Below are 115,343 nucleotides of genomic sequence, written 5' to 3' on the forward strand. Positions count from 1 at the left end.
GCCCGCCCGGTACTGCTGCCGCGGCGCCGGCTCCTTCGCCCCCAGCCGGGGCTGCACCCGGATTGGAGGCGGCCGGGAGGGCTGCGGTGACCGGCGCAGTAATGGCGGGCGCTGCAGCGGACGCAGGCAGACGTGCAGCGCCCAGAGCGATGACGCCCTCGGTGGCGCGCAGCGCCTGGTTCAGCAGTTGGCGCAGCTCCGGACGCAGGATGTCCTGCCCTTCCAGACTATGCTTAAGCTGGGCCGCCAACTGCTGCAGTCCTTCGTGCGGCGGCTTGCCGAACAGCGCCTGGTGAAGGGCCGTCACATTAGTCTCCGTTAGCGGCAATCCCCGCTTAACGGCCAGCATCGCCGCCTGGCTCCACTCTTCCGCCGGCATTCCCGCAGGCATCCTCGCTATCATGGCTGACAATGACGATACATTCTCTCTCGTCAACGGCACGGATGACTGCTGCATCCATAGGAGAAGCTGACGATTGGACACGGTATCCTTCAATCCAAATTCCTTTAACATTTCCAACAGGGGAGCTTCCGGTAGAAGAGTCCCGACACCCTGAACAGGCTTCAGTCGGATCTGGCCGGCTCTGGTTTCAGCCAATACTTGAAGGAAAGTCGATTCCCCCTGTTGTAATGGAGTCTCGAGTCTGGCTCTCAGCTTGACACCGCCGATCATGAGCATCGCTTCTTGGTCGGCAAGCAGCTGAAGCACGGTTCCTCTCACAATTTGCCCGGCTTTCAGCTCCAGTGCCTTGCCTTCAGTAGCCCTGGCTTCACCAATCCACTGACGCAGCAAATGGCCGATATTCACCGTTATCCCCCCCTTACTGACCTTAATCCGGAGCAATTTCGCTTCAATGTCAATTCATAATATAGTTATCGGCATAAATCCGGTAATATTGAACGGAGCCCTGTAAAAATACCCCACAAACATACATGACCTGTCGGTCGCATTTAACGCATTAATTTTTCGTACAACGGTGATGCGTAACCTTCGAAGCATATTCCGTCCGCTCTCCAACCGGAGGCGGCGTCAAAACCTTTCTCTAAACGCGGTTGATCTTCTTGCTTTTCTTCGATAAAGGTTTAAATAGTACTTTGCGGGAAGCCCTGTTAAAAACCCCAACAAAGTCACGCCCTAACCTTCGAAACGTATTCCAGATGCTTCGCGGGGAGCCCCGGAAGATGAATTATCACGGGATTAGAGGCAGCTTTCTATGCCGATCAGGAAACTGTTCCATTTTAATACTCTATTAACTTCAATTTACTAACTAAGTAAAATAGGGATATTAAAATAAAAATTGCTCCTGAACGTTTAGAAGCCTGCCGAGAAATGATTTACGGTGCATGGGACACGGACCGTATTCCAGGATGGCTTCCCGATGCTGTTTGGTGGCATATCCTTTATGTATAGCAATTCCGTATTCGGGAAAATCGGTGTCCCAGTGAAGACACATCCTGTCGCGGGTGACCTTGGCTACAATGGAGGCGGCCGCTATGGACTGGCTTAATGCGTCCCCGTGAATAATCGACAGCTGTTTAATATCGCAATCTATTTTCTCCGCATCGATTAACAAATGATCCGGCTGAACATCAAGCTGTTCCACCGCCTTCTTCATTGCCAACCGTGCCGCTTGCTTAATATTGATTTTGTCGATCATCGCTGAATCTACCTGTCCTATGCCAACAGCCAAGGCACACTCCATAATTTCTTCATACAGCCGTTCCCTTTTGCTAGCGGTCAGCTTCTTGGAATCATTAATTTCTTCGATCATTCGACCGGGAGGCAGGATAACCGCAGCGGCCACTACATCGCCGAATAAGCAGCCTCTCCCTACCTCATCCACACCGGCAATCAGCCGGTAATGCTGATTCCAAAGCGCTTGTTCGTACTCAAGCATGAATCCCCCTCCTCTCGACCATTATACCTTGTCCCTCCTTTGATGTGCTACATCCTTGATAAAACTCCGGCTATATAATCTTCATTTATCTTTAAGGATTACGCCATTACGCCCCCCTGTCCCCACGTCTCAATCAAAGATTAAATCATCGTTTATGATCCTCCCGTTACGTACTCCGGATTTACGGTTTCCCTCTGGTTAACCTAAAATATAGTTACATCGATCATTATTTCCCCCTCTTTATCGCTCCCCCTCCGTTTAGTGCCTGTCTCCTCGTTGCTTGCTATCATCCCTGCTTGACCGTTATCCCCTTCGCTCAGTGCCTGCTTGCCGGGACAAATTCTCTTTCCCCATACCTAGGATCACTGTCCCTTTTACTCAGGTACTTTGGGCAGGATTCATATCCCTTTTCCCATGCCTCTGACCGTTATCCCCTCGGCTCAGTTGCACTTGGCTGATGAGTACTTCTAATCCCCATAGCCTTGAACTTTCTCAGGTCGCTCCAGCTTCGTCCGGGTCGGCTCGCTATCTATCCCATACCTGTACCGATCAATCGAATTCCCGATAACCGTATCGTTCGTTTCCTGACTTAAGGGGATATCTGTCAGAAGGCTCGGCAAGAAGGATCGCGAAAAAAGAACGCCTGGTTTTTATTGATGATTCATCCAGCTTAAAAGTCTGAAATAGCGGCCGAAGCGAACCCATGCCACTATACCCGATCCCCCTCCAGATACACCATGTATCGCGATATTATACCGACTTGCCGGTATATATCGGACTTGGGGCCGAAGCCCGAGGATTTGCAGCGAATTCATCAGGAAATGAAGCATTATTGGTCATGGCTGGAGGATATGGATTCTTTATGCAAAAGATTGGAAGAATCCCTATGATCGGTATTCCATACCGCCGCTGTTTTGGCATTTCCACCTGGCCGGCTGGCGCAGGGCTTGACGCTCCGCCAACTGATCGGCTTTCAATGTTCCGCATTATTATAATGAAATAAAGGTCACGGGGATGTGGTCAAACCCAATCCATTCGGAGTATTTAGTGGAAACCCGCTTATCTCTTTTATAAAACCTTTTGTTTTGTTACTATACCTTTATACAAATACTAAACATTTAGTATTAAACACTTAGTATCATAACGGAGGGGATGAATATATGACACGAGCTATGGTATTAGGGCTTCTCAAAACACATGGTCCGATGTCGGGATATGAAATTCAACAAATGATGGAATCGTCACAGACAGATATTTGGGCGTACGTCAAACCGGCTTCTATTTATCATGCATTGAAGAAGATGCAAGAAGAAGGAAAGGTAGTCTTGGAAAAAGTCGAAAATACGGGGCTAAGAACCAGGTCCATTTTTCGAATCACGGAAATTGGCGAGGACGAATTAAACCAGCTACTGATCAATTCATTCTCTTATTCTTCTGTTGTTTTCCCGGCAGCTTTTTATACAGCGCTTACCTTTATGGAAAATTTAGATAATGAAGAAATCTTAAACAGCTTAGAGAAGCAAAAGGAGGAAATTATAAATATCTTCAATAAAATGAAAGTCGGGTATGAGTTAAAACAGAAAGCATTAGGGAAAATCCCGGATCATATCCATGTTATTTTTAACAATATGTATGAGCAATGCGAGCTGCAGCTGAAGTCTATAGAAGAAATAATAAGACTTATTAGGGATGAGAAATAAAATGGTCCGAAACCTTAAATCATCTGTTCTAGTTGTAGTGATTCTGGCCATATTTGCAGATATGCTTATGTATGGCTTAGTTGTGCCGTTCTTACCCGTTCATGCTGAATCTTTAGGCGCCACACAATCAGAAATAGGTTTGTTATTCGCCAGTTATGCCCTTGCATTATTTATGGCTACCCCGCTTTTTGGTGCTTTATCAGATAGAGTGGGCAGAAAAAAGCTGCTGGTTTCAGGCCTTATCGCACTGGCTGCAACAACGTTAATATATGCTTTCGCAACAAGTTTCTGGGTGCTTGTGTTAGCACGTTTGCTGCAGGGATTGGCTGCGGCAATTCCATGGACAGCCGGATTAGCATTGCTGGCAGACGTCTTCCCCAAAGAAGAGCGGGGCAGAGCTATGGGCTTGGCGATGTCTGGTCAAGCAGCAGGGGTGCTGCTGGGCCCTCCAATTGGAGGCTGCCTTTATGAAGCTGGCGGATACCACTTTCTATAGCTACAGGGATTGCACTTATTACAGCGATCCTATGTATGCTTTTGCTCCGCAATGTCTCTGAAACAAGGTCGGAGAGCTTTACATCGCCCTTTCAAATACTGCGGAACCGCCATGTTTTAACCATTGCGGGGGTTGCCGTTGTTGGCGCATCGGTATTTGCAAGCATTGAGCCTACATTGCCGATTCACTTCAATGAAAACTTGGAAATCTCACCGGGTGTTATAGGGCTTTTGTTCGTTGTGGTAACTCTTGGTTATGGGTTGGCCGCACCACTCATTGGATCTATTTCTACTAAAATCGGGCATGTCAAGACCATAAGAATTGGGATTGTAATGGCAGCCATTGTCCTTCCACTAAACGCTTTGCCAACTCTTATTTGGTTGCAAGTTGTTACTTTAGTTCTGTTGGGAATTGCTCTTGGAATGGTTCTGACTCCTGCACTCCCTAAATTGGCAGATATTTCTCAAGAGACAGGTTCTGCTTCACAAGGCCTGACTTATGCTGTTTATAACACAGCCTATTCATTTGGTATGATGGCTGGACCGGTAGCCGCGGGTACATTAACAGATGGGCTGGGGCTTGTGACGGCATATTCGGCAATGGGGGTTCTTTTCCTGATATACTTATTTCCTCTGACTAAAATAAAATCTTAAGCAATGTCTTCACCGAGAGGTGTATAAATGAAAGATTTTATATTGGGTTTATCTGAATTTATAGTACTGGAAGACATTCAAGAAAACGAAAAGGATATGCTGATAATCGTTGAAACGAAATCTCCCCCTTTGTCTTGTCCTCATTGCGGGCGCCGAACGAAGCTTTACAAACATGGAAGCAGAATACAAATCATATTGGATTTGCCCATTCGTTTAAAGCGCGTGGGCCTTCAACTGAACAGAAAAAGGTATAAGTGCCGCGAATGTGGTTCTACCTTTTGGGAACGCCTTAGCTCGGTTGAAGAAAAGCGAAGTATGACTAAAAGACTGTTGAAATCCATTGAAGAACAGTCATTGTTCAAGCCTTTTACAGAAGTCGCAGAATCGGTTGGTGTAGATGAAAAAACCGTTAGAAACATTTTCAAGAACTGTGCGGTATTGAAAAAACGAGAATATCATTATTGAAAAGAAAGAGGCACAGCTCTTAAGCTGTGCCTCTTTCTACCGGGAAATACATCATTATTCGCCGGGATGCTCCAGACTGATCCGCCCCAGTTTGCCGTCCCGCAAATCTCTGAGAAACAGAGCCGATGCCTTCTCCAGGTTGACGGTTCCTCCGCTCTGCAGGCATCCTCTGCGGCGGCCGATCATTTCCATCACTTCGATCACCGGTTCCGGCTCCGTTAGATCCCCCGGGAGGCCTTCCAGCTGGTACCGTTCGCAAAGCGCCTGCGGGTAATGCGGAACCATATAACGAATGACGTGAAAAGCGACATCTTCCGGATGAATGACTTCATCCTTGATGGAGCCTATCGCCGCCAGCCGGACCCCGACCTGCTGGTCTTCGAACTTCGGCCACAGAATACCGGGCGTGTCCAGCAGCTCCAATTCTCCTGCAATGCGAATCCACTGCTGGCCCTTGGTTACCCCCGGGCGGTCCCCGGTAATCGCCGCCTTGCGTCCAGCGAGCCGGTTAATCAAAGTTGATTTGCCGACATTAGGGATACCGACGATCAGCGCACGGATCGGTCTCGGCTTCATTCCTTTGCGAATTTGGGCCTCCAGCCGATCCTTAAGCAGATGCTTGCAGCGGGGAATGATTTCTTTCACGTTCGTGCCCGAAATGGAATCGATCGGAAGCGCGTCCACGCCGTCCCGCTTCAGCCTTTGCACCCATTCGGCTGTTACTGCCGGATCTGCCAAGTCCGCTTTGTTCAGCAGAATCAGCCTCGGCTTGTTTCCGAGAATTTCATCAATCATCGGGTTGCGGCTCGAGATCGGGATTCGGGCATCCATCAGTTCAATGGCGAGATCGATCAATTTCAGCTTGTCCTGAATTTGCCGTCTCGCTCTGGTCATATGTCCAGGAAACCATTGAATGGTCACAGGATCACCTCATTTTTTTCGCGCGGCCATGCCTTTACTTATGACTCACTACACTGATTTTGGAGAGCGGCCAGAAGATAACATCGGCCCGGCCAACCACCTTGTCATACGGTACCGGACCTACCATAGGTGCGCGGCTGTCCTGACTGTTCGGACGGTTGTCGCCCATTACGAAGATATGACCTTCCGGAACGGTCATCTCCGCAAAATCCGAATTGTAGTAATCGCCATTCTGGAGTTCTCTGGCAACCGCTTCCTGAATATATGGTTCCTCAAGTTCTTCATTATTGACATAAATTTTGTTGTTTTCAATCTTGACGGTTTCTCCAGGCAGCGCAATCACCCGCTTAATATAATCCCTGCCCTGTGGTGCGTGAAACACAATCACTTCGCCCCGCTGCGGCTTGCGTATGCTGTAGATGATTTTGTTGACGATCAGCCTCTCTCCGGTTTCGAAATTGGGCTGCATGGAAGGGCCCTCCACAATAAACGGAGTGAATATAAACCAGCGGATCAACAACACGAGAACCGCAGCAATGATCAGCGCCTTTGCCCATTCCCAAATTTCACTCTTTACCGGAGTAGGGTGATCGGAGGTTTGTTCTTGTTCCATGATCCGACACCCGCTTTCTGTAATTCATTCCGATTTTCAGGAGAGGGTCTGGACGGCCCCCGTTACATTAATCATGTATTTCCCTAATCCTAATTACGATCCGCATGCTTCCACAGCCAAGTGGTTAAAATAACTCCACTAATTGACACATGGCCTTCGAAGCGTATTCGTTAACAAAAGCTCCTATCAAACCTTTCGAAGAGGCTTCTTCCAAATCCATCCTTATCGGAAGCTTGTCATGCCAATATGAATCTTTATGTACTTCATATTAACGCTGTAAGGAACTTAAAGATTCCTATATGGTAAACGAAAAGGGGCTTGATAGCAAGCCCCCTCTACTTTTCTTATCGAATTTCCTTAATTCTGGCGGCTTTTCCGCGAAGTTTGCGCAGGTAGTAAAGCTTAGCGCGACGTACTTTTCCTCGGCGTGCCACTTCGATTCTATCGATTTTCGGAGTATGCAGAGGGAAGGTTCTTTCCACTCCGACACCATACGAAATTTTGCGGACTGTGAACGTTTCGCTAATTCCGCCGCCGCGTCTCTTAATAACGACACCTTCAAAAAGCTGAATCCGTTCGCGGGAACCCTCGATAACTTTAACGTATACCTTCAGCGTATCCCCAGGACGGAAACTTGGAATGTCTGTGCGCAGCTGTTCTTTCGTAATTTCCTGAATAATATTCATCTAAACTCCTCCTTCCACACAGATGTTCATACCGCAACTTATTTTCTGATTAATGCCGTTACGCGGTAGAGGACCATCTTGATAAAGAAAACCACAACAGAAGATATTCTACCATATCCAACCACAGAATTCAACACAATGAAGTGTATTGCAGTCAAATAGAATTAGAATCGGTGCGGAAGCTGAAATCGAGGCGGTCCCGTTTAAAGAAAGCACTTCCTCATCTTCCCGCGCTCGCTTGGTCAGCCTTTAACCGCGCTGGAATAAGCTCCTTGAATAAAGTACCTTTGGAAGAAGACGAATACGGCCAGGATAGGAATCAAAGCAACCATCGTTCCGGCAGCAACCAGACGGGTATTGGTTACGAACGTTCCCTTCAATTTATAAAGTCCGATCGTCAGCGGATAGAGCTTATCATTTTCAAGAACCAGATATGGCCACAAGAAGTTGTTCCAGGAGCCAATGAAGCTCAATATCCCGAGAGTTGCCATCATTGGCAGCACCATCGGCATCAGGACGGACATCCAGATCCGCCATACACTGGCTCCGTCCATAATTGCGGATTCTTCAATTTCTTTCGGAATCCCAAGAAAGGCCTGCCTCATCAGGAAAATTCCGAAGGCGGATACCGCTCCCGGTATAATGACTCCCGCAAAGCTTCCAATCAGGTTCAGCTTATTCAGAATGAGGTAAACCGGAATCATCGTCACTTCTCCGGGAATCATCATCGTGGCGATAATTATCAGAAAGATGAAGTTCCTGCCTTTAAACCTCATTCTGGCTAGCGGAAACGCAGCCAAGGAACAGAAAATCAGCGGAAGCAGAACCCCGAAGAATGCCAGAACGATACTGTTCCATAAATATAGAGGGATGGGAAGGGAATTCCACACGGTCAAGTAATTTTCAAAGGTGAAGTTCTCGGGAATCAGCTTAGGCGGCATAGAAAAAATGGTTTCGTTCTGCCCTTTCAGCGAAGTCGAGAGCGTCCACAGGAAAGGAACGATCGTAATAATAGCCAGCAAAGTGAGAAAAAAATATGAAACCAGGGTATGAATAAATCTGCGTTTGGAAATTTTAGGTTTGGCCATGACGGATCAATCCTCCTTCTCTATCAAGCTTCTGTTAATGATGGACAAGATCAGGATGACAGCAAACAGGATGAAAGAGATCGCACTGGCGTAACCCATTTCCAAGTTGACAAACGCTTTCTCGAACACCATATAAACGACTGTGGTGGAGGCTTTGAGCGGGCCGCCCTCAGTCATGGTCAGCATCAGCGTAAATTCTTTAAAGGCGGACATCGTAGACATGACCGCAACGAAGAAAATAATCGGCCGCAGCAGAGGCAGAGTAATGGAAAAATGCTTGCGAAAGAATCCGGCTCCGTCCAATTCCGCCGCTTCGTACAAATCTTGGGAAACGGATTGCAGACCGGCTAAATAAAACAGCATATAGTATCCGAGCCCTTGCCAGATAGTCACAATAGCCAGACTGGGCATAACCATGTTTTTGCTGGTCAGCCATTTCACAGGTTCTAACCCGAACAGGCTCAAAATATAGTTAAAGATACCATCGCTTTGGAACATCCATTGCCACAGAAATGCGGTAACGACTACCGAGACCAGAACAGGGAAATAGAAAACCAGCCGGTATATTTTAATTCCGATCAATGCCTGATTGACCAGGATTGCGACAAAAATCGGAAAGATAATCAAAGCCGGTGTTACTAAAATCCAATAGTAAAACGTGTTCTTCATCGCGTTCCAGAAATTAGGGTCTTTGAAGGCGGCGATATAGTTATCCACCCCTACCCATTGGGTCGGCTGAAAAATATTATAAGTGGTAAAACTTAAGAAAAAGGCTACAACAGCGGGCAGTAGGCTGAAGGTGAACAACAATATTAAAGTTGGCGATAAGAAAAACCATGCATGTCTTGTTTTGTACATTAGGACACCTCCGGAAAAGATTCATCTAGCTGTGCTTGGCACAGCTAGATGAACAAAACTGCTCTTATTGGTTTAACAAACGGTTCACTTCGGCCTCTGCATCCGCCACTGCTTGAGCGGGATCTTTTCCTTCCAGCAATACTCTGTGGAACTCTTCATTGATCGTTTTGTTAATCTGGCTTACATTTTCTACAGGCGCCAGCATATCTACAGATTTTTCAAGCTGCTGCGCTGCAAGGAATCTGCCTCTTTCCGATGGTTCTTCAGAGTTCTCTCCCTCAGTGAAGAACGGATCTTTAGCCGCTTCTTTAACGGAAGGAAGAATAGCGACAATTTTGGCGAAGGCCAGCTGGTTCTCCGCATTCGTAATAAATTGGGCAAACTTGGCCGCTTCTTCCTTATGCTTGCTCTTCTCGGAAACCGCAATATTCATAATGGCAACGTGGGATTGTCCTGTGGAGCCTACCAGGTTGGTAGCCGCTGCGGATTTATTATATACTTCCGGAGACAAGTCATTGATTTGACGGAACAATTGTGGTCCGGTTTGCCAGAAAGCTAATTTTTCCTGGGCGTACCATTCCTGAACTTTAGCTTGCCCTAACAAAATTTCTTCAGGAATTAATCCCGCGTCATATCTTTCTTTAAATTTCTTGAAAATCTCTACCGTCTCCGGCTTGTTGAAGGCGGCCGATTTGAAATCGTCGCTTACGATGTTAATGCCGTATCTGGGCAGATAGAGATGAATATCTTTAATCGAGTGCCCGTAGAACCCGGTCACTTCTTTAATGGCAGAAGACATTTCCCAGGCTTCCTCTTCCGTTGCCGGCGGATGATCAAACCCGGCCTTGGCCAACAGATCCTTGTTGTAAAGAATTACGGAATTGGAGAGATACCATGGCAGAGCATACGTTACTCCTTCGAATTGTCCTGAAGTCCATACTCCTTCGAAGAAATCTTTCTTCGCATCCGGCAGAAGCTCGTCAATATTGGCTACTGCGCCGAGTGCAGACAGCTTCTTCAAGTAGTCGGTATTCAGGTTCAACACGTCTGCGAGCTGCCCGGAAGCGGCTGCAGTAAGCGTTCTTTGTTCCACATTATCGAACGGAATATCCTGCCATTCAACCTTGACTCCCGGATTTTGTTCCTCGAATGCTTTGATAACCCCATTGATGTAGTCATCGAAGGTCGGGCTTAGCGAAATCGTCCAAAACGTTATCTTTTTCTCACCGGCTGCCGCTCCCTTGTCCCCGTCTCCCGGTTTCGAAGAACCTTCTCCTCCGCCACCGCCGCCGCAAGCGCTAACAAGCATGACGAGTGCAAGCAACATTACGAGCCATTTTCCCTTTTTTAATACCAACACTGTTTCCCCCTTTTTATTTAGGCCATGTTCTAGTTGTTCTGAAACCGATTACTTATTGGTTCCAGTTGATCAGATGGAAATTTATTCCACCGAATCATAACTATTTGAAAAATACCTCCTCCTTATATAATATCCGATAATTAAAATACTGCAATGACTTTATATTAATTTTTATTGCCAACTTTATTAGAAATGCTTTTATTTAAGTATATAAGAACAAAGTCCTTAAAAGCGACCTCCTAATACCGGAAAATGCATCACCAAAAAAAGCCTAATCCATACAAAAAAACCATCTACTTGCCTCCGGCAAATCCGAGGAAGTACATGGTATGCAGCCGTCCGGGGTTCTTTTCCCCTGGGGCTTATGGGACTTTTTTAACGAAGACCCTATTTCGGATGGGACAGAAAGCTCCTTGGAAGTCAAGCCTCGCAGCTTTCCGTACGGGGCGGCTGCCTTATTCGCGGCTCGCTTCCCACTCCTTTATCCATCCTTTTTCCTCCTTGGTAAGGGGAATGTTGTCCAGCAATTCAGGACGGCGCAGAAAGGTCCGGTGCAGAGACTGCTGTCTCCGCCACTTGTCAATGTTTCCGTGATGCCCGGAGAGCAGGACTTCCGGAACCTCCCAATCTCTAAACTTGGCAGGCCTCGTGTAATGAGGATATTCCAGTAATCCCGTACTGAAAGAATCGGTTACGGCAGAGCTTTCATTCCCGAGCACCCCTGGGAGAAGCCGAGTCACACAGTCAATGACGGCCATGGCCGGAATCTCTCCGCCGGTCAGCACATAATCGCCTATGGACAGCTCATCGGTGACCAAATAGCGGCGAATTCTTTCGTCATAACCCTCATAATGGCCGCAAATAAAAATAAGATGCTCTTCGGCCGCCAGCTCCTCCGCTTTACGCTGGGTAAACGTCTCCCCTTGAGGACACATCAGAATGACACGCGGCTGGGATTGCAATCCGGCCATCCGTTCTTCCACAGCGGCAAAGATAGGCTCCGGCTTCAGCACCATTCCTCCCCCGCCGCCGTAGGGGTAGTCATCCACCGTATTATGCTTGTTGTTGGCATAATCGCGGAAATTGATCGTCCGGAAGGAGACAATCCCCTTCTCCCGGGCTTTGCCCAGTATGCTTGACCCGAATACGCCCTCGAACATTTCCGGAAACAACGTCAGAACATCTATATTCATTCTAATCCATCATACCTTCCATTACACGGATCGTGACCCGCTTGCCGGCCACATCGACATTTATCAAGACATCATCAATAACGGGCACCAGGACCGGTTTGCCTTGGGGACGGTTTACCACCCACACATCGTTGGCTCCGGGAGACAAGATTTCACCTATCGTTCCCAAAACCTCCCCTTCCTCCGTCTGAACCGTGCATCCGATGATTTGATGATAATAATATTCGCCTTCTTCGAGCTCAACCAGATCCTCTTCCGTTACTTTGAGCATCCAACCTTTATATTTCTCCACTTGATTAATATCATCCAGACCGGAAAATTTAACGAGATAGACGTTTTTCTGAGGACGCCCGGATTCGACAATGACAGGCACCCGTGTTGTCATCTCTGCATCGGTGAGCACCAATCGGCTTCCCTTGCGAAAACGAATGTCGGGAAAATCGGTTTGGGGGACGACTTTCAATTCTCCCCGAATGCCATGTGTATTAATGATTTTTCCCACGTTAAACAATTTTCCACTCATGAATGACCTCCGTAATATTGGATTAAGAAGATACGGGAAAAGGGCTAGGTGACCCTACCCCTTTAATCCGTTCGCTTCCGTCAGGAGACAATCTCCACCGAAACGCGCTTATTCTCTTTAACTGCTGCCGATGTTACTACGGTCCGCAGCGCTTTGGCAATGCGCCCCTGCTTGCCGATCACCTTGCCGACATCGGAAGGATGAACCGTAAGCTCATAAACGGTCGCATGCTCTTGTTCCACCACATTCACCTGAACTTCTTCCGGATGATCGACCAGTGCTTTAGCTATGACGGATATCAGATCCCTCATGATAACCCTCCGAACAGACGGAATTATTTTTGATGCCGAAGCTCGTGGAATTTGGTCATAATACCAGCTTTGCTGAACAAGCTGCGAACGGTATCGGAAGCTTGTGCCCCGTTCTGGAGCCATTTCAATGCTTTCTCTTCGTCAATCTTAACGTCTGCAGGTTGAGTCAGAGGGTTGTAAGTACCGATCTCTTCGATAAAACGGCCATCACGAGGAGAGCGAGAGTCGGAAACAACCAAACGGTAAAAAGGAGCTTTGTGAGCACCCATCCGCTTCAAACGAATACGAACTGCCATGGATCAATTCACCTCCTTACAAGATTTCCGGGCTGCGCCGGCGGTTATTCAACCGAAGGGGAACTTGAAGCCTTTACCCAATTTCCCTTTCAAGCCTTTGCCGCCCTTGCCTCCCATCATGCCGGAAAATTGCTTCATCATCTTGCGCATATCTTCAAATTGCTTAATTAACCGGTTAACCTCCTGAATGGAGTTTCCGCTGCCGAGAGCAATTCTTTTGCGCCGGCTGGCATTAAGCAATTCCGGTTTACGCTTCTCTTCGGTCGTCATCGATTTGACGATCGCGAGTGTGCGGGCCATTTTTTTATCATCGATCTTGAAATCCTTCATACCCTTCATTTTGTTCATTCCGGGTATCATTTCAAGAAGCTGGTCCAAAGGTCCGAGCTTCTTCATCTGCTCCATCTGCTCCAGAAAATCTTCGAAGGTAAACTCCGCATTGCGGAGCTTCTTCTCCATTTCTTTCGCTTTCTCTTCATCAATGCTGGACCGGGCCTTCTCGATCAGTGTGAGCATATCGCCCATTCCCAAAATCCTCGAGGCCATCCGGTCCGGATGGAAAGGCTCCAGAGCATCGATCTTCTCGCCCAATGCGGCGAATTTGATCGGGCATCCCGTTACCGCTTTAACGGAAATGGCCGCCCCGCCGCGGGTATCCCCGTCAAGCTTGGACAGAACAACGCCGGTCAATTCCAACTGCTTGTGGAAGCTCTCTGCTACATTCACCGCATCCTGGCCGGTCATGGCGTCAACGACCAGCAGAATCTCATGCGGCTGAACCTCCGCCACAATCTGCTTCAGCTCGTCCATTAATTGTTCGTCGATGTGCAGACGTCCGGCCGTATCGATCAGGACGTAGTCGTTGCCGTTCTCCTTGGCATGAGCGAGCGCCGATTTGGCGATCTCCACCGGGCTGACCTGGTCCCCCATCGTAAATACCGGAGCCTTGATCTGGTCTCCCAATACCTGAAGCTGTTTAATGGCGGCGGGACGGTAAATATCACAAGCTACCAACAGCGGACGGTGATTCTGCTTCTGCAGAAGCTTCGCCAGCTTCCCGGTTGTCGTCGTCTTCCCGGCCCCCTGCAGTCCGGCCATCATGATGACGGTCGGCGGCTTATTCGCCTTGGCCAGTTTGCTCTGGGTTCCGCCCATCAGCTCGGTCAGCTCTTTATTGACGATTTCAACAACGACCATTCCGGGCGTAAAGCTCTTGAGCACTTCTTGTCCCACGGCCCGTTCCTTAATTTTGGCGATAAACTCCTTAACGACCTTGAAGTTGACATCGGCCTCCAGAAGCGCCAGCCGTACCTCGCGCAGTGCCTCATTTACATCGTCTTCCGACAGCTTCCCCTTGCCTCTCAGCTTACCGAACACATTCTGAAGCCTGGTAGTTAACCCTTCAAATGCCATTTACGCCACCTCCTGACCTTATACCGCTCGAATCTATGTTTTTAACTACTCTTAATATCCAATATTACATGATCAGTCGACAAGACGCATCTTCTCCAACAAAGGTGCCGCCTTGCTCCGAAGATCGGGGCTCGCCTCGCCCAGAAGGTCTTCCAGACGGTTCAGGCAATCCGTCCGCTGCTCATGCTTCGCCAGAAGCCGCAGCTTCCGCTCGTACTCTTCCAGCATCAGCTCTGCTCGCTTGATATGCTCATATACCGCTTGCCTGCTGATAGAAAATTCGGAAGCAATCTCTCCAAGCGAATAATCGTCGTGGAAATAACAGGACAGAAATGTTCTCTGCTTCTCCGTCAGAAGCTCCGAATAAAAATCAAACAACAGGTTGATCCGGTTTGTCTTCTCCAGCATCGGATGCTCGGGCATGGCTTCCACCCCCGTCAAGGAAAAACACTTTACACACTTTGCTTATTGTAACCGACCCGTTTATTGTTGTCAAGCGAATAACCTTGACAGCCATACCATTCTGCATCCGATACCTGAATCGTCCGCAGCCGTCGATCGTGGCGGCATCCTTCAGCTCAGTTTCCGTGTGGAATTCGGTTTACCGATCCTTCCGGCTGTATTCTTTTGCCAATTTATGATTTAACGGATAAATCCCCCTGGTCATAACAAAATAATAGAATATGAAAAATATCGGAGGGAAGAAACTATGAAACGCCGCCATCTGTATCTAATTGCACTCAGCTTGCTGCTCATCGTTGTTTACGGATGCGGTATCGGCAGGGAAAAAGATAACAGCTCGCAGCCATTCGGACCGGATACGACGGATTCGCTCCTGTCCAAAGTCGAACAGAACTCTGAACGGACACAAGAGCAGGCCGTTCTTCCTAAACTGCCCGCAGCCTCTCCCGTTCCGGAGAAACAGGCAGATCCCGCTCCGCCCGCAACAGAACCGCCGAAGCCTTCAACCGGCGGCAAGGAGAACCGTTCACCGGCTGAACCGAAAGCATCGCCGTCTGTCCGGGAGCAGCCTCCCGTTCCTGCAGCGCAGGCTCCTCAACCGTCTGAGCCGGACAAGCATAAGGAGAAAGCTAAATTAAGCAAGCCCAAGCCTTTGCCCAAGCAGTCCGGTGAAGTCGCGGCCGGGAAAAAAACGACCCGACAATCCTCGGGCACGTCATCTCAACTGACCTTGTCCGAATTAAGGGCTAAATATCCCGATTCCTTTCGGCTCAAGGGCTCTTCCAAAGGAAAGAAGGTCGCTCTGACCTTCGACGACGGACCGGACCAAAGATTCACTCCGCAAGTATTGGATGTTCTAAAGAAGTACAATGTCAAAGCCACCTTCTTTCTGGTCGGCTATCGGGCGGAGGCCAATCCGGCAGTCGTGAAACGAATTGCTAAGGAAGGGCATGTCATAGGAAACCACTCCTACAATCACCCGAATTTTCCCAAGCTGCCGGTCACCGTCTTTGAACAGCAAATCAATCGGACCCAGAACATTCTCAGCCGTCTGATCGGCTATGAACCGAAATATATACGCCCTCCTTACGGAGCGATAAATGAAGAACAGCTTCAATGGGCGATTAAGAATCAATTTCTGATCGTCAATTGGGATGTAGATTCGTTGGATTGGAAAGGGCTTGACGCGAAGCAGGTTTCCGCCAATATTCTTAATCATGCGCATGCGGGAGCTATTATCCTTCAGCATTCCGCAGGAGGCGACGGCCAGAACCTATCGGGAACTATCGAGGCCCTTCCCGGAATTATCGAGAAGCTGCAGGCGGACGGTTATGAGCTTGTTACGATTCCCCAGCTGCTGAACATGTCCAAGAGCAAATAGTGCGGGTTTTCCATCGGTTAACCAATCGTTTGAATGATATGTACAGGAGCTATAGAAACAGCAGCCGGAAGAAGAGGGACTCCGGCTGCTGTTTACTTAATCCAGAATGTAGATTTGCACATTTTGTTTGCCGAATTTCATCGCCTGCTGCCGGGAATCGGGAACGAAAACATCCACCCGGTTTCCTTTGATCGCACCGCCTATATCGGTAGCTGTAGCTACCATTCCTCCTGCCGGAAGCCCGTCATAGGAATAGCCGGTAATAAAGACCTTCGACCCCAGCGGGATGACGGCAGGATCCACTGCAATACTACCGACCTTCAGAGGATTTCCGAAATAATCACGTCCTGCGTAGCCTCCGTTTTCCTCGGCCGATGCCGTATAGGCAGACGCTACCGCAGGAATTGCTTTCTTATATGTTAAGGTTTGCCCGGTCGGAGTAACGATGACGTTTGCTTTCACCGGTACAGCGCGCATCGCCGGAGCCGATTTGCTCTCCTCCTGCTTCGGTTTGTCCGCTTTGGCTTTAGGAGTGGATGCGGCCAAAGGCTGGGCATGGACAGCGGGAGCGGGCGAACTCTGCTGAACGGGCGGAGCTTCCTCCTGAGCCGGCGCTTCGGGTGCTGCAGCCGCTAAAGCATCCCCCTGCGGTTGATCCGCCTGCTGCTCCGCAGGAACAGGCTGCGGCGCTTTAACCCACTGTGCGAACTTCATCTCCCGAGGATCCGTTCCATGGGCTTCGGTTTCGTTCCATTTCAGGGAGGCGGCGGATACGGTCGTAGCCAAACTGATAGCAACGGTGATCACGGCAATGATTCGGAACGGGACTTTGGAAATCAATCGATTCATAGACAAGGTTCTCCTTTAAGTACTGCCGACGAGGTTAGCTGTCGGGTTAGGATTGAGGATACAACCCCGCGTCTGTCGACGCTTCACCCCAAGCGGAAGACGATATAAGCTTTTTCCGCAAAAAACATCCCCCGTACTTATCTTTCATAACCGATAAGTTTTGGCATTAAGGAGGCTACCATACTCGTATTGGAATGAACATCCACAGAATTTGGCAAACGGTAATGTATGCGCTACACATCACGTAATTATGCATACCGTGAAATATTTTCCACATATCTATAAATGTGAATTTTATGGATCTACTGGTATTATTAGGTCTTTTTCCTATTCTCCAATTGTTCCTTGAAAATTTGCAGTTCCTTCATTTCCTCCGGAGTCAAGGCCGCCAGCTTCTGCTCCAGCCGAAGCTTTGCATAATGATATAGCCCGCCGTCCAATTTCGTTTTTTCGCGAATCAATTGGATAAGCTCCGGCGGGATATTTTGCTGCTGCGGTCTCTTCTCCGTGACGTTCCAGTATTGGTAAGAAGACTGCTTCCAATCGAATAAACGGTTCATCAGAAACAGGCTTTCGTTAAACATTTCCGTAATTCCAACAAACGCATAGAAAGTGTCCAGATGGGTTATAGCCTTATCCAAATCGGGTATAAAGGGGTTGGCGAGCTGGGATGCTTGCGGATTCCAACTGGCGAAATAGGTCTTATTGTTCGTTAAATAATCCTCCAGGCTCATTTGAACGACTTGCGAATGCAGCGGATGCTCAGGGACCCTTCTAATATAATAGTACAGGGAAAGCACCTGCTCCACCGGTTCTCTGAGCATGGTGGCATAAATCGCCGGCTTCGGAATATAGGCATGAAGACCGAAAAAAAAATGTCCAAATATACATTTCACCTGCGAATGGGAACCCCTAATCATGTCCGGCAATTGACTTGCAGCCCGGACATAATCATCCCATTGATAATAAAAGGTTAACAGTTCCTCGGCCCTGTACTGGTTTAGCAGAATAGTATACATGGTCGTCCCGGCTGTTTTGGGAATATGCATGTATAGCAAAATTGGCTTTTCCTTCTCTTCCATCCTGTCCTCCTCCCGTTCCAAGCGGCTTGCCGCCTTTATTTCCGATTACATATCGATGCCGGAGAGAACTGTTATATAAAGGACCGTCTCCTCAAAAAATCCAGGATCAGCCGTGCCCCTTCCTCCTTGCTGCATTGTTCGGTATCCACTGTGACATCCGGATTTACCGGCTCCTCATATTCATCCGAGATGCCGGTAAATCGAGGCACCTCCCCCCTCAGCGCCTTGCGGTAAAGCCCTTTAACATCTCTGCGGATGCATTCCTTCAACGAACAGCGGACATAAACTTCAATATAGGGGTCAAGCTCTTGCCGCAAGTAATTTCGCATAGACTGATAAGGAGTGATGAAAGAAGCCAGCACAATCACTCCGTTTCGAGATAGAAGCCGGGCGACGAACGCCGCTCTCTCTATATTTTTCATCCGATCCTCTCTGGAAAAGCCTAAATCCGGAGCCAGATGCCTGCGCACGTCATCTCCATCCAGAACCTCGACCCGGGCACCCGCAGCAATCAATCCGGCTTTTACAAGCCCGCATAGCGTAGTTTTGCCCGCTCCCGATAGTCCGGTAAACCATACGGTCACCCCTGCGGACATCAGATCTCCTCCTTATGGCCTCTTCTATGCTTTACAGCGATTACCGTGCATGAATATGATAGAATATGACAAGACAAGCAAAATGGAAACGGACATCCATGGAGCCCTGTAAAAACCACTTCGAAGCTTATTCCGGGTACTTAGCGGGGAGCCCCGGAATTAAAAAAAGCTCCTAACGGAGCATATCGAGGATGAAACGCAGATCCTAATATTCCTGGCGAAAGGATAAGCGGCTATCACTGTCCTTTGGACAGGCGCGTTCACCAATGAAATACAAGAACAGGTAAAGTATAACTTATACATTTATTTAAAAATAGGACCGTTTCAACGGTCCTTCAAATCATCTTTACCATTTATCGCGCATAACCTCATCGCGCTTCTGCTTGAACTCCTCTTCGGTGATCAGCCCTTCTCTCCGCAATCTCTCCAGCTTCCTCAGCTTTTCTTCAAAATCAACGCCTGCTTCCTCCATACTGCGGTTCAGCGGCCTGTCCGGTCTGACATCCACTTCCCATTCCGCGGCTCCCTGGCTGGAAAACAAATTATAACCGTGGTACCCGGTAATGGCTATCGCAATGACCGTCCATAGCACTCCAAATATTCCCCCCGTAGGCATAACCATCGTAAATCCGATAATCACGAAAACAATTCCGACAATCATGCCAAGTAAAGATGCGGGCCTGCTTGGACGAACCCGGCCTCTGTAGAACATCTCGCCTCCCCCTTTCCGTCTCCCATTACTTGGTTACCTTATTATACGGAACATATAGAATCCGGTTGCAAAGGCGGGCCCTTCATAATCACAGGCCATTTGGCTATTCAATGTTTTCAACAACCTGAAAAACTACAGCTATACTGTAGGTGAAAGATATAGGCTAAAAAAAATCGCCGCCCCTTATTGGGAACGGCGATTTCCAAGTCCATGTTCAAGCTTGGGTTTCTTCCTCTACAGTTTCTTCCGTGATTAAGCCGGCGAATAAGGCATGCACGAACTGTTCGGAATCGAACGGCTCCAGATCGTCCATTTTTTCCCCGAGGCCGACCAGTTTAACCGGAATGTTCATTTCTTGACGAATGGCCACTACAATTCCGCCCTTCGCCGTACCGTCGAGCTTCGTCAGCACAAGGCCCGTCAGGCCGGTCTTATCCCCGAATAATTTCGCTTGGCTAAGCGCATTCTGTCCGGTCGTGGCATCCAGCACCAGCAGCACTTCGTGAGGAGCGTCAGGCACTTCCCGGTTGATGACCCGGTAAATTTTATTCAGTTCTTCCATTAAATTGACTTTGTTCTGCAAGCGGCCCGCCGTGTCGCACAGCAGAATATCGACTCCCCGCGTTTTGGCCGCCTGTACGGCATCGAACATGACTGCCGCCGGGTCCGAGCCGGCTTGCTGCTTAATCACATCGACTCCGACCCGCTGGCCCCACACCTCCAGCTGCTCAATCGCTCCCGCCCGGAACGTATCCCCGGCGGCGAGAAGCACCTTCTTGCCCTGCTGCTTAAAGCGATGTGCCAGCTTGCCGATCGTGGTCGTCTTGCCGACACCGTTCACGCCGACAAACAGGTAGACCGTTAACCCATTGTCAGACACTCTTAGCGAGTTGTTCTCGTCCCCTTTAAGAAGCTTGACCAATTTCTCCGAAAGTATAGGCTTCAGCTCGGCGGCATCTTCAATCTTCTGCTTGCGAACCTCCGCCCGCAGATCGTCAATCAGCTCCATCACCGTATTGACGCCCACATCCGCACCGATCAGAATTTCCTCCAGCTCTTCATAAAATTCTTCGTCAATTTTCTTGCGGCGAAGAATTAAATCCTCCACTTTCTCAACGAAAGCGTTCCTCGTTTTGGCCAGGCCTTCCTTAAATTTATTGGTCACCGCTTCAGTTTTGCTAGAAATGCTTTCTTTTAGTTTCTTGAAAAAACTCATTGAATTTCCTCCAGTTCGGACTTGTACTCACCTTTAGGCCGAAACGGCCTCATCTTCCTCCAGCTTAACGGAAACCAGCTTGGAAACTCCGCCCTCTTCCATCGTGACTCCATACAGAACGTCGGCTTCTTCCATCGTTCCTTTCCGGTGTGTGACGACGATAAACTGGGTTTCGTTGGAGAATTCCCGCAAATATTCCGCAAACCGGGATACATTCGCTTCGTCCAGCGCGGCCTCCACCTCATCAAGAACACAGAACGGAACCGGCTTTACGCGCAATATAGCAAATAACAGGGCAATGGCGGTCAACGCCCTCTCTCCGCCGGACAAGAGCTGGAGATTCTGCAGCTTCTTGCCCGGGGGCTGGGCAACGATTTCAATTCCGGTCGCAAGCGGGTTTCCCGGCTCCGACAGGATGAGATCCGCCCGGCCTCCGCCGAACAGCTTGGCGAACACAACGACGAAATGCGAACGGATCGCTTCGAACGTACTGCGGAAACGGCGCGACATTTCCTCGTCCATCTCCTTGATGACCTGGTAGAGCGTAGCCTTCGCTTCCATCAGGTCCCCTTTCTGCTCGCTAAGAAACTCGAAACGTTCACTGACCCGGCTGAATTCTTCGATCGCTCCCAGATTGACCTCGCCGAGCCCCGAGATGGACCGCTTCAGCTCTTTAACCGTATGCTGAACTTCTTCAATGTTATCGGGAAGAGGATAACGTTCCTTGGCCAGCTCATAACCGATTTCATAGTCCTCGGACAACTTCTTGAGCAGATTGTCAAGCTCCACATCCAGCCGATTGGCCCGAACCTCGGTTTGATGAAGCTGTTCCTCCACCCGCTTCAGTTCGTTCCTCTGCTCTCTTGTTTTGCTTTCCTCCTGCTCCAGTTGTTGAATCCAGTTGGCCCGTTCCGCCCGTTTGAACTCGATCGTCTCCAGGCACTCCTGCTTCTGAATCTTCAGCTGATTGAGCTGCTCCACCTGCTTAACGCTTTGGTCTTCAATCTCGCTCAGATCCTTGTCCATCTGCAGGAGCAGATGCTGGTTCTGTTCCTGCTCGCTCTGCGATAACTTGAAATCTCCTTCCAGCCTCCGATACTGTTCCACCAGAGACTGCTTCTCCTGGGACAGGGAAGCCGCCTGTACCTTAAGCTCGGTTAATTGGCCCAGCAGCTCTTCCTTGGCCGATTCGCTCGCTTTACGCGCAAGCTCGGCTTTCCGGATAGCCTCTTGCAGTTCCTGCTCTCTCCGGGCAAGCTCCTCGAGCAGCTCCTCCGCTTCCCTTCTGCGAGTCTCGAATTGCTCCCGCTCCTCGGTCAAAGCCTGCTTGTCCTGTGTATAGAGGGTGTAATGCTCCTCCATTTTCTTCGCTTCGTTGGTCAATGGAGCAAGCTCGGCGGCATACTGCTGCTCTTCGATCCGCTTCTGCTCGCCCTGCTCGCGAAGAACTTCCAACTGCTCGTTCTCGGAAGCCAGCTCCGCCTTCAATTGCCCGGATTTGCCGACCAGCAGCGACAGTTGGCTTTGCGATTGGGCGATTTCCTTCTCCAGCTCCTCTATCTGGCGCTGCCGCCCGAGTAAGCTTGTCGATTTCTTATGCTGGCTGCCTCCCGTCATCGAGCCTCCCGGGTTAACGATATCGCCTTCCAGCGTCACTACCCGGTAACGGTATTGACAGCGGGCCGCGATCCGGTTAGCCTGCTCCAGAGTCTGGGCGATGATGACATGGCCGAGCAGGCTGGTTACGATCGACGTATACTTCGGGTCATAACGAATCAAATCGGCGGCAATGCCGACGAAGCCATCGGTACTCTGTACGGATTTGCGGTCCGATTCCCCGATTGTTCTGCCGCGGATGACGTCCAGCGGCAGGAAGGTTGCCCTTCCCAACTGCCTTTGTTTCAGGAAAGAGATGGCCTCGCGGCCGTTAGCCTCATTCTCCACGACAATGTGTTGAAGCGCACCGCCAAGCGCCGTCTCTACAGCAAGCTCCACTTCCGCCGGAACCTGGATCAGCTCCGCAACGGCGCCATGAATCCCGCGCAAACCGCCAGGCCGCTTGGTCGCCTTCAGCACTTCCTTGACCCCATGCATAAAACCGTCATAGTCGTTCTGCATCTCTTTCATCGTATCTCTCCGGGACACGATGGAGTCAAGCTTCTGCTCCCACTTGCGGACGGTCGCCTGAGTCTGCTCCAGCAGACTGGTCTTCGTCCTCAAGCTTTCGAGCTTCGTACTGTATTGCTGGCGGATATCGGCAAGCTGCTCCCCGGCCGCGGCAAGCTTCTGTTCAAGCTCCGCTTTGCGTTCGACGAGCCGCTCCCTCTCCTCCGTCCATTTCGCCTTTTCGTTCTCGAGCCGTTCCGCCCGGCGCTGTATAGTTTCCAACTGCTGCTCGGCATAGCGGATTTCGTTACGGCTCTGGGCCATACGGTTTAACGTCTCCAACAGCTCCGCCTTCAGCTCTTCCTCGGTTTCGCTGCTGATGCCTCCTTCAACCCCCAGAAGCCTCTCTTCCTCCGAAGCCAACCGGTCACGGCAATCCTCGAGCTGCTGGGAGATTTCAACAATCTTATCCTTGGTTTGCTTAAGCTCTTCCTGCTTTTCGGCGAGCCGCTCCGCTTGGTGCCGGATCGTCTGCTCCAACTGCGCCCGATTGCCGATCGTATTCTTCCTGCGCTCTTTTAATACTTCTCCATGGCCCTCGCACTTTTCGGAGTCTTCGCTAATTTGCAGCAGCTTAGCCTGCAGCTCCTGCAGCTCCTGATCCAGTCTCCCTGTCTCCCAACGGTGCTTCTCCAGGAAGGCGTCATGCTGGTGAACCACCCCGGCCAATTCCATCTGCTGAGCCCGCAGCTCGTCCAGCTTCTGCTGTGTCTCGGACCAGCTCTGGTGGATGTTATCTATTTGATACACATAAACGGAAATTTCGCTCTGCTTCAGCTCTTCCCTTAACCGCTTATACTGCTTAGCCTTCTCGGCCTGCTCCTGCAGAGGCCCGATCTGATCCTCCAGCTCGGAGACCAGATCATGAATGCGAAGCAGGTTCTGCTCGGTTTCGTCCAGCTTCTTTTCCGCGTCCTTCTTACGGGTCTTATACTTAACAATCCCTGACGCTTCCTCAAATATCCCTCTTCGGTCCTCGGATTTCGTGCTTAATATTTCTTCAATCCGCCCCTGCCCGATAATCGAATAAGCTTCCTTACCGATTCCCGTATCCATGAAAAGCTCGGTAATATCTTTCAGGCGGCATGGTTGTTTATTGATGAGATACTCGCTCTCCCCGCTTCGGTGCACCCGACGGGTGACGGTCACCTCGCTGAAATCAAGCCCGAGAGCATTGTCGGAATTGTCCAAGGTTAAGGATACTTCCCCGTAATTAACCGCTTTACGGGAATCGCTTCCGGCGAAAATCACGTCCTCCATCTTGCCTCCGCGAAGAGATCGGGCGCTCTGTTCACCCAAGACCCAGCGGATTCCGTCGGATATGTTGCTCTTTCCGCTTCCGTTCGGACCCACGACGGCGGTAATTCCTTGTACAAATTCCAATTCGGTTTTGTCGGCAAACGATTTGAATCCCGCCAGTTCAATCCGCTTTAATAACATGGTCTCACCTCAAAGCTATTGTATCATAACCTGTCGCAATAAAAGAGGGGAACTTGCTTCAGCAAATACAGGTCATATTGATTATTTATGGCCGGATTTATCCATTTCTCATGGAAAAAGAGCGAAGCAGGCGGCGGCCATGACCGTCCCTGTTCGCTCTCCTCCGATGCATGCCGGTTTGCCGGCGGTTCATCTGACCTTGACATTCAAGCTGAGCAAGGCCTGTGCGGCGGCTTGCTGTTCCGCCTCTTTCTTGGAACGACCGCACCCTTGGCCGAGCAGCTTGTCGCCCATCTTCACTTCCGCGATAAATTCCTTCTCATGCGCCGGTCCCCGTTCCTCGACTATCCGATATTCCAGGAGCCCCATATTATGCTGCTGTGTATGTTCCTGCAGTTGGGTTTTGTAGTCGAGAATTTGCGGCTTCCCTTCTCCGGACAGCTTCGGGAACACATGCTGGCGAAGAAACACTTTGACCGCTTCCAAGCCTTGATCCAGATACAGGGCTCCGACGAAAGATTCGAAGACATCCGCAAGCAAAGCAGGCCGGGTTCTTCCCCCTGTCAGCTCTTCCCCTTTGCCGAGCAGCACGTAACTGCCGAAATCGAGCTGTTCGGCAAACAGGACCAAAGATGGTTCGCAAACGATAGAAGCTCTGAGCTTGGTCAATTCTCCCTCGGTCCGATGAGGAAACGTATCATACAAGTATTCCGAAACCGTCAACTCCAGTACCGCATCCCCCAGAAATTCCAGTCGTTCATTATCCTTGCTCCCTGCGACCCGGTTCTCATTCACATAAGAGGAATGGGTAAAGGCTTGGCGCAGCAAAGACGGATTATGAAAACAGATGCCGAGGGCGGACTGGAGCTGCTTTAAATCCCGATTCATCGAAAACACCTGCTTTGTTAGGTTATTCTTCGTATTTCCTCAAAATAATCGTTGCGTTATGACCTCCGAACCCGAACGAGTTGGACATCGTTATTTTAACGTCGGCTTTGCGTGGAGTGTTGGGTACGTAATCGAGATCGCACTCCGGATCCTGATTATCCAGATTAATCGTCGGCGGAAGCATGCCGTGCTTGATGGCCAGCCCGCAAATGACCGCCTCTACTCCCCCGGCCGCGCCCAACAGGTGCCCGGTCATCGATTTGGTCGAGCTGACCGCCAGCTTGCTTGCATGCTCTCCGAACGCTTCCTTGATGGCCTTCGTCTCCGAAATGTCACCAACCGGCGTCGAAGTGCCGTGAGTATTGATATAATCAACATCTGCAGGTGTCAATCCGGCATCTTGCAGCGCCTTCTTCATACAGCGCGCCGCTCCATTCGGATCCGGATCGGTCATATGATGAGCGTCTCCGCTCATTCCGTAGCCGATCACTTCGGCATAAATTTTCGCGCCGCGCCGCAGAGCATGCTCCAGAGATTCCAGAATGAGAATTCCCGATCCTTCGCCCATGACAAAACCATCCCGGTCCTTATCGAAGGGCCGGCTTGCCTTCTCCGGCTCGTCATTGCGCGTTGACATGGCCCGCAGAGCACAGAATCCGGCCATGCCGGTCGGCGAAATGGTCGCTTCCGCGCCGCCGCAAATCATGACATCCGCGTCACCGCGCTGAATGATCTTGAACGAATCCCCAATCGAATGGCTTCCCGTGGCACAAGCCGTCACAGCCGTCGTATTGGGACCCTTCGCCCCGGTGGCCATCGATATTTGTCCGGAAGCCATATTGGCAATCATCATCGGGATAAAGAAGGGGCTTACTCTCTTGGGACCTTTCTCCAGCAAAATCTTGTGCTGCTCCTCCCAAGTGGTTAAACCGCCGATTCCCGATCCGACAATAACCCCGACCCGTTCCGGATCGGTCTGATCTCGTATATTTAAATCCGCATCCTGCAAAGCCTTCTGGCTGGCCGCCAGTGCAAATTGCACGAAACGGTCCATGCGGCGCGCATCTCTTTTATCCATATAATCTTCCGGGCTGAAATCTTTAATAGATGCCGCAATGCGCGTGGGATACTCGCTAACATCGAAGCTCTCGATCAGAGAAACACCGGACTTACCTGCCATCAAATGATCCCAAAATGTTTCGAGCTCATGACCGAGTGAAGTCATAATCCCCAAACCTGTTACAACCACCCGCTGTGCCATGGTTTCACCTCTATACTTAACATTTATGGCTGATTTCCTGTGAAGCGGCAAGGCAGGATAAGTCCCGTTGTACTAGACCAAACGGGACTTACCGGCTTATTGCTTATTAGATTCTATGTAGGCGATAACTTCTCCCACGGTTGTAATCTTCTCCGCATCCTCGTCGGAAATCTCCATATCGAACTCGTCTTCCAGCTCCATAACCAATTCCACTACATCTAAGGAATCAGCGCCTAAATCGTCTTTAAAAGATGCTTCAGGGGTAACTTCGGATTCCTCCACCCCAAGGCGATCAACGACAATTCGCTTTACACGATCCAAAACATCGGACATCCCGGCTCACCTCCTCTTTGGTATTATACGAAAATTAGCACCAAATTACCATAGAATCGTAAACAAGCTTTTACTAGAAATGAGACTTTCGGCAGAGCGGTTCTTTTAACGACCGCAGCCGTCTCCCAGACTTTTCATTTCCTAGCAACAGAAGGAAGCAATCCGGCGGTAACCGCTAAACCGTGACTTGACTTCCGACTGATGGAGAAAGTTGCAGGCACACCGGTCCCGGCAGAGCTACATGTACATTCCGCCGTCGATATGAAGCGTCTGTCCGGTCATGTAGGCTGCATCATCGGAGGCCAGAAAACGGACCGCCTTGGCAATTTCCTCCGGCTGTCCCAGCCTCGCAAGCGGAATCTGCCTCAGCAGTTGGTCCCGGGTCTCTCCCTGCAGCTGGTCGGTCATATCCGTCACAATAAATCCGGGAGCTATTGCGTTGACTGTAATACCGCGGGAGGCCAGCTCCTTCGCCGCCGTCTTGGTCATGCCGATGACACCGGCCTTGGCCGCGGCGTAGTTAACCTGTCCCGGGTTGCCCAATGAACCGACAACGGAAGAGATGTTGATGATCCGTCCGGACCGCTGCTTCATCATCGGTCTGGTCACCGCCTTCAGGCAGTTGAACACTCCCTTGAGATTGGTGGCGATGACTTCGTCGAACTCGTCTTCTTTCATACGCATAATTAGATTATCCCTAGTTATTCCGGCATTATTCACCAGAATATCCAGGCGGCCGAATTCCTCCACTACCTGCTTGACCATTTCTTCGACCTGGGCGGAATCCTTCACGTCGGCTTTGATTTTCATCGAGCGCCGGCCGAGAGCGGTAATCTCCTTAACCACCTCTTCGGCAGCGCCCTCGCTGCCCGCATAATTAACGACCACATCCGCCCCGGATTCAGCCAGATGAAGAGCAATGGCCCGGCCGATCCCTCTGGAAGCCCCGGTGACGAGGGCGATTTTTCCTGTCAGCATCAAGTTCCCTCCTGTTTCACAGATTGTAATCCGATTAGTTACCTATTGAGGTGTTGCAGCAAAGACGGGTGTTAACTACAGCTCGACCAGAGCCTGGTCAACCGCCTCTTTGCTGTTGACGGACAGAACCCGGACTGACCGGTCGATTTTCTTGATCAAGCCGGCCAGCACGGTTCCCGACCCCAATTCGACGAACGTATCCACCTCTTCGTCGATAAGCCGGCGAATGCTATCCTCCCAGAGAACAGGAGCGCATACCTGCTCGACGAGCAAGCGGCGGATCTCCTCCGGATCGGTTACAGGCTGGGCGCTTACGTTGGCGATGACGGGAATCCCCGCCGGATTCATCGGAACATTCCGCAGCGTATCCGCAAGGCGCTCGGCCGCCGGTTTCATCAGCGAGGAATGGAACGGACCGCTGACCTCCAACGGCAGAACGCGCTTGGCCCCCGCTTCCTTCCCGTGCTCGATGACCGCCTGAACGCCTTCCTTGCTCCCCGATACAACGATCTGGCCGGGGCAGTTCACATTCGCGGGCTCCACTATCCCCGCTTCGCGGGAAAGTCGGGCACACAAGCTCTCCAACGCTGCGCGGTCGGCACCCAGTACAGCGGCCATAGCCCCTTGGCCTCCCGGCACCGCGGATTCCATATATTCTCCGCGCAGCCGGACGATCCGGACCGCATCTGCGAAGGACAGCACTCCGGCCACGACCAGAGCGCTGTATTCTCCAAGACTGTGTCCCGCCACATAATCCGGGGTGGGAGCAGCCTGGCGTAACGCTTCATAATAAGCGATGCTTGTCGTAAGCAGCGCGGGTTGGGTATGATAAGTTTTCTTAAGCTCCGCTTCGGGCCCCTCGAAGATCAGCTTCTTCTGATCAAATCCGAGCACCTCGTCCGCTTCATCAAATATTTTCCTGGAGTCCGGGTTCGATTCATATACATCCTGCCCCATCCCCACGGATTGGGCTCCTTGCCCCGGAAAGACAAAAGCTAATTTCCCCATCGTCCGTCCCCTTTCCACAGTTCATAACGTTCTCATGCAAAAGCGGTCGCCCGCCGTTTCCCGGACGGTCCCTTATGCAGCCAACTTCCTGATTCTCGGCGCCTTGCAATTACCAGATAAGCACCGAGGCCCCCCAGGTCAATCCGCCGCCGAAACCGACGAGAACGATGCAATCGCCTTCCTTGACCCGTCCTTCCTCCACCGCTTCAGCGAGGGCGATCGGTATCGATGCGGCCGATACATTCCCATACTTCTGTAAATTGATCATGCATTTATCCTCGGGCAGCTCCAAGCGATTCAGGGCCGCCTGAATGATTCGAATGTTCGCTTGATGCGGAACCAGCAGATCAATTTCCGATTTGCTGATTCCGGCCTTGTTCAATGCTTCTTCAGCGGCTGAGCCCATGATTTTGACCGCAAATTTGAATACTTCCTTACCCGCCATATAGATATAGTGCTGCTTCTGCTCCAGGCTGGCTGGGCTGGCTGGGCAGCGCGAGCCGCCTCCGGCAATTTTCAGCAGCTCTCCGCCCGAACCGTCGGCTCCAAGCTCGAACGAACGGAAGCCTCTTCCTTCAGCGACCGGACCTAGCACAGCCGCTCCCGCGCCGTCTCCGAACAGGATGCAGGTATTGCGGTCGGTATAATCCGTAATTTTGGACAAGCATTCTGCTCCGACAACGAGAGCATATTTATAAGTGCCCATGGCAATAAAATTGGAGGCGTTGGCAAGCCCGTAGATAAATCCCGAGCAGGCGGCGGACAAATCGAAAGCGGCGGCCTTCTTGGCGCCAAGGCGATCCTGGAGTATACAGGCCGTCGAAGGGAACGCCATATCCGGCGTGATCGAGGCTACAAGGATCAGGTCTAATTGTTCCGCCGTTATCCCTGCTTGCTCCAGAGCCACTTGGGCCGCTTGGAAGGCCAGATCCGACGAAGCTTCATGCTCCGACGCCAGCCTTCTTTCCTTAATTCCGGTGCGGGTGGAAATCCACTCGTCATTCGTATCGACCATCTTCTCCAAATCTTGATTGGTAAGTACTCGCTCCGGAACGTATTTGCCCGTCCCGATAATGCCAACCGGTGTCAACTTCATCTAATACACTCACTTCCCGCTGCTAATTTCGGAGGAGATGGAAGCGACCAGATCGTTCTGCAGGGCCATTCTCGCCTGGCGGACTGCGTTCTTGATCGCGTTGGCGTCGGAAGAGCCGTGGCTTTTCAGCACCAGCCCGTCAATTCCGAGCAATGGCGCGCCTCCATGCTCCGTATAATCGAGTTTCTTCTTAAATTGGGTCAAGCCCGGCTTCAATACCGCCGCAGCCAGCTTGGTTGTGAAGCTGCGGGTGAATTCCTCCTTGATCGCGGAAAAAATCGCCCCTGCGGCTCCCTCCAGGCTTTTCAATAATATGTTACCTACGAAGCCGTCACATACCAGCACGTCGCAATTTCCATTCAGAACATCGCGAGCTTCCACATTGCCGACAAAATGAATGGGCGCCTCGGCCAGCAAAGGATAGGCGGCCTTGGTCAATTCGTTGCCCTTCATTTCTTCCGTTCCGACATTCAACAGACCTACCCGCGGCTTAGCCAGTCCATGCACCTTGCTCCGGTATACACTGCCCATGATGGCGTATTGGAGCAAGTTGGTCGCGGAGGAATCCATATTGGCGCCCAGGTCGAGCGCCAGCACCCCTGTCCCATCCATGGTCGGGATCATCGGAGCAAGCGCCGGCCGCTCAATCCCGCGGATCCGGCCGACAACGAGCAAGCCGGTCGCCATCAACGCTCCCGTATTGCCTGCCGAGATCATGGCATCGGCCTGCTTCTGCTTGACCAGGGTGCCGGCGACGACCATGGAGGCGTCTTTCTTCCTGCGGACGGCCTTGACGGGCTCATCATCCGCCAGGATGACGTCTTCCGCATGGTGAACGGACAGGTTGGCGGGCTTGTCCTTCAACAGGGGCTCCAGCTTCTCCGAATGTCCGACGAGAACGAGCTCCACGTCGTTCCATTCTCTGGCAGCCGTTAAGGCCCCTTCCACTGTGGCCCGAGGAGCGTGATCCCCGCCCATGGCATCAATCGCGATCCGCATTCAGATAGCCTCCTTCGCCGCGCTCTTTCTTCGAATGATAAATTAAGAAGTTTCCTTGAAACACAAGTTCGTCATTGACATAGGTAAACACTTCTACTTTCGCCTTCCCCCTCGTCACGGTTCGGACATAGCATTTGGCTACGCATTTCTCCCCGAGCATCACCGAACGGATAAACCGGATATCCGCGGAGGCCGTCAAAGCGATAGCGTCGTTAATCACCGCTACAGCCAAAGAATTCGCCTGCGCGAATATATGATGGCCGCGGGCGATTTTGGTCCGGGAGAAGACATGCTCTTCCCTGATTTCAAAAATCGATATTCCGCTTTTATCCAACTGCAAATCGATAATTTCTCCGATCACTTCGTGAAGCGGCAACGAGCGGACCTGATCATACGATTGTTCGGCCATCAGTTTGATGCGCTCCCTTAATTCAGGGATCCCCAGCTCCAGCCGGTCCAGCCGGATCGTCTGGATGCTGACCCCAAACCGCTTGGTCAGTTCTTCGTCCGTAACGAAGGGATTATCTTCAATCGCCTTCATCAGCTGCTGCTGGCGAAGCCGTTTAGGTATGCGTTCTATGGTGCCGCACCGCCTTCTTCTCAATGATTATCCGGAGTTACCCGGCCGGTTTCTATCCGGTTATTACTTCATTTTATTACCTGGTGCTAATCTGTAGTATATATAATTCTGGGCCAAATGAAAAGAGAAGCGCGAAAACAAAAAAAATAGCACCCCACCCGAAAAGATGAAGCACTACTTCAAACGATTATTGTTTGATAATTTCTCTGCCTTTGTATGTTCCGCAAACTTTGCATACGCGATGAGCCACCTTAAGCTCTCCGCAGTTTTCGCATTTGACCATGCCAGGAACAACTAATTTAAAGTGAGTCCGGCGCTTGTCACGACGGGTTTTGGATGTTCTCCGCTGAGGTACTGCCATGGATTTCCACCTCCTTTAACGTGGGATAAACCATCGCCGCCTTGGCGCGGCAATTCAAGTTTATCTGGCTATATTAGATTCGCCCGTTAGGAATCACGGCACAATCTAACGAATCTGCTCATTGTTGCTTGAAATAACCCCGGAACTTATAAGTTCTTTACTATTTGAAAAAATCGGCCAGACCGGCAAGCCGGGGATCGATTCTCTCCACCTTGCATTGACAAGGCTCGGTATTCCGGTTACTCCCGCATACGGGACACAGCCCCCGGCATTCTTCTCCGCACAGCGGGGCATATGGAAGGGCAAGCACAACGGCCTCTTCCAAGTAAGGGATTAAATCTACTTTATCTTCGGTCACTACGTGGGCATCCTCCAGCTCGCTCTCCGGCAGTAATTCGGCCGATCCCGCGAACAATTCCCGGAAAGGTATGACCAGCGTTTCCCGAACCGGATCGAGACACCGGGAACAAGCCATCTCCAGGTCCAGAGCGAGTTCTCCGGAGACAACGACCATGCCGGATTCCCCTCTAGCTTCGAGGTCCGTCTTGAGCATTCCAAAGCTGCGCAAGTCTTCGCGATCCTGCAGCAGGCCGGACAGATCCAAGGACTCTTTGATCTGCACAGACTTCTCTTTGGCGATCAAGTCCTTCAGATGAAGCAGCATCATTATTCACCCCAAACAAACAAAGTTAATTATAGCGATAGTGCCGATCTTTTGTCAACATTTTCTGTCCATGCTATATTAAAATACAGTAATCGCGGTTCCCGGCCCGGCCGAAATGACGCTGGCGCGGCGAAATCGTTTATAGTGTTTGCCGCAGGACTCCGGGATGGCCTCGAACGGATGATCCGGACCGGGCCGCAGCCTGCCTGACGCTTAACCCGATCATAGCAGGTCCTGCCGTGATGAGCAACTGCAGAAAGGAGGAAGCTTCCTGAAAACTGTCGGTCTTATTGTTGAGTATAACCCGTTGCACAACGGACATGTATATCATTTCGAGCAGTCCAAAGCCGTTACCGGGGCCGATGCGGCGATAGCCGTCATGAGCGGTCATTGGCTGCAGCGCGGCGAGCCGGCCCTGGTGAACAAATGGGCGCGGGCGGAGATGGCTTTGCGGATGGGCGCCGATGTCGTCCTGGAGCTGCCCGTCGCCTATTCTTCCCAGGCCGCGGAATGGTTCGCTTACGGCGCCGTGCGCGTGTTGAACGATTGCGGCGTAGTGGATTCCCTATGCTTCGGCAGCGAAAGCGGCAGCATCGATTGGCTGTCCGGTCTGGCGGAACGTCTATACATAGAGCAGGATGACTTCCAACAGCGGCTCGCCCGGCGGCTGGAGGAAGGAATGAATTATCCTGCCGCCTACAGCGCCGCCATCCGGGACTGGGTCGGTGAAGAGGGCGGACGTCTGAACGAGCCCAATAACACGCTCGGGCTTCATTATTTGATCGCCTTACGAAGGCTGAACAGCCCGATCATCCCCGCCACCATTGCACGGCACAAAGCCGGCTATCATGACCGGAACGCTTCCGACGCACACATCGCCAGCGCAACGGCCATTCGCCAATGGCTGGGCAGCGGCCGGCAGAAGGCCGGACTGGAGAAAATCCGCTCCTATGTTCCTTCCTATACGCTGGAGATTCTGCTGCGGGAGCTGGAAGCCGGACGGGCGCCGATTAGCTGGGGCCGCTACATGCAGCCGCTGCTGAACCAGATCGTCACCCGCTCCGCGGACGAGCTCCGGCTGATCCATGAAGTCAGCGAAGGACTTGAGCACCGCATCAAGCGCTGCCTGGCCGGTTGGCGGCCGGACAAGTCCGAAGCTTCCACGGTCGGGGAAGCCGCCTTCGAGGCCCTCATCGAGCAGATGAAGACGAAACGGTATACGCGAACGAAGCTTCAGAGAATGCTTGTACGGATTCTGTTGAATCACCGAAAAGCGCAGCTTACCCGGGAATCGCTGGCCGGCGGGCCGGGATATATTCGGGTGCTCGGCTTTTCCGCCAAGGGCCGTTTGCTGCTCCAGAGAATGAAGAAGAAGGCGGCCTGTCCCGTCCTCGTCAAAATCCCGGGAGAACGCCCGCCTTTTCTGGAAATGGACATTCAGGCCGCAGGCGCCTACTCTCTCGGATATTCGCAGCCGTCTTCCGCCGAGCTGCTGCGGGACTACTATCAGGCTCCTTTGCGCATAGGCTCCGAATAAGCGGTTTTCCCCGATGCTTCCGCTTTGGGAGGCAATGATTTCAAATACTCCAGAGCATCATCCATCGTTTTCACAGGCACGATCTTCATGCCGGTTTTGAGCTTCTCCGCCTGCTCCTGGGCGATCGTCGCATTCAGAATCGGCTTGAAGGCTTCTCCGGGGCCGGGCAGCAGGTCCTCCGGAGCAAAGAAAATATCCGCTCCTTGCCGATGGGCCGCCACAACCTTGAACTGAATCCCCCCGATCACTCCTACGTTCCCGTCGGAATCGATTTCCCCCGTCCCGGCAATCTGATAGCCTTTCGTAATATCTTCTTCCACAAGCTGATTATAGATTTCCAGCGAGAACATCAGTCCGGCCGAAGGGCCTCCGATGTTTCCGGCCTTCACTGTAACCTGCTTCGCCTCGTCCTCGGGCTTAACCTCCTGCTGGGTACCGATCGTGACGCCAAGGCCGCTTCTCGGCTTTCCGTCCTGCGTTCCTTCATCTGCCGGAAGCTCGGCCAGCTTCAGCGTCTCCGTCCTCGTCTCCGTTCCCCGCCGGAAGGTGATACGAACTTCTTCTCCAGGGGCTTTGCTTTGCAAATAAGCGGTTAATTCGGAAGCGGCTGCAGCCTTATGCCCGTCCACGTCCTCAATGAGGTCGCCCGCCTGCAGTATTTTGTAAGCCGGCATATTCTGAAGAACCTGCAGCACGATGACTCCCGTATTTTCTATCCGGTAGGGAACCCCCGCTTTCTTGTACGCAGCCTGGATAGCATTGCTTTGGGAAGTCGTCATATTATATTCCTGGCGCTTATTATATTCCCGGTCGGTCTCTCCCTTGCGGTGAACCTCTTCCTTGGGACGAAGCTCATGAATATCGCTCCATTTGGCATAGAGGTATCCGATCAGATTGGAATCGCTGACCCCGACGGTCGTCAGCATGAAGGAGCCGCTCTCCGGCTGGCCTCCCTGCTTGATTTCGATCATCGGTCTGACGTTTTCCGCCGATCCCGGTTTATAAATGTAGTATGGCAGCGGAATGAAATAAAGCAGGCAAAAAACAATAACCCCGACCAAAACCGGGGCCAAATACCAGCGGACCGCGGAATTCCCGCGCCGCCTCAGCTTGTCATTCCGGTTCCATCCGGATGCTCCCCCTTGAGTATGATCCGCCAACTCGATCCTCTCCTTTCCATATACGAGGCAGGCTTGTTCTATTTCCCCGCCGCTTGGCGTAAACATGTAGCAGAAACGCGGGACGGAGGTGATTTTAATGCGAAAATGGATTCCGTCGGACAGCCGGTCGTTCACTATTCTACTCGGAGCGTTAGCTATTATTCTTGTAATGTTCATTGTGATCTATCCGGATCAAATATTTAAATCTTCCTTGCACGGATTGACCATATGGTGGACCTTTGTATTTCCCGGCCTGCTCCCATTTCTTATCCTGTCCGAGATCATGATTGGCCTCGGTCTCGTCCATGCCTTGGGAACGCTGCTGGAGCCGGTGATGAAGCTTGTCTTCCGGCTGCCCGGAGCAAGCGGCTGGGCTCTGGCCATGGGGCTGACTGCCGGGTTTCCGGCGGGAGCCGATGTCACCGGCCAGCTCAGACGGGAAGGTGTGCTCAATGCCTCAGAAGCCCAGCGGCTGTTAGCCGTGAGCCATTTATGCAGCCCCGTCATCATGATTGCCGTCGTGGGGGTAGGTTTTCTGCAAAGCCCGGAGGCCGGCTTCATGATCGCCGTCGTTCACTATCTGTCGGCATTGGCGATGGGCATTACGCTGCGCTGGACAGATTCATCCGGGAGAACTTCCGTCCCTTCCGGCTCAAGCACCGAAACCGCCGGCCGTAATCACGGGTGGCTCCGCCGTACGGCCGGGTCCTTGCGCTCCGCCCATCGGAAGGACGGGCGGACATTCGGCAAGCTCCTGGGAGATTCCGTCACCTCCGCCGCACAGAAGCTGCTCGGGATCGGCGGTTACATCATCCTGTTTTCCGTGCTTCATCGCATCCTTGTCCTGGCATTGGGCCCAATAGTCTCAGCAGAGCCGGTGAATACCCTGCTGTCGGCCTTCCTCGAGCCCCACCTGGGGATGTACGGAATGAGCCGGCTATCGTTTCCGCTGCTGATGACCGTAGCCGTAATTGGTGCGATTCTTGGCTGGAGCGGGTTGTCCCTGCATGCACAGGCCCGCAGCCTGGCCGGCAACAACGGCATTCGCTATTCGCGATTTATCCTTGCCCGGCTTCTGCATGGAGCTTATGCCTTTATTCTGACCGTACTTCTCTGGAAGCCGCTGACCGCCACTTTCGGGGTCGTCGGGACCTTCGCTATGACGGATACATTGGTCAGCCCGCCGAACGCTGCCGGTTCGCTTCTGTCCGACGCGGGCGCCTTCTGGACCCAGGGGCTGAAAATATGGCCGCTGCTTGCCAAGCTGTATGTTTTTGTTGCGGGTATCTTTGTGCTCCTCATATGTATATCACTGATTAATCGCGCTTATCGTAAGAAAACCGGCTAGCCAAAAGCCATTCAAAGGATGGTCCTTCTGTCCTTTTCGAAGCATTAGTGCGGCAACATCCGGCCGCGTCGATGAATGACCAGTTTACCAATACAACAACCATCTACCGAAAAGACGGGCAAAAGTGCATGTCTTTCCGCGAAACGGTAACAAATACCCGGAAAGACGAGCGAAACTGCAGTACAATAAACGGAAATAGCCGAAGATATGCAAAATAGTTAAATTTACCTGCACATTTGCATGTCTTTGGCTGATTTAATGGAAATCCTCGCAAAGACCTGCACTAATGCCGGTTCTTGCCTGCCGATAACGATCTGTCGGCTTTCCTCGGCACATCGAGACAAGGATACATAGCCTCTCAAAGAATCATCGTATTGGTATGAATGATTTCATTCGCCGCAACTTCTAGCGCGTCCCGAATTTCTGTCTCAAGGCCTGCTCCACCACTTCGGGCACGAGATCGTTTACGGGGCCGTGAAACTGGGCGATTTGCTTGACAATACTCGAGCTTAAGTACGAATACTGGCTGCTGGCCATCATGAAAAAGGTCTCGATATCGGAATTCATCTTCCGGTTAAGAGCAGCCATTTGCAGCTCATACTCAAAATCGGATACTGCCCTCAGGCCTTTGACAATGACTCTGGCGTTGCGCTCGCTCATATAATTTATAAGCAAGTCGTCAAAGCTGTCCACTTCCACATTAGGCAGATGTTCGGTCACCTGCTCCAGCAATTGTTTACGTTCCTGAATACTGAACAACGGCGTTTTGCTGGAATTTTTCAATACCGCCACAATGACTTTTTCAAAAACCTGCGATGCTCTCTGAATAACGTCCAGATGACCGTAAGTGACGGGATCGAAGCTTCCCGGACAGACGGCAATCGTATGCTCTTGGTTCAGTTTATTCATGCTGGTCAACTCCTTCATTCGTGTGCGAACCGCTCTCCGGGATTTCGCTTACATATCGATAAACATAAATGGCCGTATCTCCATAGACGGAGTGGCGAACCTGGGACAGGCCTCCGATTCGGGCCTCATAATGCCGGGAGGCATCGCATTCGATCAGCACCGTTGCTCCGGGCTTCAGGAGTGCCAGCTCTTCCAGCATCCGCGCAAGCTCGTCCAGCTTCTTCATCCGGTAAGGAGGATCCAGCAGCACAAGATCGAAACGCATCTCCCTTTTGGCCAGCGCTTTGAGCGCCCGCGTTGCCTCGTTGCGGTAAATTTCCGCACGGTTGTCCAATCCCGCCGACTGCACGTTCTCGCGAATTACGTCAACGCTCTTCTTCTCCAGGTCGACGAAGATCGCCCGGTCCATCCCCCGGCTGAGCGCCTCAATTCCAAGCCCGCCCGTCCCCGCGAACAAATCCAGTACCTGTCCTCCGTCGAAATAAGGGCCGATCATACTGAATATGGCCTCTTTAACCTTGTCCGCCGTAGGTCTCGTTCCGGTGCCGGGTACTGCCTTCAGCGGCCTTCCTTTGGCTGTTCCTGAAATGACTCTCATCCGTTGACCCCTTTTTTTGCGTATGTCATTCGTTGCTATATTATCACATATTGTTGCCGCGTTTTACAAAAAAATTTTTATCCCGGATGTATATTTTCACGGCAAAGGGTCAATCCTGACAATATCGACATTAGAGTAATGTCGTAGACAACCGCGGAGAAGGCTTACGTTTCCCCATAAGCTCTTCGTCCGGTTTCTCCTCTCCCATGAAAAGGGCGTCCCGCAAGGGACGCCCGATTTATTTTTCCAATCCGATTCCGACTTACCCTATATTCAAATAACTTCCGCCTTTACAAAATACGCATGCTCATAAGCATAATAATCATCGGAACGGTTCTGAAAATAGCTTTCTTGTATATCGGCCGGGCTTAATTGCTCCACCATCCGCAAACCGGCCGGTTCCAACTCCGAGGCCAAGGCGGTAGGATCCATTCCTGTAACCATAGGCTCGCCTGCCTGACGCAGCATGCCCAGCATTAAATTAACGCGGTGAGCTGCCGTTTCAGAATTAAAGGCTTTCTTATCCCAATAATCAAAAATAATTCGGCTGCCCGCAGGACTGATTTTCGAAATGGTCCGGAATGTCGCGAACACCTTGTCGAGCGGCAAATAATGCACAACTCCAAGCCAACTGAAGAAGGTCGGCGCCTGGGGATCGTAGACGGTATGCGCCAATTCCTTGTCCAATGGATGAATCGTAAAGTCTACCGGGACGAAATGGAGGTTGGATGGAATGTCCAGTTCCAGCTCGGCGAGCCGTTTCCTCTTAAAATCCTGCGTAGCCGGATGATCGATTTCGAAAATTTGCGTTTGCGGATAGCGTCCGGCATTTCGCAGCGCAAAGGTATCCATCCCGGCTCCCAGAATAACGTATTGAGTCACTCCTTGCCGGATAGCTTCCTCCAGATGATCTTCCGTATATCTTGAACGGCTGAGAAACAGCGAGGTCGGAAAATACAGCTGGACCATCGATGCTACGGCCATAGCCGGGTCCGGACTCTCAGCTGCCCGCCGGGGGTCTATCTTGGACAGACCGGCGACCATGCCGTGATCGAACGCGGCAAGGTCCTCCTCCGTCAGCAGACGGGGGGCCATAAAATCGTCAAAAATTTTAGGTTCGGCATGAATCGCATGGTGGGCTCGCAGGTAGGCGCTCATCAGCGCGGTTCGTTTAATACTGGAATTGTCCATTCCCGTTCCTCCTCGGCATGAGCTTATTTATCCACCATTATACAGGAAATAAATAGAATATTGGTAATTTTTTTGAAAAACGCACAGATTTCCGGGTATAGCAATTTTACGCAAGGGGCTTAAGCTTGCAGTTGGCTGCTCCGGCCAAGCGCGGCTCAAGCAGAGCAGAAGCATGCTATATTCATCCCTGCTTCAATAACATGCTCCAGCATAATCGATTCGTAACCTGCAGAGGTCTTCACTATAATCTGTTCAGGACCCAAGCGATAGATCCTTCCTGCCACTTGCCGTATTCTATCCGGATCTTGTATCAGCAATCGTATCGGCGCCTTGTGCTCCATGGAAAACCGGACAAGATCACGAATCAGGCAGCTTGCCCTATCTTCTCCCGATAGAGCCGGCTTTCCCGTACATGGCTCCGCCTCTTCCTCTTCCGGCAGCGTCAGCGTCATCGATCTGTACCATAAATGGAAGTCTGTTCGCCCGGCATTATTCACGCTGCTGCACCTGCCTTCCCTTCTTCTTCTCCGCCCATTAACAGAACGTACGTTCCTATTATAGTTTACCGGGTACCATTAAGCAAGAATAATATCGGACTACATCGCACGATCAACCTAAATGGTTTAATGATAAAGGACACCGGAGACTTTAATCGGTCGGAAGGTGCACATAATACAACTAGCCCCCCGCGACATCATCGGATGATGGAACGGAGGGCTTATTTTCCTGCATTCAATTACGGCAAGAAAAAACTGATCACAAGGGTCAGCAGCACAAAACTGGTCAACAGCACATACAAATAGTCCTTTTCCGCCAGAAAGACAAATAATGAAATCGCCACGCGCAATACCGGAGTCAGAATGAGCAGAAACAAACCCGCCATCATTAAGGCGAAAGGCTTCAAAGCCGCTACCCCCGTCACGATATCGGATAAAGCGGTCGGGTAAGCTCCCTCCGGATAGCCGCTGTCTCCCCTCAAGATAAAATAGATCAAGCCGGCCAGAATAACGGCTCCGCTAATCGCCACCCCCGCCCTCAGCCAACGGCTGACGGCCAGCTCCACCTCCGCCGCGCGATCCCTTGTCTGCGGCTTTCCAGTTATTTGCCCCTGCTTTTCAGTCATAGCTGCCCCCCACTCCCTGCACGATCATCTGTATGGCCACATAAGCGAGAATCGGAATGAACAATTTGCGGATGGTCTTGCTTTTCAGCTTCTGCATCACCTTGGTGCCGATCATCGCTTCCATTAGAACCCCCAAGGCAACAGGCTCGGAAATAACGGGATCGATATCCCCCCGGAAGAAAAATACGCCGGCGCTCGCCGCTCCCGTAACCCCCATCATGAAGTTGCTCGTCGCACTGGATACCTTCAACGGCAGCTTCATGAATACGTCCATGGCCATCACCTTGAAGCTTCCGCTGCCGATGCCCAGCAGTCCGGAGATTACACCGGCGCCGTACATAACGCCAAACCCTCCGTAGACGTTGCCTACATTGTACGGAACGGTCTGCTGCAGAGCTTTGTCGTAGTATTCTCCCTGCAGCTTCAATTTCCCCGCCATGGGATGAAGCGGGACTTCTTCCGGCAGCTCGTCTTTTGTTTTCTTGATCATGGCCAGGACGGAATACAATAGAATCAGTCCAAAAATGATATACAAAATACCGGGCGCCATTAGCCCGCCGATAAATGCTCCCGTTATCGCTCCGATCGTTGTCGCTACTTCCAAGAACATTCCGACTCTCACATTTGTTATGCGGTCCCGAATATACGCAATGGCCGATCCGCTGGAGGTCGCAATGACGGATATGATGCTCGCGCCAATCGCATGCTTGATATCCACGCCGAAAAGCAGGGTCAGCGCAGGGGTAACGATAATTCCGCCGCCCAAACCCAGCACCGACCCCACCAACCCGGCCAGCACGGATATCCCCAAAATCTGAATCGCTATTAAAGCCACATTATCCCCTCCCGAAACAAAGCAGTGGATACCCATATGTATATCATATACTTTACATTCGATCAATATATAAAAAATAAATTTTACAATGTAAATAAAAAATAGACGATTAAAACACCTTAAACTAAAGGCAAATAGCCATTCCTTCAGCACAAAATGTTATAATAAAAGCTAAATTCAACCTTAAGGAATGATGATATGCAATTTAAAAACCTGGATAAAACCGATACCCTGATCTTGAAATATTTATCGGAAAACGGGCGCTTGAGCAACGCGGAGCTGGGGCGTCTCGTGAACCTGACCCGCGCGGCCGTTCGGGAGCGGATCAACGAATTAATCAACGATGGGGTCATTGACCGTTTTACGATCATCGTTAATCCTCTTAAAGCGGGGAAAATGCTGTCCATGTTCTTTAATATTGAAGTGGAATGGCCCAAGCTGCAGCAGGTGGCCGATGAATTGATCGCTGCGGAAGAAATTACGAACGTGTATCAGATGAGCGGCAAACCTCACCTGCATGTTCATGCCCTGCTGGACAATCCTGAACACGTGGAACAATATCTCAAGAAGCTGCAGGCGATTGAAGGCATCGTGGATGTTCAGAGCGAGGTTCTGATCGCACGGTATAAAGAGCGGGGAGGCCTGCTGATTTAAATTGATCGGTCTGACAATAAAGAACGGCCGCCGTATTTCCGTCGAGATTATCTCTGTCGACGATACGGCGGCCGTTTATCCGTTATAGAATCAGCTTGCTTTCTTTGGCTTTCTCCAAAAATTTGTCGCTCGATTTGTTAAATGTTTTCTTCAGGGCGACGCCCATTAGAAATGCGATTCCTACATAAATGAATAGAATAAGCGCATGCTTCCCGGCGACGCTCCACAACAATCCGCCCACCGCCTCCCGCATTATGGTGATAGCATGCGTGAAGGGCAGGAACGGATGAATTTTCTGGAAGAATTCCGGTGCCATCTGGATCGGGAATGTTCCCCCGGAACCGGACAGTTGAAGCACCAGCAGAATGATCGACAAAGCTTTGCCCACATTGCCGAATACGGAAACAAGCGTATAGACGATCATTACGAATACTGCGCTAATCAACAGCCCGAACAATACAAACCAGACCTTGTCGACTACATAGGTTTTCAGCAGGAAGATATCCCCCAGCGTAACGATAAGCGACTGCCCCAGCCCCAATGTCAGGAAGGTGAAGAAACGGCCGAAATAAACCTCGTAGCTCTTATAGTCCTGCTTGTTCTCCACATCGGCCCTTAACAGCGAGACGAGCAGCAGAGCGCCGACCCATAATGACAAGGTAGTGAAAAACGGTGACATGGCCGAACCATAGTTAGGAATCGGGAACAGCTTGTGCTCCTCAAGCTTAATCGGATGGGAGAAGAAGTCGCTCTCCTTGTCGGCATCCAGGCTTAACAGGTCCATGATCTGATCGAGTGTCCCGTTCTTCTCAAAATCGCGGATCCGGTCGGCAATCTCCTTCAGCTTGGTTTGGGCGGCGGGAAACTTATCGCGAATTTGAGCAATTTCCTTCTGCCCCAATTCGACTCCCTCACCGGCCTTCAACAGAAGGTTCTCAATATCCGGCAGTGCCTCATTGGCTTCGTGAATAACGTTGTTGGCCTTGCGCACCGTTTGCTGTGCAGCCGCAGACGCCTCATCGAAAGCCGGAGCGAGCTTGGTCTCGTACAGCTCCAACAGCTCCCCGACCGATTGATCGATTTGCTTGGACAGCTCGTTGACACGTTGAACGAGCTCCGCTGCAGGCTCTCCGCCTTCCTCTACCGCCTCATAAGCCTTGGCCAGCACTTCCTTCAATGTATGGAGGCGCCCCTGTATGGCTTCCAGCCGTTCTGCAGCATCGCGCAGCGCCCCATCCTTCACGGCTGTCTGGGCTTGATCCAACGCACCGATCAGACGGCCTATAGCGGCCTGGCCGCGGTCGATTCGGGCCATCCCTTCCAGCAGCTTCGTTCTCACCTTGCCGGTATCTACAGACAGAATCTTGTCCGTCAGGGCGACGGTCTTCCGCGCTGCTTCCTGCAGCTTATCCATCTCCGCCCTTACTTGCTTGTCAAGCTCCGCCGCTCGGTTCAACGCCTCCTGCAATGCCGGAATGACAACGGGGTCATAGGCTTGAATTACCTCCCCAAGCAGGCGATCCGTCTCCTTGAGCAGCCCTGTGATATCCTCCAGCAGCTCCTTCGCGGGCTGCTGTCCGTTCTCGATCAATTGCAGCGCTTGATCCAGTCTTTCTTTCGTATTCTCCAGACGCTTCTGGACTTCCTTAAGCACCGTAACGGGATGCTGCAGAAGGTCTTTGCCCGTCAATGCGTCAAGCCGCTCCAGCCCGTTGATTAATCGCCCTGTTACCGTAAGGCCGGCATCGACCCATGAGGTGACCTTCTCCAAATCTTGTTTGGCACGTTCGGCATCGAACGGCATATCCAGCAGCTTCTCCACCGCCTGCTCGCCCGCCTGAACCTTCCCCTGCAGTTGAGTAAGCCCTTCTTTAAGCTTCGGCGCTCCCTGCTTTGCCTTCTCGACAGCTTCCTGCAGAGCGGGAAGAATTTGATTGTCGTGAAGCTGAATAAGCTGGCCGATCAGACGATCTGCTTCCCCGGCAAGGTCATGGATTCGTTGAATCAGCTCCCGTGCCGGTTCTTCTCCCTGATCAAGCACACGGACTGCGGCAGCCATGGCATTCTTTAATTGCCCCAGCCGGTCATGGGCCGTGATCAGCGCCTGGATAGCCTCCTGCAGCTTTCCTTCCTCCGTCACCAGAGTATCGATCGATTTCAACACATCCGTCAGCCTTTCCAACCCGGCCGAACCTTTATCGATAAGCTCCATGGCCTGCCCTAATCCGCTTAATAGGGTATCCGCGTTGATATCCGAAGCGATCAGCACATCCGTCAGCTCGCCCGTCATGTGGGCAACCTCCTGAAGCGTCTGCAGATCGGCCTGAATAGCCGGGGCATATCCCCTTATGACACTGTCCCCTTCGTAAAGCAATTGCTCGAATTGCTGGCCCAGCGTCTCGGCATGCTGCCCTATCTCCTTAACTTTGCCCAGCCCTTCATCCACCTTGCCCACGATAAGCTCGGCCTTGTCCAGATCCGTCTGCGCAAGCTGGATCATCCGCTCGATTTCCGGCAAATCGGCCTCGAGCTGGAAGACCAGCTTCTTCATCCGCTCCATGGCAGGAAGATTTTGTTCGATTTCTATACCCATCTCGTTAAAGGCTTTGAATATCGCGCCATTGGCCACCTTGACGAAGTGGCTGCTGACGTTCTCGACAATGCCGGATGCGCCGGCCGATGTCACCTTGGGCGCAATGGCATTTATTTTTTCATTAATATAATAATCCAATTCCGGCTTCTCCGGGTTGCTCGTCAAGACGGATGTAATCTTCTCCGAGAAATCTTCCGGGATGACGATTCCGGCATAGTAATCGCCTTGCTCCACCCCGCGCAGCGCCTCTTGCTCGTCTACGAATACCCAGCCCAGCTTATCATTTTCCTCCAGCGATTTAATAATTTCATCGCCAACCCGCAGTTCCTTGCCTTCCAGCGTCGTCCCGCGGTCCATATTGGAAACGGCAATGGGGACGTCCTTCGTATTGGAGTAAGGGTCCCACGAGGAAATAATGTTAAACCAGGCGTACAGTGACGGTAAAAAGACAACAGCAGCTATGACGATCAAAGCTGCCGGATTCCTTGCTATATTTCTTAAATCTGTACCGAAAATTTTAAAAATGTTTTTCATATTGTCCAATCTCCCATTTTTCTCTCTCTATTGGCCGTACAATGCTCCGTCTCTCCATCCGCGAAGTTCATACGAGCCGAGTCTCCCGTCTGTTAATATTAAAATATAGTACCTGATAGATTTCCAGAACGCAACGAGCCGAATAGGGAGAAAACCCTCTGGTAAAGGAGAATAATCGGACCGAAAGCTGTTTTTTAGACAAATTTCGCAAAAAAAAAATAGCGCGGCAAAAGCGGCGCGTGGGCGGCATTCGTTTTCGTGCCGCTTATCCTTATTGGGATGGTGGCTTCGTACCAAGCTACCGGCTGTTCATCACTTTAACGACGTCTACGTTCCTTCCGCGCAGCGTGTCCACAATCAATTCGATAAATTCCTTGGACGTGTTGGCTGCCACAGCTTGCCGGTAAATATTCACCAATTCTTTGCTGTCCAGCGTTTCCAAAGCCGATGGCCTTGGAGAACGATTATAGTGATTCCTGATGACCTCCACCCAATCATATGACTTAACGGCATGGAAATGATTCGTTATATTTTTCCAAGATGCTTGTATGGTTTTCTTGGAGGCTTCGGCAACATCGGTCATGATGTCTTCCTCCCCGACGTTCCCTGCGGTCTCTCTCTCGTTATCCGGCGTCTGAACATGCTTTCCACCAGACACTTAACCCCTCTCCCTTCGGGAAATTTCTTTCTGATATCTTTTACTTTAGTCCTAGCATAACATGAGCCCACCGTCCCGTCTTTACCGTTTCGCGCTCCAAAAAAAGCTTTACATATTGTGGAAAATATGCAATAATATTTCCTTTGCTTTCGGAAAAGGATCGAATAGCGCCAATGAGAAAAACTCCTATCGGAGTATTTCATGGATGAGCGACCGCGTTTAAAGGATGTTTTTATCGCCAAATAGAATTTGAAGTTATTCAGGACGCATAACTTATAAATTCTATTGTGGTAAAAAAAGCTCCTAACGGAGCCTCTTCGAAGACGAATAACCCGGTTTTAAAGGAGACCTGAGGGAAAACCAACATCGCATCCGGGTCGGTAAAGACATCGCAAAGACGAGCAAAAATACATTAAAATCGTGCCCTTTTCCAAAAAGAAGGCGAAAGACGCTCAAATGTGCAGGTCTTTTTCAAAAAATGGGGCCATTTCGCAAAAAATCGCTCCAAAGACCTGCATTATCGCTTTAGAATCAGGTATGTGGCGACTTTTCTCCAAAAAGACGTGCATTATCGCTTTAGAATAGGGGGAAAATTCCGGTGCTAGCGGTGCTGAAAAATCGCAAACTGGATTTTGGGGCAGCCCCTTGATTGAAAGAAGAGCTATCCGCCAAAACGTTCGGTTTTAAATAAGGAACTAAATAAGCTCTCGAAACTTATACTTTTTAATGTGGTTAAAAAAGAGCCCGACCTGTTTCAGGTCGAGCTCTTCTTGTTTTCCTCCATATATCTTTTGATCCGCTTTTCATTCGATTCGGAAACGGTTGCGAAGGTGCCGGCTCCCTCGAAGCTGACGATCTTTCGCTCGGAATCGTAACCGGACACATTCTTGAGATTAACGACGTTGGAGCGATCCAATCTCTCAAAACCGCTCGAATGATAGGCGGCATAAAGATCGGAGAGAGTGGTGGGGACGACAAATTCGCCTTCTTTAGTATGGACGTATATTGTATTTTTATGATTGGAGAAATACAATATTTCTTCCTCCTGGATTTCACAAGAAGAACCGTCATTTTTCAGAACACGCATGTACTCCCCACCTTACTATCCTTTACTGCTTTTTCATAAGCTCTTTAGGCGCTTGCGGGCTGTGAAACATCGGTTTAAGGATTGCTGCAAATACGACTGCGCAAGAAGCCAGGACGGAAGACGCGCACCGGGCTACGATTTGTCTCATAGCGTTCCCCCCTTTCTCCATGGTATAACTGTTAAGGACTGAACCAGAAAGGCCAATCCAATAACATGCGAGCCAATAATGAAGTTGGAGCTGACCAAACCTATGGAAGTCCATTTTAATAAAGGGTACATCTTGGCGGGAATAGCGACGTTAGCATCCGGACGCGGGGCAAAAGCGATCATAACGGTCAGATTCGTGAGATTAATCAGGAAGAGCAGCGTTTCCGGATAGACGGGCACATGCGGAATTCCGGCACACAGCAGCACCGAGACGATATTGCAGGCCCACACCGACTTGAAGTGGGTGCCGCCCGACGCCATTCTTAGACCGCCTAAACCGATCAGGACCAGCAGTGTAGATGCCAACTCGCCGGTAGACCATCCGATAAACAACGAAGCAGCGACAATCAATCCGGTATTAAGCAAAATAGCCAGCGAATACTGCATGACCTCAATGGAGTGAGTGCGGTCCGGATCGGCCTTCTTGATCGCCACGGCAATTCTATATGCTAAAGTGTTCATCTTCGCCTCTATCCTTTTTGTAAGAAACGTATAAGTACCCATATAGAATGACTGCATTGGCAGTTGGCACTAGAAAAAACAAACCCGATAGGTAGTTGGCAAAATACATCGTCAACAGAACGATCAGGACGGAAGGAATGTTCAGTATTAATAAAACCTTTTCCCACGTCTTAACTGCAATTTTCCCATTGGGCTTGTCCGGCACGAAATCGAAGCCCTTGCGCTTTGCCGATAGGAAATAACCTGTTCCGATGGCCGTGGCCGCAGAAAGCGCCTGCAAGACGAACGTGCTGATGCTCAAAATATAAGGAAGGTCGCCATCAAACAATCCGGCATTATCCATAATGAAATAATAGAGCGTTTGAATCAGCATATAGGCCTGATACGCCATTCCCGTCAAAATCGCGGTATAAAAAACATGAATTTTAAAGAGCAGCCATATAAAAGAAAACATGAGAAGAACTTGCACGACAACATCCACTTGCGGAAGCTCGTAGACTGTTCTCAACACGTAAGAAATGAAGGACATGATGAGACTCGCAAAAATCATTTCTTTAGGGAATAAATCAATTTTAAACAGTTTAAAAATCAGATAAAACATGGCATAATTTTCTAGCATAGAGAAACCGATGTACAGCCATAAGTCCATCAATCCGAAACACTCCCGCTGCCGACAAAGTTCGACTTTTTTCTATATCCAATATACTAGATGGAAGATGTTTCTACAATAGCCTTTCCCGTTCTTTCAGTGTAAAACCGCCTTTTTCTGCCTCTTTTCCGACATTTCGGTTAGTAGTATAATCCTATTATGCTATGGAGTGACGATTTTCCTATAAAAACCGTCTATGGAATGGATAGAAAGCGGGTAAAAAGATGACTTTGGATGAAGTTATGGATCAGCTCAAGCTTCTCGGAACCGAGCAAACCAAGAAGACATTCTCCCGGCATGGGGCGAAGGAACCTCTCTTCGGCGTTAAAATAGGAGATTTAAAGCCGTTGGTCAAGCAGGTGAAGAAAGATCAGGCTCTGGCCTTGGCCCTATACGATACCGGAAATCATGATGCTATGTATCTCGCAGGGCTTTCCGTCGATCCGAAAGCCATGACCCGGGAACAGCTGCAAAATTGGGTAGAGCGAGCATACTGGCATATGCTTGCCGAATGCACGGTGGCCAACGTGGCTGCCGAGAGCCATTATGCGCTGGATCTGGCCAGGGAATGGATGGCGTCAACGGAGGAAACCGTCGCCTCCTGCGGCTGGAGCACCTATACGTCCTACTTGTCCGTTACTCCTGACGAACAGCTTGATTTCGCTGAAATCCGCCGTCTATTAAAGCAGGTGGAGAAGACGATTCATCAGGAAAGGAACCGTGTCCGATATACGATGAACAACTTTGTCATTGCCGTCGGAAGCTTTGTGGTGGGGCTTCATGAAGAGGCTCTGGAGGTCTCCGGGAACATAGGGAAGGTTCATGTCGATGTCGGACAGACCGCGTGTAAAGTGCCTTTGGCTGCGGATTATATCGAAAAGGTGAAAGCCAAGGGAAGGATCGGAGTCAAGAAAAAAACCTGTATCTGTTAAACGGGACTTTGCTCAAAGGAAGGCCAGCCAACCTTAAACGGTCGGCCGGCCTTTATCAAATTGCTCGATCATCCGGTTGCCGGCCAGGGTGACTGTTCTGCGAGCGTGTCATCCCCAGCCGAGGCATCGGCAAGATCCTCCAAATCTTATTTTACATAAGATTGCAGCGGCCGTTACTCCACCGCCAATTTTCCTCTGTTAATCAGTTCGAGCTGCTCCTCCGAATAGCGGCCGATTTTATTTTTGGCCTGCACTCCGCTTAAGGTAATATCATAATTCTTCTTGATATATTGATGAAGCTTCTCCATGTCCTTCTCCGAAAGCTCTGCCAGTTCGCTCTTGCCGTCGATCTGGCCGAGAATAATCCCGATCACTTCCCCGGCCAGCGAAGTATTCGGCTGGATTCGGGCGCTTCCATAAGCTACTGCGGATGCCCCGACATTCTTCCCGGCCGTGAGCACGTTGGAATAGCCTTTTAACTGGAATGCCCGCAGCGGCATCCCATATTTATCGGGCTTGCCCGTGCTTGTCCCCCATGGATTCGCCTGGTTGCCCTGAAGATCAATCGGATAGCCCGCTATGCTTACGTTATCCCAAAACATGGCTCCGCCCAACAGATCCGTCGCCTGCAGAACATATTCCGTTTCGTAGCGGGTCGAATCACGAATATAGAGGTAATCGGGATAGCCATTGACCTCGGCCTTCTCCCATCCCGGCAGCTGCTGCCGCAGGTGCTTGACCACCCGGTCCGTTTCGGTCTTCCCGGCTTCCAGCGCCTCCTGAATCCGCCGATCATCGGACGGATCCACATTGAAAACAAGAAGGGCGTTAATCAGCGCTTCCCCATCCCGCTGATTAATGATGTTTAATCCGCGCAGGAACACATCCTTCTGGCTGGATGAGTAGCTTTTCCCAATATTTCCGAATCCGTAAGCAAACGTACCGGTGAGATAGGTGTTCGAACCGTAAATTTCTTCCTTCTTATCCTGGCTCAGACTATTTATTTCTCCGGCAAACTTCTCCCAATCCACCTGGCGGAATTTCATCATGATGGATGCGGCCATATAATCCGTCGCTTCCCCGCCGAACACCGTCTCGATTCCTGGAATCCGCGTCGTCTCCAATCGGCTGGACAGGGCGCCGAAATCCGTATTCTCCACCCAATACTTGGCAGACACCGTCCTCTCTTCCCCTCCTGCAGTCCGATAGGTGAGCGATTTGATTGTTTGCTTGGAATGGGCATCCGGCTCGCTATCGATTTTCACAATCTGGATTCCCGATTCGATCGGTATCCCTTCGGCAATCGATTGGAAATAGTCCACGAACTCTTCTTTCTTGCGGATTTCCCCTTGTTTATAACGGTCAAAGAGCTCCTTGACGCGCCCTTGCAGCAGCGATTGGCCGGCATCATCGAAGGGCTCGTCCAAATACAGCATCTCTCCCTGAATCAGCTGTCCGCCCGGCTGCTTCCGCGGATCGAGAACCATCACGTTAAGCCCTTCATCCGCAGCCGCCCGGGCCAGATACATCCCTTCTATTTCGGAACCGATCAGCACGATATCCGGGTCCGAGCCCCGGTCTTTGCCCCCAGGCTTCTTCTCTCCTTCACAACCGGCAACAAGCAGTACGACAAGCGACAACAGCCACACGACACGTTTCACTCCAAATCCCCTCTCCCTGTTCACTCTCTCTTGGTACAACTATGCAAAAGGATAGCAAATCCGGCGCCTGATTTCCAGCGAACGATCCGGCCTGGGCGAGTAAAGATTCCTGGAGAAAAAAATGCCGCTCTCTTCCGTTAGCAGAAGGGAGCGGAAACAACAGACGGGAAACCGATCCGATCCCCATAGACCCTTTCCCAAGGCTGAACAACAAATCGCCAACCTATATGACGCCCGGATATCCAAAGTTCATTGGTCTGCATTCATTCGACCAACTAGTTCCTTGATATACTTTGACAGGCGGATGCTAATTTCCGCACGCATAACATCCCGGACCATTCCAAAGCGATCCTCGTATCCTCTGCAAATAAAACGGTGATATATGACCATATCTGCCTGTTCATCACTAATGATTTTAATATTGCGCTTGGACAACTCACGGCGCAGACTGTACAAATCCGTACTTATTTGATTCATGAGTGCCCGGCCTGCTGTCAAATAAAGCTGCTTTAAAAGGTTGGAATGATTCTCTATATCTTCGATGCTCTTCTGCACCATGCTTAACATGTAAGGCAGCAGGATGTAGTCCCGGATCATTTTGAACTCCTCCTCTGTAGGTTGTTTACGGGAGTTCTTTTCGCGGCGATTTTCGTATTGTTCTTGATGCTCAGTGAGCAGCATTTTGGACTTCCATCGTTCATTGCCGTCCAGTTTGCTCATTTGTAATGGCCTCCAATCTGTTCCGCCCTCTCACGGGCCACTCCGGACCGTAATAATGAAGATACCCGCATAATAGCAGCACTGCCGTATCTATCCTTGATTTCATCCGTTGCTCTCTCCAGATTGTATGCCTTGATCCGGTCCTCGAAAAAAGTGAGCTGAATGACGTTATCGTCGGTCAACTCCGTCAGTGCAATATTCAGGTGGCTAACAGGCATGCCGCTCCAATGTTTATGGAAAATTCCAAGAGCTGCAGCAGCGACTTCATGCGAAAGGGAGGTCGGCTGCGGAAGGGTTACCTGTCTATTAAACGATGCCGACCTCTGGCCGTCTGTTTCCATGGCTCCCACGGATACAACTCGCCCGATGTAACCCAGTCTCCTGCTGCGGCGGCAGACTTCCACCACCAACTCGAGCAGTACTACTTCAATATCTTCAAGCTTCCGATAAAGGCTACTTCTGAGCGTCTTGCCGTGACTAACCGATTTTAATTTATTGCGAATACTCGCCACGACAGGGCTAGGGTCTATTCCACGTGCCGTTTGCCAATAATATTCCGCCTGTATATCGCTTTGCTTGCCCATCTCTTGACGCATGCGCCGTTTAAAGACACCCAGTTCCTGACGCGCAATGTCGCCAATCGTGTAGAGACCCATGCGCGTAAAATGGCGAGTCATCCGGGAGGCAACCATAAACATTTGATGTACCGGCAGCGGCCATAATACTGATTCCAAATTGTCGAAATCAAGTTTGAAGATACCTTCGGGCATCTTTTTGGCAAAATTATCAACAGCCATCTTCGCCAACACTTTTGTTGGTCCGATTCCACAACGGGTCCAGACCCCTGTCGACAGCAGAACGCGCGTTTGAATCTGGCGGGCGATCTCCTCCGGAGCCCCGAAATAACCGATAGAGCCCGTAACATCGAGAAACTGTTCATCGATCGAATAAGGTTCGACTTGATCTGTAAATGATTCGAAAATCTCGGTAATGAGCAGGGACACCGTGATATAGGTCTGCATTCGGGGCCGTATGACGACCAAATCGGAACATTTCGCAAGCGCCTCGCCCACTCTTTCGGCTGTCGTCACGCCGCGTGCTTTGGCGACCGGGCAGGCAGCCAATATGATACCCGATTTTCTGGAGGGATCGCCTACGGCTACCGGCTTATCCTTTAAGTCTGGTCGGGCTGCTTTTTCAATCGAGGCATAGAAGGACTGTCCGTCAACTAACATAATGGTTCGCTCTTGATACATGACATTTCACTCCTATAAAGTCACGATTCGGAGATCGCCTCTCACGCACCCTCCGAATAAGAACATATATTCTTATTATATACAGAATGTATGTTCGTGATGCAATGAGAATAACTGGAAAACCAAAAAAACGCTAATCCCATTTCTGGTTAGCGTTTTCCGTTAGGGTGGACCGGCTCATCTATTCATTATTCCCAAACAACAAATCCTCGAATTTGCGGTGGATTCCGATGGTGCCCTGAGCATCGTAGTTGGATAAAATCACCAATGTATAACCGCTAAGCATATACATGTTCAAAAGCGCGCTAACACCGGGAAATCCGCCGTTATGACCGACGATCCGCTCTCCGTGCTTCCGGATATCCATAAAGCCATACCCATAGTGCTTCTTCATATCCGGTCCGTAAGACTGAAATTTGTCTGTTATGGCCAGAGCGGTCCATTCCGGGCTCAGCAGCTTATTCCCGCGAAGGGCGATGTCGAACCGCAGCAAATCCTCCACAGTAGAATATCCCCCGCCGGCCGGGCCTCCCTTAACGGCATGGAGGAACCAGTTATTGCGCCGAGGCTCCCCCTCCTTCGTTCCTTCGCGAGTATAACCCGCAGCCAGATTGGGGACATCGTACTCCAGATCATAACAATCTGTATCGGGCATATTGGCCGGTCCATAAACGTTTTCTTTGACAAATGTAAAGTAATCCTTCCCTGAAACCGACTCAATGATGGCACCCAGAATGATATACCCTGAATTACTATAAAACCATTGGGTGCCCGGTTCGAACAACAGAGGATCTTCGATAAAAAGCGGAAGGTAATCCTCCACGGTTTTGAGTTTCGTGAAGCTGGCCTCATATTTATCATTCCAGTAAAGTCCGGTTCCCGACGTATGCGTCAGCAGATGGTGGATAGTAATTTTGTTAGCCGGCTCCGGCGGAAAATGAGGCAAATATTTTCCAATCAAATCATGGACATGCAGCAGGCCGTCTTCAGCCAGCCTCAGGATGGCAACGGCAGTAAACATCTTGTTCACCGAGCCGAGATTAAATTTGGTATCCGTTCGGTTGGGAATGCCGTATCCCTTGTTCGCCAGGCCGAAAGCATTTTTGTAAACCGTTTCCCCATGCTTTGCCACCAATACCGCCCCCGAGAATTGATCCTCGGCAACCAGGCTTTCAATATGAGCATTAAATTTGGCCAGGTCCATATCCGTTAATGTCATGGTCATCCATTGTTCCTCCCCTATGAGTTTGTCCGACAACGGGTCCCGGATTTACCTGCACATTCGCATGTCTTTGTGGCTCATTTTAATCAAAATCCCTGCAAAGACCTGCACAGTCGCCGGTTCTTGCCGCTCTTTAACGAGGGGTTGGCTTTCTGTGATGCTTTATCGTTGGACAGGTAAATTATTACATTTTTCATTTTATCAAAAATTGCTTCCGCTGAAAACAAATGGTTTTCCTTTTTAAATGCTTTTTTACGACGGGCTGCTCCCATAAACAGAAGGCGGAGTTTCCTCTGCATCGGAAACTCCGCACTTGTATATTTCATCCTGCTTCTATAGTCAGGAGGTCACCTTCAATTGCATGTATCGGGCAAATTCCACCGCGGGTAGCGGCTTGCCGATCAAATATCCTTGAACCTCGTCACAATGATGCCTGGTTAGAAACTTAAGCTGCTCCTCCTCCTCTACGCCTTCCGCAATCACCCGCAAATTCAAGGCATGTGCCATATAGATGATCGCCTTGATGATCGCCGCATTATTCTCTTCTCCCAGTGACTGGATGAAGGATTGATCAATTTTCAGCGTATCAATCGGGAAACGGCGCAAATACCCTAATGAGGAGTAGCCTGTCCCGAAATCATCAATGGAAATCGATATACCGAGCTGCTTGAGCTCCTTGAGCACATCCAGGGAATGCTTCGTATTCCGCAGCATAATGTTTTCCGTAATTTCCAGCTCCAAATACTTCGGCTCAAGCCCGGTTTCCTCCAGAATTTCCTTCACTTTTCGGGCAAAACCGGCTTGCTGGAAATGGATTGCGGAAATGTTCACCGCCACACGCATCGGCGGAAATCCCGCTTCCTGCCATTGCTTGTTCTGGCGACAGGCTGCCTCCAGTGTCCAATAGCCCAGAATGGAGATTAGTCCCCGCTCCTCCGCCAAAGGAATAAACTGGCTGGGAGGAATGGAGCCGAGCTCGGGATCGGTCCAGCGTACAAGAACCTCCATGCTGTAGATATTCTCCTGCAGCATGTCCATCTTCGGCTGATAATGGAGCTCCAGGCCTTCGGACTCGATAGCTTTGCGCAGCTTCGTTTCCATCAGCAGCAGGGATGCGTAGTCCTTATTCATGGCAGTCTGGTAAACGGTCACCATGCTTTCGCCATACTCCTTCGCCCGGTACATAGCAACGTCCGCATGCCGCACCAGTGAGTCCATATCATCGCCATGATCCGGATAGAAACTGACGCCGAGGCTGACCGTCACGAAAAATTCGTGGCCCTGAATAATAAAACTCCCTTCAAACAGCCTCAAAATATCGGCGCTCTTCTGTAGCGCCTCATCATTATTGTGCACCGGAAGCAAAATAGTGAACTCATCCCCGCCCCAACGAAACAGCCGCGAACGGACAAAAGACAGCGTCTCCAGCCGCTCTGCGACTTCGATTAACAGCATGTCTCCTACGGTATGCCCCAAGCTGTCGTTCAAGGTTTTGAACCGGTCTATATCCAAAAACAAGAGAGCCAATTTCTGGTCCTGTTCTTTAGCCTTATCGATCTCCTCGGTCAGACGCTCCTGAAACATTCTTCGGTTAGGCAGATTAGTAAGCGAATCATGATACGCCATATGCCGGATCGTCTCTTGAGCATGCTTCAATTCACTTATTTCGTTTCGGATAGCGATAAACTGATAGGGAATGCCTTTGTCATCAAGCAGAGGAACAATTGTTGTCTTTACCCAGTATAGGCTGCCATCCTTGGCCCGGTTGCAAATTTCTCCATGCCATACCCGACCGCTGCGGATCGTCCTCCACAGCTTAGTGAAGAACTCCTTGGGGTGATACCCCGAATTAACTATCCGATGGTCTTGTCCAAGCAGTTCCTCTTTAGAGTACTTGGAAATCAGGCAAAATTGATCGTTCACCGAAATAATTTTGCCCTTCCGGTCGGTCACCGCCAGAATAGACGATTGATCCAGAGCATATTTAATATCCTGCAGCTCTTTGACCGTTCTTTTTAATTCAAATTGATAGTCCTTCTGATTCTCTTGACTGTTCATGAGTTCCTCCCCCCTAACCTGCTTCAGGGAACGGGCATTCCCTTCATCTCCCTTTATATACGCAGCAAAGCTTTAATTGGTTTCGATGCAAAAAAATAATATACCCCCTTTTTTCTTATAGATTTTAAAGGATATTACGAAGACTTTATACTTTCTCCATGAATCTGTTGATTTGTTATATAAAAAAAGTGATAATAAACACGTAAGGCAAAATCAGAGATTACCAGTTAACCGCTGGTTCTCTTATAGCTAATACTACTTACCATTTTTTAAAAAGAGGAGGTTATTACATTGGCTTTCGTTATCACCTCTCCATGTATCGGAGAAAAAGCCGCAGACTGCGTGACATCCTGTCCGGTAGACTGCATTCATGAAGGCGAAGATCAATACTACATTGATCCGGATACCTGTATCGAATGCGGTGCTTGTGAAGCCGTTTGCCCAGTAGCCGCTATTTTCCATGAAGATGATGTACCGGATGACGAGAAGGAATTCATCGAGAAAAACCGACTATTTTTTCAAAATAATTAATAGCATCGTACACATAAACAAACTGCACAGATTCACAAGTCTGTGCAGTTTGTCATCTTACCCGTTAATGCGTTCCTCTGGATATGGCGGTCGCTCCGGTACAGGTCAGCTCGACAATGCCATATGGCCTCATTAGCTCCGTCATCGCCTGGACTTTGTCCGCATCTCCCACTATCTCGATAACCATCGTATCCGATGATACGTCGATAACGGAACCGCGGAACGTCTCGACAACCCCGAGGATCTCCGGACGGTCAGCCGGCTGCACGTTCACTTTGAGAAGAGCGAGCTCCCGCGACACCATCGGCTTCGCGCTAAGCAGCCTTACTTCCAGGACGTCAATCAGCTTCAGCAGCTGCTGCCTGATTTGCTCCAGCGTCCGTTCATCCCCTGTGGTCACCACAATCATCCGCGACAAACCGGGCTCTTCGGATGTGCCTACGGTAATGCTCTCGATGTTAAAACCTCTGCGCCCGAACAGTCCGGCCACGCGCTGCAGTACCCCTGGCAAATCATTGACTAGAATGGATACCGTATGCTTGTTCACTGTTCTCCCCCCAATATCATTTCGTTAATGGCTTTGCCCTGAGGAACCATCGGGAATACGAATTCTTCCTGGGAGACAACAAAGTCAATGAGCACCGGCCCCGGGATTTCCATCGCTTCCTGCCATGCCCTCCGCGCTTCCTCCTTGCTTGTCGCCCGCAGTCCCTTGATCCCGTAAGCTTCCGCCAGCTTGACGAAGTCCGGACTTCCTGCCAGATCGCAATGGCTTAACCGGCCTTCATATACGATTTCCTGCCATTGCCGGATCATTCCCAGCACCCCATTGTTAATAACGACAATTTTAACAGGGATCTGATGAATCGCGCAGACTGCCAGCTCCTGGGCACACATCTGCATTCCTCCATCTCCGTTGATGGAGATGACCAGTTTATCCGGATTACCGATCTGGGCCCCCATGGCCGAAGGCAGGCCAAATCCCATAGTTCCAAGGCCTCCGGATGTAATCTGTGAGCGAGCTCTCCGAAACGGGAAATATTGAGCGGCCCACATTTGGTGCTGTCCAACATCGGTTGTGACAATCGCTTCTCCTCCGGTCATTTCCCCAATCATTTGAATCACATATTGAGGCTTCAGTTCTTGCTCCGAATCTTTGTAGACGAGAGGATATTCGATCTTCATCTGCTGGATGCGGCGGAGCCACGATTCCGCTCTTGCCGCCCGCTTCGCCTTCCGGTTCGCTAGGTTCAATACGGCCTTAATGTCGCCGACCACCGGATACTGCGTCTTTACATTCTTGCCGATTTCAGCCGGATCAATATCGATATGGGCAATCGCTGCGTGTGGTGCGAACCCGTCCAATTTCATCGTTACCCGGTCGTCGAACCGGGCTCCGATCGAAATGATCAAATCGGCCTCCGTCATTGCCATATTGGCGGTGTAAGTCCCATGCATCCCGGGCATTCCCATCGACAGCTCATGCCCGCTCGGGAAGCCTCCCAAGCCCAGAAGCGTCGTCGTCACCGGAATCTCCGTCCGGCTGACGAATTCCAGCAGCTCGGCGGAGGCGTCGGCGTATACTACCCCTCCGCCCGCGAGAATGACCGGGCGCTCCGCCTGTTCAATGGCATCCAGCAATGCATCGATCTGGGCCTCGTCCGCTTCTGCAACCGGCCGATAACCGCGGATGCTGACCGTCTCGGGATAGACAAATTCGGCAAGAGCGGCGGATACGTCCTTGGGAATATCAATGAGCACCGGTCCCTTCCGTCCTGTATTGGCAATGTAGAAGGCTTCCCGGACCGTCCGGGCCAGGTCCTCAACGTTCCGGACGAAATAGCTGTGCTTCGTAATAGGCATCGTAATACCCGTTATGTCCGCCTCCTGAAACGCATCCGAACCGATCAGCGGACTCGGAACATTACCCGTTATAACTACCAGAGGAACGGAGTCCATATAGGCCGTAGCGATTCCCGTGACCAGGTTGGTCGCCCCGGGGCCCGAAGTGGCGATGCAGACGCCCACCTTGCCGGTGGAACGGGCATAACCGTCAGCCGCATGGATCGCTCCTTGCTCATGCCGCGTCAGCAGATGCTTGAAATCCGGATTGCCGTGCATGGCATCATAAATGTAGAGAACGTTGCCCCCGGGATAGCCGAATACGCACTCGACCCCTTCAAGCAATAAAGACCTTAACAAAATTTCAGAACCGGAAATACGGTCGGGCTGCAGCAGCCGGTTGCGGAGATCCGCTGTCGAGCCTGCCTCGGAATAAACGATACTCATGAAACTCATCCTCCTCATTCATACTGTTTTTTATCGATAAAATGCCCCCACAAACATACACGACCTGTCGGTTAAATGTGGGACGTTGTGCCGAGAGGCGAAAGGGTGGCTTGATACGGAAATTGCTGTATTATCCCAGACTTTTCACTGGAGCGCTCGGGATCGATTCAAGATAGATGTATAATCGCAGGAATTTGTTCCCGCTTTAATACGTCTAAATCTTCCTCTGAGCGCTGCCGCTCTTGCCGACTTTCCAAATATATAAAAAAACCTTCCGTCCCCGCGCTCTAAAGCGCTGCGGGACGAAAGGATTGCTCGCTTCCGTGGTACCACCCGGATTTACCGGCACTTTCGCAAGTTCCGGCCTCCAAGGGTTGGAATCAGCCCCTGCCGGACGTCACGACAGGAATGAAGATTCCAACCCGGCACGGTAACGGGTGCCAACCGTCTTGCCCTACTACCTTCGGGCATGAAGCTCCGAGGTGACATCGTCGTAAAGGATTATGGCGCGGTCTCAGCTTCTCCGCCGCTCTCTGTACATAAGAGCCTCTGCGACTTTATCCTCTTCACAGCTTGTTCTGCTATTCCTCTGTCCGGATCGAAATAAAGCCCCTCACAATGTGACATATGGCCATCTAAGCTTATTCCGTCCGACAACTGACAGGGCCGCCGTCTAACCTTCGGCCGCTCCTTCTGACTTTACTTCGAAAGTGGTTTAATCCCTATATTGCAGGGAGCCCCCGGAATGGAATTACAAATTCTAAATGAATAAAAAAACCCTTCCGTCCGCACGCTTATTCAAGCGCAGCGGGACGAAAGGGGCTCTCTTCCGTGGTACCACCCGAATTCACCGTCATCTTGCGATGCCGGACTCGACAGGTCGAAGCTGCTCCCGGAGGTTAACCCGGTTTAAGCTTCTACCGATGCACGATAACGGGTGCCAATCGTTCCTTCCTACTGCACTTCGTTTCGGAAGGAAAGCTCCGAGGCGACATCGTCTAAAGGATTATGGCAGTGGTTTCAGCCGTTCCACCGCTCTCTGGCAACATAAGAGCCTTTAACACTATAACCTCTTCATAGCTGTCAATATGAATGAATAAAGCTATTATAAGAAAATTCCCTTAATTCGTCAATCCTATTCATTTCGCAAAGATGGTTAACGAAACATCCCCCATAATTTGATTAAATGAAAGGTGTTGTTGGGATCTATTTTCTGCGCCAGGACAAAATTAACAATTTGACTGGATTGTTTCTCGGACAAATTTTCGCCTAACACCTTGGCAATCCGGCTCAGCAGCCCTCTGACCTTCGCACGGTCTTGAAGATCATGTTTATTAACTCCATGGAGCACGGCTTTAACGCGCTCCTTGACCAACGGATTTTTCATCTTCATCTTGACGCGTTCCACCAATTCCCGGTCAATGCCATATTGCTGGTAGCTCATCTTCTCCCCTCCACAGAAAAGTCATTCTCTATTCTATGTCGGTTTTCCGCCGAATGTGCCTGTTACCCGCTAACTTCTTCGTCATTCTTCGCCCGCACTCCCGTTTTTCGACCGGCTAAGGAAGATGGACCTTATATCATTACCATAAACAAACGTGCAACGACAACGGACACCAATAACTTTATTCTTTGGCCGGCCAAGCTCATTTCGCTTGTTTTGACCCGAATAAGTGCATTGGTGTCCGTTAAAATTGACGCATATTAGCTTCGGCCGAAAAAACAGATTCGGCCTATATTTAGAGCAGGGAGCCGTACCTTCTATCGAACCCGCCCTTCTAATCGAACGGGCGGCCGCCAAAGACCTGCTCCCGCTGCAAGTAATCGCGAAGCGGCAAGTAACGCGCAGCCGTCCAGAACTCCGACTGGGCGACAAGCTTGGCCGCATCTTCTCGCGCATACTCCAGAATTTCGTAGTCGCTCATCAGATCCGCCACCTTAAATTCAGGCAGGCCGCTTTGTTTCGTTCCGAAGAAATCGCCCGGCCCTCTAATTTCCAAATCCCGGCGCGCGATTTCGAAACCATCGTTAGTCTCCGTCATGACCTTGAGCCGTTCCCGGCTGACCTCGTTCTTCGGATCGGCAATCAGTATGCAATAAGACTGATGCTCGCCCCGCCCGACCCGGCCGCGGAGCTGGTGAAGCTGGGACAATCCGAACCTGACCGCATCGTATACCACCATAAGGGTGGCATTAGGGACGTCGACCCCAACCTCTACGACCGTCGTAGATACCAGCACCTGAATCCGGTTATCGCTGAATTCAGCCATCACCTGTTCCTTCTCCTGGTTGGACATTCTGCCGTGCAGAAGTCCAACCGACAAATCGGGAAAATGATAAGTAAGCTGTGCGTGAACATCAATCGCATTCTGCACGTCTAGCTTGTCCGATTCTTCGATTAATGGACAGATGACGTAGGCCTGACGGCCCGCGGCCGCTTCTTTCCGGATAAAGCGCAGCACGCGCTCCAGCATATCGTGGGGTACGGAGTAGGTTTTGATCGGCTTGCGGCCTTTGGGCAGCTCCTTGAGCGTAGATACATCCATATCGCCAAAGGCAGTAATCGCCAGCGTGCGCGGGATGGGAGTTGCCGTCATCGTAAGAACATCGGGGTTAAGCCCCTTGCGGCGCAGTATGCTCCGCTGGTTGACCCCGAACCGGTGTTGCTCGTCGGTAATCACCAATCCGAGACGGCGAAACACAACGTCCTCCTGAATCAGCGCATGGGTGCCGACGACAATGTCGGTCAGCCCCATCTGTATGGAGGCCAGTGCTTCCCGCCGCTGCTTCTCAGTAAGGCTTCCTGTAAGCAGCGTAACCTCTATGCCGTATGAGGCGAACATCTTCTCCAGCGACCGCTTATGCTGTTCGGCCAGGATTTCCGTCGGCACCATCAGCGCACCCTGAGCCCCCGCCTTCACCACGGCAAACAGGGCGACAGCCGCCACTACCGTTTTACCCGAGCCGACATCTCCCTGAAGAAGCCGATTCATCGCATAGGGTTGTTTAAGGTCCTGCAGGATTTCGGCAACTACCGTTTTCTGAGAATCGGTAAGCACGAAGGGTAGAGAGCGGACGAACTGCTTCACCGCCTGGGAATCTACCGGATGGGCGATCCCATCGGATTTACCCCGGTTCAAGGCACGGAAAGCTTGCATTTTCAACTGAAAAAGAAACAATTCCTCATATACGATCCGTCTCCGCGCCTTCCTGCCCTCCTCCCAATCCTTCGGCTGGTGGATAAGAGAGAAGGCCTCACGCCGGGATATGAATCGATAGCGGGCAACCAGTTCCTCCGGCAAAATCTCCTCCACCCACTGCCCATATTCCGCTAAGACTTGACGGATAGCTTTGCGCAGCCAATTCTGGGTGATTGGCCCGGCCACCGAATAAACAGGCTGCAGCGTACCTGTTCGCGAAGCTCCGCCCCGATCTGGGAATTCGTGCTCCGAAACGGTTATCTGCAGCCTGGCCTGCTCCCACTTGCCGGTGAGAACAATCCTCGTACCGGACGTCAGTTGATCCTTGATAAAATGCCTGTTAAACCAGACCGCCGTAATCACCACCTGATCGACCAACACTTTACAGGCCAGGCGGGACTTCTTGCGGCCGTACATCTGTACCAGGGGAACCCCATATACCGTTCCCTCAATCGTAATCTTCTCGCCGTCCTTGACACCGGCTAAATCCCGGATATGGTAATCTTCATAGCGATAAGGAAAATATTCCAGAAGGTCGTATGCTGACTCTATGCCAAGCGCCTTAAGGTCTTCCGCTTTGCGGGGACCTACTCCGCGTACTTGACGGACAGCCAATTCCCTGAGATCCATAACGGCTACACCGGCAGCATGAATACCGCTACCGTCCCCGGACCCGCATGCGTGCCAATGACCGGTCCAATCGACGTATAGGACAAATGCTTCACTTGGAAGTGGCTTTGAATGAGCGAGCTCAACTCCTCGGCCGCCGGCAGGGAGTTGGCATGAGCAATAATCGCCCGCACGTCCTTCCCGGCAAATCCGTTTTCCTTCAGCAGTTCGATAATCCGGGCCATCGCCTTCTTCTGTCCTCTGGCCTTCTCGATGGAAGTAACCTCTCCTTCATCATCGATCGACAGAATCGGCTTGATATTTAACAGTGATCCCAGGAATGCCGCCGCTTTCCCGATTCGGCCGCCCTTCTGCAAATATTCCAGCGTATCGACCAGGAAGAACAAGCCAGTGCCTTCCCGCGTCTTGCGGATTAACTCCAGGCAGTCCTCCTTGCTCTTGCCGGCCTGAGCCGCTTCTGCCGCCGCCACAGCAAGCAGACCGAACCCGTAGGACGCGGACTTCGAATCGATAATCGTAATATCCGCCTGCTCCTCCAGCAGAGACTTGGCCAGAACCGCAGACTGGTAGGTTCCGCTCATTGCGGAAGACAGATGAATGGAAATAATTTGCGCTTCGGGGTCTTCTGCCAATATTTTCTTGTACATGTCGAGAAAATCGACGGGCGAAGGCTGGGAAGTCGTAGGCAGGGTATTCGATTGGGCCAGCAATTCATAAAACTGCTGCGATTGGATCGTCACCGCATCCACATAGGTTTCATTCCCGAAATGCACTTTGAGAGGCACCATTTCTATTCCGAGTCTCTCCCGCTCCTCGACGGGAATATCCGCGGTGCTGTCTGTTACGATGCGAACTTTACTCAATCCGTTCACCTTCCCATTTATCGATATCAAACGTTCATTACTCTACGGAAAATAAATAGAAATAGAGCGGCTGTCCCCCGGAATGAATTTCAATCTCCACCTCCGGGTAGGCTTCCTCCAAGTAAGCTTGAATGGCGGATGTCAAATCGTCCGTTGCCTCTTCTCCGGCCAACAGCGTGACGATTTCTCCATCCTCGCTAAGCATCTCGTCCAACAGCTGCTTGCAGGTTTCCAGCAGATCGGGCTTGGAGCTGACAATTCTGCCATCGAGAATACCGAGGAAATCCCCTTCGTTAATCTCCATTCCGTCTATGGAGGAATTACGCACCGCATGGGTTACCTGGCCTGAGCGGACCCGGCTCAAGGCATCTTCCATCGCCGCCGCGTTCGAATCGGCATCGGCTCTTTCCTGGAAGGCCAGCATCGCAGCCATTCCCTGCGGAATCGTCTTCGATGGTATCACAACGACTTGCTTGTCCTCCACCAGGTCTCTGGCCTGCTGGGCAGCCATCACAATATTGGAATTGTTGGGCAGAATAAATACCGTCTCCGCCGGCACCTTCCGGATAGCTTGAACGATATCCTCCGTACTCGGATTCATCGTCTGGCCGCCGGCAATAATCTCATCCGCCCCCAAGCTTTCGAAGATGTCGGATATTCCTTGCCCAACGGATACGGCGACGAAACCGTATGGACGGAGCTCTTCCGCCTCCACTTCTTCTTCCGCGGGTCTCTCCTCTTCTTCGGCTTTAGGCGAAGCATAGGTCGTGTCGGATTCGTCAGCGTGAAGGAGATGGGAATGCTGTTCGCGCATATTCTCAATTTTAATCCGGGTCAGATCGCCGTAATTCATGGCGTAATTCATTACTTCTCCCGGATATTCGGCATGAATATGAATTTTGACCAGATCGTCATCGGCCACAACGAGCAGGGAATCCCCGAATTTCTCCAGATCCCGGCGGAATTTGCTCTCCTCAAACTGATACCCGGGAACCTTCCCCGGCACAAGATTGACCATGAATTCGGTACAGTAACCAAACTCAATGTCTTCCGTGGCCAGCTTCGACTGGGCATTAGCCGCCTCGTGCAGCGATTGGCCTGCAGGCTGAACAGCCTTGTCCCTCGCTTCGGGTTCCGCATCGTAATCGAAATCCCCGGTAAGAGCGGCAAGCATTCCCTCATAGATCAAAACGAGACCTTTGCCCCCGGCATCTACAACTCCCACCTGTTTAAGCACCGGGAGCATGTCCGGAGTCCGGTTCAGCGTCTCCTCCGCCTTGTTCAGCACTTCTCGCATCAAATCTGCCAGATCATCGGTCCTCCGTGCATAAGACAAGGCATGTTTGGCTGCTTCACGGGCTACGGTCAGGACCGTGCCTTCCACAGGCTTGACCACCGCCTGATAAGCGGTATCCACCCCTTGCTGGAGAGCTTGGGCGAACTGCTGTGCGTTAACCGTGTCCAGATCGTGAACCGACTTGCCGAATCCGCGAAAAAGCTGGGAGAGGATGACGCCGGAATTCCCGCGCGCCCCCATCAGCAAGCCTTTGGAAAGGGCCTCGGCTGATTTACCGACCTGATCGCTCTTCCTTCTCTGCAGCTCTTCGATGCCCGATGACATCGTTAAATTCATATTGGTGCCGGTATCGCCGTCCGGCACAGGAAATACATTGAGTGCGTTTACCGTGCTGACATTGCTCTGCAGCCGCGCAGCTCCGGACCTCATCATATGAATAAAATCCGCACCGTCTAGAAAATTAAAGCGCTTACTCAAACAAATTCTCCTTCCTGGGCTAGCGGGTTACACGAACTCCCTGTACAAATATATTAATATGATTAACCTGAAGCCCCACAATATCGTTCAGCACATACTTCACCCGGTTCTGGACGTTATGAGCGACTTCCGATATTTTAGTTCCATAGCTGACAATAATGTACAAGTCAATTTGCAGTTCGTCCTGATCCCGTCTCACTTCCACGCCTCGACTTAAATTCTCCTGGCCCAACAGCTCGGAGATACCATCCTTCAACTGCTTGCGGGAAGCCATGCCGACGAGACCATAGCAGTCCAGAGCAGCGGAACCCGCTATGACGGCAATTACTTGATCATCTACATTAATGCTGCCGTATTCGTTAGCTACTTTAATTGGCATGTGAACCACCCTTTTCCGAAAATATTAGGGACTAAGTCTCATTGTACTATAATAAATACAAGAAATAAATGCAAATCGGCGTTTTTCTGCCGTTGACTGACAACTTTCTGCTATGCTATCATATTGTAGTATGTTCATCTAACGAGATTGATGATTGTGGACGTTGTTTGAAGGCGTCAGAGGAGGTGGAATCATGGCTCGCAAATGCTTCATTACTGGTAAATCGCCGAAATCGGGACATCATGTATCCCATGCCAATAACAAAACCAAACGTACCTGGGGAGTTAACGTGCAGAAAGTAAGAATCCTCGTGGACGGCAAGCCGAAGCGTGTCTATGTCAGCACGCGCGCGTTGAAATCCGGCAAAGTTACCCGCGTATAATCAATAAGCTCTAATAGACAAAAAGCACCTTTTTACGAGGTGCTTTTTTTTCGCCCGAAAGAAGGTATGATTAATTTTTGCTGAAAGTATTCAGGATTGCTTTGACAAACCCTCCTAAAAACTTCGGGAGTTTGATCGTATAAAATTTCATTCCTACCCCTCCTAACCAGTTTGTCACCGAAACGGCTTCGAAACGATCCTTCTTACGGCACCGCCCGCTTCCATCCCCGTCTTCCTTGTGCCTAATCATTACTATTACTATATTCCGCCTACGACAAAAAGTGCCTGGCCGAACCTGAGTGCTCCAGTTTTTTTTGTGTCCCGCTGCGAGGATAACGGCTTCGCCGGGTATTCAATAGACGACAGCCCGTCGGTCAATCAAATTTCGGGGACCCCGGTCATACTCTTGCTTTTTACAGCCATCCGAATAGAGACTCCTCTTCGCCCGCCATCAACCTAGCTTCCGAATGGGCATAAAAAGGGGTTACAAAAGCCACCCGGCTTCTGTAACCCAGTATATTCCGCTATTCGACTCATGATTCCTGCTGTTTCACTGAACCCCTTCCAAAAATTGCGGCGGGACATACCATCCGTTGGCGTAAGCAAATAATACGTAGGTAGGAGGCAGCAGGAAGGAAAATACCAATGTCAACAAAATAAAGGCTATCTTCGGCCCCTTCGTTTCATAGGATTTAAAGACATAAATCCCGATCAGGACAGCACCGAGCGAGAAAAAATGCTTATAAAACCCGGACATAAAGACAAAAACCGACATTAAGCAACCGGCGGCCAGACTGAGCAGAAACAGCAGCAATTTTCGCATCGTTAACGCTCCCCTGCCGAACGAATGCGGCGGATCGCCGCGGCGCGGTCCGGCATCCCGAATACCGCGCTGCCGGCCACCAGCACGTCGGCTCCCGCTTCAGTCACGAGCGGCGCCGTTTCCTCGTTGATCCCCCCGTCGACTTCGAGGGCGATCTCCCGTCCGGTCCGTTCAATCCTGCGGCGTAATTCACTGATTTTGGGCAGCATGGAATGGATAAAGCGCTGTCCGCCGAAGCCGGGGTTGACCGTCATAATCAATACAAGGTCCGCTTCCTCCAGAACATGGTCCAGAACAGACAGCGGAGTGGCCGGATTCAGCGCGATTCCCGCTTTCGCCCCTTCCTCCTTGATCATGTGAAGAGTGCGGTGGAGGTGCGGACAGGTTTCGGCATGGACGGTTATGTAATCCGCCCCCGCTTTGGCGAAGGCGGAAATGTAGCGTTCCGGCTTCTCGATCATCAGATGAACGTCCAACGGCAGAGAGGTGCCCGGACGGATCGCTTCCACAATGAGGGGACCGAGCGTCAGATTAGGAACGAAGTGCCCGTCCATCACATCCACATGAATCCAGTCTGCCCCTCCCTTTTCCACTATGTCGATATCCTCTGCCAGCCGGCCGAAATCGGCGGAGAGAATGGATGGTGCAATTCGCAGCTTCCCCAACATCAATACCTCCGTTTTTTGTCCCTGATTTCCGTGAGGAAAGTCAGGTAATGATTGTATCGCGTAGAAGCGATTTCATCAGCATCGACCGCCTCGCGGACTTTGCAGCCCGGTTCATGCTGGTGCAAGCAGCCCCGGAACCGGCAGCCTTCGGAATAGCTGCGGAATTCCCGGAAGCAATCCGCCAATTGCTCCGCTTCCACATTCATGAAATCAAGCTGGCTGAAGCCGGGAGTATCCGCTACCCAGCCATCCGGCTCCAGTGCAATCAGCTCCACGTGGCGGGTAGTATGCCGGCCTCTTCCCAATCTGTGGCTGATTTCACTCGTCTCCAGACGAAGCTCCGGCACGAGCGCATTAAGCAGCGAGGACTTGCCCACACCCGACTGCCCGGCGAAGACGCTGATCCTCCCCTGCAGGCGGGTGCGGATCTCCTCCAGGCCGGACCCGGCCTGCGCGCTGGTCGTCACGATCGGATAGCCGATCGATTCGTACAGGCTTCGAATATCGCCGAAGCCCGAATCGGAATGAACCATGCCGGCCGCAAGCAAATCGTGCTTGGTGAACACAAGCACCGTCTCCAGTCCGGCACTTTCCGTATGAACCAGAAATTTATCCAATAGCGGCAAGCTGATGGCGGGCTCGGCCACAGAGAAAACCAGAATGGCCAGTTCCACATTGGCTACCGGCGGCCGGATCAATTCCGTGGAACGGGGGAGGATTTCGTCTATCGTTCCTTCCCCGTTCTCCGTCAGCCCGTACACGACCCGATCCCCGACAAGAGGGCTTATATTCCTCTTCTTGAAGATCCCCCTTGCCCGGCATTGGATCCGGTCGCCCTCGCGGGCCTGACCGTCCGGCAGCACATAATAGTAGCCGCTCAGCGCCTTGACAATCATCCCTTGCGGCATCCTCATTGCCCTCCTTGTTCCGGCGGATTGGCGGATTCGTTCGGCTGCGGTGTCGCCGCAGCGGATTGATCGCCGGCAGGATCGGGAGTAGGAGTCGGGCTGGCCTGATTGAGCTTCATCCCTTCCTTCTGCTGTAGATAGTCGTTATAGGTGACCGTCTTCGTGTCATAGTGCTGGTCGTTGCGGAACATCTTAATGACCGCATTCCGCTCCTTGGTCACGATCACCGGAACATTCAGCAGCTCCGGCTTCGTTATATCGAAGGTCCGGTATTCGTAATTCTCATATTGGGCATCGGTAATAACGATCCTGAACGACGACGCACTGCCCTCTTCTTCCGGCTTAAGCTCCGGCAGGGTGACGAGCATCTGTCCCGCATCCTCCGGAGGGCCTGCGCTGACATAATAAATAATGTTGTTCGTTCCCGATTCGACCTCCTGATCAGGCTTGTAAGGCCATTGATCGAATATTTTTCCCTTAGGCTGGAGGAAGGTATGCTGCTCGGTAATCCCTTCCTTCCCTTTCACCCTGCTCAGGTTCTTCTGGAGCAGAATGGCATCTGCCTCTTCTACTGTTTTTCCGGTTAAATCAGGCATCTTGTGCTTTTCCTTGCCCAAGCTGACTACGATCTTGACCTCTACCTTGGCCGGGTCGAACTCCTCGTCCGGCTTCGGGGACTGCTCCAGAATGGTGTCCTCCGGCTGATCGTCATACCTGGTGGTTACATCAATCTGCGAATCGTCAATACCCATCTCCTTCAGCGTCTTCTGCACGTCCTTCCACTTCTTGCCGACGTAATCGTCCAAGGTCTTCAATTCAACCCCGTGGCTTACGGTAAGCGTGACTTCACTTCCTTCGACCAGCTTCATATTTTTGTGGCTCTGGTCAATGACATGGTCCTTCTCTATCGTATCGCTGTTTTCGTAAGTAATCTTTGGAGTGAGGGAGGCCTCTACCAACATTGCCTCGGCTTTTTCTACGTGCTCGCCTACTACATCCGGTACGAGAACTTCCTTGACGGCAAACTGCGCCTTCACATAGTAAATCCCTGCCAGCAATCCCCCGACCACGACCAGGAAGACAATCGTCCATATCCAGGGGGCAGCCCTTCTGCGCTTCTTGCCCTCCGGCTCGGAATCCTCTTCGAAACGGTCGGAACGGATCGCCGGCACTACCTTGGTCTTCTCGTCATCGTCACCGTCATCCAGGTCGGGATCGTCCAGCTTCGGTTCGTTCCTCCGCTCCGGAAGCAGGCATGTCTCGAGATCGCTCAGCATCTCCACCGCCGATTGATAGCGCTGCTCCGGCTTTTTGCGCATCGCCTTCAGAATGATATTCTCCACGCTTTGCGGAATGAGAGGATTCACCTTGCGCGGCTCTTCCACGTTCTCCTGCAGATGCTTGAGCGCCACGCTGATCGGACTGTCCGCGAGAAACGGGAGCTTCCCCGTCAGCATCTGGTACAATACTATGCCAAGCGAATACAAATCGGACTTCGCCCCGGCAGCAATCCCCTTGGCATGCTCAGGAGAGAAATAATGAACTGATCCGACGACGGACCCGGTCTGGGTAATACTCGACGAAGTTCCTGCCCGGGCAATTCCGAAGTCGGTTACCTTCACCCGGCCGTTCTTTCCCATCAGAATGTTATGGGGTTTAATATCTCTATGAATAATTTCATTCGCATGAGCATGGTCCAGAGCATCGCAAATCTGGGAAGCGATGTGAACGGCTTCCTCAACCTGAAGCGGAGCTTTCTGCTTAATCAGATCATTCAGCGTCATCCCTTCCACATATTCCATAACGATGTAGTGGACGTCCTCATCCTGCCCGACATCATAAATGCTGACGATGTTAGGATGAGACAGGGCCGCTGCCGACTGCGCTTCCCGGCCGAAGCGATGGATGAACTCTTCATCGTGAATATACTGCTGGCGAAGAACTTTAACGGCTACATGGCGATTGAGCAGCAGATCATGGGCTTTGTAGACGAGCGCCATTCCACCCCCGCCCACTCTCTCTAGGATTTCATATCTCCCACCGAGTATCTGACCTGTCACTTCTCAATCACCTCGCTTCCCCCGAAGGATTGGGGTCGTTGGCCATCAGAACCACGGTAATATTATCGTCTCCGCCGGCTTCCAGCGCCTTATGAACTAAGCGGTCAGCCTTCCCGTCCAAATCGGCATCCGATTTCAGAACGAGTTCAAGCTCCTCCTTGGGCACGGCTCCGCTCAATCCGTCCGTACAGATCAGGACAATATCTCCGTCGGACCATTCCGTCTGAATAATGTCCACATCCACCTCAAGCTCGGTCCCAAGCGCCCTCATCAAAATATTTCTGCGCGGATGCCGCTCGGCTTCCTCCTCCGTAATTTGGCCCGTTCTGATCAGGACGTTGACCAGCGAATGGTCCTCGGTCAATTGCCGGAAATGACCGCCCTGCAGCAAATACGCACGGCTGTCGCCGATATGCCCCAGAATCAGGCGCTCCCGGTCGGCCAGCGTAACGATGGCTGTCGTTCCCATACCACTGTATTCCACCGTTCGCGATGCCGCTTCGAAAATCGTGCGATTGGCCTCAAGCACGGCTTTTTTGACCGTTTGCCCGCATTCCTCGGGGCCCGACCCCGGCTGCAGAGTACGGACGAGAGATTCCTGAATGGTCTCAATGGCCAACTGACTGGCGATATCGCCGGCTTTATGACCGCCCATGCCGTCAGCGACAACCGCCAGCGCATAACCGTTACAATCGGCCATCACCGCAGCGCGATCTTCATTCACCATCCGAATCCGGCCGACATCGCTTCGGTTAGCTATCCTCATTCTTCATCACCTCTTACTGGTCTCCAAATGCTTCGCGCGAAGCTGCCCGCAAGCAGCAGCAATATCGCTTCCCTGCTCCCTGCGAATAGTTGTGTTGATCTTATGCTTCTCAAGAATGCGCTGGAAAGCAAAGATGTCTTCCCGCGGCGTGCGGACAAATTTACGCTCCACGACATGGTTAACGGGAATGAGATTGACATGGCAAAGCGGGATTTCCTGCAGAACCTGTGCCAATTCCTCCGCATGCTCCGGCTGATCGTTGACCCCGCCCATCAGAGCGTATTCGAAGGTCAGCCTCCTGCCCGTTTTGTTCACATAATATTTGCAGGCCTCGATCAAATCTGCGAAAGGATACCGCCGATTGACGGGCATTAGCTTGGACCGCAGCGCATCATTCGGAGCGTGGATAGAGATTGCGAGACAGATTTGTGTCTCCTCATCGGCAAATCTGTAAATATGGGGGACAATGCCGCTGGTCGATACCGTAATATGACGCTGTCCGATGTTCAAGCCTTTATTATGGGTCATGATGCGAAGGAAGGTCATCATCGCATCATAATTTTCGAACGGTTCCCCGATTCCCATAATGACGATGCTGCTCACTCTTTCTCCGACTGCATCCAGAAGCTGCTGCGCCTTGACGATCTGCGCCACGATCTCGCCCGGGGCGAGATTCCGCTTCAGTCCGCCCAGGGTGGAAGCACAGAAGGTACATCCGATCCGGCAGCCTACCTGCGTGGTCACACATACACTGTTGCCGTAACTATGCTTCATAATAACCGTCTCGATAGCATGCTTATCCCCAAGCTCGAACAGAAACTTGACCGTGCCATCTTTGGATTTCTGCTGGGCAATCTCCTTCAAGGTGACAAACTGGAATTCCTCTTCCAGCTTCTCCCGAAGGGCTTTGGGAAGATTGGTCATGGCCTCGAAGGACTCTACTCTCTTGACATACAGCCAGTCAAAAATTTGACCCGCGCGAAAGGAAGGAAGCCCGTTCTCTTTCATCCACTGCTGCCAGCCTTCCCATGTTAAATCATATACAAATGGTTTCATTATAGGATCACAACCTGTTTTTTCAAATATTGTTGCTAATCCCGTCTATTTTATCATAAAAGTTGGGATGGAAACACTTTTGCTGTCTGATCTGTTCTTACAGCGATAAGGACCACCTTATCAAAGTCGGAACTGCGTCCGTCGGAATGCAATGGGGATGACACGGCGCAAGACATAGAGATAGAACAAGTGCACCTTTATTCAGGTACACTTGTATGAAGTGGTCAGGCCTTTTTTTGCAGTCGGGCAATAAAAAAACCGTCGCTGTTATAATCTTGGGGAAGCAATTGCAGCATGCCTTCCCGCCACCTGCTTTCCGGCAGGTGCAACGGCTCTTGGGAAGGCGTCCATGCCGCCACAGAAAATTTCGGATGACGCTCCAGGAAGGAACGGATCTGCCCTTCATTTTCATTATATTCGATCGTGCAGGTGCTGTAGACAAGAATTCCGCCCGGCTTCAAGAGCGGATGCACCGCCTCCAGCAGCTCCTTCTGAACCCGCGCTACAGCATCGGTCTCGGACTCGCTTTTGGCCCATTTCAGATCCGGCTTGCGGCGGATCACTCCCAGTCCCGAGCAGGGAGCGTCCAGCAGAATGCGGTCGAATGTGCCGGGCGGGAAACGTTCGCTCAGCTTTCTCGCATCCGTAACGACGGTATGAATGCAGGTAAGCTGCAGCCGCTCAGCCTGCTCACGAATCAGCTTTTCTTTATGCTCATGAACATCGCAGGCGATCACTTCCCCATCGTCGTTCATTCTTTCCGCCAGATGGGTCGTTTTGCCGCCGGGGGCTGCGCAGCAATCCAGCACCTTCATGCCCGGCGAAGGCGCCACCGCATCCGCCACGAGCATGGAGCTCTCGTCCTGGATGGTCAATTGGCCGCTTCTATACCATTCGGTATCGGCCATATTTCCGGCTTGCTCTACTACAATGCCGTCGCTGGCCAGCCGCGATGGCTCAGCCTTCACCCCGGCCTCCCTCAACCGCTCCACCATTTGGTCCCGGCTGCTGCGCAGGCTCTGGACGCGAACGCTGGAGCTGGGAGCGGAATTGTTGGCTTCACATATCCTCTCGGCGGTTTCTTCGCCATACTGCTTCACCCAGCGCGCCACCATCCATTCGGGATGGGAGGTCGTAAGCGCAATCCGCCGAACCGGGTCCTCCAGCTCAGGGAGAACAAGCCGGTCCGCCTGGCGCAGAACATTCCTCAATACGCCGTTAACCATCCCGGAAATGCCTCTGTGGCCTTTTTTCTTGGCTAGGTTGACCGCCTCGTTAACGACAGCATGCGATGGGACACGGTCCAGATAATACAGCTGATAGAAGCTGACTCTCAACAAATTCCGCACCCACGGCTCCAGCTTGTCCAGCCCTTTGCTGACAAATTGCCCGAGGAAGTAATCAATCGTAGACCGGTGCTGGATAGTCCCGTAGACGAGCTCTGTCGCAAAGGAAGCCTCCAGGCGGTCCGGCTTATGTTTGCGCAGCATCTGGTTGAGCAGCAGATTGCTGTAGGCCCTTTCCCGGTCTACGCGTGTAAGGATATCCAGAGCGAGCTCACGGGCGGTTGGCTTTGCATGGGCAGGATGGGTTGGTTTCACCCGCGACGCCTCCTTTTATTATCATTCGCCCAGAACGGTGCCGGGTAGCAGTTGTGTTCCCCTTAACACCTGAGCGACTTCCATCGCCTTCTTGCCTGCGGGCTGAATGACCGTCAGCCACAGGCTTCCCTGGCCGGTAGCCACCTCAATCCCTTCCGGAAGAGCCTGAAGTATAGTCCCGGGTGCGGCCGCCGATTGCTTCTTCTGCACATCAGAGACAGGCTTGCGGCTGGCCCAGATCTTGAGCACCTCTCCGTTCCAGGTTGTGAACGCTCCGGGCATCGGATTCAGGCCGCGAATTTGATTGTACAATTCCGCAGCGGGACGGCTCCAATCGATCCGCTCATCCTCTCTGCGGATATTCGGGGCCTGAGTCGCCTGTCCATGGTCCTGGGGCACAGCCTGAATGCGCCCGGCCAACAGATCGGGAAGCGTGCGCTTCAGCAGATCGGCTCCGGCCAGACTAAGCTTATCGAATAACGTACCGGCGGTGTCCTCATCTTCTATCGGAACCTCCACCCGGCTGATCATATCCCCGGTATCCAGGCCCTCCGCCATATACATAATGGTGACTCCCGTTACCTTCTCTCCCCGCAGAATCGCATGCTGAATCGGCGCTCCCCCGCGATACTTGGGCAGCAAGGAGGCATGCACATTAATACAACCATGCCGCGGGAGCTCCAGCAGCGATTTGGGCACAATCTGTCCATAGGCCGCCGTTACAATCAGGTCCGGCTCGAGATCACGAATCTGCCCGACCGCCTCTGCCGCGCGGATTCGCTCCGGCTGCAGCACGGGAAGCCCATGGGCCAGGGCAACTTCCTTAACCGGAGGAGCGGTCAGCACCCGTTTGCGGCCCTTCGGCCGGTCCGGCTGAGTGACCACCGCCTTGACCGGATAATTATTTTCCAGCAGCATCTTTAAAGAAGGGACGGCGAAATCCGGCGTCCCCATAAATACGATATTCAAGTCAGCCTCAATCCCCCTCTTCCGATTCGCTGCGGTACGTCTTTTCAGCCAGATCGGTGAACAGGACCCCATTCAAATGGTCGACCTCATGCTGGATGCAGCGGGCCAGCAAGTCGGTTCCTTCCAGCTCGAATTCCTCTCCGTTCCGATTGAGCCCCTTCACCTTTACTCTCTGGGCGCGGCGAACATCGCCGGTCAGCCCCGGAATACTCAAGCAACCTTCCGGTCCGAACTGCTCGCCTTCTCTCTCAATAATTTCCGGATTGATCAGCTCGATCAAGCCGTTCTCATCTCCGACATCCATGACGATGACTCTCTTCAATATTCCGACCTGGGGAGCAGCCAGACCGACCCCTTGGGCGTCATACATCGTCTCGGCCATATCGTCCAGCAATTTGTGTATGTTCGGGGTTATTTTGGGAACCGGCTTAGCTTTTTCCCTCAGTACCGGATCCGGATCTTTAACTATGATGCGCAATGCCATAGGAGCACCATCCTTTATTCAAGTTCAAACATCGTATTCGCCCATCCGCCCGCTACATTAGTAAATACGGGTCGACATCCACGCTGATTTGCAGCCGTTCCTGCCTGACCAGATCGTCGAAGGAGGAGACCGCTTCGCGGACGCGTTCGGAAACAGACGTATCTTTCCGATATTTTATCAGACATTGAAACCGATATCTATCTTTGATGCGGGAAATGGGAGAGGCTACCGGCCCCAATACTTCCATATCCGACAGGACTCCGGTACGGGCCGCTTCCGCAGAGGCCATCTCCTTCACCCGGGCGGCGAACGTTTCCGCCGTTCTGACGAGCAGAGGAATCTGCTCATGCGACAATGTCACCAGGATCATCCGGCAGTACGGAGGATAATCCCTCAGCTTTCTCATCTCCAGCTCGGTGTGCACGAAGGAATGAAAGTCATGCCGACTGGCACATTGAACGCTGTAGTGCTCGGGAGTGTATGTCTGCACGAACACCTCTCCGGGCAGATGATGCCGGCCTGCCCTGCCCGCCACTTGAGTCATCAGCTGGAAGGTTCTTTCCGCCGCACGGAAATCCGGCAGATTGAGCATCGTATCCGCCGCAATCACTCCAACCAATGTCACGTTGGGGAAGTCAAGGCCTTTGGCTACCATCTGCGTGCCCAGTAGGACATCCGCCTGCTGGTTGGCAAATTGGGTCAGCCATTTCTCATGGGCTCCCTTCTCGCTGGTCGTATCAATATCCATCCGGATGACGCGGATTCCAGGGAACAGCTTGGCGAGCTCTTCCTCCACCCGCTGGGTTCCGGTCCCGAAGTAACGGATATGCTCGCTTGCGCAATTAGGGCAAACTTGGGCCTGCCTCTCGGCATAGCCGCAGTAATGGCAGCGAACCGCCTGCGAGCTTTGGTGATAGGTCAATGAAATATCGCAATGAGGGCAGCTTAGCGTATATCCGCAAGTGCGGCACATGACGAAAGTGGAATAACCTCTACGGTTAAGCAGCAGAACCGTCTGTTCCTTGCGCTGCAGCCGCTGTTCGATAGCGTTGTATAACGGCCGGCTGAACATGGAACGATTGCCGTCCTTGAGTTCGCTTCTCATATCTACAATATGCACCGGAGGCAGGGGGCGTCCTTCCACCCGGTCCTTCATGACCAGCAGACGATACTTGCGGCTGGCCGCCAGGGCTTCCTCATCCGCATCCGGATGATCCGGCTTCTCTTCCGCCGCTCTCGCATAGCTCTCGAGCGAGGGGGTGGCGGAGCCCAGCACCACCGCCGCACCGAAATAACGGGCCCTACGAATGGCCACTTCCCGTGCATGATACTTGGGGCTGTCTTCCTGCTTATAGCTCGATTCGTGCTCCTCATCGAGAATGATCAAGCCAAGTCTGGTGAAAGGGGCAAAAACCGCAGAGCGCGCACCGATGGCCACCTTCACTTGACCAAGCGTAATTTTGCGCCACTCATCATATCTTTCTCCTTGTGACAGACGGCTGTGCAGAACGGCCACCTGATCGCCAAACCTTCCCTTGAACCTCTCCACCATCTGGGGAGTCAGAGAAATCTCCGGAACGAGCACGATGGCTTCCCTGCCGAGGTCAAGGCACTGCTGAATGGACTGCAAATAGACTTCCGTCTTGCCGCTTCCGGTAACCCCATGCAGCAGAAATACCCGGTGAACAGAGTTCGTCAGGGAACGCGAGATCGAGCCGAACACCTTCTCCTGTTCCGGTGTGAGAGGCAGCGGGGCCGTCCGCCGGAAGTCCCTGTCCGCATAGGGGTCGCGGAATACTTCCACCTCCCGGATCGAGATCCAGCCTTTATCCGCCAATCCTTTGACCGTGCCGGCCCCGACCCCGAGCTTCTTGGTCAATTCCGCGAGCGGCACCGGATGCGGGTTGCTTCGCAGATAGTCGAGCACATCCTTCTGCCGGGCCGCCCTGGCCGGAAGCTCTCCCGCATACTGCTCCAGCAGCTCCGGCGGTTCGGGAGGATATACTGTAAGCAGCTTCTTCCGGCCGACCCGGTCGCGAATCGAATTCGTCTCGCTGAACCGGCCTTTGCGTATCTGCTCCTTGATCCATTCTCCCTCTCCCGGATAGCGTTGGATGAGGTCATCCAGCGGCACACTGCCCTTCGCTTCCAAATACCGGATCAACTCGAGCTGCCGTGGAACAAGAAAAGCCAGCTCCGACTCCTCATACGGTTCCAGCCGTACCAGCCGCTCGTATTTCGCTTTCAGTGCACCCGGAATCATCGCTTGCAGCGCGGTAATTTCATGGCATAGATAGGTGCGGCTGACCCAGCGCCCCAGCTCCACCAGCTCCGGAGTCAGCGGAGGGTGGGCATCCAGAACACCCGCAATATCCTTCAGTTTGCCGGCGGCCACGTCGGGCCGTTTCGTCAAGTCGACGACAAAGCCCTGAACCGTGCGATTGCCGAATGGAACACCTACCCTGCTGCCTACTTCCACCCACGGAATCAGCGCAGGGGGAACGAAATAGTCATAAGGGCGGTTCGTCTGCCGGGAGGGCACATCGACAATAACCTTAGCATACATTTAACGCTCCCCTCCCGCAGATGGGAGGCGTTCAGCCGCGAGCTTCAGCAGATGCCGGGCGACCTCGCGCTTGGACAGAATCGGCAGCCGCTCCACATTCCCGTCCTTGTCCAGCAAAGTAACGATGTTCGTATCCGTACCGAAGCCGGCTCCTTCGAGAGTGACATCGTTGGCCACCATCAAATCGCAGTTTTTGCGGCGCAGCTTGTCCAGCCCGTTCGCCTCCAGATCATTCGTTTCCGCGGCGAAGCCGATGACGTACTGCTTGGTTTTCCGCTCTCCGATTTGTTGCAGAATATCCGGATTTTTGACCAGCCGGATGGTCATTTCCTCGTCTTTCTTCTTGATCTTGACGGGAGAGGCTTCGGCCGGACGATAATCGGCCACAGCGGCCGCCTTGATAACAATATCGACGTCTTTCAGCCTTTCCATAACAGCCGATAGCATATCCAATGCGGAAACAACCGGAACGAACTCCACTCCTTCCGGTCTGGGCAGAGAGGAAGGTGCGCTGATCAGAACGACCTCCGCCCCCATCCCCCGGGCCTCTTCGGCAACGGCATAGCCCATCTTGCCGGAGGAATCGTTCGACAGGTAACGAACCGGATCCAGCCTCTCCACTGTCCCGCCGGCCGTCACCAGCACCTTCTTGCCCTGCAGGGGAAGGTCCGGCTGAAGCATAGCAACGATCGCTTCATAAATCTGCTCCGGCTCCGCCAAACGGCCTTTGCCCACATAGCCGCATGCTAACTGGCCTTCTCGAGGCTCGATAAAATGTACCCCCCGTTCTCGAAGGGTTTCCATATTGTTAAGCACCGCCGGGTGCTCGTACATATGTACATTCATCGCGGGGGCAGCAAGAATGGGGGCCGTCGTAGCCAACAGTGTCGTGCTTAACATATCGTCCCCGATGCCCAGTGCCATCTTGGCTAATATATTGGCCGTAGCGGGAGCGATAACGACCAAATCCGCATGATCGGCCAAATCGATATGGGAAACAACGGACGGGTCCTTCTCCTCGAACGTATCCGTCATGACATGATGCCTGGAAAGAGTCTGAAACGTTAACGGCGCTACAAACTTCACAGCCGATTCGGTCATGATCACTCTGACATCGGCCCCAGACTGCGCGAGCTTGCTGCACAGCGATACCGCTTTGTAGACCGCAATCCCGCCGCTTACGCCCAGCAGAATCGATTTCCCTTTCAAAATCATGCTTCTCATCCTTTCTCCACGTCCATTATAATCCGGCAAACCAGACAAGCTTCCTTCGTTATAAACATTATCTAGGCATTCCAGGCAGCAAGGATAAACGGCCGTCGCCGTCCTTAGGACAGGCGCGTTTACCGATGAAATATAAGAACAGGTATATGGCGAAACTTATACTTTTTTTAAATAAGCACCCAAAAAATGACGTGCCGCCTCCGAAGCATATTCTGTCCGCATCCTACCGGGGTTGGCGTTTAAACCATCCTCCAAGCTCCGTCACTTTATACAATTTCGACCTCACACCCATGCTTGCAGAAAAAAATAACAACCTCGAAGGGTTGTTCAAGCATTGCAGGCAGAAGATGCCGTTATTCGTTCTTATGATCTAGTTTCTCGTAATAAATATAATCGGCATATAATTCTTCCAGGGCGACTCCTACCGGCTTGTGTGATTTGGGATTCTCCAGCTCCGAGACGGCCCCCTCCCTCAGCATTCTGGCCCGCTTGGCCGCGGCCACCACCAGGGAATATTTACTGTCTACTTTGGTTAACAGCTTATCGATAGATGGATATAGCATTTACAGCACCTCTTCGATCCATTTTTTTATTTTGGGAAGATACCGCTCTTTCTTGCAGTGTTCGGCGACCATAATTGAGCGGATACGGTTGCAGGCAGCTTCGACCTTATCGTTGACAATGATGTAATCATAATGCTCGGATAAGCTGATCTCCTCCACTGCGGCCGTCATCCGCTTACGGATCGTCTCCTCCGATTCGGTGCCCCGGTTTGTAATGCGGTTCTGCAGTTCGTCTATCGAAGGAGGAAGCAGGAAGATAAAGACGCCTTCCGGGAACTTCTCTTTCACCTTAAGCGCTCCCTGTACCTCAATCTCCAGAATGATATCTTTGCCGGATGCCAAAGTCTGTTCTACAAATGCTTTAGGCGTTCCATAATAATTACCCACATATTCCGCCCACTCCAGAAGCTCCTCATTATCAATCATGGACAGAAATTGCTCCCGGGTCTTAAAAAAGTAATTGACCCCGTCGATTTCGCCTTCCCGAGGAAGCCTCGTGGTAGCGGAAACTGAATAAACGAGGTCTTTGGACATGGAGCGAAGAGCAGAGCAAACCGTCCCCTTCCCTACCCCGGAAGGTCCGGAAAGAACAATGAGAATCCCTCTTTCTTCGCCTCCCCACTGACATTCCTTATTCGTCATGATCATCTTCCTTGTTGGAGAGTCGGTGGGCCACCGTTTCCGGCTGAACTGCAGACAAGATGACGTGATCGCTATCCGTAATAATAACTGCCCGGGTACGCCTTCCATAAGTAGCGTCTATCAGCATATGACGGTCCCGCGCCTCCTGTATTATTCTTTTAATGGGTGCAGATTCCGGACTGACGATCGATATGATCCGGTTGGCGGAAACAATATTGCCGAACCCGATATTAATAAGTTTAATAGCCATTCTGTTCCTCCCAAAAGTTTTGCCCTGACATCGCCTTCTCAAACGTCTGTCTGGGTTCGTCAACAAGAAAACAAAGCATATCAACCGTTGAAAAAGCGGTTCGTGCCCCCTGCGCCGCAAGGATAAACGGCTATCGCCGTCCTTTGGACAGGCGCGTTTACCGATGAATTATAAGAACAGGTATAAGGTGAAACTTATATTTTCTTATATTTCAAGTAAACCCGGCAATGATAACCCTCTTATAAAGCTATTCCCTCTGCCGGGGGAGCCGGCTTTTCAATTATGCTAATCGCCATAAGCGCTATGCCTTCCGGATATCTATTTAAACGAGTGTGACAAGCAGCATATCTCTATTCTAAATTCTGAACCTGCTCGCGGATTTTCTCCATTTCCGCCTTCATTTCTACAACGAGTGCGGCAATTTCCGCCGAATTCGCTTTGGAGCCAATCGTATTGGCTTCCCTGTTCATTTCCTGCAGTAAGAAATCCAGCTTGCGGCCGGCAGGTTCCGACCCTTCTCCTATACGATCGAAATGATCGAAATGACTCTTCAATCTGGTGATTTCTTCCATAATATCGGCTTTATCCGCGATTAATGCCACTTCCAAAGCCAATCTTTGTTCATCTATCGAACGATCCTCTAATAAAGTGCTCAGTCGCTGCTTTAACTTGCGATGATAATCGTCAACGACTGCAGGCGCCAATTCCTCAAGAAGCGCAACCCGTCTTCTTAAGCTCAGTAATCGCTCTTTAATATCCGCATGCAAATGAGCCCCTTCTGTTTCTCTCATAGCAGCAAGCTGCTCCAGCGCTTCCTGAAGAGCATCCGTCATGGCCTCCTCGACCAGATGAATTTCGTCGGCGTCTTCCTTGAAAGCCAGCAGATCGGGAATGGACAACAGGTCCTGAATCGCGAGCTTCCCATCCAGCGAATATTTGTCCGCCAATTGCCGCGATGCGGCCAAATAGGCATCTGCAAGAGGCCAGTTGATCTCCGCCTTCTGAACGGATGCGGAATCCCGCTCCATAAGAATGGACAATTCCAGCCGGCCGCGAGTAATCTTCCCCTGAATCAGCTTCTTCAAGCGCTCTTCCATATAGCTCCACTGCCGGGGAATACGGACTACAGTTTCCAGAAAACGATGGTTGACGGACTTGAGCTCCAACTGGATTCCGTACCCGCCCGCCTGACGCAAAGCTTGTCCGAATCCGGTCATACTGCGCAGCATCTGCATCACATCCATACCATATTTTAATTGATTTTACTTGCCGGTACAAGGGGGTGAGAACGATTGGTCTTGCTCCAGACGTACCTTGTCAGCTCCGCGGTCATTTCATAGTAAAGCATCGGCGTCATGAAGTAAAATCCTTTAAAATACTTTAACGCTGTATCGATAAGCTCCTTGGCTATTTCGACCCCTTCTCTTCTTCCTTCTTCCCGTTCCAGCCCCTTCATCCGCTGCCTTACCTCGTCGGAAATCCGGATTCCCGGCACCTCGTTATGCAGAAACTCGGCATTCCTTCCGCTGACGAGCGGCATAATTCCGATAAAGATCGGAACGCGGATGTGCTTCGTCGCTTCATACAGTCTTTCTATCATCTCGGGCTCATATACCGGCTGCGTCATGAAATAGTCGGCTCCGGCCTCGATTTTCTTCTCCATCCGCGCCACGGCTCTCTCGATATATTTCACATTCGGGTCGAATGCGGCGCCGATGACGAAATTGGATTTATGCTTGAGAGCCTTGCCGGAGTAGGCTATTCCTTCATTCAATTGCTTCGCCATCCGGATCAATCCGAACGAATTGAGATCATAGACGGAGCTTGAGCCCGGCAGGTCCCCGAATTTGGCCGGATCGCCGGTCAGACAGAGAATATGATCCATCCCCATGGCATGCAGACCCATCAAATGAGATTGCATTCCGATAGAGTTGCGGTCCCGGCAAGCTATATGAACAAGCGGCCGGATGCCCAGCTTCTCCTTGACCAAATACCCGGTAGACAGGTTGCTCATCCGGGTCATGGCCAGCGAGTTATCGGCCATCGTGATCGAATCGACCCCCGCTTCCGCAAGCGCCGCCGCTCCTTCCATAAATTTGTCAATGGACAGTCCTCTGGGCGGATCCAGCTCCACAATGATCGTATGCCGCTCGCGAACAAGATCGACGATCGTCGGTTCCGTCCCTCCCGGTTCTCCTGCGCTGACGGACGGATTCAGCCGATCTGCTGCCGGCTTGGCCTCCACCTTCAACCCGACCGCTTCAGGCCGTGCCCCTGTGCCTTCGGTCTCCAACGCTCCATCCTGGTTCCGGCCCAGCCGGTAACCGTCCAGCGCTTGGGCGATCGCGGCAATATGGTCCGGAGTCGTGCCGCAGCAACCTCCGATGATGCGCGCGCCGCGGTCCGCGAAGCGGAGCGCTGTGTCGGCCAGATATTGCGGAGTGGCGGTGTATGTGAACTGCCCGTCCACAAGCCCGGGCAATCCGGCATTGGGGAACACCGAGAACGGCAGTCCTTCTATCGGCCGCAGCTTATCCAGCGCGCGGAGAATGCCCATAGGCCCGCTGTGGCAATTGAATCCGACCACATCGGCTCCGGCTTCCTTGAGTTTGACGAAGGCCTCTTGCAGAGGTACGCCGTCCTTCGTTACGCCTCCGCCTTCGGTGGCGAATTGACAAATAACCGGAATCTGGCTCGCGCGGCGAATCCACTGCAGGGCCAGCAAGATTTCTTCCAACTCGTAGAAGGTTTCGAGCAGAATGCCGTCGACATTTTCCTCCAGCAAAGCTTCCAATTGTTCAACAAGGTCCGCTTCGATTTGCTCGCGGGTCAGGCTTTTGCGCTTGCCTCCCCGTACCGGGCCGACAGCCCCTACGACATATGCGTCTGTCCCGGCGGCCTGGCGTGCCAGAGCAACCCCTGCCCGGTTGATCGCCGACACTTCTTGCTCCAAACCGTATTTAGACAAATTTTCCCTATTCGCGGAGAAAGTATTCGTCTCTATCAAACGGGCACCGGCCTCGTAATACTTGCGGTGCACATCCTTAATAACCTCCGGCTTGGTCAGGTTGAACTCCTCGTAGGAGACACCAATGGGAAACCCAAGCTGATACAGATATGTCCCCATAGCCCCATCGCCGGTTATGATCTGCTCCTGAAGAGCCTGTTTTAAATTCGGCCTCATTCCTCATCCCACCCATTATGCATCTTATCCAGCAGTTTCTCTCTATCTGCATTGAACTCATTATAGCGAAGCCGATATCGGGGAACTCGATGGAGGCGGCTCCATCGGATTATAGCAGTCTATGTGCAAAGTTCTCCCTCCGATAAGGCACTGCCAAAACAACAGAACGGACCGGCGGCTTGCAGTCCGGACAACCGGGGACTGCTATCCGCCGGACCGGCCGGCTTGACTACTTCAATATTAAGACTAAATCCCGCTGGATACCGTGTTATTCACCGAAATTTATAGTTGTGCCACTATCATATCGTAAAAGATCGGGAATGCATAGCCTTTTCTGCCTAAAAGAATGGATCTCCCGGCATTAAAGCGGTTATTGCCGCTTCTGCCCGTTTCCTGCCCGCGATCCTAACGTTGCCGCGCCTTCCCGTGAAGTAATTATCTCGTAATCGGTCTCGAGGTGTAACGCGCTCCCTTCTTATTGGAACGACCGGACATAATGCTGCCGAGTCCCATCAGGAAGGTAGGTATGGAGGCCATAATCAGCACGAGCACCCAATCGGCGAAGTTCAGGCTGACCGTTTTGAAAATTGGCTGGAGTGCTTCAATATACACGACTCCGAGCAGCAGCACGATGGAGGATAGGACCGACAGCACCAGGTACTTGTTCTGCAGCGGATTGCGATGAAAGATTGAGCGGGAGCTGCGGCAGTCGAATACATGAATGAGCTGAGCCATCACCAGCGTGGCAAATGTAACGGTCTGCGCTTTCATCAGATGACCGGGATCACCGGGATTCTGGCGAAGCGTCAGCCAGAAGGCCGCAAGCGTACACAGACCGATCAATACTCCGCGGCTGATGATTTTCCATCCCAGCCGGCGTGCAAATATATTTTCTCTGGCCGGACGGGGCTTCTGCTGCATCAAATCCTTCTCGGCCTGATCGACGCCGAGCGCCATAGCCGGGAGCCCATCCGTAACCAGATTGACCCACAAGATTTGGATCGGCACGAGCGGCAGCGGCAGCCCTGCCATCATCGCCAGGAACATCGTCAAAATTTCCCCTACATTAGATGCAAGCAAATAGCGGATAAATTTCCGGATATTCTCATAAATTCCCCGTCCCTCTTCAATGGCGGCGACGATGGTGGCGAAATTGTCGTCGCTGAGAATAAGAGCAGAGGCTTCTTTGGAGACATCCGTGCCGGTAATGCCCATGGATATGCCGATATCGGCCGCCTTGATGGCCGGGGCATCGTTGACGCCATCTCCGGTCATGGCCACGACATGACCTTTCTTCTGCAGCGCTTTGACAATCCGCAGCTTATGCTCCGGAGATACCCTTGCATAAACGTAGATCTGCTCCACACTCTTATCAAGCTGCTGGTCCGACATAGAGCTGAGCTGCGCCCCGTTGACAACGAGTCCGTTGGCCGGAAGCATTCCCAATTGCTTGGCGATCGCCTCCGCCGTCGTTTGATGATCTCCCGTAATCATTACCGTGCGTATGCCGGCTTTCTTGCATTTATGAATCGCTTCACGCACTTCTTTGCGCGGCGGATCGATCATTCCCGCCAACCCGATAAAAACAAGATTCTTCTCGGCATCCTCTTCGCTCTGGCAAGAATCCGCGGACTTAAGCTCCCGGTATGCCATTCCCAGCACCCGCAGCGCAGACTTGGCCATTCCTTCGTTGGCGGCAAGCACCTTCTGCTTCATCGTATTGGTGAACGGGATGACCTTGTTGTCCCATAACACATAATTGCATCGCTCTATCAGCATATCCGGGGCACCCTTGGTGTAGATCACCCGGCCGCCTGAATCGCTGACCACGACGGACATCCGTTTGCGTTCGGAGTCGAAGGGAAATTCCTTAATCCGCTCCGTCTCCCCGGGCTCAGACGAGTTTAGTATTCCGGCCTTGGCACTCAGGACAACCAGCGCTCCTTCGGTGGGATCCCCGTTAATATTCCAAGTGGCGGCTTCCTCGCCTTTCGCTTTTTTGCCCTTGCTTTCCTGCGGGCGAATCTCTACCAGCCTGGCATTATTACAGTAGGCAGCCACTTTAAGAAAGCGGTCGAGCATCGGTTCCCGGGCCGCATCCAGCTTCTTGCCCTCATAGACGATTTCCCCCTTGGGCTCGTAGCCCTCTCCGGTCACCTCCAGCAGCCGCCCGCCAAGCCAAATGTGCGTGACGGTCATCTTGTTTTGGGTTAGCGTCCCTGTTTTGTCCGAGCAAATCACCGAGGCGCAGCCCAACGTTTCTACAGAGGGCAGCTTGCGTACGATCGCTTTGCGCTTGATCATCCTCTGCACTCCCATAGCGAGCGCTATCGTCACTATGGCTGGCAGGCCTTCGGGAATTGCCGCCACCGCGAGCGTAACTCCCGCCAGGAACATTCCGTAGGCAGGCTGGCCATGGGTCAACCCGGCAACGACCACCATAACGGTCAAGCCAAGGGCGACGAGAATAAGGATTTTCCCCAGCTGCTCCAGACGATACTGCAGAGGGGTCTGCATCTCCTCTGTATTCTGAATCAGGTCGGCAATTTTGCCCATTTCGGTCTCCATCCCGGTCCGGATGACGACTCCCCTGGCCGTGCCTCGGGTAATAAGCGTCCCCTTAAAGCCAAGATTACGCTGATCCCCTACCGGAAGCTCCTCGCCAACGAGCCGTTCCTCCATTTTGCTGACCGGAACGGATTCTCCTGTCAAGGCCGACTCTTCCACATATAATCCATTGGCGGCCAGCCAACGGACATCGGCCGGAACCCGGTCACCGCTTTCCAGCAGAACAATGTCGCCCGGAACCAATTCAACCGCCGCCAGATGCAGCAGGTTTCCATCCCGGATGACTTTGGCCGTCGGCGCCGAAAGCTCCTTCAATGCCTGAAGGGACCGTTCCGCTCTGAACTCCTGAATGAACCCCAGCACACCATTCATCAAAATAATGGCAATGATCGTGATGGCATCCAGGTATTCCCCCAGCAATCCGGAGATTAGCGTCGCCCCCATAAGCACAAGAACCATGAAATCTTTGAACTGGTTTAAGAATAACGTCACCGGCGATATTTTCTTCCCTTCCGCCAATACGTTATCCCCGACCGCCGCACGGCGTTTTTCCGCCTCGGCTTGTGTCAGCCCTTGCCCGCTATCGGTCTCCAGCAGCTGCAGCGTTTCGTCCACGGACATCTGGTACCATTTTTTCTGACTCATCCGAATTTCCCTCCTACTGTTTTGCCCTGGCAAAGCTTCCTAGATCCTCTCGGACAGACTTCTAGAGTAAATCTATTCAGACGAGCTGCAAAATATCCCTGTTTGTCCTTTCTTAGTAAGAATTTATAAGTTCCGGGGCTCCCCGCAAAGTACCCGGAATACGCTTCGAAGGCCATGCGTCACTTTGTGGGGGATTTTACAGGGCTCCCCGCAAAGTACCCGGAATACGCTTCGAAGGCCATGCGTCACTTTGTGGGGGATTTTTACGGGGCTCCCGCAAAGTACTTTATAAACCTACCGAAGCAAAGCAAGAAGAGCGACCGCGTTTAGAGGAAGGTTTAGACGCGATTAAACGAATTCCTGCGATTATGCATCCATTTTGAGTCGATTCATACCACTCGTGAGAAAAGCCTGCGATAATACATCAATTTCGGTCTCAAATCACCCAATCACCCCTGGAACGAGAAAAGAGATGTATTTTTACAGGCATTGCGGCGGACATGGAGCTAACCAGCCAAAAGCATGCAGATTTGCAGGCTTTTCAGTGGCAGTGGCAGTGAAATGTACAAAACCCTGCAAAATTCCAGCAGAATTGCAGGCTTTTAAATTCGGGGCTCCCGCATATAATGTCTGGCAGCAATTAGAGGTAATCTTAATTTGCAAGCCCGGGGCAAAAACAATATAATGATTCCCGGCCTTTCCTTCGGGGGCATAAGTGTGGCATCATTAGAGGTGCAGTCCGACATATTAATGGAGTGATAAATTATGGCATTAGACGGAATCGTCGTCCGCGCGATCGTTCACGAGCTGCAAGCCTGCGTCGGAGGCCGGATCGGGAAAATCCATCAGCCTTCCGCACATGACATCCTGCTGCATATCCGGTCGCACGGCAATAATTATAAATTGCTGCTGTCCGCCAACCCGACCTATCCCCGGGTACATCTGACGGAGGCCCCATTTACGAATCCGATGGAGGCCCCGATGTTCTGCATGCTGATGCGCAAATACTGCGAGAACGGAACGGTCGAATCGATCACTCAGGACGATCTGGAAAGAGTGATCCGCATCCAAATCAAGCATCGGAACGAGTTAGGAGATTTGAGCTCCAAAACGATTCTGGTGGAGCTCATGGGCCGCCACAGCAACATTATTCTGCTCGATTCGGCGGCTGAAGTCATTCTGGACGGCATCCATCATGTCACGCCGGCCATAAGCAGTTACCGGGTTGTCCTGCCCGGCAGCAAATATACGGCCCCTCCCGCACAGAACAAAGCGAACCCGTTGAGGGAAAATGAAGCCTCCTTTCGCCTTAACATGGAGCGGATGGAAGCTAACGGAGAGGAGCAGACTGACAAGCCCGAGCAGTTGCTGGTCCGTTCGTATAGTGGGCTCAGCCCGCTTCTGGCGAAAGAGATAGTCTACCGCGCAGGCAGCCGTCTCGATGGCGAGTCGCTGTGGGCGGAGTTCCACTCCTTGATGAGGAGCTTTGAGAAGAATGAGTACGAGCCTTCCATCGTAACGGAGGATTCCAGCGGCAAGCTGTTTTTCTCGGCCACCCGGCTCACTCATATTCAAGGGGAACGGCAGACATTCAGCTCCATCAGCCAATGCCTGGAGAGCTTCTATGGCAGCAAGGCGGAGCGGGATAACGTCCGTCAGAGAGCTTCCGATTTATTACGGTTTCTGCAGAATGAAAAAACGAAAAACGTCAAAAAGCTGGATAAGCTCCGGGAGACGCTGGAGGAGGCTAAAGAGGCCGACCGGTACCGGATTCTCGGAGAACTGCTGACGGCCTCCATGCACCTGTTTCAAAAAGGGGACAAAAAGGTCGAGGTTGTCAACTATTACGACGAAGAGCAAGGCACGGTCACCATCGAGCTCGATCCGATGCTTACCCCTTCGGAGAATGCCCAGAAATATTTTAGAAGATACACGAAGATGAAGAACAGCCTGACGGTCGTCCAGGAACAGATTGCCGGGACCCGAGAGGAAATCCGCTATCTGGACTCTTTGCTGCAGCAGCTGGATAACGCCGGATTGTCCGATATCGATGAAATCCGCGAGGAGCTCATGGAGCAAGGCTACATTCGGGATCGCGCCCGCAAAGCCCGCAAGAAGAAAAAAAACGGCAAGCCGGTGCTGACTTCATTCCTGTCCAGCGAAGGCGTACCGATTTATGTTGGCAAAAATAATACTCAGAACGAATATTTGACCAACCGCTTGGCGCATTCATCGGATACATGGCTGCATACGAAAGATATTCCCGGTTCGCACGTCGTCATCCGGGGACAATCCTTCGGGGAGGCGACGCTGCATGAAGCCGCAATGCTGGCTGCTTATTACAGCCAGGCAAGGGAATCGAGTCAGGTACCTGTCGATTATACACTCATCCGGCATGTCCGTAAGCCGAACGGTGCCAAGCCGGGCTTTGTCATTTATGAACAGCAGAAGACCTTGTTTGTTACGCCGGATGAAGCTCTCATTAAGCAGCTTCCCAGCGGGCAGCAGCCCTAAGCCTGCACAGGGTAACCCGCCGACCTTCAAGCATGGCGTCTTGAAGGCCGGCCGGGGATGCCGGCAGTTACTCTTCTTCGGAATCCGTCTCCTCCAGATCCAAATTTAGGATAATGGTATAGTGGACAGAATCATGCTTGACAACCTGAACCACTTCCACATATTCCGACCCCAGCTCCTCCTCCGCCTGATTGACAAGCTGCTGAAGCCCATCGCTTAATGTTTCTCCTTCTCTCAGGGCCAGCTCCGTAAAGTATTGTCTGAGCATCCTTTTTCCCTCCTTGTTTTTGAATTGCTGCTTCCGTCCGTTAATGTTTGCATTTTGCTGTTAAAACATCCAGTATCCCAATGGAATGAACCCTGTCAAATGAAAAAACGCCGGCACATGGCCAGCGCTGCTATGTTGTTTTCTTCTCCAGTTGATCGTTAAGCCATTGCTCTATTCGCTTGGTCGCTTGCTCGGGCGATTCCATATTGGCCCACAGCAAATTCAAATCTTGCCAGATGGCGTCCATCTCTTGCTGACTTAAGTTCAAGGAGCTCATCGGGACCGAGTATGGAAGGACTTCCCTGAACACGTTATAATTCCGGGGATGAATCCCGTCAGTCAACCACTGGTCGTCCTCCGCCACCGATCTCAGCATCGGAATCGTACAGCCCATCTGCTTGGCGGTCGTCTGTGCCTCCTTGGATGCCAGGAAATCAACAAAACGGCGGACCAAAGTCGGGTTGGCGCTGTGCCGGTTAATCCCTACGCCGCTTCCGAGCAGCAGAGAAACCTTCCTCCCTCCAGCCGGAACCGGCAGAACATTCCACGTAAAGTCCGATTGACGAAACTCATTCATATAATAGTAGGTAGTCAGCACCATCGCGACCCGGTCCATCAGAAATAAATGCTCCGCGCTATTCCGGCTTCCGTGCAGATAGACGGGAGATACATGGTGCTTGTACATCAAATCCACACAAAATTTCAGCGCCTCCACCGTAGCAGGAGAAGAGAAGACCGAACGGCTCCGGTCCGGTTTCATGATGCTCCCGCCATTCTGCAGCATGAAAATCGGCCAACGGTTCGCGCTGGTGGAGAAGCAGAAGCCGAATCGATCGGTTTTACCGTCGTAATTCAGATCTTGCGTACAGCGCTTGGCCGTCTCCAGAAATGAATCCCAGCTTTCAACGGCCTGCCGCGGATCGAGGCCGGCCTCTTCAAACATTCTCTGGTTGTATGCGAGCACGACCGGTGAGAAAAACAGCGGAACGACCTTCTGCTCGCCGCCGTCCTTGAACATATCGAACAGAATCGGATAGCTGTCCCTCCCGGGATCAAGCGATTCCGGCAAATAAGGATCCAGCAAATCGGTTCGATTAAGTTGATGGAACTGCCGGAAATGGAAGTCGGAGACAACGAACAAATCGACGGGAAAGCCTTTGTCAATCATTTGAACAAGGGAGGAGGTATACTCCGATTGGGGCAGCAATGTCAGCTCCACTCGGATGAAAGGGTGAAGGGATTCGTATTGCCGGATCAAATGCTCGATAATCGGAATCTCGTAAGAGCCGGAAAACCAGTATAAATGAATAACGGTTCGCTCCACCTGATCCGACGGCGGCTTGACGCGGTTCCCCTTGCCCGCAATTTTTTCGATTAGCCCCTCTTCCACTAAAGCAGCCAGTACTTTTCGCACGGAAACCCTGCTTAGACCGTATTTCTGGCTTAGCGTATTTTCAGGCAGAATGAATTCGCCCGGCGGGATCGATCCGGTCAAGATCTCATTCCGCAGCTCGTTTTCAAATTTGGCGTAGCGCTCTTGAAACAGATTTCTTCTTCGTAGCAATATGAACCGCTCCTATTTCAACTTACTAATCAGCTCGCAGGTCAAACCGTACCTTCTTGGTTATGTATATATCTTTAATATCGTAAAAACAGGAGGAAGTGCGGATTTGCACGTCCCCCTGTTTATGATCACGTCAGAATTATCCGTATATTCTATTCTATACATATTTCACTTTGTTGACAAGACTAGCTGCCGCTTCCTTGATCCGCCCCTCCACGCAAGGGTGGAAGGCGGAGGGCAATCCGAAATAAACGGCGGACTCCCCACCCTCATAGCCTCCCTCTTCGACCTGGATGGCTGTTGGAATGTAACCGATCATTCCATTGCAGTAGGCCAGAGGGAGTACTGTCCCGGAGGAAAATTGCTTAATGAATAAACCATATTCAACAACGATCTCCCCGTTCATCGTCAGGAAGGAAAGTCCGTCTGCGATCCTGACAATCTGGAGCGATAGCGGGATTGTCGGCTGATTCCGTCCGGGATGCTCCCTGAGCAGCCGGCTCCAATCGCCCCAGACTCCGCCCTCCGCCGCTTTGGCCGCCAGTTCTTCGGCATCCGGCAGCCGCCTGAACGGTAGTTCTACGATATGGGCGAAGCTCGCAAGGCTATATTGCTTAAGCGGGTTCATAGGTCTTCCGAGTACCCGGAAGACTTCATCGCTAAGCTGCCGGCCGAGCCTGCCTATATCCTCCTCGGTTCCCCTGTAGAACCTGTCTTCCTCGATCAGTGCGGGACGGATGTCCCCGCAGCAGCCCTGCAGGAAGGAGGCTATGGCGCCGTCCTCCAATTCTCTCTCGATATTTTCCATAGCGGCTCCCGGAAATTCGGAAGTCACCCGGTTATCTCCTGTTGTCGTTGAATGGCAAGTATAGTGGAACATGACGCCTTTAACCTTATTGTCCTCGGTCGTATAACGGATTACGGTTACCTCCGGATCGATAGGCCCTTGCGGATTGGGAGCCATAACTATCCTGCCGTCCACTTCTTTACGCCGATTGATCCCGATTCGGCAAGCTCCGCTGCCCTTTGCCGCCGTAACGGGCTCCAGGCCGGCATAGGCCTGCCCGATTCCAGCCAGCAACTGCTCCTCCATCCATTCCACATAGTCCGAATCCATTGGACCTAACGCCGGAACAAAGAGCCGGGTCGTTTGCGGCCCTCCATGGGTATGACTTGCATGAAGAATGACCTCTTCGCGTTCGAGCCCCCAGCGTTCTTTCAGCTTGCGGTAAAGCGCGTCCATCCGTTCCGTACCCCACCAAATCAGATCGGCCTGGACCAGTAGGGATTGACGCTGCCGGCCTTCCCCGTCTGTCTGACGGAAAGCCCAAACTCTCAGGTATAAACGCCGCGCAATACCGTCAAAGTTCCCTTGACGGTGGGCAAAGCCGGATAGCGGAACCGGATGGGGCGGAGTGATGTCCGTCTTGGCTGTTCCCAGCAGAAGCTTCCCGGTCATATCCAGTCCTTGTCCCGGGTAATTTCTTTGCCCAGCCGGGAGGATTTGTAGATGGCTTCCACCAGCTCCACAGCTCTTAAGCCGTCCTTCCCGGGAACGGCCACCTCGCGGCCCGTCTCAAGCGCTTCAATGACATCGGTCAATTGTAATCGATGGTATAAGTTCGAAATGCTTTTCGGATCGGCTACCCCTCCGCCGGAGCCGGATTCCGTTATCTCCGACGGCTGATCCACCCCTTCTACGGTCCAATGCTTGATGGACGTTCCTTCGATTTGGATCGAGCCCCGATCGCCGTACAACGATAAGGCAGGCTGAAATCCAGGTTTGATGCTGGTGGATGCCATAATGGTGCCGAACGCCCCGTTCGCGAATTTGATGATGGCGAGACCCATGTCTTCCGCTTCCATTCGGTGCGTCTGGGTAGCTATCTGGCCGTAGACCGAGCTGACTTCACCCGCCATCCAAAGCATCAGGTCTATGGAATGAATTCCTTGGTTCATCAGCGCTCCGCCGTCCTCCGAGATCGTTCCCCGCCAATCCGCCGAATCGTAATATTCCTGAGTCCGGTAATAAGGGGCCGTAATTTGTACCAGGAGCAGTTTACCGAGTTTCCCTTCGGCCACTACCTGCTTCACCCATTGATGCTGAGGCTCGAACCGCCTCTGGGAAATGACTGACAATATTAACCCCTTGTCCTCCGCCAGCCGGACCAGTTCTTCGGCCTGTTGACTCGTCATCGCGATCGGCTTCTCCACGATCAGATGCTTGCCCGCCATCAGCACTTCCTTACCGATGGATGCATGGGTTCCGCTGCTTGTCGTCAAGCAGACTATGTCTACCCCCGGATGATCGAGGAGCTGTCTGTAATCGGTTGTCCAATCGCAGCCTTCCCGCTCCGCCACTTCCTTGGCCCGATGCTCCTTACGATCCGAAATAGCAATCAGTTCAGCTTGTTCGATCTCGCGTATGGCATTCATGTGAAAATCGGCGACACTTCCGCAGCCGATCAGTCCGAATCCCCAGCGTTTCAATCGATACCCGCCTCCTTCAAGAGCTTCTTAAGCGCTGCCAATGTCATCGCCGTGCCGTCCTTGGCCGTGCCTCCCTCGGGAACATAGTGTGTTTCGATAGTAAACAACCCGTCGTAGCCATCCCGCTGCAGAGCACGGAACTGCTCCAGGAAAGGAACCTTCCCCGATCCGATGGGAACACACTTCGATTGGCCTTCCGGAGTGATATAGGCATCCTTCAAATGAACATGCGCAAGCCCGTCCTTGACCGCATTATAGCCTTCCGGGAAAGATGGCCTTCCGCCGTATTCCTCATTCCCCGGATCCCATAGCACCTTCAAGCTGGGGGAATTAACCTTGGCCACGATGCTTCCAACCTCGCTGGCAAATCCTCCGTTACATGCCGGTTCGTTCTCCAGCAGCAGCATAATGCCTGCCTTGCCGGCAATTTCCGCCGCTTTGCGCAGGTGGTCTACGATTTCCAGCTCGTAACGGGCAGGCTCCTCCTCCCGCCAGAAAGAGAAGATGCGGATTTTATCGGTACCCAGCAGCCGGCAAATCTCGATCGCCCGATCCAGCTTGGCGAAATGGGCCTCCACTGTTTCCTCCTGCTGTCCGAAAGTGTCTCCGGATGCCACGGGCCGGGCCGGGTCCAAAGCACATTTGAAAAGGGGAGAGGCGATCGCAGATACGAACAGTCCGCGTTTCTCCACTTCCTCTTTAACTGTAGCCACTTGCTCGTCCGACAATTGGGAAACGTTCTTCCCGTCAACCATCCGGACCTCCACATGAACCAGCTTCTGCTCCGCTATCCAATCCAGAGCTTCGGTGAAATTAGCCGACACTTCGTCCGTCAATACTCCCAAACGGTTCAATACCATTGCTCTCACTCCTTATTCTCGGCGACCAGAAATCGTATCTGTGACCTATCGTATAGAGTCGCACGTTGTTCTAACCAAATAGTACCATGACCGTCAGCGCCTTGCCATATAAAGACTAAACAGACAGGCAGGACTGCATTACCTTCCGGACGCCATGGGCAATGTCCTGAATATCCTGTTCGTCACCGAGAAGCATATTCTGAACTATCCACAGCACTTCCTTCTCGCTGGCTTTCTCGCTGACCGGGCATGAGAACTCGCGCCGCTCTCCGGTCCACTTTTCAATTTCCGCCAGCACCGCTTTATTTTTGTTTAAAGGAACATAGCCGGCAGCTACCGGAATTCCTTCCGCATTAAGCTTGGCGATCACATCCTCTTTGGAGATGCGGTCGGTCAAGCCGGAAGCGATTTTGAACATATACAGATGATGCGCGTGGGTAGTGATCCTCGGGTCTCTCTTGAACACTTCCACACCTTCGATGTCCTGAAGCAGCTCCGTAAGCAGGGCGGCATTTTTCTCGCGGAGGGCAATTTGTTCATCCAATCGCGTCATCTGGCCCAGCAAGATCGCAGCCTGAAATTCGGTCATCCGCAAGTTCCAGCCGATATGCTCATGCTGATACCAGGCGCCATCGCGAACCCGCCCCACATTAGAGAGGGACCAGGCCATATCCGCAAGCTCCTCGCTATTGGTCAGAATAATACCGCCTTCGCCCGAATTGATATTTTTACTGGATTGGAAACTGAAGGTTCCCAAATCGCCGATCGCTCCTACCCCGACATTTTCCCATCGCGCTCCCACCGCCTGAGCAGCGTCCTCGATCAGCTTCAACCGATGCTTGTGCGCGATCTCCTTCAGCCGGGTCATGTTCGCCGGAGCTCCTGCAATATGAACCGCGATAATTGCTTTCGTCTTGTCCGTAATCGCCGCTTCCACCTTATCGGGATCCAGCAGCAAGGTCTCCGGATCGACATCGACAAACACCGGGATAGCTCCGAACATCAATGCAGAGGAAGCGGTTGCAATAAAAGTGTACGGCGGCATGATGACCTCATCTCCCGGCTGCACCCCGGCCGCCTGCAGCGCCACGGTTATCGCTACGGTTCCGTTGACTACCGTAACCGCATGCTTGGCATCATGATAAGCCGCGAATTTCTCTTCCAGCTCGGGAAGCTTGATACGGCCGGTGCCCCCCCATTTGCCCGAGTGAAGCACCTCCAGCAGCAGCTGCTGTTCCAGCTCGCCATAAATAGGCCATTCGGCAAACGGCTTGGTTCTGACCGGAGTTCCTCCATCGATCGCTAATTTTTCCATTCCAATCCCTCTCTTCAGGAATTATAATAAGATATAGGTATGATACATGTAACTACATTAAAGCACAATAACATCCATATTTCCAGTATTTTTGTCGAAACGTTTCTAACATTTCTCCAAATGATCAACTTATCCAACCTGTATGTCATCTCATGCTATAATGAAGCCAAACCCATTTCTATAATAGAAGGAAGATCAGAGCGATGAGGAGAGAAAATGAATTTCTTTATTCGCAGTTAGCCAATATTTTACGGGAGCAGATTTGGTCGGGCTTCATTAAACCCGGACAATATCTGATGTCCGAGAACGAGCTGTGCAAATATTACGGAATGAGCCGCACTTCCGTGCGCAAATCGCTGGAGCAGCTCGCCAAGGAAGGGCTGGTTATCAAACGCGTCGGCCAGGGTACGATAGTGGCGCCCGACTTGAAAATTCCTGAGAGCAAGCAGAAGGTTCTGCGAATTTTAGCCACATCCCCTTCCCATTATATTGAGCACTGCATGCCCTATGTCCTAGAAGAATTCAAGAGACGCTACCCGAATGTGGAAGTCAAGCTGTTGAACTTCCCCACCCCCGATTTCTGGGAGTCGGTTCGTGCCAGCAGCGAGCTGGGAATGAAGCCCGATCTGTTTTTTGTCACCAACCGGCAATTGGCGGAGCTGGAAAACCCGGAGCTGGTCCTTGATCTGAGCGATGTGCTGAAGGACAGCCTGCCGTCCATTTATCCGAAGCTGATTGAAGCGTTCCGCACGGGAGACAGGCTGACGGCCGCGCCCGTCACTTTCTCAACGGTTTATTTGGCCTACAACCCGCAATTGTTCGAGCGTTACGGCGTCCCCGCACCCACCGCGAACTGGACCCGGGAAGACTTCATGCGGACAGCCCGACAACTGACGCTGGATACCGATGGAGACGGAATTGTCGATCAGTACGGCTTCTCTTTGTCTTCCTCCATAAGCCGTTGGCCGGTCATTGCCATGCAAAACGGGGTATTCTTCAACGAGGAAACCACTAAGGAAGGGCTCCTGCGGACACTCCAATTTCTGCACGATATCCTGTTCCGCAACCGTTCCGCTTCACTGTACCAGTTTTCCCGGCTGTTGAATTCCGAGGCTTTCGCCATGCAGAAAGCGGCAATGATTCTGGCCACCTCGATTGAACTGGCCGGGCTGCGCAGTCTTCCGCTCCCGTTCGAGCCGTTGGTCGCACCGCTGCCGTTCGGAGAATGCAAGTCTACGCTTCTGGTGTCCAACTCCCTGCTTATTCCGGCGGATGCCGGAGACAAGGAGCTTGCCGTCGAATTTTTGAAAACCGTTTATTCAGCCGAGCTTCAAGAGCAAGTAGGCCGCAGCACCGGATTTCTATCGGTCTTCGAGCCGGTTAATCGCAAGCTGTGGGACAAGTCCTATCTGGAATCTTTGAATATGACCGGTGACCAAATCAATCACTCATACTTTTTGCACGAGCTGTTCGCGGATTATAACCTGATTGAAGAGCTCGAAGCCGAGATGGAGATGTTCTGGGCGGGAATGGAATCCGCCTCCTCTTTCGCGGCAAGGCTGTATGAAATGATCAAAACCCGGGATCACGAGCTGTAGGGCTGCAGCAGACTAGCTCTGCCGCAGCCACCGGTCCAGAAAGCGGTAAGCCAGCAGGCGGATTTCGTCCGGGAAATCATGTCCGGAATTCCCCATTAACGAGACAAACCGCTCCTTCGCCCCCAGCCAAGTATAGAGCTGATCCAGCTCGCCCATCGCCTCCAGGATCGGCTTCCAGTGAGGGAAGATTCGGTCCTGCTGGGCACTCCAATTGAAGAACGGCACCGGGGCGGCCAATGCGGCAATTTCGTGAAATTCAAATGGCACTTGGCCCCGCTCCACCTCATCGGATATGACCGGCAGGTGGGAGAACCAGTCCCTCCGTCCCCAGCGATGCGTCTCCTCGTCCCCGGTGAACGTACTGAAGCCGCAGCTGCTGACGACCGCCTTCACCCGTCTATCGACCCCGGCGAGAAAAAAGGCATTGTAGCCTCCGAGCGAATGGCCGATAGCCCCGATGCGTTCCCCATCCACGAATTCCAATGATGTCAGTAAATCCAGGCCATATTGATGGTCCAGCATCATTTTGCCCACCGCGCTCCACTCGTTATGCCGCTCATAGAATGGCGCTGTTTGATAAGCCTGGCTTCCGGCATAGATCCGTTCCCCTGCTGTAATTGTATCGGGCGCAAGAACTACGTATCCCCGCGAAACCAGCTCCAGCCCGTAGCGTCTTCCCTCCCTGCCGCTCAAGGTCGCTACATCGTCCTTGCCTTCCGGCGCAGTGGGATGCAGGGCTAACACGGCGGGATATCGTGCGCCGGGGCTGGGAGAAGACTGATGACCCGGAATTAGCAGATAGGCCGGCACCCGGTCGCCATCTGCCGTCCGATAGGTAAGATGCAGCCGGATATGATCCGGCTCCTTACTTTCGGACCGTATTTCATACTCTAAGCCCTCTCTGTTCGGCAGGCCTCCGACCACCTCCATCCAGCGGGTATAAATTTGGCTGCGCTTCTGCTGCCATTGTTCCGCCGTCTCGATCTGATCCAGCAAATGTGGAATGCCGGATGAATTCAATTCGGAAAGCTCGTATCCATGCTTCAAAATAAATCCCCCTTGTAAATAGGCTATGCGATCGTCTAGATGACAAGAAAAGGTGCCGTTCCGGACTTCTGTTTCCCGGATGAGAATTCTCTTTTATAGGAAAAGCCTCCAGGAGGACCTGAAGGCTTAACCCAAGTGTTGGGGATCACCGCTAATTGCTTTTTTGATAATGAAGGGCGACCTTGCGGATCCCCGCAATGATGTCCTCCACATCCTGATCGGTATAGAATTCATCCACGCTCAACCGGACGGCGGTATCCAGAATCTGTTCCGCTGTCGGGCACAGCCCCTTTTCATACGTTATTCCGGTTAAGTCAAACGGATAATGGCTTCCCGGATAGGCATGCCGTTCCTGGAACAAGCTCTGCAGGTACACAACCGTTTTAATATAGCCCGGTGTATTGGGAATTCCTTCGGCTTTCAGAGCCTCACAGAACTCTTCACGAGTACAGGTCAATTCCTCTTCCTTAATTCGAAGCATATAGAACCAGTAACTGGATTCTCCGCCTTCGGTTATACGATGCGGAGAAATTCCCGGGAGTCCTTGAATTCCGGCCGTAATCCGGTCGCCATACTCCTTGCGCCTGTTACAAATCCACTCCAGCTTCTTAAGCTGGGCAATTCCAACAGCACCCTGAAGCTCGGTCATCCGGTAGTTAGGGGCCAGATAAGCGAGGTCCCGGTTAAACAGATTTCCGAAACGATTATAATTTTTATCCGCAAAAGCATGAGTGACGTAATAATCCTCTTCCTCTCCCGAGTTGACCGTCACGATTCCTCCGTCCCCGGTGGAAATATGCTTGAAATCATTCGTGCTGAAGCAGCCGTAATCCCCGATGGTTCCGGCCAGCCGTCCTTTATAACGGCACATATAGCTCTGTGCGCAATCCTCAATCACCTTGATTCCATGCTTGCGGGCAACAGCCATGATCGGATCCATATCACAAGGGTTACCGGCAAGATGAACGACGACAATCGCCTTGGTGCGCTCCGTAATCCGCGCTTCGATCGACTCCGGAGTCATGTTATAGGTATGCGGGTCCAGGTCGGCAAATACCGGAATCGCGTTCTGATACAAAATGCCGATTAGCGTTCCCTGGTCGGTAATCGGGCTGGTAATCACCTCATCGCCAACCGTTACGCCAGCCGCTCCCAGAGCCACATGAATGGCTGCCGTTCCGGAGGATGCGGCTACGCTGTATTTGACCCCATACAATTCATTAAAATCATGGAGAAATTGCTTCACTTTATTGCCGAAATGGTAAAAAAGCGTATTCTGCTCCATAGCCTCAATCAGTTCCTTGACTTCCTCCAAGCCGAACCTCTTACCCGTTCCGAAGGGAGTCGTCTTTACGGGAGTTCCGCCCAATACCGCAAGTTTGTCACGTGTAGCCACTTTATCGCTCATTTTGTCATTCTCCTTTACAAGGTTCAATCAGTTTGCCCTTACCGGGATGCACAGGATCGGGACAGAACCTGCTTCATGCAGGGAACCCCAAACTTGCTCTCGATCACGGCGCCGGTCTCCGCCTCACCCGTCACGGGAATCCAGACAACCAGCCGGTCCAAGGCTTCACCGTCCGCTATAACTTCGCCCCGGTCGTTCACTCCGCGGATAGACACCTTTCTCCTTGCCCGCTCCCAATCGTTAATTTCCTTACAGGTCCAGAAGACAAATCCCCTGCTCTTGGCTTCGCGAACCACCTTGCGCACGGCATCGGTCACTTTGGGCTGCTGCATAATATGAATTTGGTGGAACAGGAAATGGGCCACTCCCTGAACCTTCTTTGTCTGCTCCAGGAACGGAACCACTACGCTGGAATCCGCCAACGTTAGATGATCAAGGTCTTGAGTCAGAAACCCGATCTCCAATACATCGTACAGCCGGTTTCGTTCGTCTGCCCACGAAATAGGGAAGTAAGGGTGGCAGGTTCCGAACAAAAAGCCGATGTTCCCCTTTTTGCTCGGTCCTCTCGTCTGTTCAGCGGCAATCCCGTTCTTCTCGCAGAAGCGGAACAGCTCACCCCAGCCCTCGAAGCGGGTGTAATGGTTTTTGTTGGATGTAATTTCGGATAGCCCCGCAGCCGATTTGAGCCAGGCCAGCTGGCGGTCAAATTCCTCTTCACCCCAATGCCCCCCTTGAATATCGAGAGCATTGTAATGGAAGGCAAGCTCATGTCCGGCCTCTTTAACCCGATCATAAATAGAGCTGCTGTAACCGGGCTCCAGCATACACCAGGTTGAACGGATGCCGCACTCCTCCAGCACTTCCAGTGTTGCTTCCGCATGTTCATCCTGATTAATGTCACTGTCATGAGAAATCATGGCGACGTGGGAGATGCCATCCGGCCAATACCCCAGAAAGGGCAGTGTCAGCCCCATCTCGACGCTCCTTCTCAATAAATGGCCAATCAGCACTTCTCTCCAAAGATCGGCATAGGGATGGGCGAAATAAGGGGCCCCGGTTTCCGTTGTGAGACGATCATACTCCCAATCCATTTCGCACTTGTCGTCAGCTTTTAAAATTCCTTCATCCACATTGCCGGTTCCGTCCTCCGCCGGAATTCCATCCTCGAATACCGGACCGGACCCTTGCTGCAGCGCTACGATTGTATAGGGAATATTGACCGACCACCGATCTATAAAGCCTGAGCCCGCTTTAAACCTGAGAAGCGCCGGAGCGGTTTCTGGCCCATCGGGCCTTTCGGCATGCAGACTTCCCCAGGCTTCCCCTTCCGCCTCGTTCGTAAGAATCCAGGGCCTGGAATAGAGATAGCGAAGCGGCCGCAGGTCTTCCCCTTCACCAGGCAGACGTGCGTATCCGGGAGACCACTCCCGGCGTTCCTTACATCCGAGCTTACCCGTCAAACGGTTAAGGCCGGCGTAAGATATGACGCCTCCTCCATCCTCCGCAAACCGAAGCAGCGTCGCCGCCTTCTTCTCCTCTTCTTCACATAAAGCGACAAGAAGAATATCCACATCGGCCCGGTCAATCGTCGCCGGATCATCCAGCCATTGATAGGGAATTCCGGCATGGGACAGCACTTCTCCCAAATAGGCTTCAAACACGTTCTGTCCGAATGCCCAACGTCTCTCTGCGGCCTGCTTATCCAGCAGGATACCTACTCTTGCCATTTTCATATGAGCAGCTCTCCTTCTTCCCCGGATTCAAATTAATTTATAACAGAACGGTTTTGCCTGTTTCGCGGCTTTCATTCGCTGCTTCAATAAACCGGATGATCTGCTCGGTTTCCTCCGGATCAATATCCGGCACTCCCGAGGCAAACATCTTCATCACTCGCTCCAGCATGCTGGCATAGTAAGGTTTCGGGTGGGCATAAACATCGACAAACTGTGTATCCTGCTCCCGATGTATCAGTGCGCCGAAACGGTTGTTGCCTTTACGATTCCCGCGAAGAGTGGCGATTCTGCCATCCTTCCACACCCCTACTACAAGATCATGATCTTCATTCTTGGTTGCCGTTACCGATAGACAGCCTTTGCCAAGCGTTCTAAACAGCATCTCGACCGTATGTATGCCATACCAGAACAATCCGGGCTGAGTCGGCTGAATGGCCATGGGACCATAGACATCCATACCGATAATCGCCCCTTTATCCTCAGCTGCCAGCACTTCGCTAAGCCCTTCGGCATATCGCAGCGCAGAACAGCTCATTAACGGAATATTATGCTGTCGGGCCAATTTGAACATTTCGGCGGCATCCTGGGAAGACAAAGTGAACGGCTTATCAATGAAAACCGGTTTTCCATAAGGCGCTATTCTGGCGAATTGTTCCCTGTGAACCCGGCCATCCACCGATTCCAGCAAAATCGCATCGCTTAATTCAGCCACCTCTTCCGGTGAATTCACAATCTGCACACCGTATTGATTACGCAAAGTTTCAGTATATCCCTCTACGCGGCTTATACTGAGCTCGAAATCTTCCGATCCGCCCGGGTAGGCTACGACTACTTTAGCTCCAGGCACATGATAGGCATGATTCGCATCATTTAACAATTCTGCAAAAGCCGGCACATGGGAAGTATCCAAGCCGATCATTCCTATTTTCATAATGTTGTTGTCCATCCCTCTCATCTCCCGTTTTAATCATTTTTCTGAAATCGGATACATTAGGACACGGGGCCGTTTTTCAGGAGTCCCTGAAGGGGCAGCCCTGAATCGTTCGAAGGATTCTCATCCTCGCAGCAAGCATCCATACATCCTGTATATAACCTGTATTCGAGTTAACCATAACCCTAACCGCGCTCTATGTCAATACAAAAAAATCGTCTATAAATCCATCGGGGGGACTGGCTGCAAAACCGGCTTCTTCGGTTCCCGGCAACGCTGCAGAATGTACCGGCGGAGCCCGGCGCCACGGATTGCTTGAAGCGGCCTGAACCTACAAAACCGTGAAAGCTATCGAAAAAAAGCGAGGAAGAGTATAACTTTCTACTCACATTCGCTCTTCTCTTTCATCATTGCCCATTGGAGCAAATGATGGGCAAGGGAAATCCACATATCGCATCCGGAAAGGTAAGGACGTCCAAAGACGAGCAAGAGTGCATTAAAATCCGACCTTTTTTCCAAAAAAGAGCGAAAGACGCTCAAATGTGCAGGTCTTTTTCACAAAATGGGGCCATTTCGCAAAATTCGCTCCAAAGACCTGCATTATCGCTTTAGAATAAGGCACCGCGCGGCTTTTTCCCAAAAAGACCTGCAGTTTTGTTTGTCTTTTACATATTCCGGCGGACGACCGGGCTGTCCCGAAAGAGTTCGCATAAAACAAGAGTCTCCGGTACTGTGCGGTGCTGAAAAATCGCAAGCCGGATATAGAGACAGCCCTCTGAGTAAAAGAGGCAGTATCAGCTAAAACGTTCGGTTTTAAATACGGAGCGGAATAAGCATGCAAAACTTATACTTTCTTATTTTCAAGGAAAAGACGGCCCCGGCTTGGGACCGTCTTACAGGCCTTCCTTCTATTTCAGACAGGATCGAAGGATAATGACCAGCAAAATATAGAGTACAAGGATAGATCCTATAGAAGTGAATGCCCCGGCTACCGGAGACGGGCAGCAATGGGAAGGACCACTCGGATAGCCGTAGAAGGGAGCTACACTCGGCTTCATGTTCGGATACACATTAGCAGCGTGAATATTGGCTAATCCGTGCATGCCATAGGCAGGCATCAGATTCGCATTGGCATTAATGTTCGGACCGATACTCGACATGGAATCAACTCCTCACTAGACTAATGAACACACTGTATACTATGTAGGTGGTGAGGAGCGGATTGGATGCCTGCCTAACGCCGCGGCAAAAAGGTGTCCGCCTATCCATGAGACCTGCTGCAATGAATAGGCCCCTTGTGGTTAGCAGGCCTCCGGGTTAGTCCCAGGAATCGGTCAGCCTTCTTAAATATTGCTTTAAATGCGGAGCCAGATCCTCCCTTTGCAGAGCGAGCTCGATGGTCGCCTCAATGTAGCCGAGTTTATCCCCAACATCATAACGTCTGCCTTGCTGCAGGAAGGCCAGCATCGGCTTCGATCGGTTCATGATCTGGAGAGCGTCGGTCAATTGGATCTCCCCGCCTCGGCCGGGCTTGCAAGTCTCCAGGATGGAGAATACTTCCGGCTCTATGACATAACGGCCGATCACCGCCAAATTGGACGGAGCCTGATCGCGGTCCGGCTTCTCGACCAGGTCGCGGATGGTGGCCACGGTAGCGCTTCTGGAGGAAGGCGAAATAATCCCGTACCGGTCAACCTCGTTCCAGGGCACCTCCTGAACGGCTATGACCGATGTCTTCGCTTCCTCATACAAATCAATCATCTGCCGGATGCATGGCGGCTGGGAATCGATCACATCGTCACCCAGAAGAAGGGCGAACGGCTCATCTCCAATAAATTTTCTGGCGCACAGCACCGCATGACCGAGTCCAAGAGGCTGTTTCTGCCGGATATAATGGACGTCCACCAAATTGGACACCTGCTGAACCACTGCAAGGAGCTCGTCATTCCCCTTCTCCTCCAGCAGCATTTCCAATTCAACCGATTTGTCGAAATGATCCTCGATTGCCCGCTTATTCCTTCCGGTGACGATGATGACATCTTCTATGCCCGATTCAATCGCTTCTTCCACTATGTATTGAATGGCCGGCTTATCAACAATCGGAAGCATTTCCTTCGGCTGGGCTTTGGTAGCGGGAAGGAATCTCGTGCCCAAGCCGGCCGCCGGTATAATCGCTTTACGTATAGTCATACTAATCCCCTCTTCGCTTTTGTAATCGTTCCAGTACAGACCTGTCGACCTTGCGGTTTCCGATCGGCCCGTGAAAAACCTCGCCGCGGCGCTCCCCGTGATAGTCGGACCCGGCGGTTACGACCAAGCCATAACGGGCAGCCAGCCGCTCGTATTTGTTCTCCTCTTCCCGCGAATGGTCGGAATGGAAGGCTTCTATTCCATCGAGCCCATATGGAATGATCTCCTCAACCAGTTCGTCATCGTGATAAATACCGGGATGGGCCAGTACGGCGGTCCCCCCGGCTTCGTGTATCCAGCCGATGGCCTCCTTCGGATGAATGCGCGGAGGATTGACGTAAGCAGCGCCCCCGCTGCCCAAATATTTATCAAACGCCTCTTCCATCGTTCCGACGTAGCCTTTACGGATTAATAATTCCGCAATGTGGGGACGCCCGACCGTTTGATCTTCACCGGACGCTTTACTCGCGAGGTCTGCCAATTCCCGCATCGAAATCTCCATTCCCAACTCCCGCAGCTTCGCAAGCATCAACTCATTCCGCTTCTCTCTGACCTGGCGCAATTGCTGCAATCGATCCAGAAATACAGGGCAATGAGTATCGATATAATAACCCAATACATGGATATCCCGGCCTTTGGCTACGGTACTGATTTCCACCCCGGGCACGACGATTACCCCCAGCCGCTTGCCCTCCTCCATAGCTTCCGCAATTCCTGCCACCGTGTCGTGATCCGTTACGGCTAATCCGGCCAAGCCCGCCTCCCGGGCCAGCCGAACGTTCTCCGCAGGGGACCGGGTGCCGTCCGAAGCGCTGGTATGCGTATGTAAATCCAAATAATGTCCGTTCATTGTATCATCCTTTCCAACATGCGGCCGAGCTACAAATACTGGCTCAAATCCCGTTCTCGAATGAAAGACAGGAAGGTGAGAGCCGAGATGGGCAGCAGGGCCGATTTCAAATAGACCGAGTAGAAGCTGCGGTGAAAAGTCATTCCTTCAATCCGTTTCACTATTAGAAGCCCCAGCGCCACTTCGTGCTTGACGGATGAAGGAGACAGGATGGACAATCCGAGATTAGCCTCTACGGCCGACTTGACCGCCCCGGTGCTCCCCAGCTCCATCCCGATGCGGATGGATTCCGACTGGACTCCTTGACGCTTGAACGCTTCCTCCATGACCTGACGGGTTCCCGATCCCTGCTCCCGCAATACAAACGGGTAGGATAAGGCATCTTTCAGCGTGATTGTCTGCTGATCGGCAAGAGGATGGCCCGCAGGCAGTATAAGCAGCAGTTCGTCATTCAGCACCTTTTCCGTGTGAACATCCGGATGCTTGACAGGCGCTTCGACCAATCCGAAATTGAGCTGATGGCTCAATATTTCTTCCACGATTTGCTGTGTATTCATGACTTTCATACGGACGGAAATGTTGGGATACTCCTGACCGAACGGCCCAAGCAATCTGGGCAAAATATATTCACCGACGGTCAGGCTGGCTCCAAGCTGCAGCCTTCCTTCCAAAGTATGAGCGAATTTGGCCATCGAGCTTTCCGTTTCCTTCATCAGCTCCATACTCCGTCTGGCAAATGGAAGCAAAGCTTTGCCCGCTTCGGTCAGCTCCATTTTTTTCGTTGTCCGATTGAACATCTTCGTTCCATAATAGTCTTCCAAGGATTGAATCTGCATAGTCACCGCGGGTTGAGTCATCCTTAGCGCCTGTGCGGCACCCGAGAAGCTCCCCTTTTCGGCGACCATATAGAAGATATGAAGCTGGTGAAAGTTAGGTGCCATGTTCTTCCACCTTTCTTATATTATATCAAACAGCCGGGAGAAAGCGATTATACCCATGAAGAGCCTCTAATTAACCATATTTAAAAAAACATCCAATGATGACTTTTCGGAGATGTTGTCGAGTAGTCCTTCCTTAAAGGTTGCTTTATGTGCGATTTAACAGAGCTTTGCCTTCGAAGCCGTTTTAATGGTCCCCAAAATCAAAAAACGCCCTCGAATCACTGTCAAAGCGATTCGGGGGCAATCGTTTACAAAATAGTTCTGCGGTTCATTTGCGCTTGCGGCTGTTCTTGATCAATGTCATTCTTCTTGAATGACGCAGCCAGGAATAATAGGACTTAAGATCTCTAAGCTCAATCGTCTCGGACATTCTTCCTAGGAAGGTAACCACAATCATTTTGTAAAGGGAATTCCCTGCAATATCCGTTTCATTCTCCAGGACGGCAAATTCAACAACCATGACCAGATCATCATCGATAAGAAAAACGTCCTGCTCATTCCGGTAATAGGGTTGGATCTGGCCTTGCTTTAATTTACTCCACAGAAATTCACATATGTCTTCAAAACCGGTTTTCCGGCTCTCGACCCGCGAGCTCCATCGGGTTCGGGCATGATGAGTAATGACAATATCGGCAATCTTCTTGTCTGACAGCACTACATAATATGGTTCATAAGTGCTCCAACGTTCCATTATCTTGTCTCTCATTTCCCGACTCCCTTCCTATCAAAAAACAGGTCTAAAAGACTATGTACAAAGATATCAACTCCCATTTTACTCTATTTTTGTCCGATTTCCAATCCATATATCCTAAAATCTGAAAAAAACTTAACCGGAGTACATGGAGATTGAGACTATTGCCTTAATAAGTATAGAAGCGGGTCTTATCAGGGACATTACGGTCATATTCGGTTTTAATTTCGCTGCGATAAGACCGTTCCACCTTTTTAACATACGGCAGCCGCTGGATATTACGCATCGTATCCTCCAGCTGCTCCTTATGAACATACATCACAACGTAGTGTAGCTTTTTGGACATATAGTACACCGTGCCGTATCTCTCCAAATTTCTGGCTGGCTTTAAATCCGATACCCAAACAATCAGACCGGCTCTTTCGGTAAACATGGTCATTCCTTCTTTCTTTATCATATATATCCACTAAGTTTTCGTTTGGTGCCCCATAGGAACAAAAGAGCTTCGATGAAATCCAATTATATGCCCAAGATCTCTGCAGCGCCCTGAATGGTGTTGTATTAGCTAGCGGGATTTCTTTAGAAATGATATTGATACAACAAAAAGGCGGACGCGATGCGTCCGCCTCTACGGTTAGCCGAAAACAGTCAACTGCTTCAGCCGCAATTTCCGCTGCACGAACCGCCTGATCCACAGCCTCCCGAACCACAGCCGCTTACCGGCAGCGGATTGTTGCTGGGAACCTTGATCGTCTCCGAAACCGAATAAGCAATCGTTTCCGATATGGAGAGCAGCAGTTGGTCAAGCTTAGCTTCCGCATCCTTGAAGGCGCGTATCGCTTCATTCTTATCCATCTGCTCCTGCGCTGCCTGAACTTCCTCCAAAGCCGCATGGTAGTCCGGGTGGAAATGACCGAAGCGTTCACATTCCTCGAACTTGCGCTTCTTCTCTTTAAACTGCCGAATTAACTGCTGCGCTTCGCTATCCTCCGCCAGGCGTTCTTTCCAATATAAATAGCCCGCCATATCTTCAGAGGCGTTAATCCAATCACCCAGTTCATAGGCTTGTATCAACAAGGCCGACATGTCCAAGGCTTCGGCTTCCAGAATGCTCATTTGACCATGTCACTCCTTTTTTTTAACGTCTTCAACTTCCATCATACCACGAACCGGGGGAAGACCGTTACAAAAAAGTTGCACTTTCCATTTTCTATGAAGAAGAGCCTTTAGAAATTTCCGGAAGAATAATTTGAATCTGCTCCCATTCTTGCGGATCTACTACGCATGCCGACGTCTGAGTTCTGCCCGCTACCCGCCACTTCCCCTCACTATCCAGAATACGTATGGGAACCAGCAGGACCTCTTCCGAAGACGAAGCCAAACGCAAAGCGGCTTTCCATTCCAATGCCCTGGAAATCATCTCCTTGCGGGTGGACAAGTGATAGGAATGACATTCCCGGAACCATTTCAGCGGAACCTCTCTCCAGCCTGGGTATAATTCATCTGCTGAAGGAATAGAACAATCTATCGGCCACCGGTCCCATGCGTAATCCGAAAGAATCAGCCCGGGCCCATTGACTGTCAGGAAGGAGAAGTAAGCCGCGCCCTCATTCCTCACACCGCCGTCGGATTCATTGACATATTCGGGGGAGACTGCAGAATGGGCCCCCGTTCCCTCCGATTCCTTATTTTCCATCTCTGTCCGAGCTTCCCGGGCCGTCCATTGCATGATCATTTGAGCAACGTTATCCGGTAATCCGTACAGGGATTCATCGCGAAGACAGCCCATGCATTGCTCCAAATCGTAACCCTCGGCCAAAGCCTTATTCATGCTTTCTTTGCTAAGGCGGTATACTGCCACCTGATCCGATTGCTGCCTTTCGCACATAGCCTCCAGCATCCAACGGGTGCGAAACGGCACCCCGGGAGGAACAACGATTTCGAAATCGGGTTGGACATAGCATTTGTCCGCTTCTGCTTTCCCGTTAGGACAAGCGGCTTCCAGATCCGGCGTGAAGGTCCAGCGAAAGCAGGTCTCCTCCGCATCTGTCCCGCATTCCGCCAAATCCACCAGCCCGAGTTCAGCAAGGGGCTTTAACCAGAGGGCCAGGACGGACTCTGCATGGAATTCCTGCTTTCTCTCCTCTTCACTTAGCGGACGGCAATCCCTTAGAACATCCAATATATCTCCTAATCTTCCCTGCCGATTCACCGGAATCCGCTCCATCAGCCAAATTACCTGATGCTGCCAAGAAGGGACATAAGGGAAACTGATGCGAACCCAGTATGCGTACAGTATGCGCCTCATACTTTCTGTGGAAAGCTTGAGCCAATCTGCCGCACGCTCCCGACACAGCTTTAGCTCCCCATCCTTCATAACGGCCAGCCCCAGACGCAATGAGGCATCCAGCACCAACACGAGACTCTCATTATATATATCACAATGGACATAAGGATAAGATAAGGGCCTCAGAGCGGCCGCATCAACCGTCAACAGCGAGTCTATCTTCTGTAGATGCCGCTTTGGAACAGTTCCCTTTTTGGTCAGGTGGATCTCGTTGGATGCCAAATACCGCAAAAAATAAAACAGGTCAAAGAGCAAACCGCGGCCGTAAGACGTCTCTGCAAGAGGAGCACCGAAAGTATCCGAAGATAAAGGGACGGCACCCGGCCGGGCGATCTTCCGATGCCATAGTCTCGCCAATTCCCAAGGCAGGGCATAGATGTATTCCCCCCAAGCTTTGCGGAAGGCGAAGACCATCTGCTTCTCCTTAAGTCCGGAGAGGCCCCTGCGAATCTCCGCCCCGGCAATACCGATTTCTTCAGCCGCTTGTTCCAGCTTGACGGGATCGAAGGGGTGAGCCCCGAACCGGTCCAGAATAACTTGTAGCGTATGCTTTTCCCATTGGGCCAAATCCTCTCCCCATACCCGCTTGTCTATACTTAACTCGCCCGGGATGGTCCGCTCCGTTAAAGACCATTCCTCCAGCCGGTCACCTTCCCGCCATCCGATTAACCGGCCCGCTTCCGGCGCCGAAAGCTTTGCAGCCAGGTCAGCTAAACCAAGCATTGTTACTCTACCTCCTGAAACTCATGCTCCGCGTTCGCAAGGGTGTACCGGTAGCCCTGTTCTATAAGAAACAACTGCCGATTCAAGGCAAATTCCTGCTCCTTGGTCCCCCCGCTGACGAGGGAATAAAAATAGGAGCGGTTACTCCCCCGCTTGGGGCGTAAAATTCTGCCCAGCCTCTGGGCTTCCTCCTGTCGCGAGCCAAAGCTGCCCGAAACCTGAATAGCTACCGAAGCATCCGGGAGATCCACAGCAAAATTGGCCACCTTGGACACGATCAGAACAGGGATGGCCCCCTCCCGAAATTGCTGATACAGAATCTCACGTTCCTCATGCGGCATCGTTCCGCTAATCAACGGAGCCTGTAAATGGGCGGCAAACTTCCGAAGCTGGTCCAAGTATTGTCCGATAACGAGCGTCGGTTCCCCCTTATGCTGCTCCAACAGCTTCATCACAACATCGATTTTCCGGGGATTTTCAGCCGCTATTCTCATCTTCGCCCGTGATGCGGCCTCGTCATATTGTTTTCTTGTCTCCTCGGGAAGCTCGACAAGCAGTTCTTTGCATTCCACCTGAGCTATCCATCCCTGCTCCTCCAGCTGTTTCCACGGCATGTCATATCGCTTGGGTCCGATCAAGGAATAGACCTCCTTCTCACAGCCGTCCTCCCGCACCAGAGTAGCCGTCAGGCCTAACCGCCGGGTGGCTTGAATATCGGCGGTTACGCGGAAGATCGGGGCAGGAAGAAGATGCACCTCATCATAAATAATGAGTCCCCAATCCCGCTCGTTAAACAGCTTCATATGCCTGAATTCATCCTCTTTGCTCCGGCGATGCGTAAGAATTTGGTAGGTTGCTATCGTTACAGGCTTTACTTCCTTGGTAGAACCGTCATACTCCCCGATCATCGATTCGGACAAGGTGGTTTTGTCCAGTATTTCCCTCTTCCACTGCTTGACGGAGCTGACATTGGGCGTAAGGATAAGGGTTGCGCACTGCAGCTTGCATATCGAAGCTATTCCGATCACCGTCTTACCCGCTCCGCACGGGAGAATCAGAACGCCGCTTCCCCCATGCGCGCTTCCTTCGCGGTAGAAGGCTTCGACGGCTTCGATCTGATAATCTCTTAATTGGAAGCTTCGGCCGTCCTCCAAGGTGTCTCTCCAGTCCAGAACAAGAGCTTCCCCCTGATGAAATCCTGCACGGTCCTCTATCGGGTACCCAAGGCGAATAAGCTCCTGCTTGAGCTTTCCCCGGGCCGCTGCGTGTACTTCAACGGATTGCGGCCCTGTACGATTACCGAAGAAGTGCGATAGCGAACGATAGCTAATCAGCTCGTTTAATAAGGCAGGACTTTTGGATACAAGCATCAAACCGCCCTCTGTGCCTTCCAGCTGAAGCAATCCGAATTTATCGGTGATTTCCAGCATGTGATTGCGAACGGAGGACGGAATGCCAAATTTGCTGTAGGTTGTCAGAAAATCAATCATTTCCCCGGGGCGCCATCCGCAAGCCAGGGCATTCCACAGAGACAGCGGAGTCATCTTGTAAGTATGGATATGGGGAGGGCTCTTGATCAGCTCGGCAAAGCGGCTCAAGCGATTTCGTACGGACTCGAACTCGGGATGCTCCGTTTCGAGCAGAATGGTAAAATCGTTCAATATAAATAAGGGCGGCTGAAGGCCATTATTCATAACGGCGGGCTCTCCTTCCATTATGTATGTACTATTAAGTATGAAGGAATGCCCCGTAATTTAAACATTCCGATAAATCGGGGCGCCCGGAAGCATAGAAAAAACCACGACAGCAACGGCTGATTAAAGGCCCCACAAGCCTTGTCAAACCGTATGCTTCGTGGCATGTTGATTACTTGACCGCGTTCGTCTTGTCGCTTTCGGATATTTCGCTCAGCGCTTCTCCCGCTTCGCTTTCAAATATGTGGCGCACGGCCATATCCCCGATCGAAACTACTCCGATTAACTCCCCGTTCTCGACAACGGGCAGACGGCGGATTTGCCCTCTGGCCATTATTTTGGCCGCTTCATCAACCGATGTTTCCGGCTCCACAGTCTTTATGTCACGGCTCATCAGCTGCTCTGCCGTAGCCGTGCCTTCCTTCTTCTCCGCCATTCCGCGAATGACCAGGTCACGGTCCGTCACAACGCCAAGCAGCTTCTTCCCCTCAACGACAGGCATGAACCCGGTGTCGTGCCGCTTCATTTTTAAAGCAATGTCATGAGCCGAATCCGTAGGCTTAACCGTTTCAATCTCGTCCGTCATGATATCTTTGATCTTTCTCACCAGACATTACCTCCAGAGCGAAGTTTTATGATGGGGGGACCCTTCATAGCTTTCTCTCGCCAAGGAGGATTCATCCTTGCAATTTGTGACAGGCTCCGGCCTATTTACGGGAGTGTTCTTCCAGGAAATCAATACTGAGACCGATCAGAAGTCGGGCGGCCTGCTTCATCGACAGCTCCTCTATGTCAAAAAGAGGATGATGGTGAGGAATCGGCGCGGCTTGTTCCGGGGCTCCTGCCCCGACAAAAACAAAGCATCCGGGAACCCTCTCCAAATAATAGGAAAAATCTTCTCCGGCCATAATCTGTGGACAAGTGCGAATCCGTTCCGGGCCGTACAGTTCCTTCCCAACACGGAAAAACCTCTCGGTTTCTGCTGCATCGTTCACTACAGCCGGATAGCCCTCCTTATACTCCCAGTGGAATTTAGCCCCATGCATGGCGCATGTTTGTTCGGTAATATCGGCTATCCGCCGCCGGATCTGCTCTCTTGTCGCGGGGTCGAAGGTTCGTACCGTGCCATGCAGAATACACTGATCGGCAATGACATTGAAGCCGCTTCCCGCCTGGAACGAACCGATGGAGACTACTGCGGGAACCGTCGGGTCAATATTCCGGCTCACCACCGTTTGCAGGTTGACGACCAGATGGGAACCTACGACGATACTGTCCACGGTTTCGTGGGGAAGTCCTCCGTGGCCGCCTCTCCCTGAAATTTCGATTGCGATTTCATCGGCGTTAGCCATCATCGGTCCGGCTTTGCAATAGGCATATCCAACGGGAAACGGCGACCACAGATGAACCCCGTAAATCACATCGACGTCCTCAAGCACCCTATCGGAAATCATAGGCAAGGCGCCACCCGGACTGATCTCCTCCGCCGGTTGGAAGATAAACCGGATGTTTCCCTTAAGGCTATCCCGGATTTCGCTTAATATCGTTGCGACCCCAAGCAGTTGGGCCGTATGAGCGTCATGACCGCAAGCGTGCATGACTCCCGGTACCTGCGAGGCATAATCAATCTTCTTCTCATCCTGGATAGGCAGAGCATCCATGTCGGCTCTCAGAGCAACGGTAGGCCCCGGACGGCCTCCCCGCAGCAAGGCGGTCACTCCATAGCCGCCGACATTTCGTCTGACCTCCAGGCCCAAGCCCTCCAGCCGGCCTGCCACAAATTCGGAAGTTTCCTTCTCCTGATATGACAATTCCGGATGCCGGTGCAAATGTCTTCTCCAGCGCACCATCTCCGGATAGATTCTCTCCAGTCTCTGCTCTACGTCCATCCTTCTCGCCTCCGTCAACAACTTCTTGCCTATATTTTATCAAACCATAATGTGCTTTCCTATCCATGGAACCGAATTAACCGTCATACCTGCCACAAAATAGCCACATTTAGCAAGATTTCGGACCGGGCTTTAGGGTTGCACAAGTTTGGGAAACATACTATCATGAAAATGATATACCTATACTGACTGGATGCCAAATAGATCGGAGGATATTACATGATAATCGAAAATACAGGCTTAAATGGAATGAAGAGCGATCTTGCTTATCTGGACAAGGTAACGTCTGAGGTTGGTTTTGTCCGTTGGCAATGGGAATATTATCGGGCAACTTACGATTACAAAATAGAAGACGCCAAATCGGGAGAGACCTACTTTCTGAGAATAAATACCCGTGTAGAAATCGGAAAGCTGGAGCGTCCGGACACCATTCTTAATATTGAACAAGTCTACATAGGCAGGGCAACCTTCCCGCACGGTCTGGAATACACTTCTCCTATTCCGCAAGCTGTTCTGGACCTGGCTAAGCGCAAGCTTACGGAACTTAAGGCCAAGCTTGAACAATAAGAAGGCGAATCTATGAATCCCCCTCGAAGAGGAACGCCCGATTTCCTGCTGTTGTTTCTGACTTTCGCCCTGGCGGGTTTCGGTCTGCTAATGGTCTACAGTTCCAGCTCCGCAATTGCTTTGTCGGATGAGATCTATGGAGGAGATTCATTCTATTTTGCCAAACGACAAGCCATCGCCATGATCCTTGGGTTGTTCGCGATGATTTTCGTAATGAATGTGCATTACAAGCTTCTTCGCAAATGGACGCCGGTCATCTTTCTAATTACCCTTGTTCTGCTTGCGCTTGTGCCGTTCATTGGGAGTGGTCCCTTAGGCGTTCGAAGTTGGTTCAGGCTGGGGCCGTTCAACCTGCAGCCGACCGAATTTGCCAAGCTGTCCATCGTTCTATATTTGGCCAGCCTGATAACGAAGAAAGGGGATAAGTTCCAAGATTTCAAGAAGGGCCTGCTGCCCGCCCTGATTATTATCGGGCTCGTCGGCTTCATGATCATGCAGCAGCCGGATATGGGCTCATGTGCCATTCTTGTGCTTGGAGCAATGACCGTCGTTATTGCCGGGGGCGCCAATCTTAAGCATCTGGGGATTATAAGCGGAATCGGTGTTGGAATTGCCGGACTGGCCCTTGGGATCATGGCATTGGCCGGACACGGATTTGACAGCTACCGGTTCAACCGGTTTCGGGTATTTATGGATCCGTGGTCCGACCCGTTGGACACGGGCTTTCAAATTATCCAATCCCTGTACGCCTTCGGACA

Annotated in this window: 107 protein-coding genes, 2 pseudogenes and 1 riboswitch (1 of these 110 running past the window's edge); of the genes and pseudogenes, 15 read left to right on the forward strand and 94 right to left on the reverse strand. The window is 51.8% G+C overall.

Annotated features, from left to right (window positions below):
- Positions 1-808, reverse strand: a pseudogene (locus ACFQ03_RS00005) (hypothetical protein); the annotation flags it as partial.
- 478 nt (positions 809-1,286) lie between these two features.
- Complete coding sequence (locus ACFQ03_RS00010) at positions 1,287-1,898, reverse strand: ribonuclease HII (RefSeq protein ID WP_379285273.1); 612 nt, start codon at positions 1,896-1,898, stop codon at positions 1,287-1,289.
- Positions 1,899-3,058: 1,160 nt separating this feature from the next.
- Between ACFQ03_RS00010 and ACFQ03_RS00015 the strand changes: the two genes are divergently transcribed.
- From ACFQ03_RS00015 to ACFQ03_RS00030, 4 genes and pseudogenes are all read left to right on the forward strand, one after another.
- Positions 3,059-3,598: a PadR family transcriptional regulator gene (locus ACFQ03_RS00015; protein ID WP_379285275.1), complete on the forward strand. Its 540-nt coding sequence runs from the start codon at positions 3,059-3,061 to the stop codon at positions 3,596-3,598.
- A gap of 1 nt (position 3,599) precedes the next feature.
- The gene (locus ACFQ03_RS00020) at positions 3,600-4,094 is read left to right on the forward strand and encodes an MFS transporter (protein WP_379285277.1); all 495 of its coding nucleotides are present in this window, start codon (positions 3,600-3,602) and stop codon (positions 4,092-4,094) included.
- 35 nt (positions 4,095-4,129) lie between these two features.
- A complete protein-coding gene (locus tag ACFQ03_RS00025) occupies positions 4,130-4,747 on the forward strand; it encodes an MFS transporter (protein WP_379285279.1) in 618 nt (205 codons plus the stop codon).
- A 27-nt stretch (positions 4,748-4,774) separates the two neighbouring features.
- Positions 4,775-5,209, forward strand: a pseudogene (locus ACFQ03_RS00030) (transposase family protein); the annotation flags it as partial.
- A gap of 57 nt (positions 5,210-5,266) precedes the next feature.
- Here ACFQ03_RS00030 and ylqF read toward each other — a convergent pair.
- The 12 genes from ylqF to ACFQ03_RS00090 all read right to left on the reverse strand — a co-directional run bounded on the left by ylqF (position 5,267) and on the right by ACFQ03_RS00090 (position 14,897).
- Positions 5,267-6,133 (reverse strand): ribosome biogenesis GTPase YlqF, encoded by an 867-nt coding sequence (ylqF, locus tag ACFQ03_RS00035; protein WP_379285283.1) that lies wholly within the window; start codon positions 6,131-6,133, stop codon positions 5,267-5,269.
- A gap of 34 nt (positions 6,134-6,167) precedes the next feature.
- Positions 6,168-6,746, reverse strand: a complete 579-nt coding sequence (gene lepB, locus ACFQ03_RS00040) for a signal peptidase I (protein WP_379285285.1) — start codon at positions 6,744-6,746, stop codon at positions 6,168-6,170.
- A gap of 344 nt (positions 6,747-7,090) precedes the next feature.
- Positions 7,091-7,432: a 50S ribosomal protein L19 gene (gene rplS / locus ACFQ03_RS00045; protein ID WP_144933215.1), complete on the reverse strand. Its 342-nt coding sequence runs from the start codon at positions 7,430-7,432 to the stop codon at positions 7,091-7,093.
- A 242-nt stretch (positions 7,433-7,674) separates the two neighbouring features.
- Positions 7,675-8,520 (reverse strand): carbohydrate ABC transporter permease, encoded by an 846-nt coding sequence (locus ACFQ03_RS00050; protein WP_379285288.1) that lies wholly within the window; start codon positions 8,518-8,520, stop codon positions 7,675-7,677.
- A 6-nt stretch (positions 8,521-8,526) separates the two neighbouring features.
- On the reverse strand, positions 8,527-9,378 hold the full coding sequence (locus ACFQ03_RS00055) for a carbohydrate ABC transporter permease (protein WP_379285290.1): 852 nt from the start codon (positions 9,376-9,378) through the stop codon (positions 8,527-8,529).
- Positions 9,379-9,442: 64 nt separating this feature from the next.
- Entirely contained in the window at positions 9,443-10,735 is a 1,293-nt protein-coding gene (locus tag ACFQ03_RS00060; RefSeq protein ID WP_379285292.1) for an ABC transporter substrate-binding protein, read from the reverse strand.
- 458 nt (positions 10,736-11,193) lie between these two features.
- Positions 11,194-11,931, reverse strand: coding sequence for a tRNA (guanosine(37)-N1)-methyltransferase TrmD (gene trmD / locus ACFQ03_RS00065; protein WP_379285294.1), 738 nt, complete (start codon positions 11,929-11,931; stop codon positions 11,194-11,196).
- Position 11,932: 1 nt separating this feature from the next.
- Entirely contained in the window at positions 11,933-12,454 is a 522-nt protein-coding gene (gene rimM, locus ACFQ03_RS00070) for a ribosome maturation factor RimM (RefSeq protein ID WP_379285296.1), read from the reverse strand.
- Positions 12,455-12,534: 80 nt separating this feature from the next.
- Positions 12,535-12,765, reverse strand: a complete 231-nt coding sequence (locus ACFQ03_RS00075) for a KH domain-containing protein (RefSeq protein ID WP_144933225.1) — start codon at positions 12,763-12,765, stop codon at positions 12,535-12,537.
- A gap of 23 nt (positions 12,766-12,788) precedes the next feature.
- Positions 12,789-13,061, reverse strand: coding sequence for a 30S ribosomal protein S16 (gene rpsP / locus ACFQ03_RS00080; RefSeq protein WP_144933227.1), 273 nt, complete (start codon positions 13,059-13,061; stop codon positions 12,789-12,791).
- Between the two features lie 48 nt (positions 13,062-13,109).
- Positions 13,110-14,474 (reverse strand): signal recognition particle protein, encoded by a 1,365-nt coding sequence (gene ffh, locus ACFQ03_RS00085; protein ID WP_144933229.1) that lies wholly within the window; start codon positions 14,472-14,474, stop codon positions 13,110-13,112.
- A gap of 72 nt (positions 14,475-14,546) precedes the next feature.
- The gene (locus tag ACFQ03_RS00090) at positions 14,547-14,897 is read right to left on the reverse strand and encodes a putative DNA-binding protein (protein WP_379285300.1); all 351 of its coding nucleotides are present in this window, start codon (positions 14,895-14,897) and stop codon (positions 14,547-14,549) included.
- A gap of 286 nt (positions 14,898-15,183) precedes the next feature.
- Here ACFQ03_RS00090 and ACFQ03_RS00095 point away from each other — a divergent pair, with 286 nt between their 5' ends.
- Complete coding sequence (locus ACFQ03_RS00095) at positions 15,184-16,317, forward strand: polysaccharide deacetylase family protein (RefSeq protein WP_379285302.1); 1,134 nt, start codon at positions 15,184-15,186, stop codon at positions 16,315-16,317.
- A 96-nt stretch (positions 16,318-16,413) separates the two neighbouring features.
- Here ACFQ03_RS00095 and ACFQ03_RS00100 read toward each other — a convergent pair whose 3' ends face one another.
- The 16 genes from ACFQ03_RS00100 to ACFQ03_RS00175 all read right to left on the reverse strand — a co-directional run bounded on the left by ACFQ03_RS00100 (position 16,414) and on the right by ACFQ03_RS00175 (position 32,549).
- Positions 16,414-17,166, reverse strand: a complete 753-nt coding sequence (locus ACFQ03_RS00100) for a 3D domain-containing protein (protein ID WP_379285304.1) — start codon at positions 17,164-17,166, stop codon at positions 16,414-16,416.
- 8 nt (positions 17,167-17,174) lie between these two features.
- Positions 17,175-17,342, reverse strand: a riboswitch (cyclic di-AMP (ydaO/yuaA leader).
- Positions 17,343-17,480: 138 nt separating this feature from the next.
- Complete coding sequence (locus ACFQ03_RS00105) at positions 17,481-18,248, reverse strand: hypothetical protein (protein WP_379285306.1); 768 nt, start codon at positions 18,246-18,248, stop codon at positions 17,481-17,483.
- Between the two features lie 71 nt (positions 18,249-18,319).
- Entirely contained in the window at positions 18,320-18,844 is a 525-nt protein-coding gene (cysC, locus tag ACFQ03_RS00110) for an adenylyl-sulfate kinase (protein ID WP_379285308.1), read from the reverse strand.
- A 346-nt stretch (positions 18,845-19,190) separates the two neighbouring features.
- Positions 19,191-19,556 (reverse strand): SHOCT domain-containing protein, encoded by a 366-nt coding sequence (locus ACFQ03_RS00115; RefSeq protein WP_379285310.1) that lies wholly within the window; start codon positions 19,554-19,556, stop codon positions 19,191-19,193.
- A 214-nt stretch (positions 19,557-19,770) separates the two neighbouring features.
- On the reverse strand, positions 19,771-20,772 hold the full coding sequence (gene ftsY, locus ACFQ03_RS00120; RefSeq protein WP_144933234.1) for a signal recognition particle-docking protein FtsY: 1,002 nt from the start codon (positions 20,770-20,772) through the stop codon (positions 19,771-19,773).
- A 33-nt stretch (positions 20,773-20,805) separates the two neighbouring features.
- Positions 20,806-24,378, reverse strand: coding sequence for a chromosome segregation protein SMC (smc, locus tag ACFQ03_RS00125; protein WP_379285313.1), 3,573 nt, complete (start codon positions 24,376-24,378; stop codon positions 20,806-20,808).
- A gap of 189 nt (positions 24,379-24,567) precedes the next feature.
- A complete protein-coding gene (gene rnc, locus ACFQ03_RS00130; RefSeq protein WP_144933236.1) occupies positions 24,568-25,266 on the reverse strand; it encodes a ribonuclease III in 699 nt (232 codons plus the stop codon).
- Between the two features lie 22 nt (positions 25,267-25,288).
- Positions 25,289-26,527, reverse strand: a complete 1,239-nt coding sequence (gene fabF / locus ACFQ03_RS00135) for a beta-ketoacyl-ACP synthase II (protein WP_379285315.1) — start codon at positions 26,525-26,527, stop codon at positions 25,289-25,291.
- Between the two features lie 96 nt (positions 26,528-26,623).
- On the reverse strand, positions 26,624-26,860 hold the full coding sequence (locus tag ACFQ03_RS00140) for an acyl carrier protein (protein WP_144933238.1): 237 nt from the start codon (positions 26,858-26,860) through the stop codon (positions 26,624-26,626).
- 237 nt (positions 26,861-27,097) lie between these two features.
- A complete protein-coding gene (gene fabG / locus ACFQ03_RS00145; RefSeq protein WP_144933239.1) occupies positions 27,098-27,838 on the reverse strand; it encodes a 3-oxoacyl-[acyl-carrier-protein] reductase in 741 nt (246 codons plus the stop codon).
- 75 nt (positions 27,839-27,913) lie between these two features.
- Positions 27,914-28,846: an ACP S-malonyltransferase gene (gene fabD / locus ACFQ03_RS00150; protein WP_379285318.1), complete on the reverse strand. Its 933-nt coding sequence runs from the start codon at positions 28,844-28,846 to the stop codon at positions 27,914-27,916.
- Positions 28,847-28,955: 109 nt separating this feature from the next.
- Complete coding sequence (locus ACFQ03_RS00155; RefSeq protein ID WP_379285320.1) at positions 28,956-29,942, reverse strand: beta-ketoacyl-ACP synthase III; 987 nt, start codon at positions 29,940-29,942, stop codon at positions 28,956-28,958.
- Positions 29,943-29,951: 9 nt separating this feature from the next.
- Positions 29,952-30,941, reverse strand: coding sequence for a phosphate acyltransferase PlsX (plsX, locus tag ACFQ03_RS00160; protein ID WP_379285322.1), 990 nt, complete (start codon positions 30,939-30,941; stop codon positions 29,952-29,954).
- Complete coding sequence (gene fapR / locus ACFQ03_RS00165) at positions 30,925-31,545, reverse strand: transcription factor FapR (RefSeq protein WP_255452996.1); 621 nt, start codon at positions 31,543-31,545, stop codon at positions 30,925-30,927. Before fapR ends, plsX begins: the two co-directional genes overlap by 17 nt.
- Before the next feature lie 163 nt (positions 31,546-31,708).
- Complete coding sequence (rpmF, locus tag ACFQ03_RS00170; RefSeq protein ID WP_144933243.1) at positions 31,709-31,882, reverse strand: 50S ribosomal protein L32; 174 nt, start codon at positions 31,880-31,882, stop codon at positions 31,709-31,711.
- Between the two features lie 160 nt (positions 31,883-32,042).
- Entirely contained in the window at positions 32,043-32,549 is a 507-nt protein-coding gene (locus tag ACFQ03_RS00175; RefSeq protein ID WP_379285325.1) for a YceD family protein, read from the reverse strand.
- Between the two features lie 268 nt (positions 32,550-32,817).
- Between ACFQ03_RS00175 and ACFQ03_RS00180 the strand changes: the two genes are divergently transcribed.
- Positions 32,818-34,083, forward strand: coding sequence for a nucleotidyltransferase (locus tag ACFQ03_RS00180; RefSeq protein WP_379285442.1), 1,266 nt, complete (start codon positions 32,818-32,820; stop codon positions 34,081-34,083).
- Here the strand turns inward: ACFQ03_RS00180 and ACFQ03_RS00185 are convergent.
- Complete coding sequence (locus ACFQ03_RS00185) at positions 34,053-35,243, reverse strand: SepM family pheromone-processing serine protease (protein ID WP_379285327.1); 1,191 nt, start codon at positions 35,241-35,243, stop codon at positions 34,053-34,055. The genes ACFQ03_RS00180 and ACFQ03_RS00185 overlap by 31 nt on opposite strands.
- 97 nt (positions 35,244-35,340) lie before the next feature.
- Here ACFQ03_RS00185 and ACFQ03_RS00190 point away from each other — a divergent pair, with 97 nt between their 5' ends.
- On the forward strand, positions 35,341-36,591 hold the full coding sequence (locus tag ACFQ03_RS00190; RefSeq protein ID WP_379285329.1) for a nucleoside recognition domain-containing protein: 1,251 nt from the start codon (positions 35,341-35,343) through the stop codon (positions 36,589-36,591).
- A 405-nt stretch (positions 36,592-36,996) separates the two neighbouring features.
- Here the strand turns inward: ACFQ03_RS00190 and coaD are convergent, their stop codons facing one another.
- The 6 genes from coaD to ACFQ03_RS00220 form a co-directional block, all read right to left on the reverse strand.
- Complete coding sequence (gene coaD, locus ACFQ03_RS00195; RefSeq protein WP_144933246.1) at positions 36,997-37,500, reverse strand: pantetheine-phosphate adenylyltransferase; 504 nt, start codon at positions 37,498-37,500, stop codon at positions 36,997-36,999.
- On the reverse strand, positions 37,493-38,098 hold the full coding sequence (gene rsmD, locus ACFQ03_RS00200) for a 16S rRNA (guanine(966)-N(2))-methyltransferase RsmD (RefSeq protein ID WP_150959625.1): 606 nt from the start codon (positions 38,096-38,098) through the stop codon (positions 37,493-37,495). The genes coaD and rsmD overlap by 8 nt, the downstream gene beginning before the upstream one ends.
- A 273-nt stretch (positions 38,099-38,371) precedes the next feature.
- Positions 38,372-39,289: a class I SAM-dependent methyltransferase gene (locus ACFQ03_RS00205; protein ID WP_379285332.1), complete on the reverse strand. Its 918-nt coding sequence runs from the start codon at positions 39,287-39,289 to the stop codon at positions 38,372-38,374.
- A 155-nt stretch (positions 39,290-39,444) separates the two neighbouring features.
- Complete coding sequence (locus tag ACFQ03_RS00210) at positions 39,445-39,786, reverse strand: hypothetical protein (RefSeq protein WP_379285334.1); 342 nt, start codon at positions 39,784-39,786, stop codon at positions 39,445-39,447.
- Positions 39,787-40,025: 239 nt separating this feature from the next.
- Entirely contained in the window at positions 40,026-40,412 is a 387-nt protein-coding gene (locus ACFQ03_RS00215; RefSeq protein ID WP_379285336.1) for a DUF1634 domain-containing protein, read from the reverse strand.
- Positions 40,405-41,283 carry a sulfite exporter TauE/SafE family protein gene (locus tag ACFQ03_RS00220; protein WP_379285338.1) on the reverse strand — a complete coding sequence of 293 codons (879 nt, stop codon included), beginning with the start codon at positions 41,281-41,283 and terminating at the stop codon, positions 40,405-40,407. Before ACFQ03_RS00220 ends, ACFQ03_RS00215 begins: the two co-directional genes overlap by 8 nt.
- 162 nt (positions 41,284-41,445) lie before the next feature.
- Here ACFQ03_RS00220 and ACFQ03_RS00225 point away from each other — a divergent pair, with 162 nt between their 5' ends.
- The gene (locus ACFQ03_RS00225) at positions 41,446-41,901 is read left to right on the forward strand and encodes an Lrp/AsnC family transcriptional regulator (protein ID WP_379285340.1); all 456 of its coding nucleotides are present in this window, start codon (positions 41,446-41,448) and stop codon (positions 41,899-41,901) included.
- 82 nt (positions 41,902-41,983) lie between these two features.
- On the opposite strand, the gene ACFQ03_RS00230 is transcribed toward ACFQ03_RS00225, so the two are convergent.
- From ACFQ03_RS00230 to ACFQ03_RS00255, 6 genes are all read right to left on the reverse strand, one after another.
- Positions 41,984-45,028, reverse strand: a complete 3,045-nt coding sequence (locus tag ACFQ03_RS00230; protein WP_379285342.1) for a YhgE/Pip family protein — start codon at positions 45,026-45,028, stop codon at positions 41,984-41,986.
- A gap of 298 nt (positions 45,029-45,326) precedes the next feature.
- Positions 45,327-45,686, reverse strand: a complete 360-nt coding sequence (locus ACFQ03_RS00235) for a hypothetical protein (protein ID WP_379285344.1) — start codon at positions 45,684-45,686, stop codon at positions 45,327-45,329.
- Positions 45,687-46,440: 754 nt separating this feature from the next.
- Positions 46,441-46,773 carry a LytTR family DNA-binding domain-containing protein gene (locus ACFQ03_RS00240; RefSeq protein WP_144933519.1) on the reverse strand — a complete coding sequence of 111 codons (333 nt, stop codon included), beginning with the start codon at positions 46,771-46,773 and terminating at the stop codon, positions 46,441-46,443.
- 22 nt (positions 46,774-46,795) lie between these two features.
- A complete protein-coding gene (locus ACFQ03_RS00245; protein ID WP_379285346.1) occupies positions 46,796-46,921 on the reverse strand; it encodes a hypothetical protein in 126 nt (41 codons plus the stop codon).
- Positions 46,918-47,442 (reverse strand): accessory gene regulator ArgB-like protein, encoded by a 525-nt coding sequence (locus ACFQ03_RS00250; protein WP_379285348.1) that lies wholly within the window; start codon positions 47,440-47,442, stop codon positions 46,918-46,920. The genes ACFQ03_RS00245 and ACFQ03_RS00250 overlap by 4 nt, the downstream gene beginning before the upstream one ends.
- On the reverse strand, positions 47,423-48,094 hold the full coding sequence (locus tag ACFQ03_RS00255) for a hypothetical protein (protein ID WP_379285350.1): 672 nt from the start codon (positions 48,092-48,094) through the stop codon (positions 47,423-47,425). The genes ACFQ03_RS00250 and ACFQ03_RS00255 overlap by 20 nt, the downstream gene beginning before the upstream one ends.
- A 221-nt stretch (positions 48,095-48,315) precedes the next feature.
- Between ACFQ03_RS00255 and ACFQ03_RS00260 the strand changes: the two genes are divergently transcribed.
- Entirely contained in the window at positions 48,316-49,023 is a 708-nt protein-coding gene (locus ACFQ03_RS00260) for a DNA alkylation repair protein (protein ID WP_379285352.1), read from the forward strand.
- A gap of 173 nt (positions 49,024-49,196) precedes the next feature.
- Here the strand turns inward: ACFQ03_RS00260 and ACFQ03_RS00265 are convergent, their stop codons facing one another.
- The 5 genes from ACFQ03_RS00265 to ACFQ03_RS00285 form a co-directional block, all read right to left on the reverse strand.
- Positions 49,197-50,684: an FAD-dependent oxidoreductase gene (locus ACFQ03_RS00265; RefSeq protein WP_144933524.1), complete on the reverse strand. Its 1,488-nt coding sequence runs from the start codon at positions 50,682-50,684 to the stop codon at positions 49,197-49,199.
- A 249-nt stretch (positions 50,685-50,933) separates the two neighbouring features.
- Complete coding sequence (locus tag ACFQ03_RS00270; protein WP_379285355.1) at positions 50,934-51,404, reverse strand: hypothetical protein; 471 nt, start codon at positions 51,402-51,404, stop codon at positions 50,934-50,936.
- Positions 51,401-52,660: a DNA polymerase IV gene (locus tag ACFQ03_RS00275; protein ID WP_379285356.1), complete on the reverse strand. Its 1,260-nt coding sequence runs from the start codon at positions 52,658-52,660 to the stop codon at positions 51,401-51,403. The genes ACFQ03_RS00270 and ACFQ03_RS00275 overlap by 4 nt, the downstream gene beginning before the upstream one ends.
- A 181-nt stretch (positions 52,661-52,841) precedes the next feature.
- Entirely contained in the window at positions 52,842-53,885 is a 1,044-nt protein-coding gene (locus ACFQ03_RS00280; RefSeq protein ID WP_379285358.1) for a serine hydrolase domain-containing protein, read from the reverse strand.
- A gap of 336 nt (positions 53,886-54,221) precedes the next feature.
- Positions 54,222-55,940 (reverse strand): putative bifunctional diguanylate cyclase/phosphodiesterase, encoded by a 1,719-nt coding sequence (locus ACFQ03_RS00285; RefSeq protein WP_379285360.1) that lies wholly within the window; start codon positions 55,938-55,940, stop codon positions 54,222-54,224.
- A 291-nt stretch (positions 55,941-56,231) separates the two neighbouring features.
- Here ACFQ03_RS00285 and ACFQ03_RS00290 point away from each other — a divergent pair, with 291 nt between their 5' ends.
- Complete coding sequence (locus ACFQ03_RS00290) at positions 56,232-56,471, forward strand: indolepyruvate ferredoxin oxidoreductase subunit alpha (RefSeq protein WP_144933531.1); 240 nt, start codon at positions 56,232-56,234, stop codon at positions 56,469-56,471.
- 64 nt (positions 56,472-56,535) lie between these two features.
- On the opposite strand, the gene ilvN is transcribed toward ACFQ03_RS00290, so the two are convergent.
- The 7 genes from ilvN to ACFQ03_RS00325 all read right to left on the reverse strand — a co-directional run bounded on the left by ilvN (position 56,536) and on the right by ACFQ03_RS00325 (position 65,606).
- Complete coding sequence (ilvN, locus tag ACFQ03_RS00295) at positions 56,536-57,018, reverse strand: acetolactate synthase small subunit (RefSeq protein WP_144933532.1); 483 nt, start codon at positions 57,016-57,018, stop codon at positions 56,536-56,538.
- The gene (gene ilvB, locus ACFQ03_RS00300; RefSeq protein WP_379285363.1) at positions 57,015-58,760 is read right to left on the reverse strand and encodes a biosynthetic-type acetolactate synthase large subunit; all 1,746 of its coding nucleotides are present in this window, start codon (positions 58,758-58,760) and stop codon (positions 57,015-57,017) included. The genes ilvN and ilvB overlap by 4 nt, the downstream gene beginning before the upstream one ends.
- Before the next feature lie 1,156 nt (positions 58,761-59,916).
- Positions 59,917-60,204, reverse strand: a complete 288-nt coding sequence (locus tag ACFQ03_RS00305) for a stage VI sporulation protein F (protein WP_144933534.1) — start codon at positions 60,202-60,204, stop codon at positions 59,917-59,919.
- Between the two features lie 334 nt (positions 60,205-60,538).
- Positions 60,539-62,590 (reverse strand): ATP-dependent DNA helicase RecG, encoded by a 2,052-nt coding sequence (gene recG, locus ACFQ03_RS00310; protein ID WP_379285366.1) that lies wholly within the window; start codon positions 62,588-62,590, stop codon positions 60,539-60,541.
- A gap of 5 nt (positions 62,591-62,595) precedes the next feature.
- Positions 62,596-63,453, reverse strand: a complete 858-nt coding sequence (locus ACFQ03_RS00315) for a DegV family protein (protein ID WP_379285368.1) — start codon at positions 63,451-63,453, stop codon at positions 62,596-62,598.
- Positions 63,454-63,490: 37 nt separating this feature from the next.
- The gene (locus ACFQ03_RS00320) at positions 63,491-65,227 is read right to left on the reverse strand and encodes a DAK2 domain-containing protein (RefSeq protein ID WP_379285370.1); all 1,737 of its coding nucleotides are present in this window, start codon (positions 65,225-65,227) and stop codon (positions 63,491-63,493) included.
- 19 nt (positions 65,228-65,246) lie between these two features.
- Positions 65,247-65,606: an Asp23/Gls24 family envelope stress response protein gene (locus tag ACFQ03_RS00325; RefSeq protein ID WP_144933538.1), complete on the reverse strand. Its 360-nt coding sequence runs from the start codon at positions 65,604-65,606 to the stop codon at positions 65,247-65,249.
- A gap of 193 nt (positions 65,607-65,799) precedes the next feature.
- Here ACFQ03_RS00325 and rpmB point away from each other — a divergent pair, with 193 nt between their 5' ends.
- Complete coding sequence (rpmB, locus tag ACFQ03_RS00330) at positions 65,800-65,988, forward strand: 50S ribosomal protein L28 (protein ID WP_144933539.1); 189 nt, start codon at positions 65,800-65,802, stop codon at positions 65,986-65,988.
- A 70-nt stretch (positions 65,989-66,058) separates the two neighbouring features.
- On the opposite strand, the gene spoVM is transcribed toward rpmB, so the two are convergent.
- The 18 genes from spoVM to ACFQ03_RS00420 form a co-directional block, all read right to left on the reverse strand.
- Complete coding sequence (gene spoVM, locus ACFQ03_RS00335; protein WP_010269764.1) at positions 66,059-66,139, reverse strand: stage V sporulation protein SpoVM; 81 nt, start codon at positions 66,137-66,139, stop codon at positions 66,059-66,061.
- A gap of 399 nt (positions 66,140-66,538) precedes the next feature.
- The gene (locus ACFQ03_RS00340; RefSeq protein WP_144933540.1) at positions 66,539-66,811 is read right to left on the reverse strand and encodes a hypothetical protein; all 273 of its coding nucleotides are present in this window, start codon (positions 66,809-66,811) and stop codon (positions 66,539-66,541) included.
- Between the two features lie 2 nt (positions 66,812-66,813).
- Positions 66,814-67,479 (reverse strand): ribulose-phosphate 3-epimerase, encoded by a 666-nt coding sequence (rpe, locus tag ACFQ03_RS00345; protein ID WP_150959705.1) that lies wholly within the window; start codon positions 67,477-67,479, stop codon positions 66,814-66,816.
- Positions 67,479-68,387: a ribosome small subunit-dependent GTPase A gene (gene rsgA / locus ACFQ03_RS00350; RefSeq protein ID WP_379285374.1), complete on the reverse strand. Its 909-nt coding sequence runs from the start codon at positions 68,385-68,387 to the stop codon at positions 67,479-67,481. Before rsgA ends, rpe begins: the two co-directional genes overlap by 1 nt.
- Before the next feature lie 2 nt (positions 68,388-68,389).
- Positions 68,390-70,447, reverse strand: a complete 2,058-nt coding sequence (gene pknB / locus ACFQ03_RS00355) for a Stk1 family PASTA domain-containing Ser/Thr kinase (protein WP_379285376.1) — start codon at positions 70,445-70,447, stop codon at positions 68,390-68,392.
- A gap of 7 nt (positions 70,448-70,454) precedes the next feature.
- Positions 70,455-71,213, reverse strand: coding sequence for a Stp1/IreP family PP2C-type Ser/Thr phosphatase (locus tag ACFQ03_RS00360; RefSeq protein WP_144933544.1), 759 nt, complete (start codon positions 71,211-71,213; stop codon positions 70,455-70,457).
- Between the two features lie 6 nt (positions 71,214-71,219).
- Positions 71,220-72,269, reverse strand: coding sequence for a 23S rRNA (adenine(2503)-C(2))-methyltransferase RlmN (gene rlmN, locus ACFQ03_RS00365; RefSeq protein WP_144933545.1), 1,050 nt, complete (start codon positions 72,267-72,269; stop codon positions 71,220-71,222).
- A 224-nt stretch (positions 72,270-72,493) separates the two neighbouring features.
- Positions 72,494-73,870: a 16S rRNA (cytosine(967)-C(5))-methyltransferase RsmB gene (gene rsmB / locus ACFQ03_RS00370; RefSeq protein ID WP_144933546.1), complete on the reverse strand. Its 1,377-nt coding sequence runs from the start codon at positions 73,868-73,870 to the stop codon at positions 72,494-72,496.
- 21 nt (positions 73,871-73,891) lie between these two features.
- The gene (gene fmt, locus ACFQ03_RS00375) at positions 73,892-74,839 is read right to left on the reverse strand and encodes a methionyl-tRNA formyltransferase (RefSeq protein ID WP_379285380.1); all 948 of its coding nucleotides are present in this window, start codon (positions 74,837-74,839) and stop codon (positions 73,892-73,894) included.
- A gap of 7 nt (positions 74,840-74,846) precedes the next feature.
- Positions 74,847-75,323, reverse strand: coding sequence for a peptide deformylase (gene def / locus ACFQ03_RS00380; RefSeq protein ID WP_144933548.1), 477 nt, complete (start codon positions 75,321-75,323; stop codon positions 74,847-74,849).
- A 52-nt stretch (positions 75,324-75,375) separates the two neighbouring features.
- Positions 75,376-77,889 carry a primosomal protein N' gene (gene priA / locus ACFQ03_RS00385; protein ID WP_150959710.1) on the reverse strand — a complete coding sequence of 838 codons (2,514 nt, stop codon included), beginning with the start codon at positions 77,887-77,889 and terminating at the stop codon, positions 75,376-75,378.
- A complete protein-coding gene (coaBC, locus tag ACFQ03_RS00390) occupies positions 77,890-79,101 on the reverse strand; it encodes a bifunctional phosphopantothenoylcysteine decarboxylase/phosphopantothenate--cysteine ligase CoaBC (RefSeq protein ID WP_379285445.1) in 1,212 nt (403 codons plus the stop codon).
- A gap of 365 nt (positions 79,102-79,466) precedes the next feature.
- Positions 79,467-79,676, reverse strand: a complete 210-nt coding sequence (gene rpoZ, locus ACFQ03_RS00395; protein WP_144933550.1) for a DNA-directed RNA polymerase subunit omega — start codon at positions 79,674-79,676, stop codon at positions 79,467-79,469.
- Complete coding sequence (gene gmk, locus ACFQ03_RS00400) at positions 79,677-80,318, reverse strand: guanylate kinase (RefSeq protein ID WP_144933551.1); 642 nt, start codon at positions 80,316-80,318, stop codon at positions 79,677-79,679.
- Complete coding sequence (gene remA / locus ACFQ03_RS00405; RefSeq protein ID WP_023483007.1) at positions 80,308-80,568, reverse strand: extracellular matrix/biofilm regulator RemA; 261 nt, start codon at positions 80,566-80,568, stop codon at positions 80,308-80,310. Before remA ends, gmk begins: the two co-directional genes overlap by 11 nt.
- Positions 80,569-80,918: 350 nt before the next feature.
- Positions 80,919-81,797 carry a YicC/YloC family endoribonuclease gene (locus ACFQ03_RS00410; RefSeq protein WP_225312625.1) on the reverse strand — a complete coding sequence of 293 codons (879 nt, stop codon included), beginning with the start codon at positions 81,795-81,797 and terminating at the stop codon, positions 80,919-80,921.
- 23 nt (positions 81,798-81,820) lie between these two features.
- Positions 81,821-83,752: a bifunctional homocysteine S-methyltransferase/methylenetetrahydrofolate reductase gene (locus tag ACFQ03_RS00415; protein ID WP_144933553.1), complete on the reverse strand. Its 1,932-nt coding sequence runs from the start codon at positions 83,750-83,752 to the stop codon at positions 81,821-81,823.
- A gap of 435 nt (positions 83,753-84,187) precedes the next feature.
- Positions 84,188-86,965, reverse strand: a complete 2,778-nt coding sequence (locus ACFQ03_RS00420; RefSeq protein WP_379285385.1) for a calcium-translocating P-type ATPase, SERCA-type — start codon at positions 86,963-86,965, stop codon at positions 84,188-84,190.
- Between the two features lie 765 nt (positions 86,966-87,730).
- Between ACFQ03_RS00420 and ACFQ03_RS00425 the strand changes: the two genes are divergently transcribed.
- Complete coding sequence (locus ACFQ03_RS00425) at positions 87,731-89,479, forward strand: Rqc2 family fibronectin-binding protein (RefSeq protein WP_379285387.1); 1,749 nt, start codon at positions 87,731-87,733, stop codon at positions 89,477-89,479.
- 67 nt (positions 89,480-89,546) lie between these two features.
- Here the strand turns inward: ACFQ03_RS00425 and ACFQ03_RS00430 are convergent, their stop codons facing one another.
- From ACFQ03_RS00430 to ACFQ03_RS00455, 6 genes are all read right to left on the reverse strand, one after another.
- Complete coding sequence (locus ACFQ03_RS00430; protein ID WP_379285389.1) at positions 89,547-89,747, reverse strand: hypothetical protein; 201 nt, start codon at positions 89,745-89,747, stop codon at positions 89,547-89,549.
- 130 nt (positions 89,748-89,877) lie between these two features.
- Positions 89,878-91,311 (reverse strand): extracellular solute-binding protein, encoded by a 1,434-nt coding sequence (locus ACFQ03_RS00435; protein ID WP_379285391.1) that lies wholly within the window; start codon positions 91,309-91,311, stop codon positions 89,878-89,880.
- A gap of 157 nt (positions 91,312-91,468) precedes the next feature.
- Positions 91,469-92,770, reverse strand: coding sequence for a neutral/alkaline non-lysosomal ceramidase N-terminal domain-containing protein (locus ACFQ03_RS00440; protein ID WP_144933558.1), 1,302 nt, complete (start codon positions 92,768-92,770; stop codon positions 91,469-91,471).
- Positions 92,767-93,801 (reverse strand): Gfo/Idh/MocA family protein, encoded by a 1,035-nt coding sequence (locus tag ACFQ03_RS00445; RefSeq protein ID WP_144933559.1) that lies wholly within the window; start codon positions 93,799-93,801, stop codon positions 92,767-92,769. The genes ACFQ03_RS00440 and ACFQ03_RS00445 overlap by 4 nt, the downstream gene beginning before the upstream one ends.
- Positions 93,798-94,661 (reverse strand): sugar phosphate isomerase/epimerase family protein, encoded by an 864-nt coding sequence (locus tag ACFQ03_RS00450; RefSeq protein ID WP_150959714.1) that lies wholly within the window; start codon positions 94,659-94,661, stop codon positions 93,798-93,800. Before ACFQ03_RS00450 ends, ACFQ03_RS00445 begins: the two co-directional genes overlap by 4 nt.
- A 115-nt stretch (positions 94,662-94,776) precedes the next feature.
- Positions 94,777-95,976, reverse strand: a complete 1,200-nt coding sequence (locus ACFQ03_RS00455; RefSeq protein ID WP_150959715.1) for a DegT/DnrJ/EryC1/StrS family aminotransferase — start codon at positions 95,974-95,976, stop codon at positions 94,777-94,779.
- A 203-nt stretch (positions 95,977-96,179) separates the two neighbouring features.
- On the opposite strand from ACFQ03_RS00455, the gene ACFQ03_RS00460 reads away from it, so the two are divergent.
- A complete protein-coding gene (locus tag ACFQ03_RS00460) occupies positions 96,180-97,574 on the forward strand; it encodes an extracellular solute-binding protein (RefSeq protein WP_144933562.1) in 1,395 nt (464 codons plus the stop codon).
- 12 nt (positions 97,575-97,586) lie between these two features.
- On the opposite strand, the gene ACFQ03_RS00465 is transcribed toward ACFQ03_RS00460, so the two are convergent.
- The 15 genes from ACFQ03_RS00465 to ACFQ03_RS00535 all read right to left on the reverse strand — a co-directional run bounded on the left by ACFQ03_RS00465 (position 97,587) and on the right by ACFQ03_RS00535 (position 114,018).
- On the reverse strand, positions 97,587-98,621 hold the full coding sequence (locus ACFQ03_RS00465) for an alpha/beta hydrolase family protein (protein WP_379285395.1): 1,035 nt from the start codon (positions 98,619-98,621) through the stop codon (positions 97,587-97,589).
- A gap of 151 nt (positions 98,622-98,772) precedes the next feature.
- A complete protein-coding gene (locus tag ACFQ03_RS00470; RefSeq protein ID WP_144933563.1) occupies positions 98,773-100,029 on the reverse strand; it encodes a DegT/DnrJ/EryC1/StrS family aminotransferase in 1,257 nt (418 codons plus the stop codon).
- Positions 100,030-100,067: 38 nt separating this feature from the next.
- Positions 100,068-101,762: a hypothetical protein gene (locus ACFQ03_RS00475; protein WP_379285397.1), complete on the reverse strand. Its 1,695-nt coding sequence runs from the start codon at positions 101,760-101,762 to the stop codon at positions 100,068-100,070.
- 37 nt (positions 101,763-101,799) lie between these two features.
- Complete coding sequence (locus ACFQ03_RS00480) at positions 101,800-102,708, reverse strand: Gfo/Idh/MocA family protein (RefSeq protein WP_144933565.1); 909 nt, start codon at positions 102,706-102,708, stop codon at positions 101,800-101,802.
- Between the two features lie 893 nt (positions 102,709-103,601).
- A complete protein-coding gene (locus tag ACFQ03_RS00485; protein ID WP_144933566.1) occupies positions 103,602-103,853 on the reverse strand; it encodes a hypothetical protein in 252 nt (83 codons plus the stop codon).
- A 157-nt stretch (positions 103,854-104,010) separates the two neighbouring features.
- A complete protein-coding gene (gene galU / locus ACFQ03_RS00490) occupies positions 104,011-104,883 on the reverse strand; it encodes a UTP--glucose-1-phosphate uridylyltransferase GalU (RefSeq protein ID WP_150959718.1) in 873 nt (290 codons plus the stop codon).
- 1 nt (position 104,884) lies between these two features.
- Positions 104,885-105,733: a PHP domain-containing protein gene (locus ACFQ03_RS00495; RefSeq protein ID WP_144933568.1), complete on the reverse strand. Its 849-nt coding sequence runs from the start codon at positions 105,731-105,733 to the stop codon at positions 104,885-104,887.
- A 29-nt stretch (positions 105,734-105,762) separates the two neighbouring features.
- On the reverse strand, positions 105,763-106,674 hold the full coding sequence (locus tag ACFQ03_RS00500) for a selenium metabolism-associated LysR family transcriptional regulator (protein WP_144933569.1): 912 nt from the start codon (positions 106,672-106,674) through the stop codon (positions 105,763-105,765).
- A 268-nt stretch (positions 106,675-106,942) separates the two neighbouring features.
- Positions 106,943-107,380, reverse strand: a complete 438-nt coding sequence (locus ACFQ03_RS00505; RefSeq protein WP_144933570.1) for a hypothetical protein — start codon at positions 107,378-107,380, stop codon at positions 106,943-106,945.
- A gap of 154 nt (positions 107,381-107,534) precedes the next feature.
- Positions 107,535-107,798: a YlbG family protein gene (locus ACFQ03_RS00510; RefSeq protein ID WP_150959720.1), complete on the reverse strand. Its 264-nt coding sequence runs from the start codon at positions 107,796-107,798 to the stop codon at positions 107,535-107,537.
- Positions 107,799-108,022: 224 nt separating this feature from the next.
- Positions 108,023-108,481 carry a YlbF family regulator gene (locus ACFQ03_RS00515; protein ID WP_144933572.1) on the reverse strand — a complete coding sequence of 153 codons (459 nt, stop codon included), beginning with the start codon at positions 108,479-108,481 and terminating at the stop codon, positions 108,023-108,025.
- Between the two features lie 94 nt (positions 108,482-108,575).
- Complete coding sequence (locus ACFQ03_RS00520; RefSeq protein WP_379285402.1) at positions 108,576-110,435, reverse strand: helicase-associated domain-containing protein; 1,860 nt, start codon at positions 110,433-110,435, stop codon at positions 108,576-108,578.
- A gap of 2 nt (positions 110,436-110,437) precedes the next feature.
- Positions 110,438-112,129: a DNA repair helicase XPB gene (locus ACFQ03_RS00525; protein WP_144933574.1), complete on the reverse strand. Its 1,692-nt coding sequence runs from the start codon at positions 112,127-112,129 to the stop codon at positions 110,438-110,440.
- A gap of 172 nt (positions 112,130-112,301) precedes the next feature.
- Entirely contained in the window at positions 112,302-112,739 is a 438-nt protein-coding gene (locus tag ACFQ03_RS00530) for a CBS domain-containing protein (RefSeq protein WP_144933575.1), read from the reverse strand.
- Positions 112,740-112,836: 97 nt separating this feature from the next.
- Positions 112,837-114,018, reverse strand: coding sequence for a M20 family metallopeptidase (locus ACFQ03_RS00535; protein ID WP_379285405.1), 1,182 nt, complete (start codon positions 114,016-114,018; stop codon positions 112,837-112,839).
- 219 nt (positions 114,019-114,237) lie between these two features.
- Here ACFQ03_RS00535 and ACFQ03_RS00540 point away from each other — a divergent pair, with 219 nt between their 5' ends.
- Entirely contained in the window at positions 114,238-114,585 is a 348-nt protein-coding gene (locus ACFQ03_RS00540) for a YugN family protein (RefSeq protein ID WP_144933577.1), read from the forward strand.
- A 12-nt stretch (positions 114,586-114,597) separates the two neighbouring features.
- Positions 114,598-115,343 carry the 5' portion of a putative lipid II flippase FtsW gene (gene ftsW / locus ACFQ03_RS00545; RefSeq protein WP_379285407.1) on the forward strand. The gene runs 400 nt beyond the window's last position, so 746 of the gene's 1,146 nt are visible here — the first part of the coding sequence; it begins with the start codon at positions 114,598-114,600; its stop codon lies off the right edge, out of view.

This window comes from Paenibacillus residui (assembly GCF_042677205.1).
GTDB classification, from domain to species: Bacteria; Bacillota; Bacilli; order Paenibacillales; family NBRC-103111; genus Paenibacillus_L; species Paenibacillus_L residui.

Excerpts from the sequence above, each read along its gene's own strand:
- ACFQ03_RS00010 (WP_379285273.1), bottom strand. The coding sequence starts at position 1,898 with ATGCTTGAGTACGAACAAGCGCTTTGGAATCAGCATTACCGGCTGATT.
- ACFQ03_RS00015 (WP_379285275.1), top strand. The coding sequence starts at position 3,059 with ATGACACGAGCTATGGTATTAGGGCTTCTCAAAACACATGGTCCGATG.
- ACFQ03_RS00020 (WP_379285277.1), top strand. The coding sequence starts at position 3,600 with ATGGTCCGAAACCTTAAATCATCTGTTCTAGTTGTAGTGATTCTGGCC.
- ACFQ03_RS00025 (WP_379285279.1), top strand. The coding sequence starts at position 4,130 with ATGCTTTTGCTCCGCAATGTCTCTGAAACAAGGTCGGAGAGCTTTACA.
- lepB (WP_379285285.1), bottom strand. The coding sequence starts at position 6,746 with ATGGAACAAGAACAAACCTCCGATCACCCTACTCCGGTAAAGAGTGAA.
- rplS (WP_144933215.1), bottom strand. The coding sequence starts at position 7,432 with ATGAATATTATTCAGGAAATTACGAAAGAACAGCTGCGCACAGACATT.
- ACFQ03_RS00050 (WP_379285288.1), bottom strand. The coding sequence starts at position 8,520 with ATGGCCAAACCTAAAATTTCCAAACGCAGATTTATTCATACCCTGGTT.
- ACFQ03_RS00055 (WP_379285290.1), bottom strand. The coding sequence starts at position 9,378 with ATGTACAAAACAAGACATGCATGGTTTTTCTTATCGCCAACTTTAATA.
- trmD (WP_379285294.1), bottom strand. The coding sequence starts at position 11,931 with ATGAATATAGATGTTCTGACGTTGTTTCCGGAAATGTTCGAGGGCGTA.
- rimM (WP_379285296.1), bottom strand. The coding sequence starts at position 12,454 with ATGAGTGGAAAATTGTTTAACGTGGGAAAAATCATTAATACACATGGC.
- ACFQ03_RS00075 (WP_144933225.1), bottom strand. The coding sequence starts at position 12,765 with ATGAGGGATCTGATATCCGTCATAGCTAAAGCACTGGTCGATCATCCG.
- rpsP (WP_144933227.1), bottom strand. The coding sequence starts at position 13,061 with ATGGCAGTTCGTATTCGTTTGAAGCGGATGGGTGCTCACAAAGCTCCT.
- ffh (WP_144933229.1), bottom strand. The coding sequence starts at position 14,474 with ATGGCATTTGAAGGGTTAACTACCAGGCTTCAGAATGTGTTCGGTAAG.
- ACFQ03_RS00090 (WP_379285300.1), bottom strand. The coding sequence starts at position 14,897 with ATGCCCGAGCATCCGATGCTGGAGAAGACAAACCGGATCAACCTGTTG.
- ACFQ03_RS00095 (WP_379285302.1), top strand. The coding sequence starts at position 15,184 with ATGAAACGCCGCCATCTGTATCTAATTGCACTCAGCTTGCTGCTCATC.
- ACFQ03_RS00100 (WP_379285304.1), bottom strand. The coding sequence starts at position 17,166 with ATGAATCGATTGATTTCCAAAGTCCCGTTCCGAATCATTGCCGTGATC.
- ACFQ03_RS00105 (WP_379285306.1), bottom strand. The coding sequence starts at position 18,248 with ATGGAAGAGAAGGAAAAGCCAATTTTGCTATACATGCATATTCCCAAA.
- cysC (WP_379285308.1), bottom strand. The coding sequence starts at position 18,844 with ATGTCCGCAGGGGTGACCGTATGGTTTACCGGACTATCGGGAGCGGGC.
- ACFQ03_RS00115 (WP_379285310.1), bottom strand. The coding sequence starts at position 19,556 with ATGTTCTACAGAGGCCGGGTTCGTCCAAGCAGGCCCGCATCTTTACTT.
- ftsY (WP_144933234.1), bottom strand. The coding sequence starts at position 20,772 with ATGAGTTTTTTCAAGAAACTAAAAGAAAGCATTTCTAGCAAAACTGAA.
- smc (WP_379285313.1), bottom strand. The coding sequence starts at position 24,378 with ATGTTATTAAAGCGGATTGAACTGGCGGGATTCAAATCGTTTGCCGAC.
- rnc (WP_144933236.1), bottom strand. The coding sequence starts at position 25,266 with ATGAATCGGGATTTAAAGCAGCTCCAGTCCGCCCTCGGCATCTGTTTT.
- fabF (WP_379285315.1), bottom strand. The coding sequence starts at position 26,527 with ATGGCACAGCGGGTGGTTGTAACAGGTTTGGGGATTATGACTTCACTC.
- ACFQ03_RS00140 (WP_144933238.1), bottom strand. The coding sequence starts at position 26,860 with ATGTCCGATGTTTTGGATCGTGTAAAGCGAATTGTCGTTGATCGCCTT.
- fabG (WP_144933239.1), bottom strand. The coding sequence starts at position 27,838 with ATGCTGACAGGAAAAATCGCCCTCGTCACCGGGGCTTCCAGAGGGATC.
- fabD (WP_379285318.1), bottom strand. The coding sequence starts at position 28,846 with ATGGGGAAATTAGCTTTTGTCTTTCCGGGGCAAGGAGCCCAATCCGTG.
- ACFQ03_RS00155 (WP_379285320.1), bottom strand. The coding sequence starts at position 29,942 with ATGAAGTTGACACCGGTTGGCATTATCGGGACGGGCAAATACGTTCCG.
- plsX (WP_379285322.1), bottom strand. The coding sequence starts at position 30,941 with ATGCGGATCGCGATTGATGCCATGGGCGGGGATCACGCTCCTCGGGCC.
- rpmF (WP_144933243.1), bottom strand. The coding sequence starts at position 31,882 with ATGGCAGTACCTCAGCGGAGAACATCCAAAACCCGTCGTGACAAGCGC.
- ACFQ03_RS00175 (WP_379285325.1), bottom strand. The coding sequence starts at position 32,549 with ATGATGCTGCTTCATCTGAAGGACTTGATCGCCAAAGAGAAGTCTGTG.
- ACFQ03_RS00190 (WP_379285329.1), top strand. The coding sequence starts at position 35,341 with ATGCGAAAATGGATTCCGTCGGACAGCCGGTCGTTCACTATTCTACTC.
- coaD (WP_144933246.1), bottom strand. The coding sequence starts at position 37,500 with ATGAATAAACTGAACCAAGAGCATACGATTGCCGTCTGTCCGGGAAGC.
- rsmD (WP_150959625.1), bottom strand. The coding sequence starts at position 38,098 with ATGAGAGTCATTTCAGGAACAGCCAAAGGAAGGCCGCTGAAGGCAGTA.
- ACFQ03_RS00205 (WP_379285332.1), bottom strand. The coding sequence starts at position 39,289 with ATGGACAATTCCAGTATTAAACGAACCGCGCTGATGAGCGCCTACCTG.
- ACFQ03_RS00215 (WP_379285336.1), bottom strand. The coding sequence starts at position 40,412 with ATGACTGAAAAGCAGGGGCAAATAACTGGAAAGCCGCAGACAAGGGAT.
- ACFQ03_RS00220 (WP_379285338.1), bottom strand. The coding sequence starts at position 41,283 with ATGGGTATCCACTGCTTTGTTTCGGGAGGGGATAATGTGGCTTTAATA.
- ACFQ03_RS00225 (WP_379285340.1), top strand. The coding sequence starts at position 41,446 with ATGCAATTTAAAAACCTGGATAAAACCGATACCCTGATCTTGAAATAT.
- ACFQ03_RS00230 (WP_379285342.1), bottom strand. The coding sequence starts at position 45,028 with ATGAAAAACATTTTTAAAATTTTCGGTACAGATTTAAGAAATATAGCA.
- ACFQ03_RS00240 (WP_144933519.1), bottom strand. The coding sequence starts at position 46,773 with ATGCGTGTTCTGAAAAATGACGGTTCTTCTTGTGAAATCCAGGAGGAA.
- ACFQ03_RS00245 (WP_379285346.1), bottom strand. The coding sequence starts at position 46,921 with ATGAGACAAATCGTAGCCCGGTGCGCGTCTTCCGTCCTGGCTTCTTGC.
- ACFQ03_RS00250 (WP_379285348.1), bottom strand. The coding sequence starts at position 47,442 with ATGAACACTTTAGCATATAGAATTGCCGTGGCGATCAAGAAGGCCGAT.
- ACFQ03_RS00260 (WP_379285352.1), top strand. The coding sequence starts at position 48,316 with ATGACTTTGGATGAAGTTATGGATCAGCTCAAGCTTCTCGGAACCGAG.
- ACFQ03_RS00270 (WP_379285355.1), bottom strand. The coding sequence starts at position 51,404 with ATGAGCAAACTGGACGGCAATGAACGATGGAAGTCCAAAATGCTGCTC.
- ACFQ03_RS00275 (WP_379285356.1), bottom strand. The coding sequence starts at position 52,660 with ATGTATCAAGAGCGAACCATTATGTTAGTTGACGGACAGTCCTTCTAT.
- ACFQ03_RS00280 (WP_379285358.1), bottom strand. The coding sequence starts at position 53,885 with ATGACCATGACATTAACGGATATGGACCTGGCCAAATTTAATGCTCAT.
- ACFQ03_RS00285 (WP_379285360.1), bottom strand. The coding sequence starts at position 55,940 with ATGAACAGTCAAGAGAATCAGAAGGACTATCAATTTGAATTAAAAAGA.
- ilvB (WP_379285363.1), bottom strand. The coding sequence starts at position 58,760 with ATGAGTATCGTTTATTCCGAGGCAGGCTCGACAGCGGATCTCCGCAAC.
- ACFQ03_RS00305 (WP_144933534.1), bottom strand. The coding sequence starts at position 60,204 with ATGAGCTACCAGCAATATGGCATTGACCGGGAATTGGTGGAACGCGTC.
- recG (WP_379285366.1), bottom strand. The coding sequence starts at position 62,590 with ATGGATCTCAGGGAATTGGCTGTCCGTCAAGTACGCGGAGTAGGTCCC.
- ACFQ03_RS00325 (WP_144933538.1), bottom strand. The coding sequence starts at position 65,606 with ATGCCAATTAAAGTAGCTAACGAATACGGCAGCATTAATGTAGATGAT.
- rpmB (WP_144933539.1), top strand. The coding sequence starts at position 65,800 with ATGGCTCGCAAATGCTTCATTACTGGTAAATCGCCGAAATCGGGACAT.
- spoVM (WP_010269764.1), bottom strand. The coding sequence starts at position 66,139 with ATGAAATTTTATACGATCAAACTCCCGAAGTTTTTAGGAGGGTTTGTC.
- ACFQ03_RS00340 (WP_144933540.1), bottom strand. The coding sequence starts at position 66,811 with ATGCGAAAATTGCTGCTGTTTCTGCTCAGTCTGGCCGCCGGTTGCTTA.
- rpe (WP_150959705.1), bottom strand. The coding sequence starts at position 67,479 with ATGTTGGGGAAGCTGCGAATTGCACCATCCATTCTCTCCGCCGATTTC.
- rsgA (WP_379285374.1), bottom strand. The coding sequence starts at position 68,387 with ATGCCGCAAGGGATGATTGTCAAGGCGCTGAGCGGCTACTATTATGTG.
- ACFQ03_RS00360 (WP_144933544.1), bottom strand. The coding sequence starts at position 71,213 with ATGAGGATAGCTAACCGAAGCGATGTCGGCCGGATTCGGATGGTGAAT.
- rlmN (WP_144933545.1), bottom strand. The coding sequence starts at position 72,269 with ATGAAACCATTTGTATATGATTTAACATGGGAAGGCTGGCAGCAGTGG.
- def (WP_144933548.1), bottom strand. The coding sequence starts at position 75,323 with ATGGCATTGCGCATCATAGTTAAAGATCCGGATCCGGTACTGAGGGAA.
- priA (WP_150959710.1), bottom strand. The coding sequence starts at position 77,889 with ATGTATGCTAAGGTTATTGTCGATGTGCCCTCCCGGCAGACGAACCGC.
- rpoZ (WP_144933550.1), bottom strand. The coding sequence starts at position 79,676 with ATGCTATATCCATCTATCGATAAGCTGTTAACCAAAGTAGACAGTAAA.
- gmk (WP_144933551.1), bottom strand. The coding sequence starts at position 80,318 with ATGACGAATAAGGAATGTCAGTGGGGAGGCGAAGAAAGAGGGATTCTC.
- remA (WP_023483007.1), bottom strand. The coding sequence starts at position 80,568 with ATGGCTATTAAACTTATTAATATCGGGTTCGGCAATATTGTTTCCGCC.
- ACFQ03_RS00410 (WP_225312625.1), bottom strand. The coding sequence starts at position 81,797 with ATGCTGCGCAGTATGACCGGATTCGGACAAGCTTTGCGTCAGGCGGGC.
- ACFQ03_RS00415 (WP_144933553.1), bottom strand. The coding sequence starts at position 83,752 with ATGAGGCCGAATTTAAAACAGGCTCTTCAGGAGCAGATCATAACCGGC.
- ACFQ03_RS00420 (WP_379285385.1), bottom strand. The coding sequence starts at position 86,965 with ATGAGTCAGAAAAAATGGTACCAGATGTCCGTGGACGAAACGCTGCAG.
- ACFQ03_RS00425 (WP_379285387.1), top strand. The coding sequence starts at position 87,731 with ATGGCATTAGACGGAATCGTCGTCCGCGCGATCGTTCACGAGCTGCAA.
- ACFQ03_RS00430 (WP_379285389.1), bottom strand. The coding sequence starts at position 89,747 with ATGCTCAGACAATACTTTACGGAGCTGGCCCTGAGAGAAGGAGAAACA.
- ACFQ03_RS00440 (WP_144933558.1), bottom strand. The coding sequence starts at position 92,770 with ATGACCGGGAAGCTTCTGCTGGGAACAGCCAAGACGGACATCACTCCG.
- ACFQ03_RS00450 (WP_150959714.1), bottom strand. The coding sequence starts at position 94,661 with ATGGTATTGAACCGTTTGGGAGTATTGACGGACGAAGTGTCGGCTAAT.
- ACFQ03_RS00455 (WP_150959715.1), bottom strand. The coding sequence starts at position 95,976 with ATGGAAAAATTAGCGATCGATGGAGGAACTCCGGTCAGAACCAAGCCG.
- ACFQ03_RS00460 (WP_144933562.1), top strand. The coding sequence starts at position 96,180 with ATGAGGAGAGAAAATGAATTTCTTTATTCGCAGTTAGCCAATATTTTA.
- ACFQ03_RS00470 (WP_144933563.1), bottom strand. The coding sequence starts at position 100,029 with ATGAGCGATAAAGTGGCTACACGTGACAAACTTGCGGTATTGGGCGGA.
- ACFQ03_RS00475 (WP_379285397.1), bottom strand. The coding sequence starts at position 101,762 with ATGAAAATGGCAAGAGTAGGTATCCTGCTGGATAAGCAGGCCGCAGAG.
- ACFQ03_RS00480 (WP_144933565.1), bottom strand. The coding sequence starts at position 102,708 with ATGGACAACAACATTATGAAAATAGGAATGATCGGCTTGGATACTTCC.
- ACFQ03_RS00485 (WP_144933566.1), bottom strand. The coding sequence starts at position 103,853 with ATGTCGAGTATCGGTCCGAACATTAATGCCAATGCGAATCTGATGCCT.
- galU (WP_150959718.1), bottom strand. The coding sequence starts at position 104,883 with ATGACTATACGTAAAGCGATTATACCGGCGGCCGGCTTGGGCACGAGA.
- ACFQ03_RS00495 (WP_144933568.1), bottom strand. The coding sequence starts at position 105,733 with ATGAACGGACATTATTTGGATTTACATACGCATACCAGCGCTTCGGAC.
- ACFQ03_RS00500 (WP_144933569.1), bottom strand. The coding sequence starts at position 106,674 with ATGGCACCTAACTTTCACCAGCTTCATATCTTCTATATGGTCGCCGAA.
- ACFQ03_RS00505 (WP_144933570.1), bottom strand. The coding sequence starts at position 107,380 with ATGAGAGACAAGATAATGGAACGTTGGAGCACTTATGAACCATATTAT.
- ACFQ03_RS00510 (WP_150959720.1), bottom strand. The coding sequence starts at position 107,798 with ATGTTTACCGAAAGAGCCGGTCTGATTGTTTGGGTATCGGATTTAAAG.
- ACFQ03_RS00515 (WP_144933572.1), bottom strand. The coding sequence starts at position 108,481 with ATGAGCATTCTGGAAGCCGAAGCCTTGGACATGTCGGCCTTGTTGATA.
- ACFQ03_RS00520 (WP_379285402.1), bottom strand. The coding sequence starts at position 110,435 with ATGCTTGGTTTAGCTGACCTGGCTGCAAAGCTTTCGGCGCCGGAAGCG.
- ACFQ03_RS00525 (WP_144933574.1), bottom strand. The coding sequence starts at position 112,129 with ATGAATAATGGCCTTCAGCCGCCCTTATTTATATTGAACGATTTTACC.
- ACFQ03_RS00535 (WP_379285405.1), bottom strand. The coding sequence starts at position 114,018 with ATGGACGTAGAGCAGAGACTGGAGAGAATCTATCCGGAGATGGTGCGC.
- ACFQ03_RS00540 (WP_144933577.1), top strand. The coding sequence starts at position 114,238 with ATGATAATCGAAAATACAGGCTTAAATGGAATGAAGAGCGATCTTGCT.